Below are 113011 nucleotides of genomic sequence, written 5' to 3' on the forward strand. Positions count from 1 at the left end.
CGCGGGCGGGCTCGCGGGCGGCTTCGCGGTGTACGCCCTGGCGTGGCGGCGCGGGCTGGACGGGTTCCGGCTCGTGCTCGTCGGCATCGGCGTGCAGGCCGTGCTGGTCAACCTGAAGTACTGGCTGCTCACCCTGGGCGACGTGAACGACGCCGGGCGGGCGATGGTGTGGATCACCGGCAGCCTCAACGGGCGCGGCTGGGAGCACGTCGAGCCGGTCGGGATCGCGCTCGCCGTGCTGATCCCGCTGACCCTGCTGGGCGCCCGCACGCTCGGCGCGCTCCAGTTCGGCGACGACACCGCGCGCGGGCTGGGCGTCCGCGTCGATCGCGGCCGGGCGCTGCTCGTGCTGGGCGCGGTGCTGCTGGCCGCCGTCGCGACCGCCTCGGCCGGCCCGGTCCAGTTCGTCGCCCTGGCCGCCCCGCAGATCGCGCTGCGGCTGAGCGGCGCGTCGCAGCCCCCGCTGATCGCCTCGGCGGTGACCGGCGCCGTGCTCACGCTCGGGGCCGACCTCATCGCGCGCACCGCGTTCCACGCCGTCGAGCTCCCGGTTGGCGTGATCACCGCCGTGCTCGGCGCGCCGTACCTGATCTATCTGCTCATCCGTCAGAGGAGGCGGGCATGACCTCGACCCGACTTTCGGCCAGGGAACTGCGGCTGGGGTACGGCGAACGCCTCATCGTGGACGGCCTCGACCTGGACGTGGCCGACGGCTCGGTGACGGCCGTGATCGGGCCCAACGGCTGCGGCAAGTCCACCCTGCTCCGCGCCCTGGGCCGGCTCCTCGCGCCGCGCGGGGGCCACGTGCTGCTGGACGGCAAGCGGATCGACAAGACGCCGACGCGCGAGGTCGCCAAGGTGCTCGGGGTGCTCCCGCAGGCGCCGACCGCGCCCGAGGGGCTGACGGTGGCCGACCTGGTGACGCGCGGGCGGCACCCGCACCAGTCGTGGTACCGCCAGTGGTCCTCCGACGACGAGTCCGCGGTGACCGAGGCGCTGACGATGACCGGCATGCTCGACCTGGCCGACCGGGACCTGGACGAGCTGTCCGGCGGGCAGCGGCAGCGCGCGTGGATCTCCATGGCGCTCGCGCAGGGCACGGACCTGCTGCTGCTGGACGAGCCCACGACGTACCTGGACCTGGCGCACCAGGTGGAGGTGCTGGACCTGGTCAGGTCGCTGCACACCCACGGCCGCACGATCGTCATGGTGCTGCACGACCTCAACCTGGCCGCCCGTTACGCCGACCGCCTCGTCGCCATGAAGTCCGGCCGGATCATCGCGCAGGGCGCGCCCGCCGAGGTGCTCACCGAGGAGCTGCTGGAGGAGGTCTTCGGCCTCACCGCCCGCGTCATCGAGGACCCGGTGGCCGGGACCCCGCTGGTCGTGCCCATCTCCGTCCACCACCGCGTCCCGGAGCCCGTCCCCGCCGAGTGACCCCCGCACGCCGTACGGCGTGAGCCCGGCCGTACGGCGTGAGCCCGGTCGCCGCGGGCCGTGCCGGTCGGGTCAGGACCAGTGGGCGGGACGGGAGACCGCGGCGGGCAGGCGGGTGGCGGCGTCGCCGCGGGCGGCGTTGGCCTGGGCCTGGGTGAGGAAGATCGCGCCGGTCAGGTCGGCGCCGGAGAGGTCGGCGTCGCGCAGGTCGGCCCCGATCAGGTCGGCCTGGCGCAGGTCCGCGCGGCGCAGGTCGGCGGCGATGAGGTAGGCCCCGCGCAGGTTGGCCCCGCGCAGGTCCGCGCCGCGCAGCCGCGCCCCCATGAGGTCGGCGCCGCGCAGCTCCTTCTTGCGGTGCCTCACCGGGCCGCGCACCAGCTCGCTCGTGCGCAGGAGCAGGACGTTGACGGCCTCCCGGTGCGCGCCGACGTCGAGCGCGGCGAGGGCGGCGGCGTCCTCCAGGCTGAGGCGTTCGGTCTCGTCGAGGAGGCGGCGCAGCTCACCGTGGACCGGGCGGGCGGCCTTGAGCGTCAGGGCCTCGGAGAGGTACCACAGGAACTCGTGGAGCTGCCGCATCACCGGGAAGACCCCGAACATCGCCGAGGCGGTCTCCGCCGAGGACCGCCAGTCGCGCCCGGCGAAGGTGTGCTGGGAGACCTTCTGGCCCGCGCCGAAGCAGTCGAAGACCGTGCAGCCGGGGAAGCCGCTCCGCCGGAGCCGCGCGTGGATCCCGCAGCGGAAGTCGTCGCGCAGGTTGGCGCAGGGCTTCCCGGCGGGCTTGTCCACGGCGAAGTCGGCCGAGGCCGCGAACGGCAGCGCCACGCAGCACAACGCGAAGCAGTTCTCGCAGTCGGCGCGGAGTTCGAGCGGACGGTCCCCGGGCATAGGTCCATTGTCGTCGCTGGGGCCGCGTGCTCGGTCCCGGCGGCCCGCCGCGCACGCCGTACGGCCCGGCCGGTCCGTGGGGCGTGACCTGGCGGGCCTGCGGGCCGCGCCGGCCCGTGGGGCGCCGCCCGGGGGCCACGCCGTACGGCCCGGCGGGCCGGCGCCTTGACCCCGGGGGCATTACCTCCCCGGGGTTTGTCTGCTCTGGGCGAATGCGGGAGCGATTCGCGGGGTGTGAGTGGTTTCGTGGAGTTATGGAAATTCTTGTGCTAGGAGGGACCGCCTTCCTCGGTAAGGCGGTCTCCAGGGAGGCGCTCTCCCGGGGATATTCGGTCACCTGTCTGGCCCGCGGGGAGAGCGGAACGGTCGCCGAGGGGGCACGGCTGGTCGCGGGGGATCGGCGCGACCCCTCGGTCTACGACGCGCTGCTCGACCGGGAGTGGGACGCGGTCATCGAGGTCTCCTGGCAGCCGGGGTTCGTCCGGCAGGCGCTGGCGGCGCTCGGCGGCAGGGCGCGGCACTGGAGCTACGTGTCCTCCGTCAACGCCTACGCCTCCTACGACGTGGTCGGGGCGGACGAGTCGGCGGCGACGCTGGAGCCCGTCGACCAGGACGAGGTCGATGAGACGCAGTACGGCCCGGCGAAGGTCGCCTGCGAGCGGGCCTCGGCCGACGTGGTCGGCGACCGGCTGCTCGTGGTCCGCCCGGGGCTGATCGGCGGGCCGGGCGACGAGAGCGGGCGCTCGGGCTACTGGGTGGCGCGGGCCGCCCGCGCCCCGGAGGAGCCGATGCTGGCGCCGGACACGCCCGACCTGCCCACGCAGGTGATCGACGTGCGGGACCTCGCGGCCTGGCTGCTCGACGCGGCCGAGAAGGGCCTCACCGGCACGTACGACGCGGTGGGCCCGGTCGTGCCGTTCCGCGAGTGGCTGGAGATGTCCCGCGCCGTCGGCGGGCACACCGGCCCGGTCGTGACCGCCGACTCGCGGTGGCTCGTCGAGCAGGGGGTGGCCCAGTACCTCGGGCCCGAGTCGCTGCCGATGTGGATCGTCGAGCCGGGCTACGAGGGCTGGTCGGCCCGGAGCGGGGCGGCCGCGGTCGCCGCCGGGCTGCGCCACCGGGACCGGGAGGACCTCCTCGCCGGCACCCTGGCCTGGGAGCGCGAGCAGGGCCTGGACCGCGAGCGGCGGGCCGGCCTCAGCGCCGGGCGCGAGCGCGAGCTGCTGGACAAGCTCGGCTGACCGCGCGGCCGATCAGTCCCGGCGGGCGCCGGGCGGCCAGATCACGCGGATCGGCAGGCCGCGTGATCTGGCCTCGGCCACCACGTCCGCCGTGCCGCCGTAGCCGCGCGCGGGCTTGCCGTCCCAGACCGCCAGGAGCTCGTGGGTCCGGTCGAGCATGAGCCGGCTGGCCGCCATGTGGGACTCCTCCGTGGGCGCGGGGTACGGCAGGCGGTGGACCCGGGAGGCCCGGGCCAGCAGCGCGTCGTACTCGGCGTGCGCGTCGGGGGGCAGGCAGTCCTTGTATCGCCCGGCGGGGACGACGACCTCCAGGGTGCCGCCGCGGGCCAGGAGCTCGCGGGCGAAGATCTGGTCGGCGCCGTCGGCCAGGCAGGAGATCCCGGCCAGGGAGTCCGGGAGCCCGGACAGGATCTTCCGGATCGCGTCCGAGACCAGCGACGCCGTCGTACGGCCGAGCCCGCGGTGGCCGGAGATGCCCACGCGGTACGCGCCGCCGTCCCCTTCCATGCGACGTAGGCTAACCCGCCGCCCCCCGGCCAAACGCCCGCCCCGCCGGATCGCGCGCGAGGTGGGTCCGCGCGGGCGCGCCCGGCCCGGTCAGGGGATGCGCATCTGGAGGCGGATGCGGGACTTGCCCCCGCCGGTGCGCACGTCCACCAGGTCGCAGAGCTGGCGGGTGATCCACAGGCCGTAGCCGCGGGGGCTGTCCGGCGGCGGCGGGATGTATCCGGGGTAGAGCACGTCGAAGTGGGTGGAGGGCTCGACGATCTCGCAGGCGAGCACGTCGTTCTGCGTCCACAGGTGCGCGATGCCGTACCCGGCGCCGTGCTCGACCGCGTTGTTGGCGATCTCCGCCACGCTCAGCACGAACGACGGGATGCGGTTCCTGGAGAGCTCGGCGCGCGCGGCGTACTCGCCCACCACGTCGCGCAGCCGCTTGAGCTCGGTCAGCGTGAACCGCATGCGGAAGGCGTCGGCGGGCGGCTCCGGCAGCGGGCCGTCGTCCCCGTTGAGCCGCTCGGGCAGGACGTACTCGGGGTTCGGCTTGGCCTCCGGCCCGAACGCGCACTCCGGGTGGGTGACCGTGGCCGCCGCGACGATCTCCGGGGCGGTGACCCGGCGGTCGTACGCGCACATGAAAGCGGCGTTCATGCCGTCCATCGCCAGGTTCATCGCGGCCTCGTAGCGGTGCCACTCGCCGACCTCGCGCGCGTCGCGGCCCACCCACAGCGGCTCGCCCAGCACCCACGTGCGCCGGCCCGCCTGCGCCACGACGTAGTCGTGCGAGGCCGCCAGCGTGCGCGGCGGGTGCAGGAACCAGTCGGCCGACTCGCGCGTGTCGAGGTTCTTGGCGTCGTCGCCGAGCGCATCGCGGACGAGCTCGATGGTGTGCGGACGGGCCAGGAGCATGGCGGGCTCACCCGCCGCCAGCGCCGCTCTCAGGAACGGCTCGGCCGAGGCGAGGAAGCCCGCGTCCGAGCCGTAGAGCAGGAGCTGATGGCTGAAACTTGCGCTCATCGGCCTTCACCCCACCGGACGAGGCCCCGGGGCAGCCCGAGCCGATCGACGTCACCCGCGAACCCGGTGCGAGGTGGTCGACGCTCTGGGGAGGTCCGCCGCATTCCGAAGCCGGTTACGGAGCGCGCGCCCGCCCTGTCAGCGTGCACGTGGAGAAGCTAACAAGCGGTGGCAACCTAGGCAACGTTTCCCATATATCGCGCCTCGTAACCACGTCTCCGGTGACTGTTCCGGGTCCCGCCCCGACCGGCCCGGCCGGCCGGATCCCGGGGCCACGGCCCCGCCCCGGCTGGGCCTCCCGCGTCGCGCCGCGCGTCCCCCTCCCCGGTCCGGCTCACCCTCCGCGCGCGCCGCGCCCACCCCGGGAGCGGCCATAGGCGGACGAGGCGGGCGCCCCGCCGTACCTGGAGAGAAACGGTCGAATGATCTTCCCGGACGGGCCTTGACGATCAGGATCGCCGGGACACAGACTGCTGGTGCTCCGCTGGACGCCGGGGGCGGCCGACGGGCCGACCCGCAGGCCGCTCCGCAGGCCGGACGGGCACCGTCGCGGGTCACGCCTTGGACGCAGGCGGCCCGGACGCGCGCCTCGCGCAGATCCGGCGGGGGCGATCAGGGGAAGGTCCGGCTCAGGCCGGCGGGTGGGGTCACTGGACGGGCACCGGTGGCCGCCGGGTGGCGGTCACCGGTGTAGGGGCGCCGGCGCCCGCCACCTGAGGAGGTCTGCGTGACCAAGCTCGACGACGACGCCCGCCGCCTGGCAGAGCTGGGCTACAGCCAGGAGCTCGACCGCTCCTGGAGCGGGTTCTCCAACTTCGCGATCAGCTTCTCCATCATCTCGATCCTGGCGGGCACGTTCACCACGTTCGGGCAGGCGTGGAACAACGGCGGGCCCATCGCGATCTCGTGGGGCTGGCCGATCATCTCCGCGTTCATCCTGATCATCGGGTTCTGCCTGGCCGAGCTGGTGTCGGCCTACCCGACGGCCGGCGGGATCTACTGGTGGGCCGCGAAGCTGGGCAGGCCCGTCCACGGGTGGTTCACGGGCTGGCTCAACCTCATCGGCCTGATCGCGGTGACGGCCTCGGTGGACTACGGCTGCGCCACGTTCCTGAACATCACGCTGAGCCGGTTCATCGACACCTGGGACCCCACGCTGACCCGGGCGTTCATCCTCTTCGCGGTCATCCTGGCGCTGCACGCGCTGATCAACATCTTCAGCCACCGGCTGATCTCCGTGCTCCAGAACGTCTCGGTGTGGTGGCACGTGCTCGGCGTCGCCGTGGTGATCGCGATCCTGGTCTTCGGGCCGGAGAAGCACCAGAGCCTCGAATTCGTCTTCACCGGGACCAACAACAACTCCGGCTTCTCCGACGGGATGTTCTGGATCTACATCCTGCCGCTGGGGTTCCTGCTCACGCAGTACACGATCACCGGGTTCGACGCGTGCGCGCACGTGTCCGAGGAGACCCGGGGCGCCGCGCGGTCGGCCGCCCGGGGGCTGTGGCAGTCGATCTTCTACTCGGCGATCGGCGGGTGGGTCCTGCTGCTGGCGTTCCTGTTCGCCGCGACCGACGTGGACGCGGTGAACGACCCCGCCTCGCCCGGGTTCGTCGGCAACATCTTCACCAGCGCGCTCACGCCCACGCTGGCCACGGTGGTCTTCGGGATCTCCGCGATCGGCCAGTTCTTCTGCGGTATGAGCTGCGTGACGTCGATGTCCCGCATGACGTACGCCTTCGCCCGCGACGGCGCGATCCCCGGCTGGCGGCTCTGGTCCAAGGTGGACCGCAACCGCACGCCGGTCAACGCGATCATCGCCGGATGCGTCGTCGCGCTGCTGATCACCCTGCCGGCCCTGTACGAGGCCCCGAACAAGGCCCCGGTCGCGTTCTACGCGGTCGTCTCCATGGCCGTGATCGGCCTCTACCTGGCGTTCCTGATCCCCATCTGGCTCCGGCTGCGCATGGGCGACCGGTTCACGCCGGGCCCGTGGACGCTGGGCCGCAAGTACAAGGCGCTGTGCTGGATCGCGGTCGTCGAGATCGCCGTCGTCTCGATCTACTTCGTCATGCCGTTCTCGCCGCAGGGCATCCCGGGCCACCCCGAGTTCACCTGGACCGCCGTCAACTACGCCCCGCTCGCGGTCGGCGCCGTGCTGCTCGGCATCGGCCTGTGGTGGGCGCTGTCGGCGCGGACCTGGTTCGCCGGGCCCCGCCGTACGATCGACCAGACCCCCGAGGACGAGCCCGAACCCGTGGCCTGACCGGTACGGCCCCCGCCCCGCCCGCCCCCGCGATCCGGCGCCCGCGGGGACACGTCACAGCATGGGATGAAATGGGTCAACGACCGTGGACATGGACGGTGTCACGGGTGGCGGCAGCAGCGTGGGCCCGGAGGGCGGCAACCCCTACTCCTCGTGGGAGGGCGAGGGGACCTGCGCTCCGGAGCAGGAGTGCGACCTGCGCCTGCGGGTCAAGGCGAGCAGGCACGGCTCGCACTGGATCACCATCGGCCGCGCCGCGAGGCCGGGCGAGAACTACGGCGCGGTGGTCCCCCCGGAGGGCCCGGGGGAGCCGCTGGAGGGGGTCAGGCTGGACGGCCGCACGGTGGCCGAGGCCCAGCGGGAGATCAGGTCGCGCGGCCTCACCCCCGACTACGTGCTCCAGCGGGCGGTGACCGCGCCGGGGTCCGACACCCCCGGGTACATGGAACAGCCCGCCAAGAGCGCCGACCCTGCCGCGAAGGTGGTCTACGCGACCATGGTCAACGCGAAGACCGTCCGGCTGATCGTCGAGGGCCCGCCGGTCAGGCCGGGGTCGTAGCCGCCCGGGATCAGGGCAGGGCGATGAGGCCGACCGCGCCCAGCGCGAGGACCACGCCCGCGGCCTGGATCACGTGCAGGCGCTCGCCGAGGACGTACCTGGCCAGCATGAGCGTGCTGGCCGGGTAGAGGCTCGCGATCACCGAGACGATGCTCAGCAGGCCCTCCTGCTTGGCCATCAGGAAGAAGACGTTCGCGGCCATGTCGAGGACGCCGGCGACCACGATCACCTTCAGCGTCCCCGGCCCCGGCCGCAGCGTGTTGCGCGTGCCCAGCGCGATCGCCGCCACCAGCGCGATCGAGCCCGCGCGGGCGCCGATCAGCGGCCACAGCCCGGCCTCGCCCGCCGGCAGCAGGGCGAAGAAGAGCCCGAATCCCGCGCCGGCGGCGAGCGCGGCCAGCACCGGCCCGAGCTTCTTCACCGGGGCCGCGCCGGGCCGCGCGGGCTCGCGGCTGACCAGCATCACCGCGACGAGCGCGAGGGCGATCCCGGCGAGCCCTCCCGCGCTCGGCCGTTCGCCGGCCGCCAGGCCCCACACCACGGGCAGGGCGGCGGAGGCCGCCGCGGTCGTGGGCGCGACGATCGACATCACGCCGCTCGCCAGCGCCCGGTAGAAGACGATCAGCGCGACCCCGCCGGCCAGGCCCGCGAGCGCGCCCCACCCCAGCGACGCCCAGTCCGGGGTGCCCGGCAGCAGCGGCAGCAGCGGAACGAGCAGGAGCACCCCGCCGATCTGGGACACCACGACCACGGCGTACACCGGCGCCCGCTTCGTCGCCATCCCGCCGAAGAAGTCGGCGGTGCCGTACACGACAGCACAGGCGGTGGCCAGCACGATCGCCGTCATCGTTCACCCAATCCGTCCGGATCGGGCCCGGCGCTCCCGGTCCCCGATCAGCTCGTCCCATCCACCCGAAGGCTGCGCAGTGCAACAGAGTGGACTCTTAGTACACCACAAAGGGTGCACTCCACTGCAAATCAGATTCACTAGACTGCACTACATGACCGACCCGCAGACGGTGACGGCAGCCATCGCCAACAACCTGCGCGCGCAGCGGGCCCACCGGGGCCTGACCCTCGACGCGCTGGCCGCCCGGTCGAACGTCAGCCGCGGCATGCTCGTGCAGATCGAGCAGGGCCGCACGAACCCCAGCGTCACCACGCTGACCCGGGTCGCCGACGCCCTCGGCATCACCGTCGCGCGGCTCGTCGAGGTCTCCGACACCCCCGTCGTCCGCGTGGTGCACAAGGACGACGTGGCGACGCTCTGGCAGGGCGAGCAGGGCTGCGCGCGGCTGCTCCTCGGGTCCGACGCACCGGCGCTCATGGAGCTGTGGGACTGGCGGCTCGCCCCGGGGGAGCACCACGACGGCGACGCCCACGCCCCCGGCACCCGCGAGATGCTGGCCGTCCTCGCGGGCGAGCTGACCCTGACCGTGTACGGCAAGAGCCACGTGATCGGGGCCGACGGGGCCGTGCTGTTCAGCGCCGACCGGCAGCACCGCTACGCCAACGAGGGCGCCGGGGAGGTCCGGTTCGTGATGGTGGTCATCGAGCCGCCGAGGACGCACGACAACTCCGGCTGATCTTTCCGAATCCGCGGGCCCCCGGGGCGAACCCGGAGCGGTGACGTGACGTCCAACTCTTTGCCGTCGCGTTACTCTGTCGGTTTGGACCCGAAGTCGGAGTGTTCGACGGGGTCTTGGTCGTTCGGGGGGATTCCAGGTGAGTACCTCGATTTCAAGTCTTGAGGCAAAGGTCGGTTACATGCGTTTGCGGGAACCTCGGTCGCCGTGGCTGCGAGGGGCGAAGGCCGGGCTGGCCCTCGCCGTGGCGGTCACCCTCTCAGCGGGGTGCGCGAGCGCCGGTGACGGGGAGGGCGGCCGTCCCGCGGGGGGCGCGAGCGGTCCCGCCGCGCAGCCCACGCCCGCCCCCGCCGCGCTGCCGTCCCAGTCCTCCGGGGGCGGCAAGCAGGCCGAGCCCGAGCCCGTCGCGCCCGCGCCGTCCACCCCCGCGGGTGAGGCCCCCCGGGGCGAGGCCCCCGCGTCCAGCCGGCCGCTGGCCGTACGGCAGACGCCGCCGCCGTCGCCGTCCGTCACGCCCCCGGGCGCGACGCCGCAGGCTCCGGTGTCCGGGGATCCCGGCGCGGTCGCGGTGCCCGGCGGGGGCACCCCGCAGCCGGGCGACCCCGGCGCGGGCCCGCGCCCGCCGGTCCAGCCGGTGCCGACGCCGCAGCCCGGGGCCACCGAGACCCCGCGCATGCCCGGCGTCACCCAGCCGCCGGGCCAGCCGTCCGTGCCCGCGCCCGGCGTGGACTGCGCCAAGGTCAAGTGCGTCGCGCTCACCTTCGACGACGGCCCCGGGCCGTACACGAACAAGCTGCTGGGCATGCTCGCCAAGGCCGACGCCAGGGCCACGTTCTTCATGGTCGGCGAGATGACCGGGCCGCGCCCCGGCGTCATGCGGCGCATGGTCCGCGACGGGCACGAGGTGGCCAACCACTCCTGGAGCCACCCGAACCTGGCCCGCCTGTCCACCGCGAAGGTCCGCCGCCAGCTCAAGCGGACCCAGGACTCCATCGCCCGCATCACCGGCGTGCGGCCGACGCTCATGCGCCCGCCGTACGGCGCGACCGACAAGCAGGTCGTGAAGGCGACGAAGGAGCTGGGCCTCGCGCAGATCATCTGGAACGTGGACACGATGGACTGGCGCGACCGCAACTCCAAGGTCGTCAGCCGCCGTGCCATCAAGAAGGTGCGGCCCGGCTCGATCGTGCTCTTCCACGACATCCACCGGACCACGGTCAACGCCATCCCCAAGGTCCTGCGGGAGCTGAAGAAGAAGGGCTACCACTTCGTCACGGTCTCCGAGCTGTACGGCACGCGCCTGACGCCGGGCAAGAAGTACTACCGTCGCTAGCGGCACAGGTGATCGGCGGCGGGCCCCGGGCCCGCCGCCCGCGGTGAGGAGGCGGGCGTGAGCGGGCGGTTCACGGGGTTCCCCGAGGAGGCGTTCGACTTCTACGCGGGGCTGGAGGCCGACAACTCCAGGGAGTACTGGACGCGGCACAAGGACGTCTACGAGCGCGCCGTGCGCGAGCCGATGGCGGCGCTGGCCGACGCGCTCGGCGAGGAGTTCGGGGGCCCGCCCAAACTGTTCCGGCCGTACCGCGACGTGCGGTTCTCCGGGGACAAGAGCCCGTACAAGACCCACCAGGGCGCGTTCGCGGAGGCGTGCGCGGGCATCGGGCACTACGTCGAGATCAACGCGGACGAGCTGTTCGCCGCCGCCGGGATCTACGCGGCCGCCCCGGACCAGCTCGCGCGCTACCGCGAGGCGGTGGACGACGAGCGGTCGGGGGAACGGCTGGCGGCCATCGTGGCCGAGCTGGCCGGGGCCGGCCACGAGATCCTGGGCGACCGGCTGAAGACCCGCCCGCGCGGCGTCCCCGAGGACCACCCGCGGATCGAGCTGCTGCGCCACCGGACGCTGTACGCGGCGGCGCGATGGCCCGTCGCCGCGTGGCTCGGCACCCCCGAGGCGCACGCCCGGGTCGTCGGGGCGTGGCGGGCGATGAAACCGCTGGTCGGCTGGCTCGCCGAGAACGTGGGCCCGACCGAGCGGCCCAGGAGGTAGCGACCGGTTCGGTGGAACCCCGGAATCGATCTCTCCGACCGGTGCACGCTGGGTGACCGTGGCAGAACTCTACGCGAACTGGCTCGCGCCCCTGGACGGCTCCGCACGCGAGGACATGCTCCGCGCGATGCGGCGCGTCGACGTCGCGCTCGGGGAGCGCGTCGCGCGAGCCGACCCCTCCGACCCCGCAGGATTCCGCGCCTCCCTCGTCGCCGAGGGGGTGCGCCGCGTGCGCGAGGCCGTCGCCCTCCACGGAGAGGGCGGGCGGCTCGCCGACGACGACGTGGCCTGGCTGGCCATCCTGTGCCAGCTCCTCGGCGACGTGCGCGACGTGGCCTGGGCACTGGCCGTCGAGATGCCCGAGCCCTCGGCCGCCCTCTGGCTCGACGTGCTGCGCCGCGCGGGCGGCGACGGCGTGCGCGTCCCGGCCTGCCTGTTCGCCGTGGCGGCGGCGCTGCGCGGCGAACGCGCCCAGGCCCTCCTCGCCCTGGAGCACGCGCTGCGCGCCCATCCCGGCGACGAGGAGGCGGTGCGCCTCGACCGCCTGCTCCGCGAGGACGTCCCGCCCGGCGAACTGCGCCGCCTGCTGTCCGAGGCGCGGGCCAGGGGCTGAGGGACGGCGGTCCCCCCCGCCCGCTCCCGTGAAAGCGTTCCGGTGAGGGCGTGCCGGGGAAGGCGCCTCGGCGATAGGAGCTCCGGAAACGAGCCGAGCCCCGGACCGGTGAGGGTCCGGGGCTCGGGGTGGGCTCGTGCCCGCCGTACGGCGTGAGCCGCGCGGGTCAGCCGCGCTTGGCGCGGGCGGCGGCGCGGCCCCGCGTGGCGGCGTCGAGGACGACCTTGCGGATGCGCACCGACTCGGGCGTGATCTCCACGCACTCGTCGTCGCGGATGAACTCCAGCGCCTGCTCCAGCGACATCTGCCGCGGCGGGATGACCTTCTCGGTCTCCTCGCTCGTGGAGGAGCGCATGTTCGTGAGCTTCTTCTCCTTGGTGATGTTCACGTCCATGTCGTCGGAGCGGGAGTTCTCTCCGACGATCATGCCCTCGTACACCTCGGTGCCGGGGGAGACGAACAGCGTGCCGCGCTCCTGGAGGTTGATCATCGCGAACGCGGTGACCGGGCCGGAGCGGTCGGCGACCAGGGAGCCGTTCTGGCGGGTGCGCAGCTCGCCGAACCAGGGCTCGTAGCGCTCGAACACGTGGTGGACCAGACCGGTGCCGCGGGTCACGGTGAGGAACTCGGTGCGGAAGCCGATCAGGCCGCGCGCCGGCACCAGGAACTCCATGCGGATCCAGCCGGTGCCGTGGTTGCTCATGTTCTCCATGCGGCCCTTGCGAACGGCCAGGAGCTGCTGGATCGCGCCGAGGTACTCCTCGGGGCAGTCGACGGTCACGCGCTCGACCGGCTCGTGCACCTTGCCGTCGATCTCGCGGGTGACCACCTGCGGCTTGCCCACGGTCAGCTCGTAGCCCTCGCGGCGCATCTGCTCGACCAGGACGGCCAGCGCCAGCTCGCCGCGGCCCTGCACCTCCCAGGCGTCGGGGCGCTCGGTCGGGAGCACGCGCAGCGACACGTTGCCGACGAGCTCCTTGTCGAGGCGGTCCTTGACCAGGCGGGCGGTGACCTTGGCGCCCTTGACCTTGCCGACCAGCGGCGAGGTGTTGGTGCCGATGACCATGGAGATCGCGGGCTCGTCCACCGTGATCAGCGGCAGCGGGCGCGGGTCCTCGACGTCGGCCAGGGTCTCGCCGATCATGATCTCCGGGATGCCGGCGATCGCGATGATGTCGCCGGGGCCGGCCTCCTCGGCGGGCTTGCGCTCCAGCGCCTCGGTCATCAGCAGCTCGCTGATCTTGACGCGCTCGATCGTGCCGTCGGTGCGGCACCAGGCCACCTGCTGGCCCTTGCGGATCGTGCCCTGGTGCACGCGGCAGAGCGCGATGCGGCCGAGGTACGACGACGCGTCCAGGTTGGTGACGTGGGCCTGCAGCGGCGCGGTCGGGTCGTAGGTCGGCGCCGGGATGGTCTCCGTGATGGTCTGGAACAGCGGCTCCAGGTCCTCGGAGTCGGGCATGCCGCCGTCGGCCGGGCGGTTCAGGGACGCGCGGCCGGCCTTGGCCGAGGCGTAGACGATCGGGAACTCGATCTGCTCCTCGGTGGCGTCCAGGTCCATGAACAGCTCGTAGGTCTCGTCCACGACCTCGGCGATGCGCGCGTCGGGGCGGTCCACCTTGTTGATGCACAGGATGACCGGCATCTTGGCGGCGAGCGCCTTGCGCAGCACGAAGCGGGTCTGCGGCAGCGGGCCCTCGGAGGCGTCCACGAGCAGCACCACGCCGTCCACCATCGACAGGCCGCGCTCGACCTCGCCGCCGAAGTCGGCGTGGCCGGGGGTGTCGATGATGTTGATGGTCATCCCGCCGTGCTTGACCGCGGTGTTCTTGGCCAGGATCGTGATGCCCTTCTCACGCTCCAGGTCGTTGGAGTCCATCACGCGGTCGTCCACGGCGGCGTTCTCCCGGAAGGCCCCGCTCTGCCAGAGCATGGCGTCGACCAGAGTGGTCTTGCCGTGGTCGACGTGCGCGATGATCGCGATGTTGCGCAGGTCCTCGCGGCTGTTAATGGGCATGTTCGGCTCTCGCTCTGGGATCGGGGGAGGAGACGCGCCAGGATCAGGCGGCCGGACAAGTCTAGTTGACCGATCCGGAACGCGACGCGACAGCAGTACAAACCACCCGAACCACCCGGTTATTCCGGTCTCTCCCGTACGGCCGGGCTGCGGGGCCGTGCCGGAGACGTCGTCCGGGGCGGGGGTGCTCCGGGCCGTTCAGAGTGATCGGTGCGCGCGGGCGCGAAATCCGTGGTGCCGGCGGGCGTGTCATGTGTGAAATTCAGGGTTTTCGCTGGTCATTGACCATTATGTGGGGAGGCTGCCTACGCTGGCGCTCCCTGTCCTTCGCGCGGCGCCGCCCCTCCGGCCCGCGCCGGACGCCCGCCGCGCCACGGCGGGCGCAAGGAGGCGCCAATGACCAGCCGAGCGATCCGCGTGCTCCTCGGCGCGCTGCTCGCCCTCCCCCTCCTCCTGGCCGGGGCCGCGCTTCCGGCCTCCGCCGAGAACGAGTCCCTCGTCCGCGTCATCCGCTACGACGCGAGCCGCGCCGCCGAGTTCCGGGCGGTCGTGGACCAGGGGGCCCAGATCTGGAACCAGAGCGTCACGAACGTGCGGTTCGTCCCCGGCACCCCGGCCGACGTCATCATCTACGCCGACAACGGCTGGCCGCGCGCGCAGCCGTACGGCCTGGGCCGCGGATACGTCTGGATGGGCCGGCAGGCGGTCGCCCAGGGGCACTACCCCCTGCGCATCGCGTCGCACGAGCTCGGCCACATCCTCGGCCTCCCCGACCGCCGCACGGGCCTGTGCTCGGACCTGATGTCCGGCGCGAGCGCGGGCACGAGCTGCCGCAACCCGTACCCCAACGCCACCGAGATCGCCCAGGTGGAGCGCAACTTCCAGAACGGCGTCACGGGCGTCCGCCCCGGTGAGGTGATCACCGAGGACCTGACGCCGGTCTCACGCTGACGTCACCGGCCCCGCACGCGCGGCGGCGCGCCGCCCCGGCTCCCCCTCCCGGCGGCGCGCCGCCCCGGCTCCCCCTCCCGGCGGCGCGCCGCCGTCGCACGCCCGAAGGCGTACGGCATGCGCCCGCGGCCCGGGCGTACGGCGTGAGCCCGGGCCGCGTGGTGGGGCAGGCGGCGCCGGCGGGTCAGCGGACGACGCGGCCGCGCAGGACGACGCGGGACGGGGTCCGCACGACGGACAGGTCCTCGCGCGGGTCGGACTCGTAGACGACGAGATCGGCGAACCCGCCCTCGACCAGGCCGGGCAGGCCCAGCCAGGCGCGGGCCCGCCAGGAGGCGGCGGCGAGGACGTCCACCGCGCGCATACCGGCCTTCTCGTGCAGCAGCATCATCTCCTCGGCGAGGAGCCCGTGGTCGATGCCGCCGCCCGCGTCGGTGCCGGCGAAGATCTGCGCGCCGGACTCGTACGCGGCCCGCACCACCTCGGGGAACCCGGCCTGGAGCCGCCGCATGTGCGCGGCGTACGCGGGGAACTTGCCGTCCGCCCGCGCCGCGATGCCCTCGAACGTCTCCACGTTGATCATCGTCGGCACGAGCGCCGCGCCCTCGCTCGCCATCGTCTCCGCCAGTTCCACGGTCAGGCCGGTGCCGTGCTCGATCGAGTCGGCCCCCGCGCGCACGCACGCCTCGACCGCCTTCTCGTCGAACGTGTGCACCGCGACCCGCGCGCCCGCCCGGTGCGCCATGTCCACGGCCGCCTTGAGCGTGTCGAAGTCGTAGGTCGGCCCGAGGTCGCCCGTCTCCCGGTCGATCCAGTCGGCGACGATCTTCACCCAGCCGTTGCCCGCCCGCGCCTGCTCCAGCACCCGAGAGGTCAGCTCCTCGGCGGGCGTCTCGGTGAACAGGCCCCGCAGGTACCGCCGGGGCGGCGCGATGTGCGTCCCGGCCCGCGACAGCCGCGGCATCTCCGGGTCGTCGTCGAGCTCCGGATAGGGGTACGGCGAGCCCGCGTCGCGCATCGCCAGCACCCCGGCGTCCCGGTCCAGCATCGCCAGCGCCCGCGCCTCGTCCACCGACTCCACCGGCGCGCTCCCGGGCCGGATCCCGATGTGGCAGTGCGCGTCCACCAGGCCCGGCAGCACGAACCCGCCCGAGGCCACCGTCTCCGCGCCGGGGACCGGCTCGAACGTCACCCGATCGCCGACCAGGTAGACGTCCCGGACCTCGTCCCCCGGCAGCACCACGCCGCGCACATGAAGAGCCATGCGCCCCAGTGTTCTACACCGTCCCCGCCCCCGCACAAGCGCGGTTCCCCGCCGCCCGCCCCGCGAGCCGTACGGCCGGGCGCCGCCCACCCGGCCTCGGCGCCGCCCACCCGGCCTCGGCGCCGCCCACCCGTCCCCGGGCCGTCTCCGTGCCGTGCCCGCCGCTCCCGTCCCCCCGGGAGGTCCCGTCTCCCGTGATCTCGTCGCGGCGGCGTCCACCGGCCCCGCCGGAGCGAAGGAAGGGCGGGCGGCCCCCCGCCTCACCTGCCCGGAGGCGGGCGGGCCGCCGTACGGATGGGGCCCATGGGGGCGTATTCGCACGTAGGGGTGGAACCGCGCGGTTGGGTGGCCGGGGGCGGGAGCATCATGGAAGACATGGAACTGATCACGGTTGACGATGTCCGGGCGGCGGCGGAGCGGGTGCGCGGCGTGGTGGTGCGCACGCCGCTGCTGCCCTGCCCGTGGGATGAGGGCGAGCTGTGGCTCAAGCCGGAGAGCCTGCAGCCGACCGGGGCGTTCAAGCTGCGCGGCGCCTACAACGCGCTCGCGGCGCTCCGCCCGGAGAAGGGGGTGGTCACCCATTCGTCGGGCAACCACGGGCAGGCGCTCGCGTACGCCGCGCGGGCCTTCGGCGTGCCGTGCGTCGTGGTCTCGCCCCGGGTCGCCCCGGCCGTGAAGGTGGACGCGATGCGCCGCCTGGGAGCCGAGGTGCTGCTGGTCGATTCCGACGAGCGGATGGAGAGCGCGCAGGCCGTGGCGGAGGAGCGGGGGCTGACGCTGATCCCGCCGTTCGACCACCGGGAGGTGATCGCCGGGCAGGGCACGATCGGCCTGGAGATCGCCGAGGACCTGCCCGAGGCGGACGTCGTGCTCGTCCCCGTCGGCGGCGGCGGGCTGGCCTCCGGGGTCGCCACCGCGCTCAAGGCCCTGCGGCCGGGGACCCGCGTCCTCGGCGTCGAACCGGCGCTGGCGGCGGACGCGGCCGAGAGCCTGGAGAAGGGCGAGCTGATCCGCTGGCCGGCGGAGATGTCGTATCGCACGATCGCCGACGGGGTGCGGACGAACCTGTCCGAGCGGACCTTCGCCCACCTGCGCGCCCACCTCGGCGGCGTGGTCACGGTGACCGAGGAGGAGATCCGGGCGGCGATGCTCACGCTGGCCAGGTCGGCCCGCATCGTGGCCGAGCCGAGCGGCGCGGTGGCGCTCGCGGCGTACCTCGCGGGGAAGACCCCGCCGGGCCGTACGGTCGCGGTCGTGTCCGGGGGAAACGTCGATCCGCGGCTGTTGTCCGAAGTACTTGCCATCTCATGAGAAATGGGGGGTTCGTGCGCGGAACGCAGCGGAAACAATACAGAATGGAGTCATGGGAGGGGTCATGGGTGGTGTCACGGAGCTAGCGACCGCGTACCCGTGCCGGCTGGTGACGAGCGACGGCGTCGGCATCGACGCGGCGCACACGCCCTACCGGCAGACGGGCCGGGGGGCCGAGGGCCTGGCCGTCGTGCTCGCCCACGGGTTCACCGGGACGTGGCGCAGCCGTGACACCCGGCGGATCGCCCATGTGCTCAGCGGATACGCCGGGGTGCTGAGCTTCGACTTCCGGGGGCACGGCCGCTCCGGCGGGCACTCGACCGTGGGTGACCAGGAGATCCACGACATCGAGGCGGTCGTCCGCCACGCCCGCCGCATCGGGTACGACCGGGTGGCGGTCGTGGGCTTCAGCATGGGCGCCGCCTGCGCCGTCCGGCACGCCGCCCTCATGGGCGGGGTGGACGCCGTGGTGGCGGTGAGCGGGCCGAGCCGCTGGTACTACCGGGACACGGCCCCGATGCGCCAGGTGCACTGGGCGATCGAACGCCCCGAGGGACGCCTGCTGGCCCGCGTCTTCAAGCGGACCCGCATCCTCTCCCGGGGCTGGGACCCCGTGCCCGAGGAGCCCCGCGAGGTGATCTCCCGCATCGCCCCGGCGCCCGTCCTGATCGTCCACGGCGACGCGGACCCCTTCTTCCCGCTGGAGCACGCCGAGCAGTTGCACGCCGCCGCGGGGGAGCCTAGGGAACTGTGGGTCGAGCCGGGTTACGGCCATGCCGAATCCGCGGCGAGCCCCGCCCTCATCCACCGCCTCGGCCGGTGGGTGACGACCGCCCGGCCCCTGCCCGCGGTCGCCCCCGAGCCGGCGGCGCCGCCCCTGGGTCACGGCCTGGCCGCCGGGCCCGAGGTCGCCCCCTGCTGACCTGCCCGATCCCGCCCCGCCGTACGGCCGGGCGGGGCGCGGCGATAGGCGTAGCAAGCGCTTGAAATCGGGATGAAGTAGGCAATCCTTCCCGAAACTGTCGTTCGAGTGGCGGGTAATCAAGATCCCCTTCTATGCTGCGGTGTGTTTCGGTCGTTTGAACTGCCCACCCCTGAGCAGTCGGCCGGACCGCTGAATCCCGCTCGCGGGAACCGGGGACCCACCTCTTCCGGGGTGAATCCGTGGCCAGGTCCGCGGTAGGGCGCCTCCTGGCCCGAACCCGTCAGCTAACCCGGTAGGCGGACGAGGAGAGGAGAGCGTGTGGGACGGCCCTTCCCCGTTCCAGGCAGGCCGCGGCGGATGACCGCCCTGGTCGCCACGACGTCGGCGCTGCTCATCGCGGTGGCGACCCCGGGTTCGGCGGCGCCCGGGAGCTACTCGGCGGCCCTCGCGGCCGATCCGAGCAAGAAGGCCCAGCTCGACAAGCTCACCAAGCAGAACAAGGCGCTCGCCAAGCTCTACCGGGGCGAGCTGCACCGCCTCGACGACCTGGAGGCGTCCGCGAAGAAGGCCGAGGCCCGCGCGGCCCGCCTGCGCAAGGAGTACTCCCTCGCCCGCGCCGCGCTGTCGCGCTTCGCGCAGTCGGCCTACATGGGCGGCGACCCGCAGGCCTCCCTCTTCCTGACCGCCGGCGACAGCGGCGAGCGTGCGCTCGACGGCGCGCTCACGCTCTCGCAGTACGCCCTGGCCGAGAGCGAGCGCGTCAAGAGCGTCAAGGTGCTCGCCAAGGAGGCCAAGGAGGCCGAGGAGAAGACCGCGCGGGATATCGAGGAGCTCAAGCGCAGCATCAAGGAGCTCGCGGCCAAGCGCCGCCACGTCGAGAAGCTCATGGCCAAGTACGGCTTCCAGCGCCCCGGCGGCAGCGCCGGCCTCACCGGCCGCATGATCTCCGTCCGCGACGCCATCATGCAGGAGTTCCCCATGCCGTACGGCGTGGGCTGCCTGCGGCCCGGCGACCGCGGCGAGCACGGCGTCGGCCGCGCCTGCGACTTCATGATGAGCACCGGCGGCCGCATGCCCGGCCCCGAGGACCTGGAACGCGGCGACCGCGTCTCCCAGTGGGCCATCTCCAACGCCTCGCGCCTGGGCATCATGTACATCATCTGGAAGCAGCGCATCTACGACTTCCGCCAGGGCGGCGGCTGGAAGCCCATGAGCGACCGGGGCAGCATCACCCAGAACCACTGGGACCACGTCCACATCTCGGTCTTCTGACCCGGGGCGAACGCCGTCCGGCCCGGAGGCGAACGGCGGCCGGTGGGCTGTCCGGTGCCCTGGAGAAGGCGTCCGGGCCGCCCGTTGGCCAATGCCTCCTGTGCCGTGCGCAGCAGCGCGAGCTCGGCCTCGGGGGCCATCGGCCGCGGCGTGCCGGTCGTCGTGACCTGGACGGGCAGTCCGTGCAGGTTCGACCATCGGTCGGCGACGCCCGCGAGCGCGTCGCCCAGGCGCGCGGCCTGGAGCGGCTCGGGCCGGAGCGCCTCGACCGAGCGCCGCGCCTCGGTCAGGCTCTCCCTCGCCAGGTTCTTGACGGCGTCGAAGGGCCGCCGCCACGGCGCCGGGACCTCGTGCATCTGCTCGGCCGCCTGGAGCTGCGCGATGATGCCGGTGAGGCCCTGCGCCAGGGTGTCATGGATCTCGCGGGCCATCCGCCGGCGCTCGTCGAGCACGCCCGCCTCCCTGGCCTGGGCGAGCAACTGGGCGTGCAGGCGGGCGTTCTCGGCGAGCGAAGCTTCCAGCAGCCGGTTCGTCCGGCTCAGCTCCTCAAGGGTTCGCTCGCGCCGCTCCTCCTCCTGCTCGGCGAACCGCAGGACCCAGGCGCAGCCGCACATCATGGCGATGTTGAGACGGGACCTGGCGGGCGGGCGGTGGAGGCGCCGGCCCGGCCGGACGGCGGTGGTGATCCACCGATCGGTGGATCACCGCCCGGCCGGGGCGCGGGGAGAGACGCGGGATCGGACGATCGCGGTACGGCGGGCGGCGCGCCGTACCCCCGCGTCGGCTCCTGGAGACCTCAGGGGCGGGGTGCGACGGGGGGACGGGCGGTGGGGCCATGATGGGGACATGGGGATTGCCGAGGGCGCGGTACGACGGCGGCCGGTGCAGCGGCGCAGCGCGGAGCGGGTGGAGCGGATGCTCGACGAGTGCGCGCGGCTGCTGGACGAGGTGGGGTACGACGGGGTGACCACCAAGGAGGTGGCCCGCCGGGCCGAGGTGCCGATCGGGACGTTCTACCAGTTCTTCCGGGACAAGCGGGGGCTCGTCCGGGAGCTGGCGCTGCGGAACCTGGAGCGGTTCCTCGGGCGCGTCACGGCGCGGCTGGCGGACGAGGCGCCGGGCGGGCTGCCCGAGGTGATCGACATGGTGGTGGACGAGTACGTCGCGATGCGCAGGACCGTGCCGGGGTTCGGGGTGGTGGACTTCGGGGAGACGGGCCCCGGGGGCGAGCACCTGCTGGATGCGGCCGTGGAGAACAACGCCATCGTCGCCGAGCGCCTGCGCGACCTGACGGCCGGTCTGGGCGGGGACTCCGACAGGTCCTTCCTCGTCGCCGTCGAGGCCGCCGACGCCGTGCTCAAGCTGGCCTTCCGCACCCGCCCCGAGGGCGACCCCGGCCTCATCGCCGAGTGCAAGACCCTCCTCCGCCGCTACCTGTCCGGCTCCTGAGGCGGGTCAGGCGGGCTCACCGGGCCGCAGCGCGGGGATCTCGGGCGCGTACCGCTCGAAGAGGGAGGCGTTCGCCTCGTCGCCGCCGGCCGTGTTGGCCGAGCGCCACAGCGGGAGCGGCAGGTCCCCGGCCAGGTCGTGCAGCCGGGCCAGGAGGAGGTTCCACAGATAGGCGTTGACCAGCGTGGACAGCGGCGCGGTCACCGGCGCGGCGGCGGGATGCGCGGCGTCGCCGGGATCGACCAGCGTGTCCACGACATGGTCGGCCAGCTCGGCCAGGACCGCCCCGGCCCGGCGCGGCGCCGACCGGCCCGCGGCCCGCGAGGTGAACGCGACCACCGGCAGCCCCGCCGCGCGGGCGTGCCGCGCCAGCTCCACCGGATAGGGGTTCACCCCGGAGTTCGAGAAGATCACCATCACGTGCGGATGGCCGGCCGTCTCGGCCAGGACCTCCGCCAGCACCTCGGCGGCCAGCCCCGGCGTGCGCTCGCCGGACGTGCTCCGGGGGGCGCCGTTGAGGGGGAACAGGTCCGGCCGGTACAGCGGCCGCACGCAGGCCAGCCCGCCCGCGCGGTAGAACGCCTCGTTGACCATCGCGATCGAGTGTCCCGCCCCGGCGGCCAGGATCAGCCCGTCCTGACGTACGACCCGGTCCAGCAGCAGCCCGGCCACGGCGTCCAGCACGGCGGCGTTCTCCGCCTCGGCCGCCGCCAGCCGGTCCCGCATCAGCTCCCCGAAACCACCCATCCCGCACCTCCGCGCCCCATGATCCACGAAGTCCCCCGGGCGTACAAAGGGCTCCGCGCCGGGCCCGCCGTACGAGCGGCGGGTCCCGGCGCGGAGCCGGAGCCGTGCGGGTCCCCCCGGGCTCGCCCGGGGCCGCGGGGCCTACTTGGCGGGGAAGGCCGGGATGACCGCGCCCGCGTACTTCTGCTCGATGAACTGCTTGACCTTGGGGTCGTTCAGCAGCTTGGCGAGCTTCTGGACGCGTGGGTCCTTCTCCTTGCCGGTGGCGGCGACCAGACCGTTGGCGTACGGGTTGCCCTCGGCCTTCTCCAGGACCAGCGCGTTCTCGGCGGGCTTGAGACCGGCCTCGATGGCGTAGTTGCCGTTGATGACGGCGGCGCTCACGTCGTCCAGGGAACGGGGGAGCTGCGCGGCCTCCAGCGGGCGGATCTTCAGGCCCATCGGGTTGCCCGCGATGTCACGCTCGGTCGCGGCGGTACCGACGCCCGGCTTGAGCGTGAGCAGGCCGTTGTCGGCGAGCAGCTTGAGCGCGCGGCCCAGGTTGGTGGCGTCGTTGGGCACCGCGATCTCGGCGCCGTGGGGCAGGCCCGCGACGTCCTTGACCTTCTTGGAGTAGACGCCGAGCGGCTCCAGGTGCACCGGCGTCACGAACGTGAGCTTGCTGCCCTTGCCCTTGGCGAAGTCGTCCATGTACGGCTTGTGCTGGAAGAAGTTCGCCCCCAGCCCGCCCTCGGAGAGCTGGACGTTCGGCTGCACGTAGTCCGTGAACTCCACGATCTCCAGCTTCAGGCCCTCCTTGGCCGCCAGCTCGTCCTTGACGAACTTGAGGATCTCGGCGTGCGGCACGGGGCTCGCGCCGACCTTCAGCACCTCGTCGACGGAGGCGGTGGGCGAGCCGGCCGACCCGCCGCACGCGGCCAGCACACCGGCCAGCGCGATCGAGCCCAGGACCGTGATCAACTTACGCACGGGAAACTACTCCTTGTATAGAACCGCGATAACGCTTGTCGCGGTGGTTCAGGGAAAGGCCGGGGTCACCGGCGGGAAAGCTTGCGGGCGGTGAAGTCGCCCAGGCTCTGGACGAGCTGCACGATCACGATGAGGACCGCGACCGTCGCGAGCATCACCGGGGTGTCGAACCGCTGGTAGCCGTACCGGATGGCGACGTCGCCGAGGCCGCCGCCGCCGATCGTCCCGGCCATGGCCGAGTACGAGATGAGCGCGACCACGGTCACGGCCAGCCCGGCGACCAGGCCGGGCAGCGCCTCGGGCAGCAGCACGCGGGTGACGATGCGCAGCCGGGTCGCCCCCATGGCGAGCGCGGCCTCGACCACGCCCCGGTCCACCTCGCGCAGCGCGGTCTCCACGAGCCGGGCGAAGAACGGCGCGGCGCCCAGCGTGAGCGGCACGATCGTGGCGGCGGTGCCCATCGTGGTGCCGACGATCAGCTTGGTGAGCGGCATCACGAAGATCATCAAGATGATGAACGGCAGCGAGCGCCCGACGTTGACGATCGTCCCGAGCACCCGGTTGACCGGCCCGGACGGCGTGAGCCCGCCCTCGGACGTGGTGACGAGCAGCACGCCGAGCGGGATGCCGATGAGCACGCTGAACAGCGTGGACCACCCGACCATCACGGCGGTCTGGCCGGTGGCCTCCAGCAGCAGGTCGGCGGTCAGATTCGTGTCGTTCACGCGGCCCCCTCGACGTCCACGAGCAGACCCCGGTCGCGCAGGTACGCCAGGGCGTCGGCGGAGCCCCCGCCGGTGAGCTCGACCCGCAGCCGGCCCATCGGGCGGCCGCCGATCGTCTCCAGCGAGCCGCCGATGATGTTCACGTCCACGTCGAACTTGCGGACCAGCTCCGACACGACCGGCTCGTCGGCCTGGCCCACGAACGTGATCGTGACCATCCCGGGCGCGGCCTCCGGCAGCGGGAACAGCTCCCGCGTGAGCTCCGAGCCCGGCGTCGCGATCAGCGCGGGCAGCTCGCCCGACTCCACGATCCGGCCCTCGCGCATGATCGCCGCCGAGTCGCAGACGCTCTTCACGACGTTCATCTCGTGGGTGATGAGCAGGACGGTCAGCCCCAGCTCCCGGTTGAGCCGCCGGAGCAGGCCGAGGATGGACGCGGTGGTCTGCGGGTCGAGCGCCGAGGTCGCCTCGTCGGACAGCAGCACCTTGGGCCGCCCGGCGAGAGCGCGCGCGATGCCGACCCGCTGCTTCTGCCCGCCGGAGAGCTGTGCGGGGTACGCGCCCGCCTTGTCGCCCAGCTCGACCAGGTCGAGCAGTTCGGCGACGCGGCGGTCCCGCTCGGCGGCCGGGACGCCCATGACCTCCAGCGGGAACGCCACGTTCCCCGCGACGGTGCGCGAGGACAGCAGCGCGAAGTGCTGGTGGATCATGCCGATGCCCTGCCGGGCCAGCCGCAGTTCGCCGGAGGACAGGGAGGTCATCTCCCGCCCGTCCACGTGGACCGTTCCGGCGGTCGGCCGCTCCAGCAGGTTCACACAGCGCAGCAGCGTGCTCTTGCCGGCGCCGCTGCGCCCGAGCACGCCGAACACCTCGCCCTCGCGGACGTGCAGGTCGACACCGTCGAGGGCGACCACCTCACGGCCGCGTGAGCCGTACACCTTGCGTAGACCTGATAGACGAATCATCGGGGGGACTCTCCAGCGCGCTTCGGGCATCTGCCAGGGGATTTCGGGCACGGGCGACAGCGGGTGCCGGGAGGGAAGGCCAGATGGGCGAGGCGACGCCGGACGAGGTCGTCCAGGAGGAGGGTGTGCAAGATCGATGCGCTTTCTACGGGGGCTCAGGACTGGCGGGTCGGGCCTCAGCGCATTCGGCAACGCCACATCGCCCCGATGGCGGGGGGCGGCACGCGACGTCGATTCTGCTTCACAATCCGCACAACCACTCGGTTAACCCGGCTTATTCCGGGCCACGAGGGTGACACGGGACACACTTGACCGTCAGAGATAAGGTTAGCCTTGGCTAACCAAGAGAAGGAGCACCGTATGGAGTCCGTGGCCCACGTCGCCACCGAGCGGCCCGCGCGCTATCTCAAGCAGCTCTGCCAGCACATGGGCCGCAAGATCCAGGCCGACTTCACCGAGGACCACGGCAAGATGGTCTTCCCGTACGGCGAGTGCGAGCTGGACGCCAGGGACGGCGAGCTGGTGCTGCGCGCGTCGGCCCCCGACGAGGACTCCCTGGCCAAGGTCGAGGCCGTGGTGGGCCACCACCACCTGGAGCGGTTCGGCGAGCGCGACGGGCTCGTGGTCACCTGGCAGCGGGTCTGACCGCCCGGCCCCCGGTCACCGGTCGGCCCCCGGACACCGGTCAGCCCCCGGACACGCGGGCCACGCCCGCCGGGCCGAGGCGCACGGTCGCGCCGTAGTCGTGCGCGACCCCGGCCGCCTCGGCCTCCGGGACCCCCGGGGCGGCCACGATGAGGCAGCCGCGCATCAGCGCCAGGCTCAGCGCGGCCGTCAGCGCGATCCCGCCGTCCATCGGCCGCGTCACCAGCACGACGTCCGACACCCGGATCGCGGCCGCCTCGTCCGCCGCCCGCATCCGCGCCAGGAGCCCGGCGTGCGTGAGGCGCTCGCCCGTCCCGAACCCGGCGAGCACGTCCCCGGCCGGGTCCACGGCCGCCGCGGGCAGGTCGTCCGGCGGCGGCGAGTCGATCAGCGCCGTCAGGTCGGTCGCCCCCGGCACCTCGCCGAACGCCATCACCTGCCGCACCCGCGAGCACTCGGTGGCCGCCAGCGCCACCTCCGCGATCGCGGGGGTCGTGATGAGCAGCCGCGCGTCCAGGGCGGTCAGGCCCACCGTCAGGCCCGCGATCCCGGCCGCCGACGGCGCCGCCGCCGCGACGGCCCCCGCGGCGATCACCATGTGGACGCCGGCGAGGTACGCGGCCACGCCCTCGGCGTGCACCGCCGCCACCTGCCCCGCGCTCAGCCCCCGCCGGGACAGGTGCGCCCCGCCCCGCGACACGGTCAGTCCCAGCCGGCGGTACCCCACGACCTCGCCGCCGCCGATGTCCACGATCGCGGGCGCGTCCCCGCGCCGCGCGGCCGCCCCGAACACCGCCGCGGTCACGGTGGTCCCCAGCCTGCCGACCGGCGCGCTCGACGAACAGACCTGCGGATTCATATCCAAGACGCTACGCCGCGCCCCCCGAGCCCACATCCGCAGAACTATGTACCCCGATGTGTAACCGCCTCTACGTGGTCCCCGCGCCGCCGCGTCCCGGAGGGTCCGCCGGAGCCCCGGCGCCGCGTCCGCGCCTCGCACGGCGGTCCGTACCCGGTACCGAGGCCCGCGCCTTGTGCGGCGGTACGGCGGTCCGCGCCTCCTGCGGCGCCGCCCGTGCGGAGGGGCGCGTCTCGTACGGCGGCGCGCCTCGTACGGCGGCGTGTACCTCGTACGGCGGCGCACGCCCGGGAAGGGGGCGCGCCGGGAAGGAGGTGCGCGCCGGGAGGCGGGGCGGGGCGGGGTGGCGGGTCGCGTGCCCCCGGCCTCGGCCGCCACCCCTCCGAGGCGGCGTCGGCGTGGGGGCACGCGACACTCGTGGCGTCGGCCGGCACCCCTCCAGATCCGGCCGATCACCATCCACGCTAGGGGGCGGACCCGGGGCCGCACATGCGTCATCTTGCCCATACCGATGACCATTGCGAGCCCGCGCGGGGTGTGTAGACGGTCAGCGCGGGCGGGTCTCGGCGAGGCCGCGCTCGACGGCCCACGCGGCGACCTGGGTGCGGGAGGAGAAGCCCAGCTTGGCCAGGATGTTGGCGACGTGCCGGGCGGCGGTGGCCGGGCTGATCACGAGTTCGTCGGCGATCGCCCGGTTGGACAGCCCCCGGGCGACCAGCGCGACCAGTTCCAGTTCGCGGGGCGTGAGCGTGCTCTCCGGCGCGGACGGCACCACGCGCGGCCGGGGCACGTCCGCCGGGCCGGCCGCGTCCGGGCCGTTCGCGCCCCGCGCCGTGCCGCTCCCGCCTCCCGCCGTGCCGCTCCCGCCTTTCGCCGTGCCGCTCGCGGGTCCCGTCGCGCCGGGTGAGGCCGGAGGCGCGGCGGCGTCCGCCGCGGGGGAAGCGTCCCGCGCGGCGTGCGCGGCCACCTCCGGGGCGGGTTCGAGCGCGTGGTCGATGGCCTGGTCCGCGGTCATGGCCTGGCCCTCGGCCCACAGGGTCGCCACCACGGCCTCGCCGAGGCGGGCGCGGGCCGGCGCGAGCATGTTCTCCACCCGGGCCCCCGCCCCCGAGGACGGCGCGCTCCCCGCCGCCCGGCGCAGGGCCGAGGAGGCCGCGGCCAGCCGCACCGACCGCCGGTGGTCGCCCTCGGCGCACGCGAGCAGGGCGAACGCCTCCAGCCGCCGGGCCACCCCCAGCCGCTGGCCGGTGTCGCGGCTCAGCCGCAGGCTCTCGCCCAGCCGCGCCCGGGCCTCGGCGAAGTCGCCGCGCTCGGTCGCGATCTTGCCGAGGCCGGCCAGGCAGCGGACGACCTCCGAGCGCGCGTCCACGCCCTCCAGCAGCCTCAGCGCGGTCTCGTAGTGCTCCCGCGCCGCCTCCAGCGAGCCGCGCGCGTGCGCCGTCTGCGCCAGCCCGATCAGCGACAACGCCATCGCGTAGTGGTTGCGGCAGTCGCTCATCAGGCCGTACACCGTCTCGAACGTCCGCTGCGCCTCGCGGTGGCGTCCCGCGAACAGCGCCAGGCTTCCCCGCGCCCCCAGCACGATCCCCTCGATCCACCTGTCGCCGAGGTCGCGCGCCAGCCGTACGGCCTCGTCCAGGCCGGGGCCGAAGCGGGCGGGGTCCACCATGGCCAGGTGGACCGCGGCGTTCGCCTGGCCGGGCCGGTTGCCGGAGGCGCGGCACAGGGCGGCGGCCGCCTCGCCGTACTCCAGGGCGCGGGAGTGCTCGCCCTGGGCCAGGGCCAGCGCGCCCCGCATCACGAGGGCGTCGCCGCGCAGGCAGGGGGGCACGTCGGCGGCGTCGGCCGCGAGCAGGCGGTCGAGCCACTCGACGGCCTTGTCATAGCGGCCGGAGGCGAGGAGCGGGCGGTGCATGACGACGAGCATGCGCAGCGCGCGCACCACCTCGCCCGCCTCCCACGACCGCGCCACCGCGGCCCAGTAGTCGGCCATCGCGGCGTCCATGAGCGCGAGCCGGCGGCGCACCTCGGGCCAGGACCGCCCCGGCTCCGGCGTGAGCATGCGCCGGGTCAGCTCGGCCTGGCGCGACATGTGCTCGGCGTGCCTGCGGCACACCGCCTCGCGCTCCCCGGAGGCCGAAAGCCGCTCGGCGGCGTATTCGCGGATCGTCTCCAGCATGCGGTACCGGGCCTCCCCGGCGACCTCTCCGTCAACGGTGACCAGCGACTTGTCCACCAGGTCGCGCAGCAGCCCGAGCACGTCCTCGGTCCACAGGCCCTGCCCGCCGCAGACCGCCTCGGCCATCTCCAGCGTCCACCCGCCCGTGAACACCGCCAGCCGGTGCAGCAGCGTGCGCTGCCCGTCCCCGAGCAGTTCGTAGCTCCAGTCCACCGTCGCCCGCAGCGTGCGCTGGCGCGCGGGCGCGGTCCGGTCGCCGCCGGACAGCAGCCGGAACCGGTCGTCCATGCGGGTCACGATCTGCTCGATCGACAGCACCCGGGTCATCGCCGCCGCCAGCTCGATCGCCAGCGGCATCCCGTCGAGCATGCGGCACAGCCGTACGACGGGGTCCAGGTCGGTCACGGCGAACCCGGGCCGCTCGGCGCAGGCGCGCTCGACGAACAGGCGCACGGCCTCGCACTCGGCGGGATCCTCGCCGGGCCGGGGGAGCGCGAGCGGCGGCACCCGCCAGATCGTCTCGCCGGGCACGCGCAGCGGCTCGCGCCCGGTGGCCAGGATCCGCAGCCGGGGGCACGCGGCGAGGACGTGCCCGGCGAACGCCGCGCACTCCTCGATCGCCGACTCGCAGTTGTCCAGGACCAGCAGCATCCGCCGGCGGCCCACCGCGTCCGCCAGCGTGTCGGGCATCCGGCGGCCCGGCTCCTCCAGCACCCCGAGCACGCGGGCCACCCGCCCGGTGACCGAGCACTCCCGCCCGGCCTGCGTGCCCGCGGGACGCCGCGGCCCGGTCAGCTCGGTCAGCTCGGTCAGCTCCACCAGCCGGACCCCGTCGGGGAACTCCGGCGCCAGCGCGGCGGCGACCCGCGAGGCCAGCCGGCTCTTCCCGATGCCGCCCGGCCCGGCCAGCGTCACGAGCCGGGTGGCCGTCACCAGTCGCGTCAGTTCGTGCACGTCGGCCTGGCGGCCCACGAAGCTGTCGAGTTCCACGGGGAGGTTGTGCGCGGCTTCCATCGACCCTCACGGAGGTTCCGCCCGATGTCACGGTAAGTGTGGCACCGATTACCCATCCCGTCCCGGCCGTGACCCAAATCGGCTGGCCGGTCGGCGCGGGCGGGACCTCCGCCCCGCCCCGCCCCGCCTCGCCGAGGCGCACGCCCCCGGCCGTACGGCCTGAGCCCGCGCCGCCCAGGCCGCCCAGGCCGCACGGGTCGGGCGGGTCGGGCGGGTTCGTGGCGGTATGGGGTCGGCGGGGCGGAGAGGCGGGCGGACGGAGGGCCCGCGGGCGCAGACAGGGGGGACGCGTCTGGGTGAGACTGCTGGGATGGGAGCCCCAGCGGAACGTCCGGCGGAAGGTCGCGGGGAAGCGGCGGAGACGACGTCCGGGAAGGCGGCGGAGGCGCCGGGGGAGGAGACGGGCCTCCCCGAGATGGCGGTGCAGCCCTGGCTGGCCCACTCGGGGGAACTGGCCGGGACCGGGTTCCGGGCCATGGCGCGGCGGCTGCCGGCGCTGGTGGCGCAGGCGGTGCGGCTGGCCTGGCGGGCCAGTCCCCGGGACACGCTGCTGACGATCGGGCTGAACGTCGGGGCGGGCGTCTTCACGGCGTTCGGGCTGCTGGCGACCACCGGCGTGCTGGAGGCGCTGTTCTCGGCCGGGCCGACGCCGGACCGGGTGCGGGCGGCGCTCCCGTCGCTGGTGCTCGTGGGCGCGGCGGCGGTGCTGCGGACCGGGCTCCAGGCGGGAGCCGGTTGGGCGCAGTCGCGGCTGGAGCCGCAGGTGCAGCGGGAGGCGGAGGAACAGCTCTTCGCCCTGACGACGCGGGTGGACCTGGCCTCGTTCGACGACTCGGACTTCCACGACGCGATGCAGCGGGCGCGGGACCGCGGGACGCTCGCCGCGATGCTGGTCGTGGACGCCACGATCGACGCGCTGACCGGGCTGGTCGGGCTGGTCGCGGCGGCCGGGGTGCTCGGCGTGCTGCACCCGGTGCTGCTGCCGCTGCTGGTCCTCGCCGTGGTCCCGGACGCGTGGGCGGCGGTCAGGGCGGCGCGGATGCGCTACGAGATGATGTACGCCCTCGTGCCCGCGCGCCGCCGCAAGTGGATCCTCGGCGACCTCATGGCCGAGCGCGAGCCCGCCGCCGACGTCCGGTCGTACACCATGCGCGGGTTCCTGCTGGAGCAGTTCGGGCGGGTGGCGCGGGCCGAGACCGACGTGCACATGACGCTGGCGCGGCGGCAGGCGTTCACCCGGGTGACCGGCGAGGCGCTGGGCGGCGTCGGGACCGGGCTCGTCTACGTCGCGCTGGGCCTGCTGCTGGCGGCGGGGGCCGTGCCGCTCGCGGTCGCCGGCACCGCCGTGCTCGCGATCAGGACCGGCCAGACGTCGCTGTCGAGCCTGATGTACGCGGTGAACCGGTGCTACGAGGAGGGCCTGTACTTCACCGACTACCTGGACTTCACCGACGAGGCGCGCCGCCGTACGGCCGGGGGGCGGGAGCGGCCCGCGCCGGAGGACTTCGAGCGGATCACGGTGCGGAAGGTGACGTTCACCTACCCGGGCGGTGACAAGCCGGCGCTGCGGGAGGTGTCCGCCGAGATCCGCAAGGGCGAGGTGATCGCGCTGGTGGGCGAGAACGGCTCCGGCAAGACCACGCTGGCCAAGATCCTCGCGGGGCTCTACGGACCGGACTCGGGCACGGTGTGCTGGGACGGCACCGACCTGCGCGAGGTGGACCCGGTGACGCTGCGGGAGCGGATCGCGGTGATCGCCCAGGACCACACGCGCTGGCCGCTGACCGCCCGGCACAACATCACGATGGGGTCCGAGCACGGCTCGCTCGCGGAGGCCGCGTCGGTGGCCGGCGCCGACGAGGTGATCGAGGAACTGCCGTACGGCTACGCGACGCTGCTCGACCGCCGCTTCAAGGACGGGCAGGAGCTGTCGGGCGGGCAGTGGCAGCGCATCGCCGTCGCGCGCGGCTTCTACCGCGACGCCCGGCTCCTCATCTGCGACGAGCCCACGGCCGCCCTCGACGCGCGCGCCGAGCACGCCCTGTTCGAGCGGGTCCGCGCGCACGCCGACGGCCGCACCGTCCTGCTGATCACCCACCGGCTGGCCAGCGTCCGCTACGCCGACCGCATCTACGTCCTCGACCACGGCCGCGTGGCCGAGGAGGGCACCCACGCCGAGCTGATCGCGGCCGACGGGCTCTACGCCGACCTCTACAACCTCCAGGCCCGCGCCTACTCCGGCACCCCCTGACCGGCCCGGCCGCCGGGGGCCCGGGCGGAGACCCGGGCCGGGCCGGACGACCACGGGAGCCGGGCCGGACGACCACGGAGCCGGGTCATGCGACGGCGGGCCCGGATCAGGCGGGGCGGGGTCAGGCGGGGCGGGGTCAGGCGACGGACGAGGCCGGGTCGAGGGCGGTGAGGTGGCGCAGGGCGGCGGCCACGGAGTCCGGATGGGCCGGGAGGAGGGGGAGGCGTACGTCCGGGGTGGGGATGCGCCCCTCGGCGTGCAGGACGCCCTTGATCACGGTCGGGTTGGGCTCGGCGAACGCGGCGGCGGCCAGCCGGGTCAGCGCGTTCCCGAGGCGGCGGGCACGCTCGGCGTCGCCGTCCCGCCACGCCCCGGCCAGGTCGGCGAACGCCCCGGGCCGCAGGTTGGCGGTGGCCAGGACGGCGCCGGGCGCCCCGAGGGCGAGCATCGCGGGCGCGAAGGCGTCGTCCCCGGCCAGTACGGCGAAGCCGGTCGGCGGGTCCGCGAGCAGGTCCACCGTCGCGGGGCCGAGGACGCCGGGGGAGTGCTTGACGCCGGCGATCCCGGGGATGGCCGCGATCCGCCGTACGGTCCCGGCCGACAGGGGGCGGGCGGTGCGGTGGGGGATGTCGTAGAAGACGATCGGCACGGGGGAGCGAGCGGCCAGGCGGGCGAAGTGCGCGATCACGCCCTCCTCGCTCGGCTTGGTGAAGTACGGCACGGTGACCAGGGCGAACGCGGCCTCGGGGGTGAGCCTCGCCAGCGCCTCCGCGGTCGCGCGCGTGTCGTTGCCGGGCACGCCGGCGATCAGCGGGGCGCCGTGGTCCCGGCACGCGCGGGCGCAGACGGCCGTCACCGCCTCCCGCTCGGCCTCGTCCAGGGCGGCCGCCTCGGCGGTCGTCCCCAGCGCGACCAGGCCCCGGGCGCCGGCGGCCAGGGTGTCGCGGGCGAGGCGGTCGAGGTGGTCCAGCGCCACCGTGCCGTCCTCGGCGAAAGGGGTGATGAGCGGCACGAATACGCCGTTCAGGTGGTTCGTCGTGGTCATGTCCCCAGCGTGGCCGAGGGCGATGGTTCAGGTCCAGTTCGCGTTTGTTGGGTTGAGCGTAAGCTGAACTGATGCTCGACGTACGACGCCTCCGTCTCCTGCGCGAACTCGCCCACCGGGGCACGATCGCGGCCGTCGCCGAGGCCCTGGCGTACACCCCCTCGGCGGTGTCCCAGCAGCTCGCGGTGCTGGAGACCGAGGCCGGGGTCCCTCTGCTCGAACGCACGGGGCGCCGGGTCACGCTCACCCCCGCCGCGCTCACGCTCGTGGACCACGCGGAGGCCGTGCTCGAACGCCTGGAACGCGCCGAGGCCGATCTCGCCGGAGCCCGCCGGGGCCCCGCCGGGCCGCTGCGGGTCGGCACGTTCCCCTCGGCCGCCCGCGCGATCCTGCCCGCCGCCCTGGCCGCGCTGGCCGCCGCGCACCCCGCCCTGGAGCCCCTGGTCGAGGAGGTCGATCCGGCGGCCGTCGCCGACCGCCTCCGCGCGGGCGAACTCGACGTCGCCCTCATCCACCACTACGACTTCGTCCCGCGCGCCCCCGTCCCCGGCCTGGCCTCCGCCCCCCTCCTCACCGAACCCCTCTACCTCGCCACCCCCGCGGGGGAGGTCTCCGCCGACCCGGCCTCCGTCGAGGCGGTCCCGGCCCCGGCCGCGCCGGCCTCCGGCGGGGAGGTCCTCGCCGGGGAGGTCTCCGCCGACGCGGTTCCCGGCCCCGGGGGGACCGGCGAGCGGGCGCCGGGGGACGGCGGGCCGCTCCCGGGCCGGGGCGGGGAGGCGCTGCGGGCCTGCCGGGACGCGCCGTGGATCCTGGCCGTGCCGGGGACGCTGTGCCACGCGATGACCGTCCGCGCCTGCGAGGCCGCCGGCTTCACCCCGCGCGCCCGGCACCACGTGGACGATTTCGACACCGTGCTCGCCCTGGTCTCCGTGCGGCAGGGCGTGGCCCTGGTCCCGGAACTCGCGATCGCCGCCGCCCCCGCGAACGTCACGCTGCGCCGCCTGCCGTTGCACCGCCGCACCGAGATCGCCCACCGCGACGGCGCCGCCCGCCACCCCGCCGTCGCCGCCTTCTCGGCCGCCCTCCGCGCCGCCGTGCCTCCCGCCCTCCTCACGCCGGCCCTCCCCGCGCCCGCCTGACCGCCCCGCCCGCTCCCGCGAGGCGCCCGGCCCGCCCGGGGCCGCGGGCCCCCGGTCGTCCTCGCGTCCGGGGCCGGGGGCCGTACGGTGATCAGGAAGGTGGGGCCGCGGGCCGTACGGGTGATCAGGAAGGTGGGGCCGCGGCGCGTACGGGTGACCGGGACGGCGCGGTCGCGCGGGCCGGGGCGGAGGAGGGCACAGATGCCGAGACGTTATCCGCTCGCGTCTTGACCGGCCGGGGGACGCATGGGTTCCATGATTTGAGCTGACAACGTTGTCAGCATGGCTCGGGGGTCCAGGGAGCAGGGTTGGCTCGAAGGGACGTGCCGATGCGACGAGGCTGGACTGCTGCCGTCGCGGTGAGCCTGGCCGGGTTGCTGGCCGTCACCGCGTGCGGAGGCGGCGGAGGCGAGCAGGGCGGGGACGGGAAGCAGGCGGCGACGAAGGTCGAGGTCTTCTCCTGGTGGACCGGCGGCGGTGAGGCCAAGGGCCTGGAGGCCATGGTCGCCGACTTCAAGAAGAAGCAACCGGGGATCGAGTTCGTGAACGCGGCCGTCGCGGGCGGCTCGGGCACCCAGGCCAAGGCGGTGCTGGCGTCGCGGCTCCAGGCGAACCAGCCGCCGGACTCCTTCCAGGGGCACGCGGGCGCGGAGCTGCTGGGGTACATCAAGGCCGGTCAGCTCGAACCGCTGAACTCCTTCTACGACGAGCAGAAGCTGCGCGAGGCGTTCCCGCAGCAGCTCATCGAGCAGATCACCTACCAGGGCAACATCTACTCGGTGCCGGTGAACATCCACCGGTCGAACGTGCTGTGGTACAGCCCCGCCGTGCTCAAGGAGGCCGGGCTGAGCGGGGCGCCGAAGACGATCGAGGAGTTCATCGCGGCGCTGAAGACGGTCAAGGAGAAGACCAAGAAGATCCCGCTGTCGCTGGGCGCGCAGTGGACCGCCGACCACCTGCTGGAGAGCGTCCTGCTCGGCACGCTCGGCGTGGACGCCTACAACGCGCTGTGGACGGCGAACGCCGACTGGTCCGGCCCGCAGGTGACCAAGGCGCTGGAGAACTTCAAGACCATCCTCGGCTACACCCAGCAGGAGGCCGCCTCCACCGACTGGCAGGTCGCGGCCAAGAACGTCGTGGACGGCAAGGCGGCGTTCAACATCATGGGCGACTGGGCGGCCGGGTACTTCAAGGAGCTGGGCAAGCAGCCCAAGCAGGACTACGACTGGGCGGCCTCGCCCGGCACCGACGGCGTCTACATGTGGCTGTCGGACAGCTTCACCCTCCCCAAGAACGCCCCGCACCGGGCGGCCGCCGTGGAGTGGCTGAAGATCTGCGCGAGCAAGGAGGGGCAGGACCTCTTCAACCCGGCGAAGGGCTCGATCCCCGCGCGCAAGGACGCCGACAGGTCGCTCTACAAGGACTACCTGGCCTGGGCCCTGGAGCAGTGGAGCACCAACAAGCTGGCCGGGTCCATGTGGCACGGGGTCACGGTGAACGACCGCTGGCACACCGAGATCGACACGGCGGTGGGCCTGTTCCTGGGCAGCCGTGACGTGCCCAAGCTGCAGCAGGCGCTGGCGGCCGCCGCCAAGAACAGCGGCCAGTAGCCGGCCCGGCCGCGCGCCGGTTCCGCGACGGGGCCGGCGCGCCGCCGTACGACCGGTTGCGCCCGGGGGTGTGAGAGGAGAGGCGTGCGGCGTTATCGCAGGTGGCTACCGGGTCTGGTGCTCCTGGCGCCGTCGATGATCGCGATCGCGGTCTTCGTCTACGGGCTGATCGGCTGGAACTTCAAGCTCGCGATGAGCGACCAGCACGACCAGGTCACCGCCGGGAAGTTCGTGGGGCTGGAGAACTTCACCGCGCTGTGGGACGACGAGCGCTGGGGGCTGGCCGTACGGCACGCCGTGCTGTTCACGGTGGTGTTCGTGCTGGGCGCGCTGGTCCTGGGGTGGTTCCTGGCGCTGCTGATGGACAAGGGGATCCGCGGCGAGGGCGGGTTCCGGGCGGTCTACCTGTTCCCGATGGCCGTGTCGTTCATCGCGACGGGGATCGTGTGGCGGTGGCTGATGAGCCCGGCGCCGCCCGAGCGCGGGGTCGGGCTGAACCAGCTCTTCGACTCCGTGGGCCTGGGCTTCCTGGCGAACGAGTGGTGGCAGAACCGGTCGTACGGCATGGCGGCGATGGCCCTGCCCGCCATCTGGCAGATGTCCGGATATGTCATGGCTTTGTATCTCGCGGGGTTCCGCGGGGTGCCCGACGAGCTGCGCGAGGCCGCGCGGGTGGACGGGTGCACCGAGTGGAAGGTGTACCGGTACGTCGTCTTCCCGCACCTGCGGCCGGTGACGCTCGCCGCGCTGATCATCCTCGGGCACATCTCGCTCAAGATCTTCGACCTGGTGGTGGCCATCGCGACCAAGCAGATCATCGCGGACGTGCCCGCCGTCTACATGTGGGTGATGACCTTCGACGCGCACGATCCGGCCAAGGGCGCCACGATCGCCGCGTACATGCTGCTCGCGGTCGCCGTGCTCGTCATCCCGTACCTCGTCTGGACCGTCCGCTCGGAGCGCCGCGCATGACCGCCGTCTCCCCGCCGCAGGCCCGGCCCGTCGCCCCGCGCGCCGTGCCGCGTCCCCGCCGCCGCCGTCTCCCGGTGGTGCGGATGACGCTACTGCTGGTGTTCGCCCTGGTCTTCCTGATGCCGGTGTACGTCCTGCTGGTCACCAGCTTCAAGCCGCTGTCGGAGGCCGACCCGAGCCGGGCGTGGCTGCTGCCGGAGGTGTGGACCGCCGAGGGCTGGCGCGCGGCGTGGACGGCGCTCGCGCCCGGGCTGTGGAACAGCGTGCAACTGGCCGTGCCCGGGTCGCTGATCTCGGCCGTGCTCGGGTCGCTGAACGGGTACGTCCTGGCGAAGTGGCGGTTCCCCGGCGCGGACGCGGTGTTCACGCTGTTCCTGTTCGGCATGTTCATCCCGTACCAGGCGGTGATGATCCCGCTGGTCCAGCTCATGACCGCCGCGGACCTGATCGGCGGCATCCCCGGGCTGGTGCTCGCGCACGTGGTCTACGGGCTGCCCATCACGACGCTGATCTTCCGGAACTACTACGTGACGATCCCGGACGAGATGGTCGAGGCCGCGCGCGTGGACGGCGCCGGGATGTTCCGCACCTACCGCTGGGTCGTGCTGCCGCTGTCCGGGCCGGCGTTCGCGGTGGTCCTGATCTGGCAGTTCACCGCGCTGTGGAATGACTTCCTGTTCGCGGTCTTCCTCACCGGGCCGCTGTCCTGGCCGACCACGGTCGCCCTGAACAACATCGCCGGCGCCCAGGTCGTCCCGTACAGCCAGCAGATGGCCGCCGCCCTCCTGGCGTCCCTGCCCACCCTGATCGTCTACGTTCTCCTCGGCCGCTTCTTCATGCGCGGGCTCATGGCGGGCGCGCTCAAGGGCTGACCCGGCCCCGGGGCGGCCCGGCTGGTCCGGATGGCCCGGTTCCGGGGCGGCCTGGGTGGGTCCGGGGTGCCCGGCGCGGTCCGGGTGGCTCCGGGTGGCTCCGGGTGGTCCAGGTGGTCCAGGTGGGTGCGTGACGGTCAGGCGGGCGGGCGTTCGGCGGAGCCGCGGGGGATGAGGCGGGTGGGCAGGACGATCTCGCGGGGGGCGTCCCGGTCGCCCGCGAGTCGGGCGAACAGCAGCCCGGCGGCGGTGTGGCCGAGGCGGACCGGGTCCTGGGCGACGACCGTGACGCCCAGCAGGTCGGCCGGCTCGAAGTCGTCGAACCCGGCGAGGGCGTACCGGCGCGGGCCCAGGGCGCGCAGGGCGGCGATCGTGGCGCGGCCGTTCCCCGTGAAGATCGCGGTGGGCGGGTCGGCGAGGGCCGACATCCGGTCCAGGGCCGCCCGCGCCGCCTCCGTCGTGGTCGCCCCGCTCGCCACCAGGCACGGGTCGTACGGCAGGCCGGCCTCGGCGAGAGCCGTACGGTAGCCGCGGAGCCGCTCGGCCGCCGTGAAGATCGCGGGGGAGTCGCCGAGCCAGGCGATCCGGCGGTGGCCGTACGAGATCAGGTGGGCGGTCCCGGCGCGGGCGCCGCCCCGGTTGTCCACGAGCACGGTGTCGGCGGCGAGGTTCCCGGCGGGCCGGTCGGCGAACACCACGCCCATGCCCGCCGCGAGCTCCGGCCCCAGGTAGGCGTGGTCCTCCCCGGCCGGCACCACGACCAGCCCGTCCACCCGCCGCGCGCAGAACGCCAGCACGAGCTCCCGCTCCCGGACCGGGTCCTCCCCGGACGATCCGGCGAACACCAGCGACCCGTGCCGCCGCGCCACGTCCTCCACCGCCCGGAACAACCCCGAGTAGAACGGGTCCCCCACGTCCTCGATGACCAGCCCGATGCTGGCCGTACGGCCGCTGCGCAGGAGCCGGGCGCCCTCGTTCCTGCGGTACCCCAGCCGCTCGATCGCCTCCCGCACCCGGACCGCCGTCGCCGGGTTCACCCCCGGCTCCTCGTTCACCACCCGCGAGACCGTCTTCAGCGCCACCCCCGCGAGCAGCGCGACGTCCTTCATGGTCGGCCTGCTCCCCGGCCCGTCCCGTCCCCCCATCGCACCTCCCGCGTAGCACCCGCCCAGATCATCACCCAACCCGGAGGCGCAGACAACGTTGTCACCGGCTTGGCGAACCCGGGTGCGCCTGGGAGCGTGAGGGCATGGACGAGGTACTGCGTTCGCAACTCGTGGAGCGGAAGGAGCGGGCCCGCCGCGCCGGCCCGGCCGCCGCCCACGCCACCGCGTCGGACAACGTCGCCTTCCTGCGGGGCGTGCTGCTCGCCCGGGGCTGGCCGCACCGCAGCGTGGTGGGCGAGGACGGAGCCGAGGCGGCCTGGCTCATCGCGCTCAACGCCGACCACGACCCCGAGTTCCAGCGCGCCGCCCTGAGCGAGCTGGAACAGGCCGCCGCGATCGGCGAGGCGTCCCCGGCCCACGTCGCCTACCTGGCCGACCGCGTGGCCGTGAACGAGGGCCTTCCCCAGCGGTACGGCACCAGCCGCACCCCCGAGGGCGTCCCCCACCCCATCGACGACCCCACCCTGGTCGACAAACGCCGCGCCGAGGTGGGCCTGTCCCCCCTGGACCCCGGCTGACCGCCTTCCGGATCCGGGGGCCCGTGGATCGGGGGACTTCGGTCGTACGGCCGGCGCGGGCCCGGGTGGGGAGTCTCTGGTGTCGGCGTGGACCCCTTCGGGCAGTCCGGTGCGGCGGGGAGCGGCCTCGGCTCGCCGGGCTCCGTGGTTCCGGCGCGGGGAGCGAACGCCTCGGGACCGGTGCGGCCCTCCATCGTCCCTTCTGCCACCCCTGTCCCGTCTCCCATGGTCCCCGCGCCGCTCGCGCGCCAGGCTCGCCGTGATCTTGCGATCCCGCACGCCCCTCCCGAATCCCGGCGCCCCGGGTGGCGTCGGCGTGGTGCGGGATCGCAGGATCACGCCGGGGGAGGTGGGCGGGGCGGGGCCAGGTCGGGGCCGGGAGCGGGGCGTGGGCCCGGCGAAGGGGTGGGGTATGGGCGGGGGCCCCGCGAGGGGCCGGGGGCTCCGCGAGGGGGTGGGGGTCAGGGGTGGGTGGAGGTCAGGTCGGACTCTATGGCGGTGGCCGTGCGCAGGAGCGGGGGGAGGAGGGACTCCCGGGTCTGGGCGGGGGTGGTGTGGGTGGCCTGGACGGAGATGTTGACGGCCGCCACCACATTTCCCTCGCGGTCCCGGATGGGGGCGGCTATGGAGCGGAGGCCCTCTTCCAGTTCCTGGTCGACCAGGGCCCAGCCCTGGGCGCGGACGCGGGACAGCTCGGCGCGCAGGGCGGGCTCGGTGGTGATCGTGTGCGGGGTGAGGGGTTCCAGGGTCGTCTTCGCCAGGTGGTCGTCCAGGTCGGCCGGGGGGAGGGACGCCAGGAGGACGCGGCCCATGGAGGTCGCGTAGGCGGGGAACCGGGTGCCGATGCTGATCATGACGCGCATGATCCGCGAGGTGGGGACCCGGGCCACGTAGACCACGTCGGGACCGTCCAGGACCGAGACCGAGGCGGACTCGTGCACCTCGGCGACCAGGGCCTCCAGGTGCGGCTGGGCCACCTCGGGCAGCGACAGGCTGGACAGGTAGGCGAAGCCCAGCTCCAGGACGCGCGGCGTGAGCGCGAACACGCGGCCGTCGGTCCTGACGTACCCGAGCTGGGCCAGGGTGCGCAGGAAGCGGCGCGCGGCGGCCCGGGGCAGCCCCGTCACCCGCGCGACCTCGCTCAGCGTGAGCGTGGGGGAGTCCGCGTCGAACGCGCGGATCACCGCCAGCCCCCGCGCGAGCGACTGCACGAAGTCAGACTGCTCCTCGGCCATCCAGCACCTCCCGCGCGATCGCGAACGCCCGGTTGGCCACCGGCACCCCGGCGTACAGCCCCGTCTGGAGCAGCACCTCCCTGATCTCCGCCGGCGAGACGCCGTTGCGCAGCGCCGCGCGGACGTGCATCGCCAGTTCCCCCTCGTGTCCCAGCGCGGCCAGCAGCGCCAGCGTCACGCAGCTCCGCGTGCGCCGGTCCAGCCCCTCGCGAGCCCAGACCTCCCCCCAGGCGTACCGCGTGACGAAGTCCTGGAAGTCGCCGGTGAACTCCGTCGCCGCCGCCCACGCCCGGTCCACGTGCTCGTCCCCGAGCACCTCCCGCCGCACCCGGTCCCCGGCCGCCCACCGCGGGTCCCCGGCGCTCCGCCCCGCGCCGCCCTCGGTCGCGCCCCGACCCGTGCCGTACGGCCGCGCGCCCGCCGCCCCGGAACCGCTCGGGCTCCCGGGACCGCGCGCGTCACTCGAACCGGCCGCACCGATCGGACCGGCCGAACCGCCGACGTCCCCGGGATCGCCGGGCCCGGGCCGTACGGGCTCGGTGAAGTGGTCCAGCAGGAGGCGGGTGACGAGGTCGGGGCGCTCGACCGCGACGAGGTGGGCGCCCGGGACGATCTCCAGCCGGGCGCCGGGGACGGCGCCGGCGATCATCCGCCCGTGCGGGTCCGCCGGCGTGGACGGGTCGGCGTCGCCCGCGATCACCAGCGTCGGCGCGGCGATCTTGGGGAGGTCGGGGAGCAGGTCCATCCGCTCGATCGCGCCGCAGCACGCCGCGTACCCCTCGTCCGGGGTGTCCGCGAGCATGCCCAGCACCTCGGCCACCCGGTCCGGGCGGAACTCCCGGTAGGCCGCGGTGAACCACCGGCCCGCCGTGGCCGAGGCCAGCGAGGCCGTCCCGCCCTCCCGCACGGCCCGCGCCCGGTCCGCCCACATCTCCGGCGGGCCGAGCCGCGCCGACGTGCACAGTAGCGCGAGCCGGTCCACCCGCTCGGGCGCGTGCGCCGCGATCCACATCGCGACCATGCCGCCCAGCGACAGCCCCGCGTGGTGCGCGCGCACGACGCCCAGCCGGTCCATCAGGTCCAGCACGTCCCGCCCCAGGTCCGCGATCTCGTACGGCCCGGCGGGCACGGGCCGGCTCCCGTGGCCCCGGTGGTCGTACCGCAGGACGCGGAACCGCGGGGTCAGCGCGGGCAGCACGTCGTCCCACATGCGGCGGGTGGTGCCGAGGGAGGACCCGAGGACCACGACGGGAGCGCCGTCCGGGCCGCTGATCTCGTAGTCGATCAAACCGTCTCCTGACGCGAGGCGAGCGCGTTGCCGATGAAGGCGGCGGCCGAGCCGAGGTAGGCCCCCGGGTCCGCGCCGCCGGTGTGCACGTCCGTGATGTTGCCACGCATGCGCGCGGCGTCGATCCGCAGCCCCGCCAGCAGCTCCCGGGCCCAGGCGGCGGCGCTGCCCACGACGCGGAGCAGGTCCGACAGCGGCTCCCACTCGGCGTGCCAGGCCCCGGCCGCGCGCTCGTGCTCCTGGACCATCGCCGACAGCAGCGTGGCGACCAGCCCGGGGGCCCGCTGGGCGCAGGCGGCCACCGCCACCGCGCCCACCGGGTTGCGCTTGTGCGGCATCGCCGAGGACCCGCCGCGACCGTCCCCTGAGGGCTCGGCCACCTCGGCGACCTCGGTCTGCGCCAGCAGCTTCACGTCCAGCGCGATCTTGCCCAGCACCCCGGCGGCCGTCCCCAGGGCCCCGGCCAGCTCCCCGATCCGGGTCCGGTCGGTGTGCCAGGGGAGCGGGGGAGCGGCGAGCCCCAGTTCGGCGGCCAGGAGCGGGACCACCTCGGCGCCCCGGTCCCCGAGCGGCGCGAGCGTGCCGGCGGCCCCGCCGTACTGCACGGCCAGCCGCCGGGCGCGCACCTCGCGCAGGCGCGCGGCGGCCGCGTCGAGCGCGGTGAGCCAGCCCGCGGCCCGGAGCCCGAAGGTCACCGGCACGGCCTGCTGGAGCAGGGTCCGCCCGGCCATCAGCGTGTCCCGGTGCTCGTCCGCGAGCGCGGCGCACCGGCCGGTGGCCGCCGCGAGGTCGTCGAGCAGCGGCCCGAGCGCCCGGAAGGAGACCAGCATCGCGGCGGTGTCGAGGATGTCCTGGCTGGTCGCGCCGTGATGCGCGGCGGGGGCGAGCCTCCGCAGCTCGGCGGCCAGCGGCACGACGGGGTTCCCCGCGCCCGCCGCGGCGGTCCCCAGCCGGGGTTCGAGGCCGGGGTCGGCGCCGAGGCTCCCCACCGCGGCGACCACGTCGTCGGCGTCGGCGGCCGAGATGATCCCGGCGGCGGCCTGGGCGCGGGCCAGCGCGGCCTCGGCGTCGAGCATCGCGCGCAGCCACGCCGCGCCGCCGGTCAGGTCCGCCGCCGCGCCGCGCGCGAAGACCGCTCCGAAGATCGTCTGCATGTTCGCTTTCCGGACAGGTGTTCTTGTCGCGAACATAGCGGGCCTCCGCCGCCCGCTCAAGCACGGCCCTCGCCCTCTTAACTTGAGAATCGCTTTAAATCTGCCCCCGGGTTGGCTCGGTCCAGACAATTGACGAAATGTAGTCAGATGTAATGCTTCCGGATACGCAGGCCTGCGCCAGTTCTCTCGCTCCTCACCCCCAAGGAGTCCAAGGCATGGCAGCACGAGCAGCACGGCATCGCCTCACGAAGGCGGGTCTGGCGGTGGCGGCGGCAGCGGCCGTCATCGTCGTGTTCCCGGCGGCCGGAAGCGCGACCCCGCGTACGGCCCCGGCCAGTGTCCCCCAGGTCACGGCCCCGCCGGCCCCCCAGCCGGAGATGGTCGAGGCGCTCAAGCGCACCTTCGGGATCACCGACGAGCAGGCACGCGCCCGGCTCGCCAAGGAACACCAGGCCGCGCAGGCCGAACAACGGCTGCGCGCGTCCCTGGGCGAGGCGTTCGGCGGCCTGTGGCTGTCCGCCGACGCCACGAAGATCCATGTCGGCGTGACCGACGCGGCCAAGGCCGACGCGGTCCGCGCCGAGGGCGCCGAACCCCAGGTCGTACGGCGGAGCGAACGCCACCTGAACGCCGTCAAGTCCAAGCTCGACGCGCGCAGGTCGGGCGCCCCGCGCGACGTCGCGGGCTGGTACGTGGACGTGACCACCAACAGCGTGGTCGTCCTGTCGAAGTCGAGCGCGCGCGGCCAGGCCGACGGGTTCGTCGGGCAGAGCGGCGCCGAGCGCGGCGCGGTGCGCGTGGTGAACTCGGCCGAGGCGCCGAGGCTCTACTACGACATCCGCGGCGGCGACGCCTACTACCCGGGCTCGTCCCGGTGCTCGGTCGGCTTCTCCGTCACGCGCGGCACGACCCCCGGCTTCGTGACGGCCGGCCACTGCGGGCGCGTCGGCACCACGACCACCGGCTTCAACCGCCAGCCCCAGGGCAGCTTCCAGGGCTCGTCGTTCCCCGGCAACGACTACGGCTGGGTCTCGACGAACTCCAACTGGACGCCGCGCCCGTGGGTGAACAACTACAGCGGCGGCAACGTCAACGTCGCGGGCTCCACGGAGGCCGCGGTGGGCGCCTCGGTCTGCCGCTCCGGCTCCACCACCGGCTGGCACTGCGGCACGATCCAGGCCAAGAACCAGACGGTGAACTACGCCGAGGGCACGGTGACCGGCCTGACCCGCACCACGGTCTGCGCCGAGCCCGGTGACTCCGGCGGCTCCTACATCTCCGGCAGCCAGGCGCAGGGCGTCACCTCCGGCGGCTCGGGCAACTGCAGCTCCGGCGGCACGACGTTCTTCCAGCCGGTCAACGAGATCCTGTCGGCGTACGGCCTGACGCTGACGACGACGGACGGGCCGCCGCCCCCCGGCTGCGCCGGCCGTGAGCAGACGCGCACCGGCAACCTGACCAGCAACCAGAACCTGTACTACACGTTCACCGCCGCCGCGGGCGCGCACGTCGGCTGCCTCGACGGGCCGGACGGGGTCGACTTCGACCTCTACCTCCAGCGGCAGAACAGCAGCGGCACCTGGACCACCGTGGCCAGCTCGACGAGCCCGGGTCCCGACGAGAGCGTCAACTACAACGGCACCGCCGGCAACTACCGCTACCGGGTCCACGCCTACAGCGGCTCCGGAGCCTTCACCCTGGGCTTCGACGTCCCGTAACGGTTCCCTGAGCGAGTGGGGTGCGCGAGACCGGTCGCGCGCCCCACTCCCCGTTTCGCGTTCCGTGACCCACTTGTGACAGCGGCCCGCACCCCGTCTGCCTGGGCGGAAGCCGTACGGGATGACCGAAAGCGGCCAATCTCAGATATGGCGTGAAAAGTCGCATTGACAGGCGGCGGACGCCAGCGGACATTGCGATCACCCGTGTGGACACCACTCCGCGCGGGGCTTCGGCCGCCGGGATTCGAGCCCCCGGCGGCCGTTCCCGAGCACCCCTAGGGAGCCGCGATGAAGCGTGCGAAGCTCGCCCTGATCGCGGCGGCTGCCGTCGTCCTCGGCATGACCGCCGCACCCGCGCAAGCGACGCCGAAACCCGAACCGTCCGAGGCCGTCGAGGTCTACACGGGCGAGCTCGGCGCGCGTGAGCTGGAACAGCTCATGCGCTCGGGCGTGTCCCGCGAGGACCTGCGGTACGGCAAGGGCAAGACCAAGGACAAGGTCGTCGTCGAGGTGGCGCTCGGCGGCAGGCAGGCCGAGCAGCTCAGGTCCAAGGGCGTCGAGCTGACGGTGAAGCGGATCGGCGGCAAGCCCGCCTCCAAGGCGCTGGACGCCCGGCTCGCCAAGGGCGACAACGTCTACAAGAAGTACGGCGGGCCAGGCGGCATCCGCGAGCAGATCGTGGCCGCCGCGAACGCCCACCCCGACATCGCCAAGGTCGTGGACATCGGCCGGACCCACCAGGGCCAGACGCTGACCGCGATCAAGGTGACCAAGGGCGCCCGGCAGCTCCGGGACGGGTCCCGCAAGGCCATGCTCTACATGTCCGCGCAGCACGCCCGCGAGTGGATCACACCGGAGATGACCCGGCGCCTGCTCATGCACGTGCTGGCCGGGTACGCCGGGAACGCCGAGATCAAGAAGCTGGTGGACACCACCGAGCTGTGGTTCATCCCGGTCGCCAACCCCGACGGGTACGACCACACCTTCGAGCCGGGCCAGCGGCTGTGGCGCAAGAACCTGCGCGACAACGACGGCGACGGCCGGATCACCGGCGCGGACGGCGTGGACCTGAACCGCAACTTCCGCTACAAGTGGGGCTACGACAACGAGGGCTCCTCGGAGAACCCCGTCAGCCTCACCTACCGCGGCCCCGCCGCCATGTCCGAGCCCGAGATCAGGGCCGTGGACCAGCTCGCCTCCCGCGTCAGGTTCACCTACGTCCTGAACTACCACTCCGCCGCCGAGCTGCTGCTGTACGGCGTGGGCTGGCAGCAGGCGACGCCGACGCCCGACGACCTGATCTTCGAGGCGCTGCTCGGCGACGACGCCAGGCCCGCCGTGCCCGGGTACGACCCCGACATCGGCGCGGAGCTGTACATCACCAACGGCGACACCGACGGCCACATGACCAACGTGCGCGGCGCGCTGGCGGTCACGCCCGAGATGACCACCTGCGAGGTCGCGGTCCAGAGCGACCCGAACGACGAGTGGACGCTGGAGGACTGCGCCGGCGGCCAGGGCTTCACGTTCCCCGACAGCGAGAAGCTGATCCAGGCCGAGTTCGCCAAGAACGTCCCGCTCGCGCTGGCCACCGCCAAGTCCGTCCACGACCCGGACGACCCGGTGTCGGTCGTCGGCCGCTCCGTCCCCGACTTCCGGATCGACCCCTTCACCGAGTCGTACGGCGACCCGCAGCCGGTGGCCGTGACGGCGCGGCGGTCGCTGCACGCCAAGCTCATGCACTTCCGGATCAACGGCGGGACCGCCAGGACCCGGCCGGTGCTGGAGTGGAAGGGCGGCGAGCGCTACGGCGACGAGAACGACCTGTACTTCGCCGAGTACCGCTCCCTGGTGACGGGGGCGAAACCGGGCGACAAGGTCGAGGTGTGGTTCAGCGGGGTCAAGCCCGGCAAGGGCCGCGTCGAGAGCGAGAAGTTCACCTACACGCTGTCCAAGGACTCCCGCGCCCGGGTGCTGGTGCTCGCCAACGAGGACTACACCGGCTTCAACCCCGACTACCCGCCGACGGTGACCGCGCCCAAGTACGCGGCGCAGTACCAGAAGGAGCTGAAGGCCGCGGGCTACGACTCCGAGGTCTGGGACGTGGACAAGCAGGGCGTGCCGCACCACCTGGGCGTGCTCGGGCACTTCCGCGGCGTCGCGTGGTACCTCGGCGACAACCGGCTGTCCATGGCCGCGCAGGACGTGGAGACCCAGACGCCGTTCGGCCCGCTGCCGGACCTGGACGTCAAGTCGTCGCAGCACTACCTCACGCTCTCCGTCAGGGACTACCTGAACGAGGGCGGCAAGGTGATGCACACCGGTGAGACCGCGGCCTACTACGGCTTCTTCGGGGCCCAGGTCGGCGGGATCTACTACGGCCTGGACGGGAACCCCGAGGCCGACTGCGTGATCACCACGCAGGCCGGGTTCTTCGAGGAGTGCCTGATCCTCGCCGACGACTTCACCCAGTACTACATGGGCGTGTACGGCAGGACGCCGCGTGAGGGCCCGACGGGCTTCACCGGCACCGACCGGCCGTACGAGGGGCTGTCGGCGACGTTCGGGCCGCCGGCGGCGAACCCGCTGAACGAGGCCGGCAACTTCCAGGTCACCTCCGACGCGCTCCCGCCCGACCGGTTCCCGCAGTTCCGGAGCTGGAAGGCGGGCGACTACGAGGGCGCCAGGGGGCCGTTCGACCCCGTCGAGGGCGACTGGTACATCGCCGGGCCGCACCAGGACGCGTCGTACATGCGGCTCACGCGCACGTTCGACCTGACCTCGGTCACGGCGGCGCAGGCGCCCAAGCTCCAGTTCCAGATGTCCTACGACATGGAGAGCGGCTACGACAACGTCATCATCGAGGCGCACACCGCCGGCGCCGAGGACTGGACGACGCTGCCGGACGAGACCGGGCTGTCGGACACGACGGTCCCCGCGGAGTGCGAGGCCGGGTTCTACCTGGACATGCACCCGTGGCTCACGCACTACCTGACCGGCGGCAACCCGTGTCAGCCGCGCGGCACGACCGGCACGTGGAACCGGATCACCGGCAGCTCCGGCGGCTGGAAGCCGGTCTCGGTCGACCTGTCGGCCTACGCGGGCAAGCGCGTGGAGATCTCGATCTCGTACGTCACCGACCCCGGCAGCGGCGGCATCGGCGTCTTCGTGGACGACACGAAGCTGGTCGTCGGCGGCACGGCGACGCAGGCCGAGGGCTTCGAGACCGGGATGGGCGCCTGGGCGCTGCCCGGCCCGCCGGCCGGCAGCGGCGCGGGCGGCGACTTCACGCGGCAGCAGGCCGACAAGACGGCCGCTGTCGCCACGAGGGACACCGTGATCCTCGGCTTCGGCGTCGAGCAGGTGGCCACCGAGGCCCAGCGGGCCGCGCTCCTCGGCCGGGCGATGAGATACCTGATCGGCCGCTGAGGTTTTCCTGAGGACAAGATCGCCTCAACCGGGCAAGGAGGACTAGGGTAGAAAGCGCGGGGTGGCCGTGTCCTGATCCTGAGGCAGGACACGGTCACCCTGTCCATTACGCCCTGGCTCCGCCGGGTTCCGCCCATCACACGGGGACCCGCGGGCGCGGGCGGCTCAGAGCCAGCCCGCGTCCTCCGCCACCCGGATCGCGTCGATCTTGTTGCGGGCGCCGGTCTTGGCGATCGCCGAGGTCAGGTAGTTCCGCACGGTCCCCGCCGACAGGTGCTGGGCCGCCGCGATCTCCTCGGCCGCCAGCCCCCGCGCCGCCTCCCGCAGCACCAGCGTCTCGCGCGGGGTCAGCGGGCTCTCGCCGTACGCCATGGCGGCGCTCACCAGCTCCGGATCCAGCACCCGAAGGCCCTGGGCGGTGCGCCGTACGGCGTCCGCGAGCCGCTCGCCGGGCGCGTCCTTCACCAGGAACGCCTCGATCCCCGCGGCCAGCGCGCGGCGGACCTGGCCGGGGCGGCCGAGCGCGGTGAGCACGAGGATCCGGCACTCGGGCAGGCGCCCGAGCAGGTCGGCGGCGGCGGTGATGCCGTCCACCACGGGCAGGTCGATGTCCACGATCGCCACGTCGGGGCGCACGCGCAGCGCGGCGGGCACGATCTCGTCGCCCCGCGTCACCTCGGCGGCCACCTCGATGTCCGGCTCCAGCCGCAGCAGCGCGGTCAGCGCCGACCGGATCATGAGCATGTCCTCGGCCAGCAGTACCCGGATCATGAGGTCCCCCCGATCGTCCAGCGGCGCGGCGTCACAGCGGCACCTCCACGCTCAGGCGGAACTCCCCGTCCGCGGACCTCTCGGCCCCGGCCCGGCCGCCCAGCGCCTCGATCCGCTCGCGCAACCCGGTCAGCCCGCCGCCGTCCGGGCCGCGCTCCGGCGCGCCGTCGTTGACGACCGTGAGCCGCACGGCCCCGCCGGTCTCCCGCACCGAGATGGCGCAGGTGGTCGCACGGGAGTGCCGGATCACGTTGGTCACCGCCTCGCGGAGGGCCCAGGCCAGCGCCTCCTCGGCCGGCCGGGGCAGGTCGGGGCCTTCCAGGTCGGCCCGGCAGGACACCCCGGCGGTCTCCAGCAGCGACACCGCCCGCGCCGCCTCCTCGCCCAGCCGCGCCTCCCGGTAGCCGCGGGCGACCTGCCGTACGTCCTGGGCGGCCTCGCGGGCCACCCGGACCAGCTCGGTCAGCTCGCCGGCCGCCGCCGACGGGTCGCGGTCCAGCATGCGCCCGGCCAGGTCGCCCTTGAGCGCGATCGCCGTCAGGCTGCGGCCCAGCCCGTCGTGCAGGTCGCGCGAGATCCGCAGCCGCTCCTTGAGCACCGCCGCCTCCGCGAGTTCCTCCCGGGCCCGGGCCAGCTCCCGTGACACCACGACCAGCCGCACCACCGCGTAGATCACGAACCCGGTCACGACGACCGTCAGCAGGTTGTACAGGCCCATCGCCAGGGTGCCCTGCCCGAGCACCCGCAGGCCCGCGAGGAAGTTGCCGGCCCCGATCGCGCAGGCGGCCACCGCGCCCCAGACCAGCGGGAGCCGGAGCAGCACGGCCCCGGCCAGGATCGTCGGCATCGAGGTCAGCCAGGAGTACGAGTAGAGACCGCCGAGGAACAGCGCGGGCACGTACGCCGCCAGCGCCTGCGCGGCCAGCGCGTACGGGAACCCGCGGGGCCGCTCGTCGCGCAGGGCGGCGTTGACCTGCCGGTGGTGGGCCGCGAAGAACACGGCCAGGCCCAGGAGCGTCACCACGAGCTGCCGGGGCGATCCGTGGGTGAGCACGATCAGCACCAGGTTGAGGGGGAAGCCGATCGAGATCGTGTAGACGACCGCGACGGCCAGGCGCTGTGCGTTCACCGGGGGATTATCCCGTCTCGACCGGTTTTTAGCGATTTCGGAAATTTCCGCCGCGGCGATTCCCGCGTTCTCCGGCCCGTCACGAGCGGCGGGGCTCCCAGCGGAACCACCGCGCCGTGGCGGCCAGCCCGATCGCCGCCCACACCGCCAGCGTCAGCGCCGGCCCGGCCGCCGCCGCGAGGTCCGTGGCCGGCGACCCCGCCGGGTCGTACGCGATCCGCGCCGCCTCCGCCACCGCCGACGTCGGCAGCAGCTCGAACGCCGTCCGGACCCAGGCGGGCGCGAGCTCCGCGATCGGCCCGAACCCGCCGGAGGAGAAGCCCGCCAGCATGAAGAACGGCATGGTCATCGCCGCCGCCAGCTCCGAGCGCGGGATCGCGGCGGTCCACGCCGCGCCCAGCAGGGCCAGCGTCAGCGCGCCGGCCACCAGGAACACCAGGAGCAGCAGCGGGTCGCGCGGCGGCGTCAGGCCCGCCAGCGGCCGGGCCAGGAGCACCAGCGCGATCGAGACCAGCGACGCCTGCGCGGCGATGTTGACGATCTCCCCGGCGAGCACGTCCCGGTCCCGCATCCCGGTCGCGCGAAGGCGCTTGAGCACGAGCTGGTCGCGCCGCACGGTGAGCACCACGGCGATCTGGTTCATCGACATGAGCAGCAGCAGCGTCGCCAGCAGGCCCAGATGCGCCGGCAGCAGCGCGGACGCCGGCATGCCGAGCCGGGCGAACAGGGCGGGCAGGCCCAGGCCGAGCGCCAGCGGCAGCGCGATCGCGGTCGTCAGGGCGATCTTGTCCTGCCAGTGCAGGCGCGCGCCGAACCGGGCGAGCACCGCGACATCGCGAACGGCCATGATCACGCCACCTCCTTGTCGTCGGTCTTGTCAACGCCGTCCGCCTCGTCGGCGGCGGGGCCCGCGTCACCGGCGGCCAGGTCCAGGAACAGGTCTTCGAGGGTCGCCTGCCGCACCTCCAGCCCGCGCGGCCGTACGCCCCGGGCGGCGGCCCAGGCCATGAGGTCCCGCGCGGCGGTGTCGAGGTCGGCCACCCGGCAGATAGCCGTCCGCCCGTCCAGCGCGGTCACCGGGATCGGCAGCTCGGCGGGCTCCACCCCGGCGGGCAGCTCGAACGCCACGCGCCCGGTCCGGGACGCGAGCGTCTCGGCCATGCCGCCGCGCGCCACGATCCCGCCGCGGTCCATGATCGCCATGCTGTCGGCGAGGCGCTGCGCCTCGTCCAGGTAGTGCGTGGTCAGCAGCACGCTCGTGCCCCGCCGGGCCAGCCCCCTGACCACCTCCCAGGTGTTCCGGCGGGCCTCGGGGTCCATCCCGGTCGTGGGCTCGTCGAGGAAGAGCAGGTCCGGCCGCCCGAGCAGGGCCAGCGCCAGGTCCAGGCGGCGTTTCTCCCCGCCGGAGAGCTGGCGCACCCTCGTCCGGGCCTTGCCGGTCAGCCCGGCCAGCTCCAGCGCCTCGTCACGCGGCCGCGCGGCCGGCACGAAGTCGCGCCAGGAGTCCACCGTCGCCGCGACCGTGAGGTCGGGGAAGAACCCCGCCTCCTGGAGCATGACGCCCACGCCGCGCCGCACGCGCTCCCGGTCGGCCACGGGGTCCAGCCCCAGCACCCGCACCGTGCCCGCGTCCGGGCGCTGGAAGCCCGCCAGGACCTCCATCGTCGTGGTCTTGCCCGCCCCGTTCCGCCCGAGCAGCGCGAAGATCTCGCCCTGCGCCACCTCGAACGAGACGCCCCGCACCGCCACGTGGTCGCCGTACCTCTTCACGAGGCCGCTCACCTGGATCACCGCTGTCATGTCCCCGATCTTCGGGCGGGCGGTCCGGGCGCGGCAGTGAAGAATTCACGACTTCGGCGGATTCCTCCGCCGCGGCGCAGGGAAGCGGGGGATAGCGGGGGATCGGGCGGCCCCCGGGGGAAGACCCAGGGGCGCGGCGGGCACAGGACGGTGCCGTCCGGCGTTGAAGCGGGGTGAGGAGGCCGGGATGTACGAAGACATCGACGAGGCCGTACGGCGGGCCCGCGAGCGGGTGCGCCGTCACGGGGATCTGAGCCGCCGCAGGGAGGTGGTCTCCGACCAGCTCGCCACGGTGACCCAGCGCCTGGTGGAACTGGAGGCGCAGCTCGCCTCCGAGCAGCGCGACGTGGACCGCCTGGAGGGCCGCTCGCTGGTCGGCATGCTCTCCGCGCTGACCGGCGGCAAGGAGGAGCGCCTGATCAGGGAACGCGCCGAGGCCGACGCGGCGCGCATCAAGGTGGAGGGCGAGCGCGGGCGCGCGCTCCAGCTCACCGAGGACCTGCGCCGCATCAACGCCGAGCTGGTCACGCTCGAACACGCCCGCCAGGAGTACGACGGCGCGCTGGCCCGCAAGGAGGAGGCGGTGCGCGCGAGCGGCGACCCCCGCGCGGCCCACCTGGCCGAGGTGGCCGAACGCCTCGCCGACACCCGGGGCGACCTGCGGGAGTACGGCGAGGCGCTGGCGGCCGGGCAGCAGGCCAAGACGGCCGTGGCGACCGTGCTGCGGGCGCTGGGCCGGGCGCGCGGCTGGTCGGTCGGCGACATGGTGGGGCTGGGCTTCGCCGACATGGCCGAGCACGGGCACCTGGCCCACGCCGACCGCGCGGCCTGGGAGGCGCAGCGCGCGCTCGACGTGTTCACCCGGGAGCTGGCGGACGTGGGCGTGGCGGCGCAGGTGCTCATGCCGCCGGTGGACACCCGCTGGTTCGCCGACGTGTTCTTCGACAACGTCATCACCGACGCGCTGCGGCACCAGCGCATCGGCCGCACCGCCCGGCAGGTCGAGGAGATCTGGGTCTGGCTGGAGCACACGGTCGAGAGCCTGCGCGCCCGCCACGACGAGCTGACCCGCGCCGCCGCCACCCTCACCCGCGAGCGCGAGCAGCTCCTCACCTCCTGACCGCCCCGCCCGCACGGCCCCGCCCCGCCGTGCGCGACGGGCGGTGGCGGGCTGGATGCCGTGCGGGGGCGGCGATCGAGGTGGCGTGCCCTCGAAAATGGGGTAAGCTTCTCTCTCGTGCCGGTCAGAGAGATCGGGCAGCACGCGGACGTGGCTCAGCTGGTAGAGCATCACCTTGCCAAGGTGAGGGTCGCGGGTTCGAATCCCGTCGTCCGCTCTGGACTCACACAGGGCGCCCCGGACATCCGGGGCGCTTTCGCTTTCCCGGCGCGCGCCGCCGGATCATAGGCTCGCCCCATGCGCGACCCCCGCGAAGTCCTCACCAGGCCCGCGCCCCCGCCCGACCTCACCGTGGCCTACGGCGCCCACCCCGACCAGGTCATCGACGTACGGCTGCCGCCGGCGTCCCCCCGGGCCGTCGTCGTGATGCTGCACGGCGGGTTCTGGCGGCCGGAGTACGACCGGGCCCACACCGCGCCGATGACCAGCGCGCTCGCGGCCGAGGGGTACGTGGCCTGCACTCCGGAGTACCGGCGGTCGGGATGGCCGGAGACGCTCGACGACGTCGCCGCCGCGCTGGACGCCCTCCCCGGGCTCCTGGCCGCCGTCTGGCCCGGGGACGGTTCCCCGGCCGGGCCGCCGGTGGTGCTGGCCGGGCACTCGGCGGGCGGGCAGCTCGCGCTGTGGTCGGCGGCGCGGCACCGGCTCCCGGCGCCGCGCTGGCGGCGGGAGGAGCCGCCGCCGGTCACCGGGGTCCTCGCCCTCGCGCCCGTGTGCGACCTGGGCCGGGCGAGCCGCCTCCGCCTGGACGGGGACGCCGTGGACGCCTTCCTCGGTGGCTCCCCGCACGTGCACCCCCCGAGGTACGCCGCCGCCGACCCCGCCCGGCTGCGGCCGTACGACCTGCCGGTGGTGATCCTGCACGGGGACCTGGACGTCCAGGTCCCCGTCACGCTCAGCCGCGACTTCGCCCGCGCCGGCCGCGACGTGACGCTGCGCGAGCTGCGCGGGGTGGAGCACTACGGGCTCATCGACCCCCTGTCGGAGGCGTGGCCGCGGGTGCTCTCGGCCGTGGCCGAGCTGGCCCGCCGGGGCCCGGCGGGCGAGCCGGTCCGCTGACGGTCAGTCGTCGCGGCCGCCCAGGACCAGGCTGGCCAGCCAGCTCACGACCGCCACGATGATCGCGCCCCAGAACGCCGCCCAGAACCCGTCCACCTGGAACGGCAGGTCCATCTTGTCGGCGATCCACCCGGTCAGCAGGAACAGCAGCGCGTTGACCACCAGGGCGATCAGCCCCAGGGTCAGCACGTAGGCCGCGCAGCCGACGGTCTTGACGATCGGCTTGATCACCGCGTTCACGACGCCGAAGATCACCGCGACCGCGAGCAGGGTGAGGACCTTCTTGCCCGTGTCGTTCGTGGTGACCTTGACGCCCTCGACGAAGTATTCGGCGGCCCACAGCCCCAGGGCCACCACGACAATCCTGATGATGATGAACACATCAGGATCTTTGCACGTCAGGTAATCGATCTAAACCTGTCCGTAGCCTCGACGAGATGGTGGATGATGGCCGGTTCGTTCCCGGCGTGCCCGGCGCCCTCCGCGATCGTGAAGCGCGCCTCCGGCCAGGCCTTGTGCAGCTCCCACGCCGTGGTCGCCGGGGTCACCAGGTCGTACCGGCCCTGCACGATCTCGCCGGGGATGCCCCGCAGCCGGTGCGCGTCGCGCAGGAGCTGACCGGGCTCCAGGAACGCGCCGTTGACCATGTAGTGGGCCTCGATCCGGGCGAAGGCCAGGGCGTAGTCGCGCTCGCCGTACTCCGCGATCATCTTCGCGTCCGGGAGCAGCGTGATGGTCCGCGCCTCCCACTGACTCCACGCGATCGCCGCCTCGGCCCGCACCTCCGGGTCGGGGTCGTTGAGCCGCCGGTGGTACGCCTCGACGAGCCCGCCGCGCTCCTCCTCCGGGATCGGCGCGAGGAAGAGCTCCCAGTAGTCGGGGAACGCGGCCGACGCGCCGCCCTCGTAGAACCAGTCGATCTCGGACCGCCGCATCGTGAAGATCCCCCGCAGGATCAGCCCCGAGACGCGCTCGGGATGCGTCTCCGCGTACGCCAGGGCGAGGGTGCTGCCCCACGACCCGCCGAACACCATCCAGCGCTCGACGCCGATCATCTCGCGCAGCCGCTCCATGTCGGCGACCAGGTGCCAGGTGGTGTTGGCCGTCAGGTCGCCGGCACTGGCGTGCGGAGTGCTGCGCCCGCAGCCGCGCTGGTCGAACAGCAGGACGCGGTACGCCGAGGGGTCGAAGTACCGCCGGTGCAGCGGGGTGATGCCGCCGCCCGGGCCGCCGTGCAGGAAGACCACGGGCCTGCCCGCGGGGTTCCCGCACAGCTCCCAGTGGATGCGCTGGCCGTCGCCGACGTCCAGCAGGCCCTGGTCGTAGGGCTCGATCTCCGGATACAGATCACGCATGGCCACCCAGGCTACGCGCTCTCCCGCTGGAAGGCCCGGGTGCCCGCCGCCAGCGCGACGGCCAGGAACACCACGGACACGGCCAGCCCGATCCCGACCGAGCCGGTGGCGTAGTGGCCGGCGAACAGGTCCCGCATCGCGTCCACGACGTACCGCAGGGGCATCGCCCGGGAGACGGCGTCCAGCCACCCGGGCGCCATGGACATCGGCAGGAACACCCCGGAGAGCAGCATCAGCGGCACGATCGCCGTCGTCATCACCGGCGGGAACACCTCCGGCGGCAGCCGCAGCGCCACCGCGTACGACAGGGCCGCCAGCCCGAGCGCCGGCACCAGCACGAACGCGAGACCGGCCAGCACCCCCGCGACCGGAGCGCGGAGCCCCAGCGCGAACCCCAGCGCCAGGATCAGCGCCGACTGCGCGACCAGCACCAGCGCGTCCCGCAGCACCCGCCCGGTCAGCAGCGCCGCCCGGCTCGCCGGGGTCACCCGCAGCCGCTCCAGCACCCCGGTCTGCCTGTCGAAGACGACCCCGAACCCGGCCAGGCCCGCGCTCATCAGCACGAGCTGGAGCAGGATCCCCGGCACGACCACCTCCCATCCGCCGCCCCCGGGGACGGCGCGCGCCAGCAGCGGCCCGAGCAACGCCAGGTACAGCAGCGGCTGCACGGCCCCGATGAGCACCCCCGCCTTCGTCCTGAACGTGGCGCGCACGGCGTGATGGAACACCGCGGCGGAATCCCTGATGAACATGCGTCTTCTCCTTTCCGGTGGCCGAGGCTCAGGCGTCGGCGGTGAGGGCCAGGTAGGCGTCGCCGAGGGTGCCGCCCGCCCGGCTCTTCAGGGCCGACGGGGGACCGTCGGCGACGATCGCGCCGCCGTCGATGATGAGCACCCGGTCGTAGAGGGCCTCGGCCTCCTCCAGGTAGTGGGTGCTGACCAGGACCGTGGTGCCCTCCTCGCGCAGGCGGCGGACGTGGTCCCAGAGGGCGGCGCGGGTGCGCGGGTCCAGGCCGGTGGTGGGCTCGTCGAGGAAGAGCACGCGGGGCCGGTGGATCAGGCCCAGCGCGAGGTCGAGGCGGCGGCGCTGCCCGCCGGACAACGCGGCCGGGGGCCGGTCCGCGAGGCCGGTCAGGCCGAACGCCTCGCACACGCGCGCCACGTGCTCGCGGGGCGGGCGCAAGCCGTACAGCGACGCCTGGAGCTCCAGCTCCTCCCGGACCGGGCGGGTGGGGTCCGCCGAGCCGCCCTGCCGCACGTAGCCGATGGCGCGCCGCACCCCGCGCGGGTCGGCGAGCAGGTCGTGCCCGGCGACGGTCGCGGTGCCGTCGGTGGGGCGGAGCAGCGTGGCGAGCATGCGCAGCGTGGTGGTCTTGCCCGCGCCGTTCGGCCCCAGGAAGCCGACGATCTCGCCGGCCCCGATCTCGACGTCCAGGCCCCGCACCGCCTCCACGCGCCCGAACGACCGGGACAGCCCGCGAGTGACGATCATCTTCTCGCTCATGAAAATTAGAGTAACACCAAAATTTAAGTCACACCAATTTTGGTAGGATCGAAGGCATGGCACAGGGTGAGGGGCTGCGGGAACGCAAGAAGCGCGAGACCCGGCAGCGCATCGCGGACGTGGCCATGGGCCTGTTCGCGGTCAGGGGCTTCGACAACGTCACGGTCGCGGAGATCGCGCGCGCGGCCGACGTGTCCGTGAACACGGTCTTCAACTACTTCAGGACGAAGGAGGACCTGTTCGCCGACCGCGAGCCCGTCGTGGTGGACCACCTGGCGAGCGTCGTGCGGTCCCGCCTCCCGGGGGAGTCCGCGCTCGCCGCCCTCCGCCGCGACCTGCTCGACTCGCTGGAGCGCCGGGACTGGCGGCACGGCTTCGCGGAGGGGGCCGAGACGTTCGCGCGCCTGGTGGAGGAGAGCCCCGCGCTCACGAACAGGATCCGCGACGTCGAGCGCCGCCGCGAGGACGCCCTGGCGGAGGCGCTCGCCGAGGAAACGGACGCCGGGCCCGACGATCCGGTGCCCGCGCTCGCCGCCGCCCAGATCTCCGCCGCCCTGCGCGTGGTGAACTCCTACTTCCTGCGGCGGAGGCGGGCGGGGGAGACCCTCGACGAGATCCATCCGGGCGCCCGCGAGGCCGCGGAGAAGGCGTTCGCGATGCTGGAGTCCGGATTCGGGGACTACTGCACGCGTCCGGAGTAAACGTTCAGGTTTTGTGGAGGAACGCCCCAGCCGGTCGTCAGGCGCATGGTCAAAGCTTTGGCATCATGGAACCCATGGGAGAGGCGAGCACCCGGCCCGAGGCGCGTCTGCTCGTCGTCGACGACGAGCCGAACATCCGTGAACTGCTCGCCGTGAGCCTGCGATATTCGGGGTTCGACGTGCTGACCGCGGCCGACGGCCAGGACGCCATCGACATCGTCGGGCGGGAGCGCCCCGACCTGGTCGTCCTCGACGTCTCCCTCCCCGACATCGACGGTTTCAGCGTGATCCGGCGGCTGCGCGCCGGCACCCACTCGCCGCCCGTGCTCTTCCTGACCGCCCGCGACTCCACCGAGGACAAGATCACCGGGCTGACCCTGGGCGGCGACGACTACGTCACCAAGCCGTTCAGCCTGGAGGAGGTCGTCGCGCGCATCCGCGCCGTGCTCCGCCGCACCCGCGGGGAGGCCGCCGGGACCGCCCGGCTGCAGGTCGCGGACCTGGAGCTGGACGAGGACAGCTACGAGGTCCGGCGGGCGGGCCGCTCGGTCCAGCTCTCGCCGACCGCGTTCAAGCTGCTGCACTACCTGATGGCCAACGCCGGGCGCGTCGTGTCCAAGGCGCAGATCCTCGACAACGTGTGGCACTACGACTTCAACGGCGACGCCGCCATCGTCGAGACGTACATCTCCAACCTGCGCCGCAAGATCGACTTCACCGATCCCAAGCTGATCCACACCCTGCGCGGGGTGGGATACGTGCTGCGAGTCCCGCGGCCATGAGGCGGATGGGGCTGGCCCTGGCGCGGGTTCCGCTGTGGGGCCGCCTCATCGCGGGCACCCTGGTGCTCGTCACCGCCGCGCTCACCGTCACCGGCCTGGTCGGGACGCAGCTCCTGCACAACTACCTGATGGAGCGGCTGGACCTGCAACTGGAGCAGGCCGCGCACAAGGTCGTGCACAACCTCACCAAGCAGGTGCAGCCCCGGAACCTGGGCGCCTACGTCATCCACATCGTGGACGACCGCGGCCGGGTCGTGAACCGCGTGCCCGACGACGTGCCCGACCCTCCCGGGCTGACCCTGCCCGCGATGGCCCGGCACACCGTGCTGGAGCGCGGCGGGCGGCCGTTCACCGTGCCGGGACGGAACACCTCGCCGTGGCGCGTGATGGCGATGGACCTGCGCGACGGCCGCTCCCTGGTGATCGCCACGAGCCAGGCCGAGGTCGAGGACACCGCCGCGCAACTGCTGTTCATCGACCTGCTGGCCGGCGGCGGGGTGCTGCTGGGCCTGGGCGCGGCCGGATACCTGCTGGTCCGGGCGTCGCTGCGGCCGTTGGCGGAGATGGAGGCCACGGCCGAGGCGATCGCCGCGGGCGACCTGTCCCGCCGCGTTCCCGACCACCCCGCGAGCACCGAGGTCGGGCGGCTCGGCCGGTCCCTCAACGCCATGCTCGCCCGGCTGGAGGCCGCGATCCACGACCGCGAGGCGTCCGAGGCCGCCGCCCGCGCGTCCGAGGAACGCATGCGCCGCTTCGTCGCCGACGCCAGCCACGAGCTCCGCACCCCGCTCACCTCGATCCGGGGCTACGCCGAGCTGTCCCGCCGCGCCCCCCAGGACGCGCCCGAGCTGCCCAAGCTGCTGGCCCGCATCGAGGAGGAGGCGGCCCGGATGGGCCTGCTGGTGGACGACCTGCTCCTGCTGGCCCGCCTCGACATGCAGCGGCCCCTCGAACGCCGGCCCGTGGACCTGTTCTCCCTCGCCGCCGACACCGTGGTGGACGCCCGCACCCGCGCCCCCGAGCGCACCATCGACCTCGTACGGCTGGACGCGGCGTCCGACACCACGCGTCCCGTGGTCGTGTCCGGCGACGAGCCGCGCCTGCGCCAGGTCCTGGACAACCTCGTCAACAACGCCCTCGTCCACACCCCGTCCGGCACGCCGGTGGAGGTGCGCGTGGGGACCCGCGGGGACGAGGCCGTGGTCGAGGTCGCCGACGAGGGGCCCGGCGTCCCGGCCGACCAGGCGGCCCAGGTCTTCGAACGCTTCTACCGCGCCGGGAACGCCCGCTCCGCCTCGGGGATCGGGCTCGGGCTGTCCATCGTGTCGGCCCTGGCGACGGCGCACCACGGGGTCGCCGAGCTGGACAACCGCCCGGGGGAGGGGGCCACGTTCCGCATCCGGCTGCCCCTCGACGGGCAGGAGGCGGCGCGGGCCGGGACCTGACCTCCCCCGGGCGGCGCGCGGGCAGCACGGCGCGGCCGGCGCCGGGGCCTCGGATCGAGCGAGGCCGGGGCGGCGCCGGCCGCGGGGCGGGATTCCCGCTGGGGTCAGGCTCCCAGGTCGAGCCAGTAGAAGGCGTGACCGGGGAGGGTGAGGAGGTAGGGGGCCTCGCCGATCTCGGGGAAGCGGGCCCCGCCCTGGCACTCGATCGGCGTGACGCCGGCGAAGCGGCGCAGGTCCAGCTCGACCGCCTGCGGGTGCCTGGAGAGGTTGTTGACGCACAGGACGCGGTCGCCGTCCATCTCCCGGACGTACGCCAGGACGCTGGGGTTGCTGGCCCACAGCTCGATGAAGTCCCCGACGCCGAACACCTCGTGGCGGCGGCGGATGTCGAGCATCATGCGGGTCCAGTGCAGCAGCGAGCCCGGGTCGCTGGTCTGGGCCTCGACGTTGACGGCCTGGAAGCCGTACACCGGGTCCATCACCGGCGGCAGGTAGATCCGGCCGGGGTCGGCGGTGGAGAAGCCGCCGTTGCGGTCGGGGGTCCACTGCATCGGGGTGCGGACCGAGTCGCGGTCGCCCAGCCAGATGTTGTCGCCCATGCCGATCTCGTCGCCGTAGTACAGGACGGGCGAGCCGGGCAGGGACAGCAGCAGGGCGGTGAACAGCTCGATCTGGTTCCGGTCGTTGTTCAGCAGCGGCGCGAGGCGGCGGCGGATGCCGGTGTAGGCGCGCATGCGCGGGTCGGCGGCGTACTCCGCCCACATGAACGCGCGCTCCTCCTCGCTGACCATCTCCAGCGTGAGCTCGTCGTGGTTGCGCAGGAAGATGCCCCACTGGCAGCCGCCCGGGATCTTCGGGGTCTTGGCGATGATCTCGGAGATCGGGTCGCGCCGCTCCTGCCGTACGGCCATGAAGATGCGCGGCATGAGCGGGAAGTGGAAGGCCATGTGGCACTCGTCGCCGGAGGTGGTGGGGTCGCCGTAGTACTCCGCGACCTCCTCCGGCCACCCGTTGGCCTCGGCCAGCAGCACGCGGTCCGGGTAGAGGCGGTCCACCTCGGCGCGCACCCGCTTGAGGTAGGCGTGGGTCTCGGGCAGGCCCGCGCACTGGGTGCCCTCGCGCTCGAAGAGGTACGGCACCGCGTCCAGCCGGAACCCGTCCAGCCCCAGGTCCAGCCAGAAGCGCAGGACCTCCAGCATCGCCTCCTGGACCTTGGGGTTGTCGTAGTTCAGGTCCGGCTGGTGGGAGAAGAACCGGTGCCAGTAGTACTGCTTGCGCACCGGGTCCCAGGTCCAGTTGGACTCCTCGGCGCCGGTGAAGATGATCCGCACGTCCCGGTACGGCTCGTCGGTGTCCGACCAGACGTAGAAGTCGCCGTACGGGCCCTCGGGGTCGTGCCGGGAGGCCTGGAACCACGGGTGCTGGTCGCTCGTGTGGTTCATGACCAGGTCGGCGATGATCCGGATGCCGCGCTTGTGGGCCTCGTCGATCAGCTCGACGACGTCCTCCAGGGTGCCGAACTCCGGCAGCACCGTCATGTAGTCGGCGATGTCGTACCCGCCGTCCTTGAGCGGCGAGGTGTAGAAGGGCAGCAGCCACAGGCAGTCCACACCCAGCCACTGGAGGTAGTCCAGGCGCCGGATCAGGCCCCGGATGTCACCGGTGCCGTCGCCGTTCGAGTCGCTGAACCCGCGGACGAGCACCTCGTAGAACACCGCCCGCTTGTACCACTCGGGGTCGCGGGGGTGTTCGAAGGTGAAGGTGTCCGGAACCGGCTCGGTGGGCCCGGCCGGAAAGGGGGAGGCGTCCATACGATGCTCCGCGTCGTGCTCGTTCTGGGGCATGCGAAAGTCCGGCCGGCGTCACCGGCGGGCCAGGGTTGGTCGACGCCGTCACCGGTCGGGACCCCGTCATCCCAGGTGTGTCCGGTGTGCGGTCGCGTGACTGCTGCGACCGGTGTTCCGGCGTCTCGCGGAAGTAGCGTACGCGTTGAGAGCGGGTGAAGGTGACCAAATAGGGAGGTTCCGGATGCCTGTTTTAAGCCTGAAATGTCGGGCAGCCGACGGAGGGTAGGAGGTGATGACCGATGCCCGGTCGCGAAGAACTCCCGTCCACCCTGCGGCGTTCCAGCAAGGAAGCACAGGACACCTGGATCAAGACCCACGACTCGGCGGTCGAGGAGTACGGCGAGGGTCAGCGCTCCCACCGCACCGCCTACGCCTCGCTCAAGCACAAGTTCGAGAAGGTGGGCGACCACTGGGAGAAGAAGCCCAAGAAGGGCCCCTCCGACCCGCAGGCCGCCAAGGGCACCCCGGCGTCCCGGACCAACCCCTCCCGTACGGCGGGCGGCGTGGACGCCAACGCGTCCAAGGAGCACCTGATGAAGATCGCCCAGGAGCTGGACGTCAAGGGCCGCTCCAGCATGAACAAGGGCGACCTGGTCAAGGCCATCGAGAAGGCCAACACGAGGGCCACCGCCAAGTCCCGCGAGCGGGACAAGGGCAAGGGCCGGAAGAGCTAGCCCGGGGCGCTTCGCGGACGCTGTGACAGAAGGTGCCCGGACGGGACGATCTGGGCGCCGATCTGTCACGGCGCCGGCGAACCGCCCGCGATGCCCCCGCGCGGCCAGCCCGTGTCCTCACGCGCGAAAGTCCTCACGCGCGAAGTGGGCCCTCACGCGCCAAGTGGGCCCTCAGGCGGAGTCAGGCTCTCGGGCGGAGTCAGGCCCTCGGGCGGAGCGCGGGGCCCTCAGGCGGAGCGGAGGAGGCGGAGGACGGCCTGCTCCGCCGGGCCCTGGGTGGCGAGGTGGCCCGGGTCCACGTCGGCGCCGAGGTCGGTCAGGATCGGGGCGATGGTCCGGCCCCGCTCGTAGAGCGCGATGATGCGGGGGTCCACGTAGGAGGCCCGGGTCACCGCCGGGGTGTTGCCCAGGTAGGCGGCCACCTCGGACATCACCCGGGCGACGGCCCGCTTCCTGGCGGCCTCCGTCGTCACCGGACGGGAGACGGCCAGGCCCACGGCGGCCAGGACCGTGGCGTGCCAGGTGCGGAAGTCCTTGGCCGTCACCTCGATGCCGAACAGTTCGCGCAGGTAGTCGTTGATGTCGTGGCTGCGGACGTCGTGCCAGGCCGTGCCCTGGCGATACCGCAGCAGCTCGCCCTCGCCGCGCGCCCGGAGGGCCCGCACGACCTTGCAGACCTCCGGGTCGGAGATGTCGTGGGTCCGGGTCTTGCCGCTCTTGGCCGGGTACTCGAAGTGGACCCGGCCGCGCACGCAGCGCACGTGCTCCTGGCGGAGGGTGGCCAGGCCGAAGGAGCCGTTCTCCTCGGCGTACTCCTCGCCGCCCACGCGGAAGAAGCCCAGGTCGAGCAGGCGTACGGCGGCCGCGAGGACCCGCTGCCTGGTCAGGCCGCGCTCGGCCAGGTGCTCGGCCAGCCGTTCGCGCACGGCGGGCAGCCGCTCGGCCATGTCGAGGACGTGCTCGTGCTTCGCGCGGTCCTGGGCCTCGCGCCACGCGTCGTGGTAGCGGTACTGGCGGCGGCCCGCGGCGTCGGTGCCCAGGGCCTGGATGTGGCCGTCCGCGTCGGGGCAGATCCAGACGTCCGTCCACGCCGGGGGGATGACCAGGGCCTTCACCCGCCGCAGCGTCTCGCCCTCGCCGAGCGGTTCGCCCGCGGGGTCGAAGTACTGGAAGCCGCGGCCCCGCCGTACCCGGGTGATCCCGGGCTCGGACGGGTCGCTGCGGCGCAGCCCGCCCGGGAGTTCGTCCACCGGCCGGTCAGACGCCGGTGGGGTCTTCCCACGCCTCGTCGGGCTCTCCGTCATCGGGCCTCGCGTTCGGAGGATCGGTCGGTGATGGGCTGTCCTCGCCTGCGAAGTCCGGTTCGTCCTCAAGCTCCTCATCCCGCCGGGTCTCAGCCCCGTCCCGTCGCATCGCGACCCTCCTCACTCCGGGTAATCCCGGCGTTTACCCGCCAATGCGTCGTTCACACCGCGGGCCCTCCCGCCCGCTCCGCGCCCGATCGCGGCGGTACGGTCCTGGGACCGAGGTGAGGAGGGCTCATGACGTACGACGTGGTGGTGGTCGGCGGCGGGCACAACGGCCTGACGGCGGCCGCGTACCTGGCGCGGGCGGGGCGGCGGACCCTGGTGCTGGAGCGGCTGGGGCACACGGGCGGGCTGGCGGTGTCGGCCCGGGCGTTCGCCGGGGTGGACGCGCGGCTGTCCCGGTACTCCTACCTGGTGAGCCTGCTGCCCCGGAAGATCGTCCGGGATCTGGGGCTGCGGCTGGAGCTGCGGACGCGCAGGGTCTCCTCCTACACGCCGTACGGCGGCGCCGGGCTGCTGGTGGACGGCGGGGACCCGGAGGGCACGGCGGCCTCGCTCGGGCGGGACGGCGACGCGTGGCGGGAGTTCTACGGGATGACCGCGCGGACGGCGGAGCGGATGGCCCCCACGCTGCTCGAACCGCTGCGGACGCGCGAGGAGATGCGCCGGGTCGTCGCCGACGACCGGGCCTTCCGGGACCTGGTGGAGCGGCCGATCGGGCTGACCGTGGACGAGCGGTTCCGGGACGACGTGGTGGCGGGCGTGGTGCTGACCGACGCGCTGATCGGGACGTTCGCCGACCCGTGGAGCGACCTGCGGGCGAACCGCTGCTTCCTCTACCACGTGATCGGCGACGGGAACGGCGAGTGGAAGGTGCCCGTCGGCGGGATGGGCGCGGTGACCGGCGCGCTCGCGCGGGCGGCCGCCGGGGCGGGGGCCGAGATCCGCACCGGGGCCGAGGCGGTCGCGATCGACCCGGGCAACGGTGAGGTGGTCTTCCGCGCCGAGGACGGCCGCGAGCACACGGTCACCGGGCGGCACGTGCTGGCGGGCGTGGCGCCGTACACGCTCGCCCGGCTCCTGGGGGAGGAGGAGCCGCCGCGGCCCGAGGGGGCGCAGCTCAAGGTCAACATGGTGCTGGCGCGGCTGCCCCGGCTGAAGGACCCCCGGGTCGCGCCGGAGACGGCGTTCGCGGGGACGTTCCACGTGAACGAGGGGCGGGACCGGCTCGCCGCGGCGTACCGCGAGGCCGCCGCGGGGCGCGTCCCCGAGCCCGCGCCCGCCGAGGTGTACTGTCACTCGCTCACCGACCCCTCCATCCTCGGGCCGGGACTGGCGGCGGCGGGCGCGCACACGATGACGCTGTTCGGCCTGCACATGCCCGCCCGCCTCTTCCGCGACGACCCCGACCGGTCCCGCCGCGCCGCGCTGGAGGCCGTCTTCCGCTCGCTCGACGCGGTCCTCGCCGAGCCGATCGGGCCGTGCCTGCTCCGGGCCCCCGGCGGGGAGCCGTGCGTCGAGGTCAAGACCCCCGTGGACCTGGAACGCGAGGCCGGCCTCCCCGGCGGCCACATCTTCCACCGCGACCTCGCGTGGCCCTTCGCCGAGCCGTACGGCGACGCGGGGCCGTACGGCGGAGCCGGGCCGGGCGCGACGCCGTACGGCGGCTCAGGGCCGGGGCCGGGCGAGGCGGGGAGCTGGGGCGTCGAGACCGGCCACCCCCGGGTGCTGCTGTGCGGGGCGGGAGCGGTGCGCGGCGGCGGGGTGAGCGGCATCCCCGGCCACAACGCGGCGATGGCCGTACTCGAGGGGAGGAAGTAGCGGGAAGTTTCAGAACGTGTCTGATTGACGACAATACGTGGTATCTGGGGGCTACTTCGGGGGATCTCATGGTCGGCTCGATGTTCGACGCGTTCTTCACCGACCCGTTCCGCGGGCTGGACCGGGTCTCCGGCGGGCTGTTCGGCACGCCGGAGACGTGGCCTCCGGCGCGCCCCGGCGTGCAGCGGGTGGACGTCGGCAGGCTGCTGAGCGAGCCCGGGCGGGAGGTGCTCCGGCGGGCGATGGGCCACGCGGCCGAGCGGGGCGCCGCCGACCTCGACGTGCTCGACCTGCTGCGCGCCGCCGCCGAGGACGACCCGACGCGGGGCCTGCTGAGCGCGGCCGGGGCCGACCCCGGGCGGGTGATCGAGGAGGTGCTCCGGCGCGCCCCCGCGGGCCCGGCCGGGGAGCCGCCGAGCACGGTGTCGCCGGTGACCAAGCGGGCGCTGCTGGACGCGCAGCGGCTCTCCAGCGCGCTCGGGCACTCCTTCATCGGCCCCGAGCACCTGCTGGTCGCCCTCGCGATGAACCCCGAGTCGCCGGCCGCGCGGGTGCTGGCCCGGTTCGGCGTGACGGCGAACGAGCTCCAGGAGGCCACCCGGCGCGAGCCGCGCCCCGCCCGCGCCCGGGCCCGCAGCGACACGCCCACCCTGGACGAGCACGGGAGCGACCTGACCGAGCGGGCGCGGGAAGGGCTGCTCGACCCGGTGGTGGGGCGGGAGGACGAGATCGAGCAGGCGATCGAGATCCTGTCGCGGCGCACCAAGAACAACCCGGTCCTGATCGGCGAGCCCGGCGTGGGCAAGACCGCGATCGTGGAGGGCATCGCGCAGCGGATCGTGAACGGGAGCGTGCCCGAGACGCTGCGCGGCAAGCGGGTGGTCGCGCTGGACGTGGCCGGGATGGTCGCGGGGACGAAGTACCGCGGCGAGTTCGAGGAGCGCATGCGGACGGTGATCGGCGAGATCACCGCGCACGAGAACGAGCTGGTCGTCTTCATCGACGAGATCCACACGATCGTGGGCGCGGGCGGCGGCGAGGGCGCGATGGACGCCGGCAACATGCTCAAGCCCGCCCTCTCCCGGGGCGAGCTGCACGTGGTGGGGGCGACCACGATCTCGGAGTACCGGCGGCACGTCGAGAAGGACGCCGCGCTGGAACGCCGGTTCCAGCCGGTGCTGGTGCCCGAGCCGACCGTGGACCAGACGGTGGAGATCCTGTCCGGGCTGCGCGACGGGTACGAGGCCCACCACCAGGTGCGGATCACCGACGAGGCGCTGGACGCGGCGGCGGCCCTGTCCGACCGGTACGTCAGCGACCGGTTCCTCCCCGACAAGGCCATCGACCTCATGGACCAGGCGAGCGCCCGGGTGCGGCTGCGCGCCCGCACGCCCGGGGAGGCCGCCCGGGTCCTGGAGGAACGCCTCGACCGGCTGCACCGCGAGAAGGACCAGGCGGTCACGGCCGAGGACTTCGAGCGCGCCAAGGAGATCAGCGAGGAGATCACCCGGCTCCGCCCGGAGCTGGAGGACGCCCGGCACGACCGCGACGACGTGCCCGCCGTCACCGCCGCCGACGTCGCCGAGGTGGTCTCCCGCGCCACCGGCATCCCGGTCGCCCAGCTCACCGAGGAGGAACGCGACCGCCTGATCCGCCTGGAGGAGCACCTCCACGAGCGCGTCGTCGGCCAGGACCGGGCGGTCGGCGCGGTCGCGGAGGCCGTACGGCGGGCGCGGGCGGGCCTGTCCGACCCGAACCGGCCGATCGGCGGCTTCCTCTTCCTCGGCCCGACCGGCGTGGGCAAGACCGAGCTGGCCAGGGCGCTCGCCGAGGCGCTGTTCGGCGACCAGAACCACATGGTCCGCGGGGACATGTCCGAGTTCGGGGAGAAGCACTCGGTCGCCCGCCTGGTCGGGGCCCCGCCCGGATACGTCGGCTACGAGGAGGCCGGGCAGCTCACCGAGGCCGTGCGCCGCAGGCCGCACAGCCTGGTCCTGCTCGACGAGATCGAGAAGGCGCACCCGGACGTGTACAACCTGCTGCTGCAGATCCTCGACGACGGCCGCCTGACCGACGGGCAGGGCCGCACCGTGGACTTCTCCAGCACGGTGGTCATCATGACCAGCAACATCGGCGCGGAGCGGATCCTCGCGCACGAGGGCGACGCCGAGGCCCTGCGCGACGACCTCATGCGCACCCTCCAGGCCACGATGCGGCCGGAGTTCCTCAACCGGGTCGACGAGATCATCATCTTCGAGCGCCTGGACCGCGCCCAGACGCGCCAGATCACCACGCTCCTGCTGGAGAGCAGCCGCCGCCGCCTCCACGCCCAGGGGGTCGCCCTGGAGGTCGCGGACGAGGCGGTGGACTGGCTGGCCGGACGCGGCTACCAGCCCGAGTTCGGCGCGCGCCCGATGCGCCGCCTCATCCAGCGCGAGCTCGACAACCCCCTCGCCGGCATGCTCCTGCGCGGGGAGCTGACCGAGGGCGACCGCGTGAGGGCCGGGGTCGCCGGGGGCGCGCTCGTCCTCACGGCCGAGCCCGCGGGCCCCTCCGAGCCGGCCGCGACGCCGGCCTGAGCGGGCGGCGACGCCGGCCTGAGCGGGCGGCCGCCGCCCGGGCGCGGTCACCGCCGCGAGGACCGCCACGCGCCGGCGGCCAGGCGCCCGCCGGCGCCTGCCGCGATCACCGCCGCCCCCGCGACCACCGAGCCCACCGGCAGCGTGAACGCCAGCAGCAGGCAGCCGGCGAGACCCGCCGCGTTCAGCGCCCTCGGCCAGCGGCGCTGCCCCGGCGGCTGGGTGAACGCCGCGGCGTTCGCGATCGCGTAGTAGAGCAGCACCCCGAACGACGAGAACCCGATGACCCCGCGCAGGTCCGTCACGAACAGCAGCGCGCACACCACGACGGCGAGCGCGATCTCGGCGTGGTGCGGCACCCGGTGGACCGGGTGCACCGCCGCGAGCGTCCGGGGCAGGTCGCCCTCCCGCGCCATGGCCAGCGTCGTCCGCCCGATCCCGGCGATCAGCCCCAGCAGCGCGCCCAGGCAGGCCACCGCCGCGCCGGCCCGCACCGCGGGGCCCGCCCAGCCCCAGCCCGCGGCCTCCACCGTCTCGACCAGCGGCGCGCCGGACACCGCGAGTCGGCCCGGTCCCAGCGCGAGCAGCACGCTCACCCCGATCACCGCGTAGACCGCGACCGCCAGGCCCAGCGCCAGCGGGATCGCCCGGGGGATCACCCGGGCCGGGTCCCGCACCTCCTCGCCGAGGGTGGCGACGCGGGCGTACCCGGCGAACGCGAAGAACAGCAGCCCGGCCGCCTGGAGCACGCCGTACGGATCGGCGTCCCCGGCCGTGAGCGGGGCGACCGGACCCCCGCCGAGCCCGGCGCCGGCGACCAGGCAGAGCGACAGCAGGGTCAGCCCCAGCAGCACCCAGGTCAGGCGGGCTGTCTTGGAGATGCCCCGGTAGTTCACCGCCGTCAGCGCCACTACCGCCAGCGCCGCGATCGGCCGCTCGAACCCCGGGGCGACGTAGGAGGCGAACGTCAGCGCCATCGCCGCGCAGGAGGCGGTCTTCCCGGTCACGAACGCCCACCCGGCCGCGAACCCCCACCACCGCCCCAGCCGCTCCCGGCCGTACACGTAGGTGCCGCCCGACTGGGGGTACACCGCCGCGAGCTGCGCCGAGGCGACCGCGTTGCAGTAGGCGACGAACGCGGCGACCGCGAGCCCGGCCAGCAGCCAGGTCCCGGCCGCGGCGGCGGCCGGGGAGAAGGCGGCGAACACCCCCGCCCCGACCATCGACCCCAGCCCGATGGCGACGGCGTCGGAGAGCCCCAGGCGGCGAGCGAGAGAGGGCGCGTGATCCACGGCGGCATCAAAGCACGCCGAGGTGAACGCCGCGTGACCGGCGGCCGCCTCGCCGAGCGGGACGGCATGAGGAGATTTCAATACCAGCCTTACAATCTCGAACATGGTGCGAACCCCGCTCACCGACGAGCAGCGCGACCGGGGGAGGGCCCTGGGCCGCGTCCTGCGCGCCGCCCGCGGCGCGCGCAGCGCCGCCGACGTGGCCCGGTGCTGCGGCATCTCCCTCGACACCCTGCGCAAGGTCGAGCGCGGCGCCATCTCCAGCCCCTCGTTCTTCACGGTCGCCGCCATCGCCCGCGAACTCGACCTGGACCTGTCCGCGCTGGCCCGGACCCTGCTCCCGGCCGCCGACGTCCCCGAGCGCTCGCCGCTGGCGTCCTGACCGGCGGATTCGTCGCCGCGGCGGGCACGCCGTCCGCACACCCGCTCCGCCCCCTGGGACGCGCCCGCCTCCGCGCCACGGCCGTCCGGCCTACGTGCCGCCTCCGCTCCGCGCCTGTCCGGCCCACGTGCCGCCTCCGCTCCGCGCCCGCGTCATCACCCTCGGAGACCCGAGCGGAGCGACCGTCCGTGCCCGGCGTCGTGGAGCGCGTGCGCGGCAGCCGTACGGCCGTGACGTGCGCTTCTCCGGGGGCTCCCGGCCGCCGCGATCTTCGTGCCCGATTGATCTTGATCGGGCAGTTCTGCCGAATCCGCTGCGACGGCCCGGGGAGGGCGGTACAAGGGGCATAGAGAGGAGGCGACGCGATGAGCCTGGCCGCTTTCGAACAGGGGGTCCCGGTGCGGGAGATGCGCCCCGGGGACCACCTGTGCCTCGTGTCCGGTGCCGCCGACGACCGTGAGCGGGTGCGCGCCGCCCTCGTGGCCAGCGGGCTCGACCGCGGCGACAAGGTGCTGTGCCTGGCCGACGCGGCCGAACCCCTCGCCGCCGTGGACTCGCTGCGGCGGCACGGCCTCGACCCCGACCCGGCCGTCGCCCGCGGGCAGCTCGTCGTGCGCGTGGCCAGGGACACCTGCCTGCCCGACCCCCGGCGGGCCGTCGCGCTGATCCGCGACCAGGCGCACGACGCGGCCCGCGAGGGGTATCCCGCGCTGAGCTTCGCCGCCGAGATGGGCTGGGCCGGGCGCGACGGGCTCGGGCCCGGCCCGCTGCTGGAGTTCGAGCGCGGGCTGCGGCCGCTGGTGGAGGGCTCGGGGGCGCGGGCGGTGTGCCAGTACGACGGCCGGCTGTTCAGCTCGGCCGCCCTCGACGACCTGCGCAGGCAGCACACCGGCGAGGTGTCCGACGGCTGCGAGGTCTCCCACGGCGTGCTCCGCCTGGCCCAGCTCGCCTGGCCGCCCGGGCTGCGCGTGTCCGGCGACGTGGACCTGACCACCCGCGCGGCGCTGGAGGCCGGGCTCGCCAGGGCGGCCGCCGGGCACGGCCGAGACGTCCACGCGGACCTGGGCGAGCTCGGCTTCATGGACCTGGGCGGCCTGCGCGTGCTGGTCGAGACCGCCGCGGGGCTGGGTCCTGGCCGGTCGCTCGTGCTCCACCGGGTGCCCCGGCACGTCCGGCATCTCATCGAGCTCACCGGATGGAGCGGCGCGCCGGGCCTGCGGCTCTCCGGGGACCCGGGATGACCGCTCCGGCGGAGACGCTGGTCCATCGCGTCTGCGTCTACGCCTCCGACGAGGAGTTCCTGCGGACGGCCGTCCCGTTCACGGAGGAGGGGCTGTTCCTCGGCGAGCCCGTGCTGCTGGCGACCACCCCCGCCACGGCCGAGCTGCTCACCGGGGCGCTCGGCGAGCAGGCGGACGACGTGGTGCACGCCGGGGACGCCTGCCTCGACGGCCGCCCGCACCGCGCGGTCACCGCCTTCTACCGCTACTGGAAGCGCCACTCACGCGGCCCCGGGCACGCCCGCGTGCTGGTCGAGCCGGTCTGGGACGGCCGGCCCGCCGCCGAGGTGGCGGCCTGGCAGCGGGTGGAGGCCGGGGTCAACGCGGTGCTCGGCGACACCCGCCTGTGCATCGTGTGCGCGTACGACGCCCGCGTCGCCGGGCCCGGCGTGCTGGACGCCGCCCGCCGTACCCACCCCTCGGCCGTCGCGGGGCCGACGGTGCGGCCCTGCCCGGAGTACGTCGACCCGGCGGAGCTGGCCGGGGCCTGGGAGACGGGGCCGCTGCCGCCCGCGCCCCGCGGCGTCCCGGTGTTACGCCTGGACGGCGACCTGCGCGCGCTGCGGTCCTTCACCCTCGCCGCGTCGCGCGCGGCGGGACTGACCGAGGACCGCGCGATGACGTTCGCCACGGCCGTGTCCGAGGTGGGCTCCTACCTGTGGGCGCGCGGGGGAGAGGCCCCGGCCGTCCGCGTCTGGCATGACTCGTCCACCTTGACCTGCGAGGTCCACCAGCCCGGCGGGCGCCTCGACGACCGCTTCCTCGGCTACCGGCCGCCGGGCCGCGTCGCCGCGCCCGACGACGGCATCTGGCTCGCCCGCCAGATCTGCGACCGCCTGGAGACCCGCTCAGGCCCCGCCGGCTGCACCTTCCGCCTCCACTTCCCCATCCACCCCGCCCCGCCGCCGTGACCCCCGCGCCCGCCCCTCGGGGCCCGCGCCGGAGCGGGGCCGCGGGAGTACGGCGGGGCCTGGGCGCGGCGGGAGCCGTACCGTGATCAGTTGGGGAGGTGGCCGACCGCGGAGGCGAGGACCTGGGAGTTGGGGATGCGCAGCTCGCCGTCGTCGCAGACGAGCCAGACGTAGGTGAGGCCCATGTCGCGGACCTGCCCGACGATCTCACCGGCGAGCGGGCCGGAGCGGACGCGGATGCGGTCGCCGGCCGAGAACGGGCGTGTGTAGAGGAGGACCAGGCCGGCGAAGACGTTCGACAGCGCCTGCTGGGCCGCGATGCCCACGATCACGCCGGTCACCGCGCCGCCGAGCAGGAGCTGCTGGATGGGGGCCGAGATCGTGGCGAGCGCGGTCAGCACGATGATCACGTTGCCGAAGACGATGATCAGCGTGCGCAGCGAGCCGGCGTAGCGCACCCCGAGACGCTCCGCCAGCAGGTCGCGCGCCTCCGCGCCGAGCGACAGCGTGCCGCGGAACCCCAGCACGAGGAAGACCAGGGTCATCGCGTACACGAAGATCCGGGTGCGCCAGTCGTGCGAGGGCTCGCCGATCTGGGCGGCGATCAGCGCGAGCGTGGCCAGGGCGTACAGGACCAGGACGTGGCGGCCCCGCCGATGGAACATCGGAAACCGCCAGAACTTCCAGTCCGCCATGGACACCCCCGCGAGCACGCATTCCCCCCGGCGATTCCCCGATGCCGGATGATCAGCCGAAATACGCCCAAGGAGTTGCCAAAGCCGGTGAAGAGGTGTGCGCTGGTTACCCAGGGGTAGGCGTTGCGTCTGGAATCCGAGGAGGCGCTGTGGCAACGAATGCGGCACCGGAACGGACTGAGCTGAAGCGCGCCATAGGGCCCAGGCTTCTCGTGCTCTTCGTGGTCGGAGACATCCTCGGCACCGGCGTGTACGCCCTCACCGGCAAGGTCGCCGGCAAGGTCGGCGGCGCGCTCTGGCTGCCGTTCCTGATCGGGTTCATCGTCGCGCTGCTCACCGCGGTGTCGTACGTCGAGCTGGTCACCAAGTACCCCCGCGCGGCCGGGGCGGCGCTCTACACGCAGCGGGCGTTCCGGGTGCCCTTCCTGACGTTCATGGTCGCGTTCGCCGTGATGTGCTCGGGGCTGACCTCGGCCAGCGCCGCCGCCCGCGCGATCGGCGGGGACTACCTCGCCGAGTTCGTGACGCTGCCGTCCGTGGTCGTCGGCATCGTGTTCATCGTCGCCGTCTCCCTGCTGAACTACCGGGGCGTGTCGGAGTCGGTGAAGACGAACATCCTGTTCACGCTGATCGAGCTGACCGGCCTCCTCGTGATCATCGTGATCGGGGTCATCGCCGTCGCCTCCGGGGAGGGCGAGCCCGCCAGGCTCACCCAGATCCGCGACGACCAGGCCGGCGGCATGCTGCTGGCCATGCTCGGCAGCACCGCGCTGGCGTTCTTCGCCTTCGTGGGCTTCGAGGACTCGGTGAACATGGCCGAGGAGACCAAGGACCCCTCCCGCAACTTCCCGCGCGCGATCTTCCTCGGCGTCGCGATCACCAGCGCGGTCTACATCCTGGTCGCGATCACCTCGTCCCTGCTGGTGGACTACCGGGTGCTGGAGAAGTCCTCAGGGCCCCTCCTGGAGGTCGTCAAGGCCGGCGGCCTGGCGTTCCCGCCCCAGCTCTTCGCGGCCATCGCCATGTTCGCGGTCGCCAACTCGGCCCTCATCAACATGATGATGGCGTCCCGCCTGGTGTACGGCCTGGCCAACGAGCGGGTCGTGCCGCGCGGGCTGGCCTGGGTGGACCCGCGCCGCCGCACGCCCGTCATCGGCATCATCTTCACCACGGTCCTGGCGGTCGGCCTCATCTCGACCGGGGAGATCGCCGGGCTGGGCGACACCACGGCCTTCCTCCTCCTCTGCGTGTTCACCGTCGTCAACATCTCGGTCCTCGTCCTGCGCCGCGACGAGGTCGGCCACCGGCACTTCCGCGCCCCCACGGTCCTGCCCGTCCTCGGCGCGGTCCTCAGCCTCACCCTGGCCAGCCCGCTCACCGGCCGCCCCGCCGACGTCTACATCCGCGCGGGCGTCCTGCTCGCCATCGGCGTCGTCCTCTGGCTGATCAACTGGTTCTTCCTCCGGCGCACGCCCGGCGCCCCCGCCGACCGGACCGAGACGCCCGCCTGACCCTCCGGGCGGCGCCAGGCCAGCCGGGCCGCCGCAGACCAGCCGGGGCGCGCCTGACCGGCGGGCCGTGCTTGACCGGCGGGCCGTGCCCGATCGGCCGGGGCTCACCCGGCCCGCCGGGCTACGCCGGGCCCGCGGGCTCGTCCTCGCGGGGTGTGACGACCGCGAGGAGGGCGCCGGCGTCGAGCCGGTCGCCGGGGGCGGCGTGGAGGCGTTCGAGGAGGCCGTCGCGGGGGGCGCGGACCACGTGCTCCATCTTCATCGCCTCCAGGACGACGAGGGGCTGGCCCGCGGTCACCTGGTCGCCGGGCACGGCCTCGACCCGGACGACGGTGCCGGGCATGGGGGACAGGAGGGAGCCCGCGGCCAGGGTGGCGGCCGGGTCGGCGAAGCGGGGCAGGAGACGGAGCGCGACCGGGCCGAGCACCGAGTCCACCCACACCCGATCGCCCGACCGCGCCACGTCGAAGGCGCGGCGGACGCCGGACGCCGCGAGGACGACCCGGCCGGGGTCCGCCGAGACCAGGGAGACGTCCTCGAAGCCCTCGGCGCGCAGGCCGTCGCGGGTCAGCCGGTACGCGACCTCACCCTCGGCGAACGCGGTCCGCTGGGGCTGGGAGGGCACGTTGCGCCAGCCCGAGGGGAGGCGGCCGAGCACCGGGGCCGCCGCGCGGTTCGCCGCAGCCAGGGCCAGCGCCGCCGCCAGCGCGGACAGCCGGACCCCGGCCTCGTCCGCGAGCGGCGCGGTCAGCCCCGGGACGCGGGACAGGTACGCCGTGTCGGTGTCGCCCGCCAGGAACGACGGCTCGGCCAGGACCCGGGCGAGCAGATCGCGGCAGGTGACGACGCCGTGGATCCGGGCGCCGCGCAGGGCCGCGGCGAGACGGCGGGCGGCGGCCTCCCGCGTCGGCGCCCAGGCGACCAGCTTGGCGAGCATCGGGTCGTAGTGCACCCCGACCTCGGTCCCGCTCTCCACGCCCGAGTCCAGGCGCAGGCCGTACGCCGGGGGAACGGCGAACCGGGCGTCCACCCCGGGGACGTCGAACGTGTGGAGGACTCCGCTCCGGGGCCGCCAGTCCTCCGCCGGGTCCTCGGCGTACAGCCGTACCTCGATCGCGTGGCCCCTGGGCTCCGGCGGCGCGGGGTCCAGCCGGGCTCCCTCGGCGATCGCGATCTGGGCGGCGACCAGGTCCAGGCCGTACACGCACTCGGTGACCGGGTGCTCGACCTGGAGGCGGGTGTTGACCTCCAGGAAGTGGAAGCCCCCGTCCGGGCCGAGCAGGAACTCGACGGTGCCCGCGCCGACGTACCCGATCGCGCGGGCCGCCGCCACCGCCGCCTCGCACAGCGCCGCGCGCAGCCCGGGCGAGACGGCGGGGGAGGGCGTCTCCTCGACGATCTTCTGGTGGCGGCGCTGCACGGAGCACTCGCGCTCGCCCAGCGCCCAGACCGTGCCGTGGGCGTCGGCCAGCAACTGCACCTCGACGTGCCGCGCCCGTTCCAGCAGCGGCTCGCAGAACACCGTCGCGTCCCCGAACGCGGAGGACGCCTCCCGCCGGGCCGACTCCAGCGCCGGGACCAGCTCCCCGGCCGAGCGGACGACGCGCATGCCCCGCCCGCCGCCGCCCGCGGACGCCTTGACCAGCACCGGGAACGCGTCCACGGCCGCCGGGTCCAGCTCGGGCAGCACCGGGACCCCGGCCGCGGCCATCAGCTTCTTGGCCCCGACCTTGGATCCCATCGCCGCGATCGCCTCCGGCGGCGGCCCGACCCAGGTCAGCCCGGCGGCGATCACCGCCCGCGCGAAGTCGGCGTTCTCCGACAGGAACCCGTACCCGGGGTGCACGGCGTCGGCCCCGGTCGCCCGCGCCGCCTCGATCAGGGCGTCGGCGCGCAGGTACGTCTCGGCCGGGGCCGCCCCCGCGAGCCGTACGGACTCGTCGGCCTCGACCGCGTGGGGAGCGGCGGCGTCGGGGTCGGAGCAGACGGCCACGGTGCCGATGCCCAGGTCGCGGCAGGTGCGGAAGACCCGGCGGGCGATCTCGCCCCGGTTGGCGACCAGCAGTTTGCGGATCAAGGAGGCTCCCGGGTCAGTGAAACGGCCGGTGGGCGGCTCGGCGGGCGGCTCGGTGGGCGGTCCGGTGAACGGTCCGGTGAACGGTTCGGTGGACGGTTCGGCGGGTGTCGGCGGACGAGGCGGGGACGATCAGCGGGCGGGTCGGTGGGCGGTCAGTGGCGGAAGACGCCGTACGCGGGCCCGGCCGGGGCGGCGGGCGGCGGGGCGTTGCCGATCGCGGACAGGCAGAGGCCGAGCACGGTGCGGGTGTCGCGCGGGTCGATCACGCCGTCGTCGTACACCCGCCCGGACAGGAAGAACGGGAGGGACTCGGCCTCGATCTGGGCCTCGACCATCGCGCGCATCGCGGCGTCGGCCTCCTCGTCGTACGCCTGCCCGCGCGCCTGGGCCGCCTGCCGCCCCACGATCGAGAGCACCCCGGCGAGCTGGGCCGGGCCCATGACCGCGGACTTCGCGCTGGGCCAGGTGAACAGGAACCTGGGGTCGTAGGCCCGGCCGCACATGCCGTAGTTGCCCGCGCCGTACGACGCGCCCATGACCACCGTCAGGTGCGGGACCCGGCTGTTGGACACCGCGTTGATCATCAGGGCGCCGTGCTTGATGATGCCCTTCTGCTCGTACTCCGCGCCGACCATGTAGCCGGTCGTGTTCTGCAGGAACAGCAGCGGCGTCCCGGTCTGGTTCGCGAGCTGGATGAACTGCGCGGCCTTCTGCGACTCCTCGCTGAACAGCACGCCGCGCGCGTTGGCGAGGATCCCGACCGGGTGGCCGTGCAGCGTCGCCCACCCGGTCACCAGGCTCGTGCCGTACAGCGGCTTGAACTCGTCGAAGTCGGAGCCGTCCACGACGCGGGCGATCACCTCGCGCGGGTCGAACGGCGTCTTCAGGTCCGGGGGGACGATGCCGAGCAGTTCGTCCTCGTCGTAGAGGGGCTCGGCGTAGCCAGCGAGCGGGGCGGGGCCGGGTTTGCGGTGGTTGAGGCGGCGCACGATGGACCGGCCGAGGCGGATCGCGTCGTGCTCGTCCTCCGCGAAGTAGTCGGCCAGGCCCGAGACCCGCGCGTGCATCTCCGCGCCGCCCAGCGACTCGTCGTCCGACTCCTCCCCGGTGGCCATCTTGACCAGCGGCGGCCCGCCGAGGAAGACCTTCGCCCGCTCCCGAACCATCACCACATAGTCGGACATGCCGGGTACGTACGCGCCGCCTGCCGTGGAGTTCCCGAACACCAGGGAGATCGTCGGTATCCCGGCCGCCGACAACCGCGTCAGGTCGCGGAACAGGCGCCCGCCCGGGATGAAGATCTCCTTCTGCGTCGGCAGGTCCGCCCCGCCCGACTCGACCAGGTTGACCAGCGGCAACCGGTTCTCACGCGCGATGTCCATCGCCCGGAACGTCTTCTTCACGGTCCACGGGTTGCTCGCGCCGCCCCGCACGGTCGGGTCGTTGGCGATCACCACGCACTCGACGCCCTCGACCACCCCGATCCCGGTCACCACGCTCGCGCCGACCGGGAAGTCCGTGCCCCACGCGGCCAGCGGCGACAGCTCCAGGAACGGGGAGTCCGGATCGACCAGCAGCTCCACCCGCTCCCGCGCCGGCAGCTTGCCCCGGCGCCGGTGCCGCTCGACGTACTTCGGCCCGCCCCCGCCCAGCGCCTTCGCGTGCTCGGCGGCCAGCTCCGCGAGCCGCGCCAGCATCGCCTCCCGGTTCGCCGCCGTGGCGGCCGGATCCAGCCGCGACCTCACCACGCCCACGCCGTCCCCTTCCCCTCATGCCGTACGGCTCGCGCCCGCCCCTCGCGGCGGAGGAGGGGCGCGCTCACAGCAGCGCCTCGGGGATGTCGAGCTCGCGTGACCGCAGCCACTCGCCGAGGGCCTTGGCCTGCGGGTCGAACCGGGTGGACGCCGCCACGCCCTCGCCCAGCAGCCCGGAGACGACGAAGTTCAGCGCCCGCAGGCGCGGCAGCGCGTGCCGCGTCACCGTGAGGCCGCGCGCCTCCGGGACCAGCTCCCGGAACCGCTCGACGGTCAGCGCGTGCGCCAGCCACCGCCACCCGTCCTCGGTGCGCGCCCACAGGCCGACGTTCGCGTCGCCGCCCTTGTCACCGCTGCGCGCGCCCGCGACCAGCCCGAGGGCGGCCCGCCGTACCGGGCCCTCGGGGAGCGGCTCGGGAAGCGGGTCCGGGAGCGGCGGGGGCGCGTCACCGGCGAGGTCCGCGGTCCGCGCCGGCGGCGGGATCTCCACGCGCTCGCCCCCGGGGAGCACCGCGACGTGGGTGACCTCCTCGTTCGGGATGTAGGCGGCGGTGTAGACCCCGTACGGCGAGGCCTCGGTGGGCGGGGAGGTGGCGTGGAAGCCGGGGTAGGACGCGAGAGCCAGCTCGACCGCCGCGCCGCTGAACGCGCGCCCGACGACCTTGGGGTCGGGGTCCATCACCACGCAGCGCAGGAAGGCGCTCGCCTCCTCCTCGGACCCCGCGTCGCGGTGGTCGGTGCGGGCCAGCGTCCACCGGACGGTCCGCGGCCGGGGCGTCATCGCCGCCTCGAGCTGGGCGCGGGCCAGCGCGGCCTTCTCCTCGACGTCGAGGCCGGTGAGGACGAACGTCATCTGGTTGCGGTGGCCGCCGAGGTGGTTCAGGCACACCTTCGTCGCCGGGGGAGGGGGCTCCCCGGCCGCGCCGTGGACCCGGACGCGGTCGGGGCCGTCCTGCGCCAGCCGTACCGTGTCGAAGCGGGTGGTGACGTCGGGGCCGGGGTACCGGGGGCCGGCGATCTCGTAGAGGAGCTGGGCGGTGACCGTCTCGACGGTGACCGCGCCGCCGGTGCCCTCGTGCTTGGTGATCACCGACGATCCGTCGGAGGCGATCTCGGCGATGGGGAAACCGGGCCTGAGCGGGTCGGGGATCTCGGTGAAGAAGGAGAAGTTGCCGCCGGTGGCCTGCGCGCCGCACTCCAGGATGTGGCCCGCGACCGTCGCGCCGGCGAGGGCGTCCCAGTCCTCCCTGCCCCAGCCGAAGTGCGCCGCCGCCGGGCCCACGACCAGCGACGCGTCCGTCACGCGGCCGGTCACCACCACGTCGGCCCCGGCGTCCAGGCACTCCTTGATGCCCCACGCCCCGAGGTAGGCGTTCGCGGTCAGCGCCTCCGGCCACCGGCCCGGCGTGCCCATGAGGTCGTCGCCCTCGACGTGCGCGATCCGCACCGCGATCCCGAACCGGTCCGCCATGTCGCGCAGCACCGCCGCGAGCCCCGCCGGGTTCAGGCCGCCCGCGTTCGTCACGATCTTCACGCCCCGCTCGTGCGCGAGCCCGAGGCAGTCCTCCATCTGGCGCGCGAACGTCGAGGCGTAGCCGTACATCGGGTTCTTCAGCCGCGCCCGGCCGAGGATCAGCATGGTCAGTTCGGCGAGGTAGTCGCCGGTGAGCACGTCGAGCGGGCCGCCTTCGAGCATCTCGCGCACGGCGGAGAGCCGGTCGCCGTAGAAGCCGGAGGCGTTGCCGATCCGGAGGGGCTCCATGGTCGAACCCTGCCAGCCGCCACCGAAAAAATCAATCGTGCTTGATTGTTATTGTGGGGTGCATGGATCTCCGCGAGCCCCGGCAGGAACGCAGCCGCGCCACCCGCCGCCGCCTGCTCGACGCGGCGGTGGAGTGCCTGGCCTCGCGGGGCTGGGCGGGCACCACCGTCGCGGTCGTCGCCGAGCGCGCGGGGGTCTCGCGGGGCGCGGCCCAGCACCACTTCCGCACGCGGGAGGACCTGGTGACGGCGGCCGTGGAATACGGCGCGGAGGAGCGCATGGCGCACCTGCGGTCCCGCCCGCGGGACGCCCTGGACGCCCGCGCCGTCGTGGACCTGCTGGCCGACCTCTACACGAGCCCCCTGTTCAAGGCCGCCCTGCACCTGTGGGTGGCGGCCAGCGCCGACCCCGCGCTGCGCGACCGCGTGGCCCCGCTGGAGGCGAGGGTCGGCCGCGAGGCGCACCGCCTCACCCTGGAACTCCTCGGCGCGGACGAGTCGCGCCCCGGCGTACGCGAGGCCGTCCAGGCCACCCTCGACCTGATGCGCGGCCTCGGCCTCGCCGACCTCCTCACCGACGACTCCCCCCGCCGCCGCCCCCTCCTGGCCCAGTGGGCCGCCATGCTCGACGCCGCCCTGCGGGGGTGAGAGGGCGTGTCGCCGCCCGGTGACGTCAGGGCTTGCGGGCCAGGCCGGCGACCATGAAGCGCTGGAGGGGGTGGTCCTGCTCCTGGGCCTCGGCGTCGGGGCGCCACTCGTGGAGGTGGACCAGGCCGGGGGAGACCATCTCCAGGCCCTCGAAGAACTCGGCGATCACCTCGCGGCGGCGGTCCACGAAGCCGCTCATCTTCGCGCGGAGGGCGGCGCGCATGGGGTCGGTGAGCGGGTCGTCGCCGGGGTCGCAGAAGTGCGTGATCAGCAGGTGGCTGCCGGAGGGCACGGCGTCGCGGAGCTCCGCGGCGATGCCCTTGGGGTCGTCCTGGTCCTCGATGTGGTGCAGCAGGCCCGCGAGCAGCACCGCGACCGGCCTGTCCAGGTCGAGCATCTCGCGGGTGGCCTCGTGCTCCAGGATCTCCCGGGGCCGGCGCGCGTCGGCCTGGACGACCACCGTGGTCTTGTTGTCCGCCAGCAGCGCCCGCCCGTGGACCAGCACGATCGGGTCGTTGTCCACGTACACCACCCGGGTGTCGGGGTCGATCTCGTGCGCGATCTCGTGCACGTTCCCGGCGGTGGGCAGGCCGGAGCCGATGTCGAGGAACTGCCGGATCCCGGCCTCGCCGACCAGGTACCGCACGGCCCGGCGCAGCACGGCGCGGTTGGCGCGGGCGACGATCGCCGCCTCGGGCACGATGTCCAGCAGCGCCTGCGCGACCTCCCGGTCCGAGGCGTAGTTGTCCTTCCCGTCGAGGAAGAAGTCGTAGACCCGGGCGATGCTCGGCGTGTTCACGTCCACCCCGGACGGCGCCGCCTCGCGGGCCGCGTTCAGCTCCGTCATCGGCTCCTCCACCCGTGATCGTGTGCAGCCGATCATAGGCGGGCGCCCACCGCTTGCCACCGAAATCTCCCGAAATACCGGAACACACTGGACGGCCTCATGGCCTCCGTGGTTCATTACATGAGTAAAGAACCGAAGAAGGAGGCGCGGTGTCCCTGATCGAGGTGACGGATCTCCGCAAGCGCTACCGCTCCACCACGGTCGTGGACGGCGTGAGCTTCACGATCGGCGAGGGTGAGACGTACGGCCTGCTCGGCCCCAACGGCGCGGGCAAGACGACGACGATCGCGATGGTGGTGGGCGTGCTCGCCCGCGACGGCGGCGGCGTCCGCCTCGCCGGGCGGGCCCACGAGGTGACCAGCCTGGCGACGAAGGCGATGATCGGGTACGTCCCGCAGGAGATCGCCCTGTACCCGGACCTGACCGCCCGCGAGAACCTGGCGTTCTTCGGCCGCCTGTACGGCCTGGCCGGCCGCGACCTGCGCCGCCGCGTGGACGAGGTGCTCGACGTGACTGGCCTTTCGGAGCGCTCCCGGGAGGCGGTGTCGAAGTACTCCGGCGGCATGGCCCGCCGCCTCAACATCGCCGCCGGCCTGCTGAACCGGCCCCGGCTGCTCGTGCTCGACGAGCCCACCGCCGGGGTGGACCCGCAGAGCCGGGGCGCCATCCTCGACGCCGTGGCCCGGCTGGCCGGGGAGGGCGTCGCCGTGCTCTACACCACCCACTACATGGAGGAGGCCGAGCGCCTCTGCGACCGCGTGGGCATCCTCGACGGCGGCCGCATGCGCGCCGAGGGCACCCACAGGGAGCTGGTGAGCCTGGTCGGCGCGGGCGACCACGTGCTGATCACCGTGGACGGCGCCGCCGCCGGGGCCGTGCCCGCCCTGGAGCGGACCCCGGGGGTGACGCGCGTGGACGCGGACGAGGCGCGGCTGGAACTGCTGGTCGCCGAGTCGCGGGCGGTGCTGCCGCTGATCCTCGACGCGGTGACCGGCGCCGGGTGCGCGGTGCGGTCCCTGGAGGTCCGCGAACCGGACCTGGAGGCCGTGTTCCTGAAGCTGACCGGCAGGGCGCTGCGGGACTGAGGGGGCCGGGATGCTCACGATCATCGCGAACGACCTGCGCAGGCGGCTGCGCGACACGACCCTCCTGCTCTACGGCGTGGTGCTCCCGCTCGGGCTGGCCTTCCTGTTCTCGACCGTGCCGGCCGGGGACGACGGCCGCGCGCGGGAGTTCGCCGCCCGCTACGCCGTGTCCGACCCGGCGGGTGAGTTCGCCGGGCGCGTGCTCGGCTCCCTCCCCTCGGTCCAGGTGCGGCGGGCCGCGAGCCCCGCGGAGGCCGCCGGGCTCGTCGAGGAGGGGAAGGCCGACGCCGCGTTCGTGGTCGAGCCGGGCGCCGAGACGCCCCGCGTGATCGGCGACGTGGACAAGCCCGTCGCCGTCCAGGTCGCCAGGGAGATCGCCGAGGCGTACGCCGCCGAACGCCGCGCCGCCCGCCTGGCCCTGCTCGCGGCCTCGCCCGCATCCCCCGCCTCCGGAGACGTCCCCGGCACGGTCCCGGGCACGGTCCCGGGCACCGGCTCCGGCACCCCCGCCGGGGCCGCGGAGGCGGCGGCGGGGATCGCCCGGACACCCGCGCCGGTGTCCCTGGCCGCGGACACCGCCGTACGGCGTCAGCTCGACACGACGACCTACCACGCGGCCGGGATGGCGGTCTTCTTCCTGTTCTTCGTGGCCGTGACCACGGTGTCGGGAATCTTCGAGGAGCGCGCGGGCGGGACCCTGGCCCGGCTGCTCGCCGCGCCGGTACGGCCCCGGGCGGTGCTCGCGGCGAAGGCGCTGGGCGGGGTGCTCGTCGGGCTGGCCTGCATGGGCGTGCTCGTCGTCGCGTCCACCCTGCTCATGGGCGCCGGATGGGGGCCGCCGCTCGCGGTCGCGGTCCTGGTGGCCGCCTGCGTGCTCGCGGTGTCGGGGATCACCGCCGCGATCGCGGTCACGGCGCGCGGCGCCGAGCAGGCGTCCAACCGCGTTTCCGCGATCGCCATGGTCCTCGGGGTGGTCGGTGGCGCGTTCTTCCCGGTCACCGGGCTGGGGTTCGCCGAGTTCGCGGGGTGGCTCGCGCCGCACCGCTGGTTCCTGCTCGGCCTGTCGGACCTGGCCGGGGACCAGTCGATCGGCGCGGTGGCGGTCCCGGCGCTGGTGCTGCTCGGCATGGCGGCGGCGGGCGGAGCGGTGGCGCTGGCCCTGGGCGGCCGCGCCGCGGAGAGGGTGATGAACGCGTGAAGGCGCTGACCATCGGGCTGATCAACCTGAAGCGGGTCCTGCGCGACCGGTCCAACGTGGTGTTCATGCTCGGCACCCCGATCCTGATGATCCTCATGCTGGGGCTGCTGTTCGGCGGCTCCAGGGAACCCCGCCTCGGCGTCTCGGGGGCGGCGGGCCCGCTCGCCGAGCGCCTGGTCGCGGCGCTCGCGGCCGGCGGGGCCGTACAGGTGGAGCGCGTCGCCGACGCCGGGCGGCTGCGCGCGGACGTGGAGCGCGGGCGGCTGCACGGCGGCCTGGTGATCCCCCAGGACTACGACGCGGCGGTGCGCTCCGGCGGCCGGGCGGACCTGCGGTACGTGAGCCTGGGCCGCGACTGGGACGCGATCGACCTGGAGAGCGCCGTGCGCGCCGCCGTACAGCGGGAGAACACGCTGCTGCGGGCGGCGCGGTACGGCGTGGAGCGCGGCGCGGGGCCGTTCGGCGAGCGGCTGGCGGTCGTGAGCCGGGCGGCCGGGGACGGCGCGGTCCGGGTGACCACGACGGGGGAGGCGGTGATCCCGGCGGGGCTGGGGGCCTTCGTGTTCTCCGCGCCGCCCACGCTGCTGCTCTACATGTTCCTCACGGCCCTCACCACGGCGATCGGGCTCACCCAGACACGGCTGCTCGGGGTGTCGCGGCGGATGTACGCGAGCCCGACGCCGGCGCGCGCGATCATGGCGGGGGAGGTCCTCGGGCGGCTGCTGATCTGCCTGGCCCAGGGACTGCTGATCATGCTGGGGTCGGCGCTGCTGTTCGGGGTGGGCTGGGGCGACCCGCTCGGGGCCGCCGCCGTGCTCGTCGTGTTCACCCTGGTCGGCGGGGGAGCGGCGCTGGTGCTCGGGTCGGTGTTCCGCCGCGAGGGCCCGGTGATCACGCTCGGGGTGCTGCTCGGGCTGGGCCTGGGAGCGCTCGGCGGCACGATGGTGCCGCTGGAGTCGTTCGGCGAGGGCATGCGCCGCGTCGCCCGGTTCACGCCGCACGCCTGGGGCTACGACGCCTTCACCGCGCTCGTGCGCCGCGACGCCGGGCTCCTCGACGTGCTGCCGCAGGTCGGCGTGCTGGCGGCGTACGCGGCGGCGCTCTTCGCGGTCGGGCTGTGGGCGCTGCGGCGTTCCCTCGTGCGCGGTTAGCCCGGGCCGGGGCGGGTCCGCCCGGCCCGGCCCGGGCTCAGTCAGTCCTGGTCAGTCCCGGTCAGTCCCGGTCGGTCCCGGTCAGGCGGGGGGTTCGGCGGTCTCCAGGATCTCGACCTCGTCGCCGAGCGCGATCTCCCCGGTCGTGCGGGGGATCGCGTTCTGGCCGAAGAGGATCTCCTTGCCGATGTTGCGGAACTTCGCCAGGGTCCGCAGCGGTTCGCGGGTCCTGACCCCCGCGTCCTGGTCCACGGTGGTCAGTACGCACCGGCCGCACGGCTTGACCACCTCGATCTCCACGCCGCCGACGCGCATGCGCCGTACGTGGTCCTCGCCGAAGGGCCGGCCCCAGCCCTCGATCACCAGGTTCGGGCGGAACCGGTTCATCGGGAGGGGCTCGGCCAGCCGGGAGTTCAGGTCGTCCAGGGACTCCTGGGAGATCACCAGGAGGGGATACCCGTCGGCGTACGCGACCTCGCCGCCGCCCCGGCCGGTCGGGCGCGTGTCGCCGTCGGGGAACCGGACCAGGCGGCATTCGAGCCCGAGGAGGCCGGAGAACCACTCGGCCGCCTCGTCGCCCTGGTCCACGCCCCGGCACGGCTTGCGGTGCACGGTCACGTCGTGCGCCGGGCCCTCGGCTCGCGGCTCGTGGACGAACGGCGTGAGCGCCAGCGCCGGATCGGCCACCTCGACGACCAGCTTCTCGCCGTCGTACGCCGGGCGCATCAGGGCCATCCGGGGGACCTCGCGCTGCGAGAGGTGCGCGCCCTCGGGGGTGATCAGCATGAACTCCCGGTCGTACCGGAGGCCGCGCGGCGTCATCTCGGCGCGCTCCAGGGATGTGCCGCCGCCGCTCTTGAGCGGGTACACGTTCAGCTCGGTGATCCTGCCCCGGCCCAGCCCGCCCTCTGTCACCGCAACCCCTCACGCCGTCGGATTCGGTCATTCTACCGACGGAAGCTTTCCCGCCATTTCACCAAATAGCGGGACGGCTTCTCGCGGTGGTACGGCTCGCGCCCGGCGGGCGCGAGCCGTACGCGCGGCTACTCGCCGCTACTCGCCGCCGAGCTCGCGCATCTCGTCGATCTCGACGTTCTGCGTGCGGATGATGGCGTCGGCCATCTCCTTCGCCGGGGCGTACCGGCCGGCCCGCTTCTCCTGCTCGGCCATCTCCACCGCGCCCTTGTGGTGCGCGATCATCATGGTGAGCCACTCCTTGTCGAAGCGCTCACCCTTGAGGCCGGCCAGCTTCCTCATGTCGGCCTCGGTCATCATCCCCGAGCCGTGGCCCTCGTGAGCGCCGCCGCCGTCGGCCGGCGCCTCCTCGCCCCACTGCCTCAGCCAGCCCGTCATGGTCCGGATCTCGGGATCCTGGGCGGCCTCGATCCGCCGGGCGAGCTTCTTCACCTCCGGGCTGGCCGACCGGGACGGGACCATCTCGGCCATGTCCAGCGCCTGCCGGTGGTGGGGGATCATCATCCGCGCGAACATCACGTCCTGCGCGTTGTAGTCCTTGACCGGCGCCTGCTCGGTGGCCGGGGCCGGAGCGGAGGCGGGGGCCGAGGAGGCCCCGGCGGACTGGGCGGCGTCGGTGCCGGTGCCGCAGGCGGCGAGCGTGGTGGCGGCGGCGAGCAGCATGAGAACACGCTTCATGGCGTGTGAATCCTCCGTGTCGATGTATGTGCGAACTGTGACAGAGCCCTCTAGAACGGGCCTGTCACAGCCGCAACACCGACAACTGGAGGAGGTTCGGGCCACGCGGGCGGACCCGGCCCCCGGCGGTGGCGAGCCCCGGCGGTGCCGCCCGCGCCGCGCTCACGAGACCCGTGCGCGAGGGCAGCAGCAGCACCAGCGCCAGCACGAGCACCGCCAGGCAGATCATCCCGCCCGGGTGCCCGTTCGAGTGCCGGGAGTGCTCCCCGTGCCCGCCGTACGGCAGGCCGTCCGCGCTCACGCCGTCCGCGCTCACGCCGTACGGCACGGCTGCCGCGCCCGCGCCGACCGGCGCGCCGGCGCTCAGGCCGTACGGCGAGGCGCCGGAGACGGGCGCGGTGACGGGCGTGCCGTGCGCGGGCGGGGCGGCGGACGAGCGGCCGGGGGAGACGGCGTCGGAGCGGGCCTCGTGGCCGGGGCCGTGGTATCCGAGGACCGAGACCTTGGTGGCGGGGGACGGCGTGGCCTGGATGCCGTGCATGGCGAACAGGCCGGTGAACAGCGCCCCCAGCAGGAGCGCCCCGGCGATCCAGGAGAAGGTCCGAGCCCAGGCCATCGCCCGTCAACGCTACCGGCACCCGCCGCCGCCCCCGAAATCGCCGCCCCCGCAACCGGTCCCGCTTCGCGTCCCGGCGGCGGCTCCGCCCGGCCGTGACCACGCGTACGCCGTACGAGTCGTAGGGCGCGCGAAAGGGGGGAGTTCAAAGTGGGAGAGAACGGGTATCCGGGTGCGAAGACCGTGGGGGAAACTCATGAGAATCCTGTTGTGGCATGTCCACGCGGCGTGGGCGACCGCTTTCGTCCAGGGCCCGCACGAGTACCTGATCCCGGTCACGCCGGACCGGGACAAGTACGGCCTGGGCCGTCCCGAGACCTACCCCTGGCCCGTGAGCGCCACGGAGGTCGCCGCCGACCGGCTGGCCTCGCAGGACGTGGACGTCGTCGTGGCCCAGCGCCCCGAGGAACTGGAGCTGGCCGAACGCTGGCTCGGCCGCCGCCCCGGGCGCGACGTGCCGGCCGTGTTCGTCGAGCACAACACGCCCAAGGGTGAGGTGCCCAACCTGCGGCACCCGCTGGCCGACCGGGACGACATCCCGGTCGTGCACGTCACCCACTTCAACGAGCTGTTCTGGGACAACGGCATCGCCCCGACCACCGTGATCGAGCACGGCATCGTGGACCCCGGCTACCGGTACACCGGCGAGCTGGCCCGCTCCGCCGTCGTGATCAACGAGCCGATCCGGCGCTGGCGCGTGACGGGGACGGACCTGCTCCCGGCGTTCGCGCAGGCGGCGCCCGTGGACGTGTTCGGCATGAAGGCCGAGGGGCTGCCCGGCCGCCTCGGGATCGACCCGCGCGCGATGGGCACCTACGACCTGCCGCAGGGCGAGCTGCACGCCGAGATGGCCCGGCGTCGGGTGTACGTCCACCCGAACCGGTGGACGTCCTTGGGGCTGTCGCTGCTGGAGGCGATGCACCTGGGCATGCCGGTCGTCGCCCTGGCCGCCACCGAGGTCGCCGAGGCGGTGCCCGAGGACGCCGGCGTCGTCTCCACCAAGGTGAGCGACCTGGTCGAGGCCGTGCGCCGCTTCATCGCCGACCCGCTGTACGCCCGCCAGGTCGGCAAGCAGGCCCGCGACGCCGCCCTCACCCGGTACGGCCTGGCCCGCTTCCTCGCCGACTGGGACCGCCTCCTGGCCGAGGTGGTGCGCTAGCCGTTCACCCGGCCGGCGGCCCCGCGTCCACGGTAAGTGTTCGCGCGTATCCAGGACGTGACGGGTCGTGAGCTGATTGGCTGCGGCGTGGAGGTGAGCCGTATGTCAAAGCGCTCCAAGCGACTGATCGTGGTCGCCGCGCTGGGGGTGGTGCCGCTGTCCGGCCTCACTCCCTCCGCGGCGGTCGCCGAGACCCCCTGGGACAAGAGGGCTCTCGGGAAGTTCGTCCTCAAGGTCACCGACCTCGGCGACCACCGGACGCGGACCGTCCTGCTGAACTGCGTGCCCGACGGTGGGACCCACCCGGCCCCCCGGCGGGCCTGCCATCAGCTCCGTCAGGCGCACGGCCGCATCGCGCGCATCCCGGCCGAGCCCGGTCCCTGCACCCACATCTACCGGCCCGTCCGGGTCGAGGCCTTCGGCACCTGGGCCGGCGGGTCGAGGGCGTACTCCCGGCAGTTCGCCAACCACTGCGTCGCCGTACGCCGTACGGGCGGGGTGGTCTTCAGGTTCTGACGGGCCGCCCCGGGCCGGCCGCCACCCCGTCCGCGGGGGGCGGCCGGCCCGTCCTCTTGGGCCCCCGGGCCGTATTGACGGTCATCCCGGCCGCGGAAAAGCTGGAGCGGCGGGGGCCTTCGAGGATCCCGGCTTCAGGGAGGCGGCATGGCCGAACTGCTCAGCAAGCGTGAGTGGCGGTACGCCTGGCGGGGCGTGCGCGACGCGGGCACGGGCGGGAAGATCCACGTCGAGTCCACGCCCACGCTGATGAGGGCCCGTCTCGTGGACGCCCGCGGGCACGCCGGGGTCAGCTCCAGCGAGCTGGGCGGCGAGGCGGCGCCCGCGACGTCGGCGGCGACGGCCGAGCGGGTGGGCGCGGCGGTCGGCGCGCTGGCGCGGGCGCGCGAGCTGCGGTACGTCCAGGTGGTGTTCAAGGGGGCCGAGGGGGCGAGCGCCGGCCGCTTCCTGCGCGGCCTGGCCCGCTCCGGAGTGAAGGTCGTCCACGTCACGCGCATGGTCCGGGACGGCCGGGGCCGCTACCGCCGCCGGGCGGAGTACCGCGACCAGGACGTCATGGACGAGGCCCGCGGCGAGTGATCACAGCTCCATGAACGGCTTCGCGTAGACGAACTCGCCCCGGATCGACGGGTCGTACGCCGTGAGCGTGCGCGCCTGGAAGTGCGAGCCCCACTCCGGCACCGGCGGCGTGATGCCGTAGTCCGCCGCCGGGCGGAACCCGAACCTGGGGTAGTAGTCCAGGTGCCCGAGCAGCACCACCACGGGCTCGCCGAGGGCGTCGGCCGCGCCCAGCACGGCGTGCATGAGCGCGTGCCCCACGCCCTGTCCCTGCACGCCCGCGCGCACCCCGAGCGGGCCCAGCCCCAGCGCGGGGGTGCCGGCGATGTGCGCGCGCGTGCACACCACGTGACCCATCACCTCGCCTTCGAGGTCCAGCGCCACCATCGACAACTCGGGAATCCAGGCGTCGCTCTCCCGCAGCTTGTCCACGAGCCCGGGCTCCACCGGGGTCGTGCCGGGGGCGGCCTGCGCCGCGAACGCCTCCGCGTGCACCTGATGGATCGCCGCCACGTCCCCGGCGACTTCACGTCTGATCAACACCCCGCCCACGCTACCGCCCTCGCGCCCCGCCCCGGACGGCGGGCCGAGCGCGGGGACGGGGCCCCGGATCGCCCGCGGGGACGGGGTTCCGCGAGATTTTCCGTGACGCGGGAACATCCCCGGGGAGGCTGTGGTTGTACGACACGTGACCGATGCGTCCGGTGTCCCCCGGGCCTCATCTCTTCGCCTTCGCGGACTACCGTTCGGCTGGAGCCGCGTTGTGCCTTTCGCCGAGAGGCGACCCGCGCATCGGTCACTCAGCGAGACCCCGCCGGTCCCAGTTCCGGCGGGGTCTCGCGCTTCCGGCCCCGCCCTCGGGATCGGCCCCGCGGCTGGATGACGGCCGCGGTTCGGGAACAAACGGTCCCGGGGTGTGGTTGGATACGACGTGCCGGTGTGTTCGGTGTCCCCCGGGCTCACTTTTCGCCTTCGCGGACTACCGTTCGGCTGGAGCCGCGTTGTGCTTTTCGCCGTGAGGCGACCCCGCACATCGGTCACAAACGTGTTGGGCCCCGCAGGGAGCGATCCCCGCGGGGTCTTTCACGTTCCCGGCGCCGGCCGTACGGCTCACGCGAGCGCGGCGGCGACGCGGTGGAGGCGGGCGCGCAGGGCGTCCGGGGTGAACGGCCGGCGCGGCGCCGAGGGAGCCGGGAGGGCGGCGCGGCCGGTGAGGACCGTGGTCGTGGCGCGGACCGGCGGCAGCTTCACGAACAGCGTGGCGACGGGCCCGGCGGCCGGGACCGCCGAGACGCGGTGCAGGGCCTCGGCGCGCATGGAGTACCCGCTGCCCGGCCCGAGCAGCGTCGTCGTCCACTCGCGCACGGGGACGGTCCCCGCCGGGCGGAACACGTACGCGTCGCCGGTGGGGGAGCGGGACTCCTCGAAACGCGCCATCGGCGTGCCCGGCTCGCCCACGACGTAGGCCGAGACCTGGAGCGACCCGGTGACCACCGCCGACGCGAACCCGAAGCGGTGATCGTGGACGTCCTCCCGCATCCGCGACCCCGGCCACCACACGTGCAGCCGGAGCTGGTACCCCGGCGCCGTGAACAGGACGAACCGGTCGAACCCCAGCGGATGCGCCAGCGAGTCCCGCGCGCTCCGCGCCGTCAGCCCCTCGTCGCCGCACACCGCCTCCACCAGGCCGCGTACGGCCGAGCGCCCGCCGTGCGCGGTGACGACGGAGACGACGCGCTCGTCCCCGGCCTCGTCCAGCGCGTGTCCCAGCTCGGCGTGGAGCGCGGCGAACGCGGGCGGGACGGGCATGCGGCACCTACCAGGGGCGCAGTTCGGCGAAGCAGAGCGCGTGGTCGGAGAAGTTGGCCACCAGCCCCGACCGGGCGGCGGTGAAGCCGCCGCTGTAGAGGATGTCGTCGGCCGCCGTCTCCCGGTAGGTGGGCTCGGCGCCGGTCGTCCGGGTCAGCTCCGGCGCCCCGGCCGCGGCCAGCAGGTCGCGCCGGGGCGTGTTGAAGTCCCCGCAGACGACCAGCGGCCGCTTGGCCAGCCGCCGCAGCTCCTCCGAGAGCTGCCGCCACATGCCCTGGAACTCCGGGTCGCCCGCCTCCCGGCCGAACAGGTAGAAGGGCAGCGTGTGCAGCGTCACCGCCGTCACCTCCCCGCCGGGGGTCCGCGCCGTGGCCGCCAGGAAGCCCTTGTCGTGGCTGCCGATCTCGTTCCCGCCGACGTACGCCGTCAGGTCGGGGTTCGCGAACCGGTGCCGCTCGACGCCGGACAGGGGGTACCGGCTCACGATCGCCAGCCCCGCCCGCCGCCCCGGGTGGAAGGACGACTCCGACACGTCGTACGCGGCGACGTGCCGCAGTTCCGTGGACCCGGCGATCGCGTCCAGGGTCGGCGAGGCGCCGTCCGGGCCGAAGTCCACCTCCTGGAGCCCCGCCAGGTCGATCCGCAGCTCGGTGAGCAGCCCGGCCACGGCCTCGCGGACGTCCGGCGGGGCGGGCTCGCGCGCGGGCAGCGCCTCGTGCAGGTTCCAGGTCGCCACCCGCAGCGTTCCGGTCACGGCGGCCATGGCAGGTTCCTCAGGGCGTACTCCCGCAGGACCACGCACCCCTGGTACGTCATCCAGATCGGCCTCCTGCCGTCGTGCCACGTCCACACTCCGTCCCGCTGGTCGTCCAGAACCGCCCGCACCGCCGCGCGCAGGGCCCTCTCGCACTCGGCCGAATCCCGCCCGCTCATGAGCGCCCGCGCCACCCACGCCGCCGTGAAGTGCCCGATGAACAGCGCGTCCACGTCCCCGCCCGGGGCCGGGCGCCGGAGCTGCTCGTCGGTCGGGCGCAGGTCGAGGTCCTCGCGGGCGAGCCACCGCAGCGCCCCGCCCACCGCGGGCCCGAAGTCCGCCTTCTCACCCAGCGCCCGCTCGGCCCGGACCAATGCAATCACGGCCCTCGCCGTGTGCGGAGCCGATCGCCGCACGTTGCCGTGCAGCGCCTGCCCCCAGGACACCATCCCGTCGTCCTCGTGCGCCGCGTCCAGGAGCCGCCGCGACAGCTCCGGCAGCCACGGCGAGCCCGGCGCGATCTCCGCGAACGCCGCCACCAGCGAGGCGACCACGCTCGTCCGCTCCATGCCCTGCGGGTCGTCGGCCGCCGTCAGCTTCTCCAGCAGCGCCCGCAGCGTCTCCTCGGTGCCGGGGGCCAGCCCGGCGCGCACGGCGGGCACGAGCACCCACGCGGTGACCTCGGGCCTGCCGAGGCCGCGCTGCGTGGACGCCGCCCACCCCCCGGACGGCCGCTGCAGCGCGACCAGGCTCTCCACGATCTGCCGCCGGTTGACCCGGGGGTCGCGCAGGTCCAGGTCCATCACCAGGCGCAGGCCGTACGACGTCCCGATCGCGGTCGGCGGGGCCTCGTCCCCGAGGTACTGCGACCACCCGCACACGGTCGCCCGCCCGTGCCGCGCCTCCCGGAAGTCGGACAGCAGGTGCCGCGCCGCCCTGGCCCGGATCGTGTGCGCGGAGGGGGTGCGGCCGGGCGACGCCGTCCCGGCCGGGGAGGCCGCCGGCCCGGCCGGCGCGGGGGAGCGCGGCGTCAGGTAGCGCGCGGCGGCCCACTGCCCCGCGAGCCGCGACCCCAGCCCCGCGCACAGCGCCGTGACCGCCGCGAACACGTACAGCAGCGGCCGGGCCGCGAACCACCGCTCCGGCAGGTGGTCGAGCAGCAGCCCGTACACCGGCAGCGCCACCGCCAGGGGCCCGACCGCGACCAGGCCCCGCAGCACGCGTTCGGAGCGCCGCGCCCCGGCCTCCGCCAGGGGTCCGTCCAGGGACACCGCACACCCCCTGCCCTCACCGCCCCCCATGCTCCCCGTCCCGCCGTACCCCGGCAAGGGAGCGGCGCCCTCCGCGGGCGTCACGGGGGCCGGGTGCTCCGGGTGGTCCGGATGGTCCGGGTGGTCCGGGTGGTCCGGGCGGTGGGCGGGCCCAGGCGGTAGGCGTCGCGGAGCCAGTCGGCCAGGCGGTCCCGGTCGATGACGATCAGGCGCTGCTCGCGGGCGGTCTCCAAGGCGCTCTCGGTCAGGTGGTTCGAGGTGAGCAGGACGCCCTGGTGGCCGCGGTAGGGGCGGGCGTGGAGCGCGCCGATGAAGTCGCGGACGGCGCCCGGCCCGACCGGGCGGGAGTAGTGCTTGCACTGGACGGCGTAGCGGGTGCCGTCGGGGGCCGTGCCCACCACGTCCACGCCCCGGTCGCCGGCCCCGCCCACGGTGCGCACCCCGCGGAAGCCGTCCCGGCGCAGGAGCTCCGCGGCCAGGTCCTCGAAGCCGCGCGGGGTGAGGGCGTCGATCCGCGCCCGGCGCAGGACCTCCCGCCGGTAGCGCGCCCGCCCCCGCCGCGCGGCCCACACGGCCGCCCCGGCCGGCGCGCCCAGGACGGCCGCGGCCACGGCCGCCGGAGCCCACGACGACCGGGCGAGGCGCGCCAGGGCCTCGGCCCCGAGCGGCAGCAGGAACACCACGGCCAGCACGACCGCGAGCGCGCCGCCCGCCCCGAACCCGGCGGCCCGCCTCCGCCGGGACCGCCTCCGGCGCGTCCGCCCGCGCGCCGCCGACCGCCGCTTCGCCATCGCCGCCTCCGAACGGAAGGGGTAGTCGCCCCGAGTATCCGTCCTCCCACCGACATTTCCCGCCCCACCTCGCCCGCCCGCGCCCGCCCCGCTCGCCGCCCGGCGCCGGCGGTACGGCCCGCTCGCCGCCCGGCGCCGGCCGTACGGCTCGCGCGGGCGGCCCGGCAGGGACGCGGGACGGTCACGGGGGCGGGGTGGCCGGTTCCGGGGGACGGGCGTCGCGGAGGGGGGAGCGGGCGGCCGCGACCCCGGTCGCCAGCCAGGCGACGCCGGAGATCGCGAAGGTGGCGTGACTGTTGTGCCAGGTGGACTCGACCACCCCGGCCAGGAGGGACGCCAGGGGGATCGGGGACCAGGCGATCATGCGGGCGGTCGCGAAGACGCGGCCCAGGAGACGGTCGGGGACCAGCCACTGGCGGAGGGTGGCGGTGGAGACGATCGACGCGCCCGCCGCCGCGAACTGGACCATCCAGGCGGCGCCCACCGCCAGCGGGTGACGGGCGGGGATCAGGGCGAGCATGGCCAGGCCGCCCACCGCCGTGGACCAGGCGACCAGCAGGCCCGGCGGGACGCGCCGGAGCAGCCGGGCGCCGGCCAGCGCTCCGGCGACCGCGCCGACCCCCTGCATGGCGAAGACCACGCCGATCTGGTCCGGGGTGTAGGAGTGGTACGTCGTGAGGTAGAAGACGACGTTCGCCAGCAGGAGCCAGACGAAGAAGTTGTTCACCATCGGGATGAGGGTGGACGCGCGGATGATCGGGTTGTCGCGCAGGCAGTACCTCAGCGCCTCCCGCACGTCGCCGAGGATCGTCCGGCCGGCCGCGGACTCCGGCGCGGGCACGCCCCGGATCAGGAGGATGAGGAGCGCCGACAGCGCGAAGGAGGCGGCGTTGACCGCGAGCGTGATCTCGTAGCCGACGGTCTCGACCAGGACCCCGGCCAGCAGCGGGCCCACCGCGTTGACGCCGTACTCCGCGACGTGGACGCGGGCGTTGACCGTGGGGAGCAGGTCGGGCGTGGCCAGGGACGGGATCAGGCTGCGGAACGCCGGGTAGTACAGCGGCTCCACCGACGCGAGCACGAACGCCAGGGCGTACAGGAGCCACACCGGCCGGGCCCCGGCGGCGACGAAGAGCGCGATCCCCGACGCGATCACGGCGGCCGCGACGTCGCCGGTCACCAGCACGAGGCGGCGGGGGAACCGGTCCGCGATCGCGCCGCCGAGCATGGAGAACAGCAGGAGCGGGAGGTTCTCCAGGGCGTAGAGCGCGCCGGTGCCCACGGCGGAGCCCGTGAGGTCCAGGACCAGCAGCGGAAGGGCCAGCCGGTAGATCCAGTTCCCCGCACCGGAGATCAGGAACGCGGCGAGCAGCATCCACAGACGCGGCCCCATCAGCGACGCACTTCCGCTCGCGCCTCCCTCACATCCCGGTCCGTCTCACATCCTGTTCCGTCTCACGCCGTTTCGGCCAGTGCTTCCGGGATATCCGTCTCAGCCCGTTTCGGCCAGCGCCGCCGCGATGTCCTCGTCGCCGGGGGCCAGCTCGGCCGCCCGCGCCAGGTCGGCGCGCGCCTCAGCCGTACGGCCGAGGGCCCGCAGCGCGACCGAGCGGTTGAACAGCAGCTCCGCCGACTCGCCCAGCTCGACGGCGCGGGTCAGGTCCGCGAGGGCGGACTCGGCGTCGCCGTTCTCGAACGCGAGGACGCCGCGCCCCGCCCACGCGTCGGCCAGCCGGGGATCCGCCGCGATCGCCCGGTCGTACGCCTCGCGGGCCTCGCCGGGGCGACCCTCCGCGGCCTCGACCTGCCCGAGCACGCACAGCAGGTACGGGTCCTCCGGGGCGCGCGCCACGTCCGCCCGCGCCCTGCCGTACTGGCCGAGCGCCGCGAGCAGGCCCGCGCGGTTGACGTAGGCGGCCGTGAAGTCGGGGTCCAGCTCGACCGCGTGGTCCAGGTCGGCGAGCGCCCCTTCGAGGTCGCCCCCGGCGTACCGGACCTCGGCCCGGTTGTAGAACAGCTCGGGGTACGGCAGGTCCACGGCCATCGCGGTCTCGTAGTCGCGCAGCGCCTCGGCGGAGCGGCCCATCGCGTGGAGGAGGTTGCCCCGGTCGATGTAGTAGTCCGGGTACCCCGGGTCGGCCTCGATCACCGCGTCCAGCTCGGCCAGCGCCGCCTCGCGCTCCCCGCGCAGGGCCAGCAGGTGGGCGAGGTTGGCGCGCAGGACCAGCTTGTGGATCGGGTGCTCGCCGGGGTCGAGGTCGCGCTCGGCCAGTTCGATGGACTCGCGGACCAGCTCCAGCGCCCGGTCGGCGTTGCCGCGCCGCAGCTCGATCAGCGCCTTGCCGTTCAGGTCGAAGCCCAGGTGGAACGCCCGCGCCCGCCGGTCCGGCAGGAGCGCGGTGATCGTGACGGCCTCGTTGATCCAGGCCATCGCCTCCTCGGGGTCCCGCCGCGCCCGGTCGGAGTGCCGCACGAGGATCATCGCGGTGGCGTACGCCGCGGTCGCCCGGTGCTTCGGCTCCGTGCTCGTCCGGCGGCCCAGGTCGTACAGCGCCCGGGCCTCGTCCTCCCGCTCGATCGCGGTCAGCGCGGTGCCGGTCCGGTGCACCAGCCGCCACCAGGTCTCGGGGTCGTCGTCGTGGTCGAGCAGGCCCAGCGCCCGCTCGCCGAGCCGGGCCATCGCGTGGTGGAACCCCTCGGTCCGGCACCGCTCGATCTTCTCCAGCAGTTCCGGCAGCCCGGCGGGTTCGGGGGCGCGGGACGGGTCCCGGCCGCGCCCGTCGCGCACGGTCAGCTCCAGCAGCTCCGGCGAGACCCGCCGGCGCAGCACGGTCAGGAACTCGCGGTCCGTGTGGTCCGCCTCGTCCAGGTTCTCCACGGTCAGCCGGTACGGCCCCGCCTTGGTGAGGTGGTCGCGCACGAACTCGGCGAGCCCGTTCGCGACGCGCAGCGTGCGCCGGGCCCCGTGGACGAGGATGCGCTCGGCCGCCGGCAGGTCCGCCGCCCGCGACCGCCGCCGGGCCGGGACCAGCCCGGCCAGGGCCGGGGCCGCGGCCCGGATCTCGATGTCGTGGGCCTCCACCAGCTCCGGCGACCGTTCCAGCGCGGCGGGCACGAATTCGCCCAGCAGCGCCGCCGCCACGGTGTACGGTTCCCCGCCTCCCGCGTTCACCGAAAACATGCGCGCCCTTCCGGTGCCGATTCCCGGAGCCCATTCCGGGATGCCCTTTTCCCGGTGCGGTTTCCCGCCCGGAAACCTTCCGCCCCAAACACGGGCGGGAGCCCGCCGAAACGGGCTCCCGCCTGAAGAGCGCTCAGATTCCGTGCTTGGGCGCCGCGGCCCCAGAGGGCTTGATCGTCCCGGGCTTGTGAACAATGACCTTCTTCATCGAGCTCTCCTCGCGGCCGGCGCAACACGAGCCACGGCCGTAACAGTCGGATCTGCCGCTCTAAGGCAAACATGCCGACATTCCACCGTCAATGGCCATTTGCGTAAGGCAATTGCACGGAACGAACCATTCCCCTGAAACCCCGTGGCGCCCCGGTCCCCTCGGATGTCAGTCTTCGCAGGTGACCGTGCGAATCGCCGCGATCGTGGAGATCTACGGCTCTCCCCCCTCCGCCCCCTGGCCGGTAGCGGACACCGGCGTGATCGACCTGACCGCCCGGTCCACCCCGGCCGAGATCGGCACGGTGGTGGGCCTCCTGCCGTACGACGGGGAGGGGCGGGACGGGGACGGGTGCGGCGGGGAGCCGGAGGACGAGAGCGCCCCCGCCCGGATCGCCCGCGTCCTGGCCGCGGACCACCCGCGCCTGCCGGGGGGCCTGCGGATCCACGACGCCGCGACCGGCCTGACGATCATGCCCGGCTGCTGCGTGGATCTGGCCGACTGGCGCGCCTGGTCCGGCGCGGCGGGCGGCGACGCCCCCTGGCTGGGCCACCGTCCCGCCCCCTGGGTGGAGGTCGCCGGCACCGACCTGCGCGTCTGGCAGGACGGCGGCCTCGGCGAGGCGGGCGAGGAGAACTTCTTCATCCGGGTTCCGTTCTCCCGCTTCGCCGCCCTGCTCCACGGCGTCCGCCACGACCTGTGCGGCTTCCTCGTCGCGGCGGAGGAGTGGGCGGACGCCACCGCCCCCGCCCAGGCTCAGGCGCTCGTCCGGGTCCTCGACCGCGCCCTCAACGCCTCCGCCCCGCTCACCGTCTTCGGTGAGCGCCGCTGAGACCGGCGGCGGGATCTCCCGGCCTGAAGGAGCCCGGAGGAGCCCGGAGGAATCCGGCAGGTATCCGGAGGAGCCCGTAGTAACCGGAGGAAGGGGTCAGGGGCGGGGAAAGTGGATGTACGCCGGGGGGACGTGGGCCGTCAGCCAGACGCCGTTGTCGCTGCGGTGGAACTCGTGGCCGGCGGTGTGCATGTCACCGGCGCGGACGGTGAGGACGACCGGGCGGCCCCGGCGGGCGCCCACGCGGGTGGCCGTCTCGCGGTCGGGGGAGAGGTGCACGGCGTGGCGGGTCATCGGGCGCAGGCCCTCGCGCCGGATCGCGGCCAGGGCGCGGCCGGTCGTCCCGTGGTAGAGGAAGGCGGGCGGCTCCAGCGCCGGCAGGGCCAGGTCCACCCGCACCGAATGCCCCTGCCGGGCGCGTATCCGGCCGTCCTCGATGACGTACCGCCGCTTGTCGTTGAGCGCGACGACCTCCTCCAGCTCTTCGCGGGTGATGGGGAAGCCCCGCTCGGCCGCCCCCGCCAGCAGCGCGTCCACCTCCGCCCAGCCGTGGGGGTCCAGCTCGATCCCGATGGCCTCCGGCTGATGCCGCAGCCACCTGGCCAGTGATTTGGAGACCCGCGTCCTCCGCCGTTCGTCCACGCGGCCATCCAAACAACCACGGCGGGCGGGCACCAGTGGTTCTGCCCGCCCTCGGGTCAGCGGCCGGTGCGGTGGACGCTCTTGACGGCCGCGACCTCCGGGTGGGGCGTCAGCGGGGGCACGGCCGCGGCGGCCTCCGCCAGGTCGCGCTTGACCCGGAAGGCGATGCCCCGGCCCAGCCGCACCCGGGTGGGGGAGGGCGCGCGGCGCAGGCCGCCGAGCAGGTGGAGGGCGGCGCGGCTGGTGGTCGCGGTGTGGGTCAGGTCCAGGTGGGCCAGCCGGTGGGGGTGCGCCGCCAGGGCGTCGGCGGCTTCGGCGGCGGTGGCGTCGTCCAGGCGGTTGTCCGGGGCGGCCAGCACGGCGGCGGCGCGCACGCGGCCCAGGTCGAGGACCTCGACGCCCGACGCCACGGCGGCGCGGATCAGGGCGAGCACGCCCGCCGGGCCCATCCCGTCACTGGCGAGGGAGAGGCGCCGCAGCCGGCCGCCGGGGCGCAGGGCCGACGCGATCAGGAGAGCGCCGTCGTCCCCCAGGCCGTTCGCCGAGGCGTACAGCTCGTCCACGCCGTCCGCCGCGACCAGCCGGGCCAGTCCGGCCGCGCCCGCGGGGCCCAGGGGGTTCCCGCTCACGAACAGCCGGCCGATCCCGCCCGCCGCCAGGACCCCGTCCACCAGCGCCGAAAGGCCCCCCGCGGTCAGGCCGGTCTGGACGAGGTCGAGCGTGGTGAGCCCGGCCGGGACCAGGTCCGCGCCGATCCGGGCGCCGGCGGGGCCGAGGGGGTTGCGCTTGAGCCAGAGGCCGCGGACCACGCCGGGCGAGGCGAGCAGCCGGTCGGCGATCCGGCACGCCCCTCCCGCCGTGATCTCGTTGCAGCCGAGGTACAGCGTCTCGGCCCCCGAGGCGACCGCGCCCGCCGCGGCCGTCGCCGCGCCGTCGTCGCCCAGGCCGTCCGTGCCCATCAGGAGGTGCCGCACCGGCCCGTACGGCGGGAGCGCCCCCGCCACCAGCGCCGCGCCGTACGGGCCGAGGGACTGCTTGCACAGGTCGAGGCGGCCGTCGGGCATCGCCGTACCGGTCCGGAAGTCCACCCGCCTCGGGACGGGGCGGCCGGAGCGGAGCCAGGCGAGCAGGTCGTCGAGGTCGTTCACCAGGGGGCCTCCCGGTAGTCCTTGAGGAGGACGCCGTGCACCGGGTCGCCGGCCTCTCCCCTGACGATGGGGTCGTAGACGCGGGAGGCGCCGTCGATCACGTCCAGCGGGGTGCGGCGGTCCAGGCCCGCGCGGAGCGGGGCGGGGACCTCGTCGGTGATCCAGCCGGTGTCCACGCTGCACAGGTACACGCCGCGCTCCGCGAGGTCGGCGGCGCTGGTCCTGGTGAGCATGTTCAGCGCGGCCTTGGCCATGTTGGTGTGCGGGTGGCGGCCGGTCTTGTTCGGCATCGCGAAGACGCCCTCCATCGCCGACACGTTCACGACGTACCTCCGCTCGCGCGGCGACGCCAGCAGCAGCGGCAGCAGGCGGTCCAGGAGCAGGAACGGGGCGACCGCGTTGACGAGCTGCGCCTCCAGCACCTCCACCGGCCCGACCTGCCCGATCCGCGCCGACCACGAGTTCCGCGCCGCCCCGTCAGGCAGCAACCCGGACACGTCGGGCAGCAACCCGGACACGTCGGGCAGCGACCCCGACACGTCGGGCACCCCCGGCGCGACGGGCGAGACCTCCGGCGCCCCCGTCACGCCGGGCCGGAGCCCCGGGATCTCGTACGGCGGCGCGACCGGGATCCCGTCCGCCGGGGCGGCGGGCGCGGGCGGGACCTCGTGCGGCGGGGCGAGCCCGGCGAATCCGGGGGCCGCCGAGACGGACGCGCCGGGCACCGGAGGCCGGCGCTCGCCCTCGACCAGCGCCGCGTACGCCGACGGCGGGTGCCGCAGCGTCTGGGCCGCGTTGTTCACCAGGATGTCCAGGGGGTCGCCCGCGTCCAGCAGCCGCCCCGTCAGCCCCAGAACCTGCCGCGGATCGCGCAGGTCGATGCCGACGATCTCCAGCCGCCCCGCCCAGTCCCCGGCCGCCGCGAACCGCTCCGCCGCGTCCCTGGGGAACCGCGTCGTGACCGTGACGTGCGCCCCGTCCCGGAGCAGCTTCAGCGCCACGTGGTGCCCGATCTTCACGCGTCCGCCGGTCACCAGCGCCCGCCGCCCCCGCAGGTCCGCCCGGGCCGCGCGCCGCGCCAGATTCACCGCCGCGCACCCGGGGCACAGCAGGTGGTAGAACTCCCCGACCCGCGTGAACGCCTCCTTGCACACATAGCACCGCCGCTCCCGCCGCAGCGTCCCCCCGCCCGCCGGGCTCGCGTCGTCCCCGCGCGAGCCGTACGGCGGCAGCGCGCGGTCGCGGAGGCCGTTCGCCCCGGGGGAAGCGGGGGCGGGGAGCGGGGCGTCGGGGACGCGGGCGGGGGAGCCCATGGGGGTGGTGGCGAGAAGCGCGCCGTCGGCGGCGGCGGTGGCGCGGCGGCGGTCGCGCTTGCGGTGACGCTGGCCGTCCCGGACGAGGGCGAGGGCGGCGTGCTCGACCCGGCGCCGGTCCGGGTCGCCGGGCGGCAGGCGCCGGACCTCCCCGAGCGCGCGCAGCAACTCCCCGACGTCCATCCGCCCTCCTCGTGAGCCCGGCCGGATTCGAACCGGCGTCCTCCTCCATGCCATGGAGGCGCGACGGCCGCTGCGCTACGGGCTCGCGCCGTCGAGTGGACCCGACCGGATTCGAACCGGCGTCCTCCCCCGTTGAGAGGGGGCGCGACGGCCAGGCTGCGCTACGGGCCCGCGACAGTGGGGCCCGGCCGGATTCGAACCGGCGTCCTCCTCCATGGCATGGAGGCGCGGCGGCCAGGCTGCGCTACGGGCCCCGGGGCACGCTACCGGAGATCCCGATTCCGTCGCATCCCGCCGTGCACGCCCCCCGCCGGGCTCGCGAGACGTCAGGTGACGCGGGCAGGTCAGGTGACGCGGGCAGGTCAGGTGACGCGGACTATTTGGAAGCCGGCCGTGGACAGCAGGGCCGGGAGGTTGCGGATGATCTCCCGGTCCTTCTCCTGGGCCCTGGGGGAGAGGTCGTCCCAGGGGCGGATGTCGGGGTGGTGCTTGCGGGAGCTGTCGCGGACCGGGCCGTGGGTCCAGCCGTCGCCGACCAGGTCGTTCAGCCAGCGTTCGTGCTCCATGGCGGCCAGGGTCTCGATCTCGTGGTCCTTGAAGGTGAAGTCGAGGTCGGGCTCCACCCGGGGGGCCAGGGCGCACCCGATCCTGGCGAGCTTGCGCCCGATGTCCTCGGCCTGGCTGCGGTTCGCCGCCTGGAGGTAGGCGGGGAGGTCCTCCCAGGGGAGCATCGCCGAGGTGTGGGCGGGCGTCGTCTCGTGCCGGGAGATGCGCTCGAAGACGTAGTTGTCGTGGATGGCGCGCGCCAGCGTCTCCACGATGTCCTCGGCGATCAGGCGCGGGTCCCCGGCCTCCTCGTTGATCGCGAAGATGCGCAGGGTGCCGGACAGCCCCTCCAGGAGCTGGACGTCCTGGAACGCGCGGCCGAACGTCGCGGTCTGCTCGACGCGCACCACGAGCGAGTCGGGCCCGCAGCACCACAGGCGCAGCGAGGTGAGCGCCGTCTTGAGGGCGAGGTCCTGGTCGTCGTAGCAGACGAAGACCCGCTGGGGCGTGCGGTCGGGCAGCAGCCGGGTCACGTCCAGGTCGGCGGGCCGCACGTTGTGCACCGTGAGGTCGCAGGTCTCCGCGATGAACTCGAACCGCCGGCACAACGCCGCGATCGCCCGCGAGGCCTCGGTGTCGATGCAGGTCACCGGGAGCCGCACCGGCGGCGGGTACAGCCTGCGCCGTCGCGCGACCTCCACGAGCAGGCTCCGCCCGAACGCGTTCAGCCCGATCACCACGATCGGCTGGTCGTTCCGGACGGGATGCTGGTCCAGCAGCACCCTCGCGGCCAGCTCGTCCAGGTTGAAGAAGTCCAGCCGCAGCCGCCGCTTCCCCGGCGCGCTGAGCCGCCGCGCCCGCAGCGCGTTGCACAGGTCGGGATCCGGGATCAGGGCGTACGCCGAGAGCGGCTCATGCCTGCCCGAACGCGACACGCTGTGCGCGGCGAGGGCGATCGCGGTGTTCGTCGCGCTGTCGGCCTCGCAGGCGTACAGCGTGGACGCCTGGTGGACGCCCGCGGCGCGGAGCGTGGCGGGGTTGCGGGCGTCGCCGACGACCTGGAGCACCGCCGGGTCGGCCCACGCGGTGGTCGGGGCGGAGGAGATCACGACGATGTGCGGGGCGGTGTCGCGGAGCCGTTCGATCAGCGCGATCGCGACCGCGCCCGACCCGCAGACGACGACGTGGTCGCTGGCGTTCCGCGCCTTGATCCGCCGCAGTTCCGCGGCGAACAGCAGCCGGGCGCCGTCCACCACCGTGGCGACGGTCACCAGGGGGGCCACGAACCGCGCGAACTGGAGCATGGCGGGAATCGCCTGCTCCCCTTCCTCGACCGGCCCGGATTCGAAGACGAAGAGCTGGAGATCCCAGTAGAGCAGGTCGAAGAAACTGGGCGGAGAATCACGTAAGTTGACCTCGGAGAATTCGGTCAGCCCGAAAAAGCCGGTGAACGCCGCGGCCAGGGCCAGTAATCCGAAAGAGACGCGGACGACCGTGGACGCGGGGAAATTCACTCGCCCCTCCCTCCCCCTCCGAAGCGACGTGACCGCCGTCTCCCGAAACTAACCCGGTCAATCGCCGCGATCCAGGCGAGGATTCGGAGTTAGAACCCCGAGGACGGTTTACGCTCGGCGGGAACCGGATCACCCTTTCGCACTCGGCCCCCGGAGAGGATGCTGAATCAGCATCCGGAATCGGCATCGGACCCCGCGAACCCCGCGCCGCCCGTACGGTGGAGCGCGACCGTGCGGCGAGCGGGCCAGGACGCCCGGGCGGCCCGGGGCGGCCCGGCGCTGCACGGCGCGGCACGGCGTGCCCGCGCGGCACCGGGGGCGCGAGCCGTACGGCAGGGCGAGTGCCGTACGGCGCGGCGGCACGGCACGGGCGAGAGCCGCGGCCAGGGCGCGCCGTGGTGCGGCGGGGACGGGACCGGCGACCTCGATGGGAGGAGAAACGGTGGCGGTGGAGGGCGTGTTCTCGGCGGACCGGACCCGCTGGCTCGCGGTCGCGCAACGGGGGAAGATCGACGGCGGCAGGCCGGTCTTCCTCCTCCACGGAACCCCCGGGAGCAGGCTCGGCCCGCTCCCCAGAAGCGGCCTGCTCTACCGGCTCGGCGTCCGCCTGATCACCTACGACCGGCCCGGGTACGGCCACTCCGACCGCCACCCCGGCCGCAGCGTCGGGGACGTCGCCGCCGACGTCGCGGCCATCGCCGACCGCCTCGGCATCGGCACGTTCGCCGTCGCCGGCCGTTCGGGGGGCGGCCCGCACGCCCTGGCCTGCGCCGCCCTCATGCCCGACCGCGTGACCCGCGCCGCCGTGCTGGTCGGCCTGGCCCCGCGTGAGGCCGAGGGGCTGGACTGGTTCGACGGCATGACCGAGACCAACATCGAGGAGTACATGACGGCGATCCACGGCCGCGGCCTCCTCGCCGCCCGGCTCGCGCCCACCGCGTCCGAGATCAGGGAGGACCCGATCCAGCTCGTCAACGCCCTGTACGACGAGCTCACCGACTCCGACCGGCGCGTCGTCGCCGACACCGGCATCCGGCGGATGCTGGTGAAGAACTACGCCGAGGCCGTGCGCAGGTCCCCGGACGGCTGGATCGACGACGCCATCGCCTTCTGCTCGCCCTGGGGCTTCGACCCGGCGCAGATCACCGTCCCGACCCTGGTCTGGCACGGCGAGGACGACCGGTTCTCGCCGCTCGGGCACGCCCGCTGGCTCGCCGAGCGCATCCCCAAGGCCACCATGCTGATCCAGCGGGGCGCGGCGCACTTCCACGCCCTGCACGTGCTGCCCGACCTGCTGCCCTGGCTGACCTCCGCCCCCGGCGCCGCCCTGCCCGCCCCGGCCGTCTCCGCCGTTCCGGCCCCCGTCTCCGAGCCCGCGGCCGAGGGCTCGCCGGCGTGAGCCGTACCGGACGCCCCTGACGGCACGGCGCGGCCCGGCGGGTGTCAGCGCTCACGTCACCAGGCCAGGGGCTCCAGGTCGATGTCGACGCGGCGCCAGTCGAGGACGGAGATCACCACCGGGTGGGTCTCGCCGAGGAGCCGCCGGAGCTGGACGAGCACCGGTTCCCGCAGCTCGCGCGCCTCGTCGGTGCGCCGGGCCTCGCGCAGGGTGATCGCCAGGTTCGCCTCGCAGATGAGCGTGTTCGGGTGCGCGGCGCCCTGCGTCTCGCGCATCCGCTGCAGCGTCGCCCGCTCCATCTTCTCGGCGGCGGCGTGCTCCCGCAGCTCGCCCAGCACGTTCGCCACGTTGACCGAGCAGGCCAGCGTGAACGGGTGCTCCTCGCCCAGCTCCCGGCGGAACTGCCGCAGCGTGTCCTCGCCCAGTTCCCGCGCGCTCGCCAGGTCCCCGGCCCCCATCAGGAACGTCACCAGGTTGTTCGCCGCGATCAGGCTGTACGGATTGTCCGGGCCGAGGGTGTCGGTGTACCACTGGAGCACCTCGCGGCCCAGCTTGATCGCGCCCGCCTTGTCGCCCGCCGCCGACAGGTCGCAGGACAGGTTCAGCTTGCACGCGACGCTGTCCGGCGCGCGCTCGCCGTACCGCTGGACGTACCGCTCGTAGGTGGACTCCATCAGGTGCCGCGCCTCGGTCAGCACGCCGGCCTTGCGGAGCGACACCCCGAGGCTGCGGACGGCGCGCAGCGTCTCGGGGAACTGCGGGCCCAGGATGCGCTGGTAGCTGGCCACCGTGCCGCGCAGCAGCTCCACCGAGGCGGCGTACTCCCCGGCCTCGCGCATGTCGCGGGCCAGGTTCATCTCCGACACCAGGGTGAAGGAGTGGTCGGGCCGCAGCACGGCGCGGCGCATGTCCAGCGTCTCCTGGTCCAGCCGCCGGGCCGCGTTGAAGTCGCCCATGTGCCGCAGCGCCACCGCCAGGTTGTTGGCCACCATCAGCGTGCGCGGGTGGTCCTCGAGGAACAGGTCGCGCGTGCGGGCGTAGGTCTCCTCCTCCATCCGCAGCGACTCCTCCAGCCGCCCCAGCGCGCGCAGCCCCGCCGCGAGCCCGCCCGCCGTGACCAGCGGGTGGTGGTGGCGTTCGGGCAGCACCCGCCGCTGGTCGTCCAGCACCGCCTGGAACAGGTCCACCGCCTCCTGGTAGCGCCCCTTGAACAGCAGCACGTTGCCCATCTCGAACCGGAGGTACAGCGTCTGCTGGTCGAAGTCGCCCAGCTTGGTCGTCCACAGGTCCTCCAGCCGGCGGCCCAGCCGGAGCGCCCGGTCCAGCTCGCCGCGCCGCCACAGGTAGCGCACGCGGTCGATGAGGAGCTGCCGCGTCTCCTCCTCGTCGCACCGCTCGGCCTCCGAGGGCGTCAGGTGCGGCCAGATCTCGTCGTACCGGGGCCAGGTCTCGGGGTCGTCCGTGTCGCCCTCGCGCGGCCGCGCGCCGACGAGGATGCGGTGCACCTCGTGCTTGGTGGACTCCAGCTCCTCCTCGTTCATCTGGTCGCGCAGCACCGCCTGGACCAGCCGGTGGACCTGCACCGAGTTGTCGCGCTGGTCCACCTTGGCCAGCGCCAGCCGGCTCAGCTCCTTGACCAGCCGGCCGATCATGATCTTCTCGCGGACGGTCTCGTCGTACGGCACGAGGCAGCGCACGGTCTCGTCGCCGTACAGCATCGACAGCGACACCGGCTCGGGCGCGAAGAACGCCAGGAGCTGGAGCAGCCGCACCGCCGCCGGGGACCGCTCCCGCAGCCGCTGGAAGGACACGTTCCAGGTCGCGGCCACGTGCGTCTGGTACGCCGGGGGAGCGTCGCCCAGCTCCAGCGTCTTGGCCGGCTGCTCGGTGAGCTTGGCGACGTACTCCTCGACGGGCATCCCCGTCTCCTGCAGCCACGCGCCCGCCTGCTCGATCGCCAGCGGCAGGTCGCCCAGCTCCTCGGCCACCCGGTTCGCGTCCTCGTCGCTCAGCGCGGGCACGCGCCGCCGCAGGTGCTCCAGGCTCTCCTCGCGGGTGAACACGTCCACCTCCAGCGGGGCGGCGACCTCCACCCAGGTCTGGCTGCGCGAGGTGATCAGCACGTGCCCGGTCCCGCCCGGCAGGAACCGCTTCAGATCCTCGGGATTGTCGGAGTTGTCGAAGATGAGGAGCCACCGGCTGTACGGCTCGCCGATCCGCAGCGCCTCGCGCGCGGCCTGCGCGTTCTCCGCGACGTTGTCGCCGATCCGGATGTCCAGCCGCTTGGCCAGCTCGGCCATCGCCACGTTGAGGAGTTCGGGCTGCTCGGCGGCGATCCACCACACCACGTCGTAGTCGGTCATGAACCGGTGGGCGTACTCGATCGCGAGCTGGGTCTTGCCCACGCCGCCCAGGCCGTGCAGCGCCTGCGGCTGGGTCACGACCGCCTGGCTGCCGCCCACGAGCTGGTCGCGCAGCCGCTCCAGGATCTCCCCGCGGCCGGTGAACGAGGCGTTGCGGGTCGGCAGGTTCAGGATCGCCGGCTGCACCCCGGGGAAGCGCGGGATCGAGGCGTCCGCGAACTCGCCCGCCTTCACCGGCCGGTCCAGCGCGCGCAGCACCGCCGCGATCGCCTGCTCCTCGTCCAGCCGCGCCCCCAGGTCGATCGGCACCGGGTCGTTGTACGGCGGGGGCAGCCGCACGTCGGCGACGCGGATCGAGACGAGCTGGCCGCCCGTCCCGGTCAGCTCGCCCCGGGACACCGCCTGCCAGGTCTCGCGGGCGCGGGAGGAGCGCAGGTAGGCGGGGGAGACCAGGGCGATCGTCCGCGCCCCCGGCTCCATGACCCGGCCCGCGTCCTCCGGCCCCGGCGGGCCGTACGGGTGGACGCGGAAGCCCGCCTGGGTGAGCACGGCGGTGATCCAGTCCACCCAGAGCCGGTCCTCGGGCACGTAGCTGAGGTAGACGTCCGTGGACATCGTCGGGCGCCGCCGTACGAACAGCTCCCGGTGGCTCAGCCGCAGGTCCTCGCTCAGCGGCGGCATCGAGGTGATCGCGCCCTCGGTGATGACCGTGGTCAGCCGCTCGTACGCCGACAGGAGCGAGCTGGGCGAGCCCGACACGTCGCCGAACGTGGCCAGCGTCTCCTCGTAGGCGTAGAACGGCTTGTACGGGATCTCCACCGCGCCCCAGTAGGTGTTCGCCTCCTCCCGGCTCATCCCGGCGGGGAACCGCTCGAACTGGCCCCGGGCGAAGGCCCGCCCGGCGTCGAGCTTCTCCTTCTCGGCGTCGTCCACCCGCATCGGCACCGGCAGGATGCGGATGCCCCGCTCCTGGAACCGGTCGGCGATCTGCCCGGCGATGCCCGCCGCGCCCTCGATGCTCTGGTCGCTGAGGGTGAAGCAGGTGACGAGCGTGTCCGGGAAGTGCACGGTGCAGATGTCGGCGATGTCGCTGAGCCCGGTCCGGCTGTCGATCAGGACGTAGTCGTACGTCCTGCGCATGTCGTCCTTGAGGGCGTCGAAGAACTTGCCGCCGCCGAGCCGGTAGAAGTTGTCCCAGTCGAAGGTGGACACCAGGGACGAGTAGTCGCGGTTCTGCCGGCCGGCGGAGAGGAAGTCCAGCGCGCCGCCGGGCGGGAAGTGGCTCCACTCGATGGACACCACGTGCCGTTCCACCTGGGCGTAGTCGCGGTACCAGTCCGGCGGGCGGGGCTTGTCCTGCGGCGCCGCCCAGGCGTATTCCTGGATCAGCTCGATCACGCCGGGGGTGCCCGCGATCACCTCGCCGTCCAGGAACGGCCGGAAGAACTTGTGCAGTCCGGGGGACTCCAGGTCCCAGTCGACGACCAGCACCCGGCGCCCGTTCGAGGCGAGGATCCACGCGATGTTGGCCAGCGCCATCGTCCGCCCGGTCCCGCCCTTGAACGAGTAGAAGGTGATGATCCGTCCATTGCGGGCATCTGTCATGGCTCCCCCTCTTCGGGCGGGTCGGAGTGCGAGGGCGGATACAACCGCGGCCGTGCGGTGCCGGGCACCTGCGGCGCCTGGACGTGGCGCAGGTAGGCGCTGCCCAGTTCGGAGATCACGAGCGTGAGCGAGGACTCGAAGTCGGCCAGGCCGTGCAGCCCGTTCGCGGCCTTCCGCACGGCCGGGCGGCCCTGGTCGATCTTGGCCGGGAGGACCTCCCGCAACCCCGCGCGCAGGGCGTCCATGCACTCAGTCGTCTGCGCGTCCGCGTCGTTCCAGGGGACCGCCAGCCCGACCCAGGGCCGGTCGGGCCGGTCCAGCTCGGCGAAGACCTCCCGGAAGTGCGGGTCCGCCGCCGTCCACGGGTCCACGAGCACCAGGGCCGGGCAGGCGGGCGAGGCCGCCTTCAGGTCGCGCCGGTGCTCCTCGTAGGTGCCGACGTCGGGCTCGAACCCCGCCCTGCGGACGATCTCGGCGGCGATCTCGGCCAGCGCCCGGCTCGCCTCCGGCGGATAGGGGTTCCAGTCGCGCGCGGCCGTGCCGTAGTACTTCGGGTCACGCCCGTCGGCGACGGTGTCCGCCGAGTAGCTGACCACGGTGATCTGGAAGCGGCGGCCCTCGTCGCGCTCGAACACGCTCTTGATCGCCGCGTAGTCGCAGGGCTCGGCCGGAGGCAGGCGCACCTCGTCCGCCACCGCGATGATGCGCTTGGCCAGCGAGTCCACCGCCAGCTTGTAGTGGTCGCGGAACCGGCTGATCTTCATCAGGCCGTAGAGCCCGCGCTCCTTGTAGTGCGTGCCGAGCGCCTTGTCGCTGAACTGGATGGCCCGCAGCGATTCGGGGATCTTGTACTCGGGCACCGGCACCCAGTAGGCCGGGACGATCACCTCCGGCGGGTTCCCGCCCCCGCTCATGTGGTGGCGCCGCCGCAGGTCGAAGGCCGCCCACTCCTTCCCGCACTGCTCGCTCTCGAAATACCTGGGGGAGTACAGCGGGACGAACACCTGGCAGGTCGCGAGTTCGAGCGCGAGCCGCTTGTCCCACTCGACCCCGGTCGCCAGGTCGGTGTCCATGAAACCGGCGGGCACGCCGTGCGGGAGGGAGGTGAGCTGGAGGATCTCGTGGCAGACGTCCCGGTAGAACCGCTCGACCCAGATGTTGGGGTTCTTGTTCGCCGGGTCGTTGTGCGGGACGCGCGCGTAACTGAGGAAGAAGTACGGCGGATGCGGGCGCGCCTCGGGGGTACCTGCCACCGCACCTCCTGTGGCCGCCTGAATGGCTTTTGATTATAGATTCGGCGTCCGGATTTCGAAGGGGCCGTTCCGCCGATTTTCCGGATCTTACGCCGCCGGGCGGTTCTCGCGCATCCAGATCTCCGCGAAGTCCACCGCGTCACGCAACCGGAAAGCGCGCGTTTCGGCCGCGCCCACCTTCCCTTTCCGCACCTTCACCCGGGACTCCATGGCCTGACCGCAAACGGCGAAGTCACCGTCGTCGAGCACCACGTCCAGGTACGAATGCCAGGTGGGCGCGCCGTCCTTCTCGATCACGCAGGCATATCGCCGTCGCGGCGGTGACGGAATGTAGCGGTATTCGGCCAGGTGAAACGCCGTGCAGGTGCCGTATCCGGCGCCGATCATCAGCACCCGGGCGTTCTCCTCGTAGAGTTTCGTGAGGGGGGACCGGGACCCGAGGTGGTCCTCCAGGTGGTGGCCCGCCATCAGCCGGGCCGCGGCCGGCCCGAGCGCGGCGAACGACGTCTGCGGATGGGCGCTCCGCACCGCCTCCGGGCGCGTCCGCACGAATTCGGTCAGGTATCCGCAGTACCGCGACGGGGTCGCCGCGGGGTCGAAGGGCGGCATGACCGCGCGGTGAGCGGCCACCTGCTCCGCCGTCATCCCGCGCGTGCTTTCGAGGAAGAGGCGGGAGGTGTCGGAGTTCTCCGGGGTGAACGTCGGCACCACCACCGTCCCGTCGCTCCCGATCACCTCCCGGAGCGCGCCGACCAGGGTCTCCGCGCCGCCGTCGATCCGCCCGACGGACCGCAGCGACGCGTGCGCCAGCACCAGGTCCCCCGCCGCGAGCCCCATCGCCCGCAGCCCCGCCACCAGTTCCTCGCGGCCGACCACCCGCCGGCCCGGCTCCTCCGTGGCGTACGGCCGAGGGGCCGGCCGCGCCCGCCGGCGCACGACGTCCGGGAGCGCCGCCACGTGGACCGGGGCGGGCGGGGCGGTCGGGACGGGCGGGACGGGCGGGACGGGCGCTGTGAGGACGTCGGCGGCGAGCAGCGGTTCCAGGCGGGCGTCATCGGAGGGCAGCGGCTGGAGGCGGGCGTCGTCCGTGAGCAGCGGTTCCACTGTGAGCAGCGGTTCCAGGCGGACGTCGGCGGGCGGGCCGCTCAGGGCGCGTGGTCGGCCGGCGGGGCGCACGGCAGGCTCCTCAGCCGGGCGGCCGCGGCCGCGTCCATTCCGGTGACGAACCGCCGCCCCATGTCCGGGAGCGGCCCGCTCGCGAGGTCGCGGACGCCGCGCCGTACCTCTTCCAGCAGGTCCGCGGCCTCGGCGGGCCGGGCGACGGCGGCGGCCGCGAGCCGGGAGTAGGCCGCGGACAGTTCCTCCTCGACGCGCGTGTCCCCGCCGGTGAGGTCGAACAGGTCCTGGACCGCCGCGAGGCGGGACCGCCAGAAGCCGCGCACCAGCGACTCCGGCGTCGGCCGCCCGGCGACCCCGAGGGCCCCGGGCGCCTCCCGGGCGACCGCGACCTCCGCGTCGTCCCCGGTCAGCGGGGTGACGATCCGGACCCCCGCGCGCAGCACGGCGGCCTGATCGGGGTGCTCGGCGTCCAGCGCCTTCCACGCCGCCGCGAACGCCTCCCGCCACGCGGCGAACCCGGTCTCGTCCAGCCGCTCGCGCGCGGGCCTGCCGAAGCGGTCGCGGTAGGGGTCCACGTCGTCCACGAGGGGACCGCCGGGAAAGGTCTCCCGCAGGGGCTCCCACTCGGGGCTCGCCGGGTCGTAGCGGTGCCCGTGCGCGTGCACCGCGAACCCGCCGTCGCCCACCTCCACGTGGGCCTCCACGCCGGGGCCGACCCGCAGGCGGCCGAGCCCGGGCAGGTGGATCACGCCGTCCGTCACCGGCACGGGGACCTTGGCCGGCCGCCCGGCCGCGATCGCCGCCGCGGCCGCCACCGCCGCCAGGTGCCGGGCGTCGCCCCGCCCCGCCGCACGGCCCGCGGCCCACGCGCGGACGTAGGGGTGCCCGAAGGCCCGCCGTACGGCGGCGCGGTCGTCTCGGTCGAGGCGGACGAGAGCCGTCCAGGCGGAGTCGCCAGGATCGGAACCGTGGGCGCGGGCGACGAGCAGGCGGGTCAGGCTGGACTGGGGGGCGTGCAGGAGCTCGATCTCCCCGGGCCCCGCGGTCACGGCGGCCAGCGCGCCCAGCGCCGAGGCCGGCAGCGTGTGCGTCGCGCCTCCGGAGGCCCGGTCCACGTGGGGGATCAGTTTGAATAGGTCGGGGCAGTACACGGACGGGTTCCGGAAGCCGGTGCCGGTGCGGTACCGGTGGGCGTACAGGCCCCCGCCGCAGGCGACCAGCAGGGGACAGGCCCGGCACTCGTCCGCCAGGTCGTCCGCGCCGCCGCGCCGCGCGGCCGGGCCGGGGTGCCGCGCCACCTCGTCGAGGGAGTGCCGGACCACGTCGAGCCCGGTGGCCGGGGCGCCGTCGTAGGCGACCTTGAGGGAGTCGGCCTGTTCGTACTCACCGTCGGTCTCGATCACCACGAGGTCCGACACCGACAGCCCGAGCGACTCGGTCTGGCTCCCGCGCCCGCGCGCCCCCCACGTGATCGAGTCGAACAGCCGCACCGGCACGGGCCGCCCGTCGGCGATCCACCGGTCGTGGATCGCGATCAGCCAGTCGGCGTACGGCGTCGCGGACCCCTCGGGCCGCAGCGGCGGCTCGTCCCAGGTCGCGTGGGGGAGGAGGAAGTCGATGCGGGGCGGCTCCAGCGCGACCAGCGCCTCGTAGACCGCGATGGGGTCGTTCCGGACGTCGATCGTGCAGAGCAGTCCCGCGTAGAGCCGGGGATGGCGCTCGCGCAGCAGGTCGACGGCCGCGATCACCTTGTCGTAGCTGCTGCGGCCGTCCCGGTAGAGGCGGTGCAGGTCGTTGGCCGCGCGGTCGCCGTCGAGTGAGATCCCGACCATGATGTCGTGCTCCTCGAACACGCGGCAGAACCGCTCGCTCAGCAGCACGCCGTTCGTGTGGATCCGCAGATCCAGCTCCGCCACCCCGTCGAGGGCCGCCCGCAGCGTGCGGGCGATGCGTTCGAGCCTGGCCGGGCCGGCGAGCAGCGGCTCACCCCCGTGCAGGATGACGTGGGCGGTTCTCAGGCGATGGGCGGCGGCGTGCTCGGCGATGCGGGCGGCCACCCGCTCGGCGGTCTCGTCGGTCATCACCGCCGGCCGTCCGCGCCAGCTCTGGTCGGCGAATTCGAACACGTAACAGTGATCGCAGGCTAAATCACACCTGCTCGCCACCTTGACCACGAACTGGCGGAACGG

At 74.1% G+C, this 113011-nt stretch carries 96 protein-coding genes, 3 tRNA genes and 1 riboswitch (2 of these 100 only partly in view); of the genes, 45 read left to right on the forward strand and 54 right to left on the reverse strand.

From position 1 onward, the window contains the following. Both D5H75_RS12815 and D5H75_RS12820 read left to right on the forward strand, forming a co-directional pair. A protein-coding gene (locus D5H75_RS12815; RefSeq protein ID WP_119926665.1) for a FecCD family ABC transporter permease crosses the window boundary here: on the forward strand, positions 1–625 show its 3' portion. 458 nt of this gene lie to the left of the window's left edge; only the last 625 of its 1083 coding nucleotides appear in the window; the start codon falls outside the window, past its left edge; its stop codon occupies positions 623–625. Beyond that, positions 622–1437, forward strand: a complete 816-nt coding sequence (locus D5H75_RS12820; RefSeq protein ID WP_119926666.1) for an ABC transporter ATP-binding protein — start codon at positions 622–624, stop codon at positions 1435–1437. The genes D5H75_RS12815 and D5H75_RS12820 overlap by 4 nt, the downstream gene beginning before the upstream one ends. A gap of 72 nt (positions 1438–1509) precedes the next feature. Here the strand turns inward: D5H75_RS12820 and D5H75_RS12825 are convergent, their stop codons facing one another. Continuing rightward, positions 1510–2322 (reverse strand): pentapeptide repeat-containing protein, encoded by an 813-nt coding sequence (locus tag D5H75_RS12825; RefSeq protein WP_119926667.1) that lies wholly within the window; start codon positions 2320–2322, stop codon positions 1510–1512. A gap of 254 nt (positions 2323–2576) precedes the next feature. Here D5H75_RS12825 and D5H75_RS12830 point away from each other — a divergent pair, with 254 nt between their 5' ends. Next, complete coding sequence (locus D5H75_RS12830; protein WP_119926668.1) at positions 2577–3563, forward strand: NAD-dependent epimerase/dehydratase family protein; 987 nt, start codon at positions 2577–2579, stop codon at positions 3561–3563. Between the two features lie 12 nt (positions 3564–3575). Here the strand turns inward: D5H75_RS12830 and D5H75_RS12835 are convergent, their stop codons facing one another. After that, complete coding sequence (locus D5H75_RS12835; RefSeq protein ID WP_119926669.1) at positions 3576–4070, reverse strand: hypothetical protein; 495 nt, start codon at positions 4068–4070, stop codon at positions 3576–3578. Positions 4071–4160: 90 nt separating this feature from the next. Continuing rightward, entirely contained in the window at positions 4161–5081 is a 921-nt protein-coding gene (locus D5H75_RS12840; RefSeq protein ID WP_119926670.1) for a sensor histidine kinase, read from the reverse strand. A 727-nt stretch (positions 5082–5808) separates the two neighbouring features. Between D5H75_RS12840 and D5H75_RS12845 the strand changes: the two genes are divergently transcribed. After that, positions 5809–7347 carry an amino acid permease gene (locus tag D5H75_RS12845; protein ID WP_119926671.1) on the forward strand — a complete coding sequence of 513 codons (1539 nt, stop codon included), beginning with the start codon at positions 5809–5811 and terminating at the stop codon, positions 7345–7347. Between the two features lie 91 nt (positions 7348–7438). Beyond that, positions 7439–7906: a hypothetical protein gene (locus D5H75_RS12850; RefSeq protein WP_119926672.1), complete on the forward strand. Its 468-nt coding sequence runs from the start codon at positions 7439–7441 to the stop codon at positions 7904–7906. A gap of 10 nt (positions 7907–7916) precedes the next feature. Here the strand turns inward: D5H75_RS12850 and D5H75_RS12855 are convergent, their stop codons facing one another. Continuing rightward, positions 7917–8753, reverse strand: a complete 837-nt coding sequence (locus D5H75_RS12855; RefSeq protein WP_119926673.1) for a DMT family transporter — start codon at positions 8751–8753, stop codon at positions 7917–7919. Between the two features lie 154 nt (positions 8754–8907). Here D5H75_RS12855 and D5H75_RS12860 point away from each other — a divergent pair, with 154 nt between their 5' ends. The 4 genes from D5H75_RS12860 to D5H75_RS12880 all read left to right on the forward strand — a co-directional run bounded on the left by D5H75_RS12860 (position 8908) and on the right by D5H75_RS12880 (position 12155). Next, positions 8908–9492, forward strand: a complete 585-nt coding sequence (locus tag D5H75_RS12860) for a helix-turn-helix domain-containing protein (protein ID WP_119926674.1) — start codon at positions 8908–8910, stop codon at positions 9490–9492. A 181-nt stretch (positions 9493–9673) separates the two neighbouring features. Then, a complete protein-coding gene (locus D5H75_RS42945) occupies positions 9674–10825 on the forward strand; it encodes a polysaccharide deacetylase family protein (RefSeq protein WP_242454203.1) in 1152 nt (383 codons plus the stop codon). A gap of 57 nt (positions 10826–10882) precedes the next feature. Next, entirely contained in the window at positions 10883–11542 is a 660-nt protein-coding gene (locus D5H75_RS12875; RefSeq protein WP_119926675.1) for a DUF2461 domain-containing protein, read from the forward strand. A gap of 58 nt (positions 11543–11600) precedes the next feature. After that, on the forward strand, positions 11601–12155 hold the full coding sequence (locus D5H75_RS12880) for a DUF4192 family protein (protein ID WP_147425134.1): 555 nt from the start codon (positions 11601–11603) through the stop codon (positions 12153–12155). Positions 12156–12321: 166 nt separating this feature from the next. Here D5H75_RS12880 and typA read toward each other — a convergent pair whose 3' ends face one another. Further along, positions 12322–14172, reverse strand: a complete 1851-nt coding sequence (typA, locus tag D5H75_RS12885) for a translational GTPase TypA (RefSeq protein ID WP_119926677.1) — start codon at positions 14170–14172, stop codon at positions 12322–12324. A gap of 396 nt (positions 14173–14568) precedes the next feature. Here typA and D5H75_RS12890 point away from each other — a divergent pair, with 396 nt between their 5' ends. Next, a complete protein-coding gene (locus D5H75_RS12890) occupies positions 14569–15123 on the forward strand; it encodes a snapalysin family zinc-dependent metalloprotease (protein WP_119926678.1) in 555 nt (184 codons plus the stop codon). Positions 15124–15307: 184 nt separating this feature from the next. Here the strand turns inward: D5H75_RS12890 and D5H75_RS12895 are convergent, their stop codons facing one another. Next, positions 15308–16387 carry an amidohydrolase family protein gene (locus D5H75_RS12895; RefSeq protein ID WP_119926679.1) on the reverse strand — a complete coding sequence of 360 codons (1080 nt, stop codon included), beginning with the start codon at positions 16385–16387 and terminating at the stop codon, positions 15308–15310. Positions 16388–16762: 375 nt separating this feature from the next. Here D5H75_RS12895 and D5H75_RS12900 point away from each other — a divergent pair, with 375 nt between their 5' ends. The 3 genes from D5H75_RS12900 (at position 16763) to D5H75_RS12910 (ending at position 19895) form a co-directional block, all read left to right on the forward strand. Continuing rightward, the gene (locus D5H75_RS12900) at positions 16763–17698 is read left to right on the forward strand and encodes a threonine ammonia-lyase (protein WP_119926680.1); all 936 of its coding nucleotides are present in this window, start codon (positions 16763–16765) and stop codon (positions 17696–17698) included. Positions 17699–17762: 64 nt separating this feature from the next. Then, entirely contained in the window at positions 17763–18620 is an 858-nt protein-coding gene (locus D5H75_RS12905; RefSeq protein WP_119926681.1) for an alpha/beta hydrolase, read from the forward strand. A gap of 180 nt (positions 18621–18800) precedes the next feature. Beyond that, positions 18801–18938: riboswitch (cyclic di-AMP (ydaO/yuaA leader) on the forward strand. Positions 18939–18941: 3 nt separating this feature from the next. Further along, positions 18942–19895 (forward strand): coiled-coil domain-containing protein, encoded by a 954-nt coding sequence (locus tag D5H75_RS12910; RefSeq protein ID WP_202638108.1) that lies wholly within the window; start codon positions 18942–18944, stop codon positions 19893–19895. On the opposite strand, the gene D5H75_RS12915 is transcribed toward D5H75_RS12910, so the two are convergent. After that, the gene (locus tag D5H75_RS12915; RefSeq protein WP_242454204.1) at positions 19799–20512 is read right to left on the reverse strand and encodes a sensor histidine kinase; all 714 of its coding nucleotides are present in this window, start codon (positions 20510–20512) and stop codon (positions 19799–19801) included. The genes D5H75_RS12910 and D5H75_RS12915 overlap by 97 nt on opposite strands. Positions 20513–20741: 229 nt before the next feature. Here D5H75_RS12915 and D5H75_RS12920 point away from each other — a divergent pair, with 229 nt between their 5' ends. Continuing rightward, positions 20742–21344: a TetR/AcrR family transcriptional regulator gene (locus D5H75_RS12920; RefSeq protein WP_119926683.1), complete on the forward strand. Its 603-nt coding sequence runs from the start codon at positions 20742–20744 to the stop codon at positions 21342–21344. A 6-nt stretch (positions 21345–21350) separates the two neighbouring features. Here the strand turns inward: D5H75_RS12920 and D5H75_RS12925 are convergent, their stop codons facing one another. From D5H75_RS12925 to D5H75_RS12940, 4 genes are all read right to left on the reverse strand, one after another. Further along, on the reverse strand, positions 21351–22091 hold the full coding sequence (locus tag D5H75_RS12925; protein WP_119926684.1) for a sugar isomerase domain-containing protein: 741 nt from the start codon (positions 22089–22091) through the stop codon (positions 21351–21353). 141 nt (positions 22092–22232) lie between these two features. Then, positions 22233–23060 (reverse strand): MetQ/NlpA family ABC transporter substrate-binding protein, encoded by an 828-nt coding sequence (locus D5H75_RS12930; RefSeq protein WP_119926685.1) that lies wholly within the window; start codon positions 23058–23060, stop codon positions 22233–22235. A 65-nt stretch (positions 23061–23125) separates the two neighbouring features. Beyond that, positions 23126–23725 (reverse strand): methionine ABC transporter permease, encoded by a 600-nt coding sequence (locus D5H75_RS12935; protein WP_119927098.1) that lies wholly within the window; start codon positions 23723–23725, stop codon positions 23126–23128. Positions 23726–23781: 56 nt separating this feature from the next. Then, entirely contained in the window at positions 23782–24750 is a 969-nt protein-coding gene (locus D5H75_RS12940; protein ID WP_119926686.1) for a methionine ABC transporter ATP-binding protein, read from the reverse strand. Between the two features lie 360 nt (positions 24751–25110). On the opposite strand from D5H75_RS12940, the gene D5H75_RS12945 reads away from it, so the two are divergent. Beyond that, entirely contained in the window at positions 25111–25395 is a 285-nt protein-coding gene (locus tag D5H75_RS12945) for a DUF2218 domain-containing protein (RefSeq protein WP_119926687.1), read from the forward strand. Positions 25396–25435: 40 nt separating this feature from the next. Here D5H75_RS12945 and D5H75_RS41485 read toward each other — a convergent pair whose 3' ends face one another. Beyond that, on the reverse strand, positions 25436–26254 hold the full coding sequence (locus D5H75_RS41485) for an AMP-binding protein (protein ID WP_202638109.1): 819 nt from the start codon (positions 26252–26254) through the stop codon (positions 25436–25438). Positions 26255–26801: 547 nt separating this feature from the next. After that, the gene (locus tag D5H75_RS12955; RefSeq protein WP_119926689.1) at positions 26802–29447 is read right to left on the reverse strand and encodes a tetratricopeptide repeat protein; all 2646 of its coding nucleotides are present in this window, start codon (positions 29445–29447) and stop codon (positions 26802–26804) included. Between the two features lie 415 nt (positions 29448–29862). On the opposite strand from D5H75_RS12955, the gene D5H75_RS12960 reads away from it, so the two are divergent. Further along, complete coding sequence (locus D5H75_RS12960; RefSeq protein ID WP_119926690.1) at positions 29863–31698, forward strand: ABC transporter ATP-binding protein; 1836 nt, start codon at positions 29863–29865, stop codon at positions 31696–31698. Between the two features lie 136 nt (positions 31699–31834). On the opposite strand, the gene D5H75_RS12965 is transcribed toward D5H75_RS12960, so the two are convergent. Next, entirely contained in the window at positions 31835–32743 is a 909-nt protein-coding gene (locus D5H75_RS12965) for a dihydrodipicolinate synthase family protein (protein WP_119926691.1), read from the reverse strand. 71 nt (positions 32744–32814) lie between these two features. Between D5H75_RS12965 and D5H75_RS12970 the strand changes: the two genes are divergently transcribed. The 4 genes from D5H75_RS12970 (at position 32815) to D5H75_RS12985 (ending at position 37336) form a co-directional block, all read left to right on the forward strand. Then, on the forward strand, positions 32815–33882 hold the full coding sequence (locus tag D5H75_RS12970) for a LysR family transcriptional regulator (RefSeq protein ID WP_119926692.1): 1068 nt from the start codon (positions 32815–32817) through the stop codon (positions 33880–33882). Between the two features lie 329 nt (positions 33883–34211). After that, a complete protein-coding gene (locus D5H75_RS12975; RefSeq protein WP_119926693.1) occupies positions 34212–35492 on the forward strand; it encodes an ABC transporter substrate-binding protein in 1281 nt (426 codons plus the stop codon). An 84-nt stretch (positions 35493–35576) separates the two neighbouring features. Further along, positions 35577–36464 carry a carbohydrate ABC transporter permease gene (locus D5H75_RS12980; RefSeq protein WP_242454205.1) on the forward strand — a complete coding sequence of 296 codons (888 nt, stop codon included), beginning with the start codon at positions 35577–35579 and terminating at the stop codon, positions 36462–36464. Continuing rightward, entirely contained in the window at positions 36461–37336 is an 876-nt protein-coding gene (locus D5H75_RS12985) for a carbohydrate ABC transporter permease (RefSeq protein ID WP_119926694.1), read from the forward strand. Before D5H75_RS12980 ends, D5H75_RS12985 begins: the two co-directional genes overlap by 4 nt. Before the next feature lie 137 nt (positions 37337–37473). Here the strand turns inward: D5H75_RS12985 and D5H75_RS12990 are convergent, their stop codons facing one another. Next, positions 37474–38481, reverse strand: coding sequence for a LacI family DNA-binding transcriptional regulator (locus D5H75_RS12990; protein ID WP_242454206.1), 1008 nt, complete (start codon positions 38479–38481; stop codon positions 37474–37476). A gap of 104 nt (positions 38482–38585) precedes the next feature. Here D5H75_RS12990 and D5H75_RS12995 point away from each other — a divergent pair, with 104 nt between their 5' ends. Next, positions 38586–39020, forward strand: a complete 435-nt coding sequence (locus D5H75_RS12995) for a DUF6624 domain-containing protein (RefSeq protein ID WP_119926696.1) — start codon at positions 38586–38588, stop codon at positions 39018–39020. Between the two features lie 461 nt (positions 39021–39481). Here the strand turns inward: D5H75_RS12995 and D5H75_RS13000 are convergent, their stop codons facing one another. The 3 genes from D5H75_RS13000 to D5H75_RS13010 are packed head-to-tail and all read right to left on the reverse strand — an operon-like array spanning position 39482 to position 42697. Next, the gene (locus D5H75_RS13000) at positions 39482–40255 is read right to left on the reverse strand and encodes an IclR family transcriptional regulator (protein ID WP_119926697.1); all 774 of its coding nucleotides are present in this window, start codon (positions 40253–40255) and stop codon (positions 39482–39484) included. Next, positions 40236–41543, reverse strand: coding sequence for a bifunctional 3-oxoadipate enol-lactonase/4-carboxymuconolactone decarboxylase PcaDC (pcaDC, locus tag D5H75_RS42950; protein ID WP_119926698.1), 1308 nt, complete (start codon positions 41541–41543; stop codon positions 40236–40238). Before pcaDC ends, D5H75_RS13000 begins: the two co-directional genes overlap by 20 nt. After that, positions 41540–42697 carry a lyase family protein gene (locus D5H75_RS13010; RefSeq protein ID WP_119926699.1) on the reverse strand — a complete coding sequence of 386 codons (1158 nt, stop codon included), beginning with the start codon at positions 42695–42697 and terminating at the stop codon, positions 41540–41542. Before D5H75_RS13010 ends, pcaDC begins: the two co-directional genes overlap by 4 nt. Before the next feature lie 215 nt (positions 42698–42912). On the opposite strand from D5H75_RS13010, the gene D5H75_RS13015 reads away from it, so the two are divergent. Together D5H75_RS13015 and D5H75_RS13020 are read left to right on the forward strand one after the other, a co-directional pair. Further along, positions 42913–44415, forward strand: a complete 1503-nt coding sequence (locus tag D5H75_RS13015) for an alpha-lytic protease prodomain-containing protein (RefSeq protein WP_242454207.1) — start codon at positions 42913–42915, stop codon at positions 44413–44415. Positions 44416–44703: 288 nt separating this feature from the next. Beyond that, complete coding sequence (locus D5H75_RS13020) at positions 44704–47844, forward strand: M14 family metallopeptidase (RefSeq protein ID WP_119926700.1); 3141 nt, start codon at positions 44704–44706, stop codon at positions 47842–47844. Positions 47845–48009: 165 nt separating this feature from the next. Here D5H75_RS13020 and D5H75_RS13025 read toward each other — a convergent pair whose 3' ends face one another. The 4 genes from D5H75_RS13025 to D5H75_RS13040 form a co-directional block, all read right to left on the reverse strand. Beyond that, positions 48010–48615: a response regulator transcription factor gene (locus D5H75_RS13025; RefSeq protein WP_119926701.1), complete on the reverse strand. Its 606-nt coding sequence runs from the start codon at positions 48613–48615 to the stop codon at positions 48010–48012. Between the two features lie 31 nt (positions 48616–48646). Further along, positions 48647–49744: a sensor histidine kinase gene (locus D5H75_RS13030; protein ID WP_119926702.1), complete on the reverse strand. Its 1098-nt coding sequence runs from the start codon at positions 49742–49744 to the stop codon at positions 48647–48649. Between the two features lie 79 nt (positions 49745–49823). Beyond that, entirely contained in the window at positions 49824–50591 is a 768-nt protein-coding gene (locus D5H75_RS13035) for an ABC transporter permease (protein ID WP_147425135.1), read from the reverse strand. Between the two features lie 2 nt (positions 50592–50593). Continuing rightward, on the reverse strand, positions 50594–51544 hold the full coding sequence (locus tag D5H75_RS13040) for an ABC transporter ATP-binding protein (RefSeq protein ID WP_119926704.1): 951 nt from the start codon (positions 51542–51544) through the stop codon (positions 50594–50596). Between the two features lie 187 nt (positions 51545–51731). Here D5H75_RS13040 and D5H75_RS13045 point away from each other — a divergent pair, with 187 nt between their 5' ends. From D5H75_RS13045 to D5H75_RS44065, 3 genes are all read left to right on the forward strand, one after another. Then, on the forward strand, positions 51732–52664 hold the full coding sequence (locus tag D5H75_RS13045) for a hypothetical protein (RefSeq protein WP_119926705.1): 933 nt from the start codon (positions 51732–51734) through the stop codon (positions 52662–52664). A 144-nt stretch (positions 52665–52808) separates the two neighbouring features. Next, positions 52809–52881, forward strand: a tRNA-Gly gene (locus D5H75_RS13050). Between the two features lie 80 nt (positions 52882–52961). Further along, the gene (locus D5H75_RS44065) at positions 52962–53783 is read left to right on the forward strand and encodes an alpha/beta hydrolase (protein WP_119926706.1); all 822 of its coding nucleotides are present in this window, start codon (positions 52962–52964) and stop codon (positions 53781–53783) included. 3 nt (positions 53784–53786) lie between these two features. Here D5H75_RS44065 and D5H75_RS13060 read toward each other — a convergent pair whose 3' ends face one another. From D5H75_RS13060 to D5H75_RS13075, 4 genes are read right to left on the reverse strand one after another with little or no spacing between them, the layout of a single operon-like run. Further along, positions 53787–54164, reverse strand: coding sequence for a phage holin family protein (locus D5H75_RS13060; protein WP_119926707.1), 378 nt, complete (start codon positions 54162–54164; stop codon positions 53787–53789). A gap of 17 nt (positions 54165–54181) precedes the next feature. Next, entirely contained in the window at positions 54182–55138 is a 957-nt protein-coding gene (gene pip / locus D5H75_RS13065; RefSeq protein WP_119926708.1) for a prolyl aminopeptidase, read from the reverse strand. Between the two features lie 11 nt (positions 55139–55149). Then, positions 55150–55890, reverse strand: a complete 741-nt coding sequence (locus tag D5H75_RS13070) for an ABC transporter permease (protein ID WP_119926709.1) — start codon at positions 55888–55890, stop codon at positions 55150–55152. A gap of 28 nt (positions 55891–55918) precedes the next feature. Then, entirely contained in the window at positions 55919–56641 is a 723-nt protein-coding gene (locus D5H75_RS13075; RefSeq protein WP_242454208.1) for an ABC transporter ATP-binding protein, read from the reverse strand. Between the two features lie 56 nt (positions 56642–56697). Between D5H75_RS13075 and D5H75_RS13080 the strand changes: the two genes are divergently transcribed. The 3 genes from D5H75_RS13080 to D5H75_RS13090 all read left to right on the forward strand — a co-directional run bounded on the left by D5H75_RS13080 (position 56698) and on the right by D5H75_RS13090 (position 59569). Beyond that, positions 56698–57342, forward strand: coding sequence for a TetR/AcrR family transcriptional regulator (locus D5H75_RS13080; RefSeq protein ID WP_119926711.1), 645 nt, complete (start codon positions 56698–56700; stop codon positions 57340–57342). 74 nt (positions 57343–57416) lie between these two features. Continuing rightward, entirely contained in the window at positions 57417–58124 is a 708-nt protein-coding gene (locus D5H75_RS13085; RefSeq protein ID WP_119926712.1) for a response regulator transcription factor, read from the forward strand. Next, positions 58121–59569: a sensor histidine kinase gene (locus D5H75_RS13090; RefSeq protein ID WP_119926713.1), complete on the forward strand. Its 1449-nt coding sequence runs from the start codon at positions 58121–58123 to the stop codon at positions 59567–59569. Before D5H75_RS13085 ends, D5H75_RS13090 begins: the two co-directional genes overlap by 4 nt. 104 nt (positions 59570–59673) lie before the next feature. On the opposite strand, the gene treS is transcribed toward D5H75_RS13090, so the two are convergent. Beyond that, the gene (treS, locus tag D5H75_RS13095; protein ID WP_119926714.1) at positions 59674–61380 is read right to left on the reverse strand and encodes a maltose alpha-D-glucosyltransferase; all 1707 of its coding nucleotides are present in this window, start codon (positions 61378–61380) and stop codon (positions 59674–59676) included. Between the two features lie 275 nt (positions 61381–61655). Here treS and D5H75_RS13100 point away from each other — a divergent pair, with 275 nt between their 5' ends. Further along, complete coding sequence (locus D5H75_RS13100; protein WP_119926715.1) at positions 61656–62090, forward strand: ChaB family protein; 435 nt, start codon at positions 61656–61658, stop codon at positions 62088–62090. A gap of 227 nt (positions 62091–62317) precedes the next feature. On the opposite strand, the gene D5H75_RS13105 is transcribed toward D5H75_RS13100, so the two are convergent. Continuing rightward, positions 62318–63340: a DNA topoisomerase IB gene (locus tag D5H75_RS13105; protein ID WP_242454209.1), complete on the reverse strand. Its 1023-nt coding sequence runs from the start codon at positions 63338–63340 to the stop codon at positions 62318–62320. 291 nt (positions 63341–63631) lie between these two features. Between D5H75_RS13105 and D5H75_RS13110 the strand changes: the two genes are divergently transcribed. Both D5H75_RS13110 and D5H75_RS13115 read left to right on the forward strand, forming a co-directional pair. Then, positions 63632–65218: a phytoene desaturase family protein gene (locus D5H75_RS13110; RefSeq protein WP_119926717.1), complete on the forward strand. Its 1587-nt coding sequence runs from the start codon at positions 63632–63634 to the stop codon at positions 65216–65218. Positions 65219–65286: 68 nt separating this feature from the next. Further along, a complete protein-coding gene (locus D5H75_RS13115; protein ID WP_119926718.1) occupies positions 65287–67797 on the forward strand; it encodes an ATP-dependent Clp protease ATP-binding subunit in 2511 nt (836 codons plus the stop codon). A gap of 47 nt (positions 67798–67844) precedes the next feature. Here D5H75_RS13115 and D5H75_RS13120 read toward each other — a convergent pair whose 3' ends face one another. Beyond that, positions 67845–69089 carry an APC family permease gene (locus D5H75_RS13120; protein WP_277949933.1) on the reverse strand — a complete coding sequence of 415 codons (1245 nt, stop codon included), beginning with the start codon at positions 69087–69089 and terminating at the stop codon, positions 67845–67847. A 103-nt stretch (positions 69090–69192) separates the two neighbouring features. Between D5H75_RS13120 and D5H75_RS13125 the strand changes: the two genes are divergently transcribed. The 3 genes from D5H75_RS13125 to D5H75_RS13135 all read left to right on the forward strand — a co-directional run bounded on the left by D5H75_RS13125 (position 69193) and on the right by D5H75_RS13135 (position 71662). Further along, entirely contained in the window at positions 69193–69471 is a 279-nt protein-coding gene (locus D5H75_RS13125) for a helix-turn-helix domain-containing protein (protein WP_119926720.1), read from the forward strand. 365 nt (positions 69472–69836) lie between these two features. After that, positions 69837–70712, forward strand: coding sequence for an MEDS domain-containing protein (locus D5H75_RS13130; RefSeq protein WP_119926721.1), 876 nt, complete (start codon positions 69837–69839; stop codon positions 70710–70712). Then, entirely contained in the window at positions 70709–71662 is a 954-nt protein-coding gene (locus D5H75_RS13135) for a sensor histidine kinase (RefSeq protein ID WP_202638110.1), read from the forward strand. The genes D5H75_RS13130 and D5H75_RS13135 overlap by 4 nt, the downstream gene beginning before the upstream one ends. 86 nt (positions 71663–71748) lie before the next feature. Here D5H75_RS13135 and D5H75_RS13140 read toward each other — a convergent pair whose 3' ends face one another. Beyond that, positions 71749–72357 (reverse strand): mechanosensitive ion channel domain-containing protein, encoded by a 609-nt coding sequence (locus D5H75_RS13140; RefSeq protein ID WP_147425136.1) that lies wholly within the window; start codon positions 72355–72357, stop codon positions 71749–71751. Between the two features lie 149 nt (positions 72358–72506). Between D5H75_RS13140 and D5H75_RS13145 the strand changes: the two genes are divergently transcribed. Next, a complete protein-coding gene (locus D5H75_RS13145) occupies positions 72507–73868 on the forward strand; it encodes an APC family permease (protein WP_277949934.1) in 1362 nt (453 codons plus the stop codon). Positions 73869–73989: 121 nt separating this feature from the next. On the opposite strand, the gene D5H75_RS13150 is transcribed toward D5H75_RS13145, so the two are convergent. From D5H75_RS13150 to D5H75_RS13160, 3 genes are all read right to left on the reverse strand, one after another. Beyond that, entirely contained in the window at positions 73990–75945 is a 1956-nt protein-coding gene (locus D5H75_RS13150) for an acetyl/propionyl/methylcrotonyl-CoA carboxylase subunit alpha (protein WP_119926725.1), read from the reverse strand. 152 nt (positions 75946–76097) lie between these two features. Beyond that, entirely contained in the window at positions 76098–77699 is a 1602-nt protein-coding gene (locus D5H75_RS13155) for an acyl-CoA carboxylase subunit beta (RefSeq protein ID WP_119926726.1), read from the reverse strand. Between the two features lie 64 nt (positions 77700–77763). Beyond that, complete coding sequence (locus tag D5H75_RS13160; RefSeq protein ID WP_119926727.1) at positions 77764–79461, reverse strand: acyclic terpene utilization AtuA family protein; 1698 nt, start codon at positions 79459–79461, stop codon at positions 77764–77766. Between the two features lie 62 nt (positions 79462–79523). Here D5H75_RS13160 and D5H75_RS13165 point away from each other — a divergent pair, with 62 nt between their 5' ends. Continuing rightward, a complete protein-coding gene (locus D5H75_RS13165; protein ID WP_119926728.1) occupies positions 79524–80108 on the forward strand; it encodes a TetR/AcrR family transcriptional regulator in 585 nt (194 codons plus the stop codon). A gap of 25 nt (positions 80109–80133) precedes the next feature. Here D5H75_RS13165 and D5H75_RS13170 read toward each other — a convergent pair whose 3' ends face one another. Then, positions 80134–80955 carry an SAM-dependent methyltransferase gene (locus D5H75_RS13170; protein WP_119927101.1) on the reverse strand — a complete coding sequence of 274 codons (822 nt, stop codon included), beginning with the start codon at positions 80953–80955 and terminating at the stop codon, positions 80134–80136. 149 nt (positions 80956–81104) lie between these two features. Here D5H75_RS13170 and D5H75_RS13175 point away from each other — a divergent pair, with 149 nt between their 5' ends. The 3 genes from D5H75_RS13175 to D5H75_RS13185 are packed head-to-tail and all read left to right on the forward strand — an operon-like array spanning position 81105 to position 84389. After that, positions 81105–82040, forward strand: a complete 936-nt coding sequence (locus tag D5H75_RS13175; protein ID WP_119926729.1) for an ABC transporter ATP-binding protein — start codon at positions 81105–81107, stop codon at positions 82038–82040. Between the two features lie 10 nt (positions 82041–82050). Continuing rightward, the gene (locus D5H75_RS13180) at positions 82051–83238 is read left to right on the forward strand and encodes an ABC transporter permease (RefSeq protein WP_119926730.1); all 1188 of its coding nucleotides are present in this window, start codon (positions 82051–82053) and stop codon (positions 83236–83238) included. Further along, positions 83235–84389 (forward strand): ABC transporter permease, encoded by a 1155-nt coding sequence (locus D5H75_RS13185; protein WP_119926731.1) that lies wholly within the window; start codon positions 83235–83237, stop codon positions 84387–84389. The genes D5H75_RS13180 and D5H75_RS13185 overlap by 4 nt, the downstream gene beginning before the upstream one ends. A gap of 81 nt (positions 84390–84470) precedes the next feature. Here the strand turns inward: D5H75_RS13185 and D5H75_RS13190 are convergent, their stop codons facing one another. The 3 genes from D5H75_RS13190 to D5H75_RS13200 all read right to left on the reverse strand — a co-directional run bounded on the left by D5H75_RS13190 (position 84471) and on the right by D5H75_RS13200 (position 86658). Continuing rightward, a complete protein-coding gene (locus tag D5H75_RS13190; protein WP_242454212.1) occupies positions 84471–85304 on the reverse strand; it encodes an MOSC domain-containing protein in 834 nt (277 codons plus the stop codon). Positions 85305–85442: 138 nt separating this feature from the next. Next, the gene (locus D5H75_RS13195) at positions 85443–86042 is read right to left on the reverse strand and encodes a DUF305 domain-containing protein (RefSeq protein WP_119926732.1); all 600 of its coding nucleotides are present in this window, start codon (positions 86040–86042) and stop codon (positions 85443–85445) included. 64 nt (positions 86043–86106) lie between these two features. Further along, on the reverse strand, positions 86107–86658 hold the full coding sequence (locus tag D5H75_RS13200) for a hypothetical protein (RefSeq protein ID WP_119926733.1): 552 nt from the start codon (positions 86656–86658) through the stop codon (positions 86107–86109). 196 nt (positions 86659–86854) lie between these two features. On the opposite strand from D5H75_RS13200, the gene D5H75_RS13205 reads away from it, so the two are divergent. The 3 genes from D5H75_RS13205 to D5H75_RS41495 all read left to right on the forward strand — a co-directional run bounded on the left by D5H75_RS13205 (position 86855) and on the right by D5H75_RS41495 (position 88912). Then, on the forward strand, positions 86855–87817 hold the full coding sequence (locus D5H75_RS13205; RefSeq protein ID WP_119926734.1) for a glycosyltransferase: 963 nt from the start codon (positions 86855–86857) through the stop codon (positions 87815–87817). A 102-nt stretch (positions 87818–87919) separates the two neighbouring features. Next, complete coding sequence (locus D5H75_RS13210) at positions 87920–88333, forward strand: SSI family serine proteinase inhibitor (protein WP_119926735.1); 414 nt, start codon at positions 87920–87922, stop codon at positions 88331–88333. 147 nt (positions 88334–88480) lie between these two features. Then, positions 88481–88912 (forward strand): hypothetical protein, encoded by a 432-nt coding sequence (locus D5H75_RS41495; RefSeq protein WP_202638111.1) that lies wholly within the window; start codon positions 88481–88483, stop codon positions 88910–88912. Here the strand turns inward: D5H75_RS41495 and D5H75_RS13220 are convergent, their stop codons facing one another. From D5H75_RS13220 to D5H75_RS13250, 7 genes are all read right to left on the reverse strand, one after another. Further along, the gene (locus D5H75_RS13220; RefSeq protein ID WP_119927103.1) at positions 88913–89434 is read right to left on the reverse strand and encodes a GNAT family N-acetyltransferase; all 522 of its coding nucleotides are present in this window, start codon (positions 89432–89434) and stop codon (positions 88913–88915) included. Positions 89435–90001: 567 nt separating this feature from the next. Beyond that, on the reverse strand, positions 90002–90700 hold the full coding sequence (locus D5H75_RS13225; RefSeq protein ID WP_119926736.1) for a hypothetical protein: 699 nt from the start codon (positions 90698–90700) through the stop codon (positions 90002–90004). Between the two features lie 7 nt (positions 90701–90707). Further along, positions 90708–91463, reverse strand: coding sequence for an endonuclease/exonuclease/phosphatase family protein (locus tag D5H75_RS13230; RefSeq protein ID WP_119926737.1), 756 nt, complete (start codon positions 91461–91463; stop codon positions 90708–90710). Then, positions 91451–92725 carry a prenyltransferase/squalene oxidase repeat-containing protein gene (locus tag D5H75_RS13235; protein WP_119926738.1) on the reverse strand — a complete coding sequence of 425 codons (1275 nt, stop codon included), beginning with the start codon at positions 92723–92725 and terminating at the stop codon, positions 91451–91453. The genes D5H75_RS13230 and D5H75_RS13235 overlap by 13 nt, the downstream gene beginning before the upstream one ends. Before the next feature lie 80 nt (positions 92726–92805). Then, positions 92806–93516: a restriction endonuclease gene (locus tag D5H75_RS13240; protein ID WP_119926739.1), complete on the reverse strand. Its 711-nt coding sequence runs from the start codon at positions 93514–93516 to the stop codon at positions 92806–92808. 181 nt (positions 93517–93697) lie between these two features. Continuing rightward, positions 93698–94909, reverse strand: coding sequence for an MFS transporter (locus tag D5H75_RS13245; protein ID WP_119926740.1), 1212 nt, complete (start codon positions 94907–94909; stop codon positions 93698–93700). A gap of 99 nt (positions 94910–95008) precedes the next feature. Then, positions 95009–96697, reverse strand: coding sequence for a tetratricopeptide repeat protein (locus D5H75_RS13250; RefSeq protein WP_119926741.1), 1689 nt, complete (start codon positions 96695–96697; stop codon positions 95009–95011). A gap of 389 nt (positions 96698–97086) precedes the next feature. On the opposite strand from D5H75_RS13250, the gene D5H75_RS13255 reads away from it, so the two are divergent. Next, a complete protein-coding gene (locus tag D5H75_RS13255; RefSeq protein ID WP_119926742.1) occupies positions 97087–97737 on the forward strand; it encodes a hypothetical protein in 651 nt (216 codons plus the stop codon). Between the two features lie 96 nt (positions 97738–97833). Here D5H75_RS13255 and D5H75_RS13260 read toward each other — a convergent pair whose 3' ends face one another. The 6 genes from D5H75_RS13260 to D5H75_RS13290 form a co-directional block, all read right to left on the reverse strand. Then, positions 97834–98379, reverse strand: a complete 546-nt coding sequence (locus D5H75_RS13260; protein ID WP_119926743.1) for an RNA 2'-phosphotransferase — start codon at positions 98377–98379, stop codon at positions 97834–97836. A 56-nt stretch (positions 98380–98435) separates the two neighbouring features. Then, positions 98436–99527: a leucine-rich repeat domain-containing protein gene (locus D5H75_RS13265; protein ID WP_242454213.1), complete on the reverse strand. Its 1092-nt coding sequence runs from the start codon at positions 99525–99527 to the stop codon at positions 98436–98438. Then, a complete protein-coding gene (locus D5H75_RS13270; protein ID WP_119926744.1) occupies positions 99524–101023 on the reverse strand; it encodes an SDR family NAD(P)-dependent oxidoreductase in 1500 nt (499 codons plus the stop codon). Before D5H75_RS13270 ends, D5H75_RS13265 begins: the two co-directional genes overlap by 4 nt. Positions 101024–101035: 12 nt before the next feature. Then, positions 101036–101108 (reverse strand) — tRNA-Ala (locus tag D5H75_RS13275). A 95-nt stretch (positions 101109–101203) separates the two neighbouring features. Beyond that, positions 101204–101277, reverse strand: a tRNA-Gly gene (locus tag D5H75_RS13285). A gap of 108 nt (positions 101278–101385) precedes the next feature. Beyond that, positions 101386–103083 (reverse strand): RyR domain-containing protein, encoded by a 1698-nt coding sequence (locus D5H75_RS13290; protein ID WP_119926745.1) that lies wholly within the window; start codon positions 103081–103083, stop codon positions 101386–101388. 442 nt (positions 103084–103525) lie between these two features. Between D5H75_RS13290 and D5H75_RS13295 the strand changes: the two genes are divergently transcribed. Continuing rightward, positions 103526–104482, forward strand: coding sequence for an alpha/beta fold hydrolase (locus D5H75_RS13295; protein WP_202638112.1), 957 nt, complete (start codon positions 103526–103528; stop codon positions 104480–104482). A 56-nt stretch (positions 104483–104538) separates the two neighbouring features. Here D5H75_RS13295 and fxsT read toward each other — a convergent pair whose 3' ends face one another. From fxsT to D5H75_RS13315, 4 genes are all read right to left on the reverse strand, one after another. Next, positions 104539–108450, reverse strand: coding sequence for an FxSxx-COOH system tetratricopeptide repeat protein (gene fxsT / locus D5H75_RS13300; protein WP_119926747.1), 3912 nt, complete (start codon positions 108448–108450; stop codon positions 104539–104541). After that, the gene (locus D5H75_RS13305) at positions 108447–109703 is read right to left on the reverse strand and encodes a TIR-like protein FxsC (protein ID WP_119926748.1); all 1257 of its coding nucleotides are present in this window, start codon (positions 109701–109703) and stop codon (positions 108447–108449) included. Before D5H75_RS13305 ends, fxsT begins: the two co-directional genes overlap by 4 nt. A gap of 87 nt (positions 109704–109790) precedes the next feature. Then, positions 109791–110879 carry an AAC(3) family N-acetyltransferase gene (locus D5H75_RS13310; RefSeq protein ID WP_242454214.1) on the reverse strand — a complete coding sequence of 363 codons (1089 nt, stop codon included), beginning with the start codon at positions 110877–110879 and terminating at the stop codon, positions 109791–109793. Next, on the reverse strand, positions 110849–113011 hold the 3' portion of the coding sequence (locus D5H75_RS13315) for an FxsB family cyclophane-forming radical SAM/SPASM peptide maturase (protein WP_119926749.1). The gene runs 18 nt beyond the window's last position; only the last 2163 of its 2181 coding nucleotides appear in the window; its start codon lies beyond the right edge, outside the window; it ends in the stop codon at positions 110849–110851. The genes D5H75_RS13310 and D5H75_RS13315 overlap by 31 nt, the downstream gene beginning before the upstream one ends.

This window comes from Bailinhaonella thermotolerans (genome assembly GCF_003594875.1).
Taxonomy (GTDB): domain Bacteria; phylum Actinomycetota; class Actinomycetes; order Streptosporangiales; family Streptosporangiaceae; genus Bailinhaonella; species Bailinhaonella thermotolerans.

What these genes read in the sequence shown, in the direction of transcription:
- D5H75_RS12820 (WP_119926666.1), top strand. Translation starts at nt 622, where the DNA reads ATGACCTCGACCCGACTTTCGGCCAGGGAACTGCGGCTGGGGTACGGC.
- D5H75_RS12825 (WP_119926667.1), bottom strand. Translation starts at nt 2,322, where the DNA reads ATGCCCGGGGACCGTCCGCTCGAACTCCGCGCCGACTGCGAGAACTGC.
- D5H75_RS12830 (WP_119926668.1), top strand. Translation starts at nt 2,577, where the DNA reads ATGGAAATTCTTGTGCTAGGAGGGACCGCCTTCCTCGGTAAGGCGGTC.
- D5H75_RS12835 (WP_119926669.1), bottom strand. Translation starts at nt 4,070, where the DNA reads ATGGAAGGGGACGGCGGCGCGTACCGCGTGGGCATCTCCGGCCACCGC.
- D5H75_RS12840 (WP_119926670.1), bottom strand. Translation starts at nt 5,081, where the DNA reads ATGAGCGCAAGTTTCAGCCATCAGCTCCTGCTCTACGGCTCGGACGCG.
- D5H75_RS12850 (WP_119926672.1), top strand. Translation starts at nt 7,439, where the DNA reads ATGGACGGTGTCACGGGTGGCGGCAGCAGCGTGGGCCCGGAGGGCGGC.
- D5H75_RS12855 (WP_119926673.1), bottom strand. Translation starts at nt 8,753, where the DNA reads ATGACGGCGATCGTGCTGGCCACCGCCTGTGCTGTCGTGTACGGCACC.
- D5H75_RS12860 (WP_119926674.1), top strand. Translation starts at nt 8,908, where the DNA reads ATGACCGACCCGCAGACGGTGACGGCAGCCATCGCCAACAACCTGCGC.
- D5H75_RS42945 (WP_242454203.1), top strand. Translation starts at nt 9,674, where the DNA reads ATGCGTTTGCGGGAACCTCGGTCGCCGTGGCTGCGAGGGGCGAAGGCC.
- typA (WP_119926677.1), bottom strand. Translation starts at nt 14,172, where the DNA reads ATGCCCATTAACAGCCGCGAGGACCTGCGCAACATCGCGATCATCGCG.
- D5H75_RS12890 (WP_119926678.1), top strand. Translation starts at nt 14,569, where the DNA reads ATGACCAGCCGAGCGATCCGCGTGCTCCTCGGCGCGCTGCTCGCCCTC.
- D5H75_RS12895 (WP_119926679.1), bottom strand. Translation starts at nt 16,387, where the DNA reads ATGGCTCTTCATGTGCGCGGCGTGGTGCTGCCGGGGGACGAGGTCCGG.
- D5H75_RS12900 (WP_119926680.1), top strand. Translation starts at nt 16,763, where the DNA reads ATGGAACTGATCACGGTTGACGATGTCCGGGCGGCGGCGGAGCGGGTG.
- D5H75_RS12905 (WP_119926681.1), top strand. Translation starts at nt 17,763, where the DNA reads ATGGGTGGTGTCACGGAGCTAGCGACCGCGTACCCGTGCCGGCTGGTG.
- D5H75_RS12915 (WP_242454204.1), bottom strand. Translation starts at nt 20,512, where the DNA reads ATGATGTGCGGCTGCGCCTGGGTCCTGCGGTTCGCCGAGCAGGAGGAG.
- D5H75_RS12920 (WP_119926683.1), top strand. Translation starts at nt 20,742, where the DNA reads ATGGGGATTGCCGAGGGCGCGGTACGACGGCGGCCGGTGCAGCGGCGC.
- D5H75_RS12925 (WP_119926684.1), bottom strand. Translation starts at nt 22,091, where the DNA reads ATGGGTGGTTTCGGGGAGCTGATGCGGGACCGGCTGGCGGCGGCCGAG.
- D5H75_RS12935 (WP_119927098.1), bottom strand. Translation starts at nt 23,725, where the DNA reads ATGGTCGGGTGGTCCACGCTGTTCAGCGTGCTCATCGGCATCCCGCTC.
- D5H75_RS12940 (WP_119926686.1), bottom strand. Translation starts at nt 24,750, where the DNA reads ATGATTCGTCTATCAGGTCTACGCAAGGTGTACGGCTCACGCGGCCGT.
- D5H75_RS12945 (WP_119926687.1), top strand. Translation starts at nt 25,111, where the DNA reads ATGGAGTCCGTGGCCCACGTCGCCACCGAGCGGCCCGCGCGCTATCTC.
- D5H75_RS41485 (WP_202638109.1), bottom strand. Translation starts at nt 26,254, where the DNA reads ATGAATCCGCAGGTCTGTTCGTCGAGCGCGCCGGTCGGCAGGCTGGGG.
- D5H75_RS12955 (WP_119926689.1), bottom strand. Translation starts at nt 29,447, where the DNA reads ATGGAAGCCGCGCACAACCTCCCCGTGGAACTCGACAGCTTCGTGGGC.
- D5H75_RS12960 (WP_119926690.1), top strand. Translation starts at nt 29,863, where the DNA reads ATGGCGGTGCAGCCCTGGCTGGCCCACTCGGGGGAACTGGCCGGGACC.
- D5H75_RS12965 (WP_119926691.1), bottom strand. Translation starts at nt 32,743, where the DNA reads ATGACCACGACGAACCACCTGAACGGCGTATTCGTGCCGCTCATCACC.
- D5H75_RS12970 (WP_119926692.1), top strand. Translation starts at nt 32,815, where the DNA reads ATGCTCGACGTACGACGCCTCCGTCTCCTGCGCGAACTCGCCCACCGG.
- D5H75_RS12975 (WP_119926693.1), top strand. Translation starts at nt 34,212, where the DNA reads ATGCGACGAGGCTGGACTGCTGCCGTCGCGGTGAGCCTGGCCGGGTTG.
- D5H75_RS12985 (WP_119926694.1), top strand. Translation starts at nt 36,461, where the DNA reads ATGACCGCCGTCTCCCCGCCGCAGGCCCGGCCCGTCGCCCCGCGCGCC.
- D5H75_RS12990 (WP_242454206.1), bottom strand. Translation starts at nt 38,481, where the DNA reads ATGGGGGGACGGGACGGGCCGGGGAGCAGGCCGACCATGAAGGACGTC.
- D5H75_RS12995 (WP_119926696.1), top strand. Translation starts at nt 38,586, where the DNA reads ATGGACGAGGTACTGCGTTCGCAACTCGTGGAGCGGAAGGAGCGGGCC.
- D5H75_RS13000 (WP_119926697.1), bottom strand. Translation starts at nt 40,255, where the DNA reads ATGGCCGAGGAGCAGTCTGACTTCGTGCAGTCGCTCGCGCGGGGGCTG.
- D5H75_RS13010 (WP_119926699.1), bottom strand. Translation starts at nt 42,697, where the DNA reads ATGCAGACGATCTTCGGAGCGGTCTTCGCGCGCGGCGCGGCGGCGGAC.
- D5H75_RS13015 (WP_242454207.1), top strand. Translation starts at nt 42,913, where the DNA reads ATGGCAGCACGAGCAGCACGGCATCGCCTCACGAAGGCGGGTCTGGCG.
- D5H75_RS13020 (WP_119926700.1), top strand. Translation starts at nt 44,704, where the DNA reads ATGAAGCGTGCGAAGCTCGCCCTGATCGCGGCGGCTGCCGTCGTCCTC.
- D5H75_RS13025 (WP_119926701.1), bottom strand. Translation starts at nt 48,615, where the DNA reads ATGATCCGGGTACTGCTGGCCGAGGACATGCTCATGATCCGGTCGGCG.
- D5H75_RS13035 (WP_147425135.1), bottom strand. Translation starts at nt 50,591, where the DNA reads ATGGCCGTTCGCGATGTCGCGGTGCTCGCCCGGTTCGGCGCGCGCCTG.
- D5H75_RS13040 (WP_119926704.1), bottom strand. Translation starts at nt 51,544, where the DNA reads ATGACAGCGGTGATCCAGGTGAGCGGCCTCGTGAAGAGGTACGGCGAC.
- D5H75_RS13045 (WP_119926705.1), top strand. Translation starts at nt 51,732, where the DNA reads ATGTACGAAGACATCGACGAGGCCGTACGGCGGGCCCGCGAGCGGGTG.
- D5H75_RS44065 (WP_119926706.1), top strand. Translation starts at nt 52,962, where the DNA reads ATGCGCGACCCCCGCGAAGTCCTCACCAGGCCCGCGCCCCCGCCCGAC.
- pip (WP_119926708.1), bottom strand. Translation starts at nt 55,138, where the DNA reads ATGCGTGATCTGTATCCGGAGATCGAGCCCTACGACCAGGGCCTGCTG.
- D5H75_RS13070 (WP_119926709.1), bottom strand. Translation starts at nt 55,890, where the DNA reads ATGTTCATCAGGGATTCCGCCGCGGTGTTCCATCACGCCGTGCGCGCC.
- D5H75_RS13075 (WP_242454208.1), bottom strand. Translation starts at nt 56,641, where the DNA reads ATGAGCGAGAAGATGATCGTCACTCGCGGGCTGTCCCGGTCGTTCGGG.
- D5H75_RS13080 (WP_119926711.1), top strand. Translation starts at nt 56,698, where the DNA reads ATGGCACAGGGTGAGGGGCTGCGGGAACGCAAGAAGCGCGAGACCCGG.
- D5H75_RS13085 (WP_119926712.1), top strand. Translation starts at nt 57,417, where the DNA reads ATGGGAGAGGCGAGCACCCGGCCCGAGGCGCGTCTGCTCGTCGTCGAC.
- D5H75_RS13090 (WP_119926713.1), top strand. Translation starts at nt 58,121, where the DNA reads ATGAGGCGGATGGGGCTGGCCCTGGCGCGGGTTCCGCTGTGGGGCCGC.
- treS (WP_119926714.1), bottom strand. Translation starts at nt 61,380, where the DNA reads ATGGACGCCTCCCCCTTTCCGGCCGGGCCCACCGAGCCGGTTCCGGAC.
- D5H75_RS13100 (WP_119926715.1), top strand. Translation starts at nt 61,656, where the DNA reads ATGCCCGGTCGCGAAGAACTCCCGTCCACCCTGCGGCGTTCCAGCAAG.
- D5H75_RS13110 (WP_119926717.1), top strand. Translation starts at nt 63,632, where the DNA reads ATGACGTACGACGTGGTGGTGGTCGGCGGCGGGCACAACGGCCTGACG.
- D5H75_RS13115 (WP_119926718.1), top strand. Translation starts at nt 65,287, where the DNA reads ATGGTCGGCTCGATGTTCGACGCGTTCTTCACCGACCCGTTCCGCGGG.
- D5H75_RS13125 (WP_119926720.1), top strand. Translation starts at nt 69,193, where the DNA reads ATGGTGCGAACCCCGCTCACCGACGAGCAGCGCGACCGGGGGAGGGCC.
- D5H75_RS13130 (WP_119926721.1), top strand. Translation starts at nt 69,837, where the DNA reads ATGAGCCTGGCCGCTTTCGAACAGGGGGTCCCGGTGCGGGAGATGCGC.
- D5H75_RS13135 (WP_202638110.1), top strand. Translation starts at nt 70,709, where the DNA reads ATGACCGCTCCGGCGGAGACGCTGGTCCATCGCGTCTGCGTCTACGCC.
- D5H75_RS13140 (WP_147425136.1), bottom strand. Translation starts at nt 72,357, where the DNA reads ATGGCGGACTGGAAGTTCTGGCGGTTTCCGATGTTCCATCGGCGGGGC.
- D5H75_RS13160 (WP_119926727.1), bottom strand. Translation starts at nt 79,461, where the DNA reads ATGGAGCCCCTCCGGATCGGCAACGCCTCCGGCTTCTACGGCGACCGG.
- D5H75_RS13165 (WP_119926728.1), top strand. Translation starts at nt 79,524, where the DNA reads ATGGATCTCCGCGAGCCCCGGCAGGAACGCAGCCGCGCCACCCGCCGC.
- D5H75_RS13170 (WP_119927101.1), bottom strand. Translation starts at nt 80,955, where the DNA reads ATGACGGAGCTGAACGCGGCCCGCGAGGCGGCGCCGTCCGGGGTGGAC.
- D5H75_RS13180 (WP_119926730.1), top strand. Translation starts at nt 82,051, where the DNA reads ATGCTCACGATCATCGCGAACGACCTGCGCAGGCGGCTGCGCGACACG.
- D5H75_RS13195 (WP_119926732.1), bottom strand. Translation starts at nt 86,042, where the DNA reads ATGAAGCGTGTTCTCATGCTGCTCGCCGCCGCCACCACGCTCGCCGCC.
- D5H75_RS13200 (WP_119926733.1), bottom strand. Translation starts at nt 86,658, where the DNA reads ATGGCCTGGGCTCGGACCTTCTCCTGGATCGCCGGGGCGCTCCTGCTG.
- D5H75_RS13205 (WP_119926734.1), top strand. Translation starts at nt 86,855, where the DNA reads ATGAGAATCCTGTTGTGGCATGTCCACGCGGCGTGGGCGACCGCTTTC.
- D5H75_RS13210 (WP_119926735.1), top strand. Translation starts at nt 87,920, where the DNA reads ATGTCAAAGCGCTCCAAGCGACTGATCGTGGTCGCCGCGCTGGGGGTG.
- D5H75_RS41495 (WP_202638111.1), top strand. Translation starts at nt 88,481, where the DNA reads ATGGCCGAACTGCTCAGCAAGCGTGAGTGGCGGTACGCCTGGCGGGGC.
- D5H75_RS13225 (WP_119926736.1), bottom strand. Translation starts at nt 90,700, where the DNA reads ATGCCCGTCCCGCCCGCGTTCGCCGCGCTCCACGCCGAGCTGGGACAC.
- D5H75_RS13230 (WP_119926737.1), bottom strand. Translation starts at nt 91,463, where the DNA reads ATGGCCGCCGTGACCGGAACGCTGCGGGTGGCGACCTGGAACCTGCAC.
- D5H75_RS13240 (WP_119926739.1), bottom strand. Translation starts at nt 93,516, where the DNA reads ATGGCGAAGCGGCGGTCGGCGGCGCGCGGGCGGACGCGCCGGAGGCGG.
- D5H75_RS13245 (WP_119926740.1), bottom strand. Translation starts at nt 94,909, where the DNA reads ATGGGGCCGCGTCTGTGGATGCTGCTCGCCGCGTTCCTGATCTCCGGT.
- D5H75_RS13250 (WP_119926741.1), bottom strand. Translation starts at nt 96,697, where the DNA reads ATGTTTTCGGTGAACGCGGGAGGCGGGGAACCGTACACCGTGGCGGCG.
- D5H75_RS13270 (WP_119926744.1), bottom strand. Translation starts at nt 101,023, where the DNA reads ATGGACGTCGGGGAGTTGCTGCGCGCGCTCGGGGAGGTCCGGCGCCTG.
- fxsT (WP_119926747.1), bottom strand. Translation starts at nt 108,450, where the DNA reads ATGACAGATGCCCGCAATGGACGGATCATCACCTTCTACTCGTTCAAG.